Source organism: Methylocaldum gracile (assembly GCF_053646815.1).
Map to the genome: position 1 here is coordinate 3,778,634 of NZ_CM132196.1, position 112,423 is coordinate 3,891,056.

Genomic DNA, 112,423 nt, shown 5'->3' on the forward strand with positions numbered 1-112,423 from the left:
AGCGGCCTTTCACGTCCAGTCCTCGGGCAAGAAAGAGGTCACCGGCGCCAACATCCTGGTCGCTATTTTCAGCGAGCAGGACTCCCAAGCCGTTTATCTGCTCAACAAGCAGGACGTAACCCGCTTGGACGTCGTCAATTATATTTCTCACGGCATTTCGAAAGTTCGCGAAGATTCGGATGCGAATCCGAAAAGCAGCACCACTTCGGACAGCGACGAAGGTGAAGGCGCTGCCGCCAATCCTTTGGAAAAATTTGCTTCCAACCTTAACGAATTGGCGAAACGCGGAAAGATTGACCCGCTGATCGGACGCAAGGGCGAGATCGAACGCACCATCCAGGTCCTGTGTCGGCGTCGCAAGAATAATCCGTTGCTGGTCGGCGAGGCCGGCGTCGGCAAGACCGCGATCGCCGAGGGACTGGCCAAAAAGATCGTCGACAAAGAGGTGCCGGAAGTCCTGTCGGAAAGCACGATTTATGCGCTGGATCTCGGCTCCTTGGTTGCCGGAACCAAATACCGCGGCGATTTCGAGAAACGCCTCAAGGCACTGCTTGCACAGCTCAAGAAAGAGCCCAATTCGATTCTGTTCATCGACGAGATTCACACCATTATCGGAGCCGGATCGGCGTCGGGCGGCGTGATGGACGCCTCGAACCTGATCAAGCCGGTATTGGCCTCGGGCGAACTGCGCTGCATTGGGTCCACCACTTATCAGGAATATCGGGGTATTTTCGAAAAAGACAGAGCTCTGGCCCGTCGTTTTCAGAAAATCGATATCCATGAGCCTACTGTCGACGAGACCTACCATATTCTGCGCGGACTCAAGTCGCGGTTCGAAAAACACCATGACGTGAAATATTCACTGGCAGCGCTCCGCACGGCAGCCGAATTATCCGATCGGTACATTACCGACCGTCACTTGCCGGACAAAGCTATCGACGTGATCGACGAGGCAGGGGCCAGCCAGCGGCTGTTGCCGGTTTCCCGCCGGAAGAAGCTGATCGGCACTTTGGAGATCGAGGATATCGTCTCGAAAATCGCGCGCATCCCCCCGAAAACCGTTTCCACCAACGACAAGGACAAACTGCGGGATCTCGAAAAGAATTTGAAGATGCTGGTATTCGGCCAGGATGAAGCCATTTCGACCTTGGCCTCCGCGATCAAACTGTCGCGAGCGGGACTTCGTGAAGTGCAAAAACCCATCGGCTGCTTCCTGTTTGCAGGCCCAACCGGCGTCGGAAAAACCGAAGTCACCCGCCAGTTGGCCAAGGTACTGGGCATCGAGCTCATCCGCTTCGATATGTCCGAATACATGGAGCGGCATACCGTATCCCGATTGATCGGTGCCCCGCCCGGCTATGTAGGCTTCGACCAGGGCGGCTTGTTGACCGAAGAAGTCAACAAGCATCCGCACGCCGTTTTGCTTCTCGACGAGGTCGAAAAAGCCCATACCGATGTGTTCAACCTGTTGCTGCAGGTCATGGATCACGGCACCCTGACGGATAACAACGGACGCAAGGCCGATTTCCGGAATATCATCCTGATCATGACGACCAATGCCGGAGCTTCCGAGGGCGGCAGACCATCGATCGGTTTTACGCAGCAGGATCACTCCACCGACAGCATGAAGGTCATCGAGCGGATGTTTTCGCCCGAATTCCGCAACCGACTGGATGCCATCATTCAGTTCAAACCGCTCAACCTGGACATCATCGGCCAAGTCGTCGACAAGTTCATGTTCGAACTGGAATCGCAACTGGCGGAAAAGCGGGTGTCGGTGGTTTTGGAGCCCGATGCGCGGGAATGGCTGGCCGAACACGGCTTCGACCCGTCTATGGGGGCGAGACCCATGGCCCGGGTTATTCAGGAAAACATCAAAAAGCCCTTGGCCGATGAAATCCTATTCGGCAAGTTAAGCGAGGGCGGAGTAGTGAGAATCAGCGTGGAAGATGGCCAACTGGCGTTTACCATCGAAGGCGTGCACGAAGCAGCGGAAGTCTGAGTTCTTAACGCTGACGAAAGGTGATTCGGCCTTTCGTTAAATCGTACGGCGTCATTTCCACTTTTACGCGGTCACCCGTCAGAATGCGGATGTAATGCTTGCGCATTTTGCCGGAAATATGTGCCGTAATAATATGACCGTTATCCAACTGGACGCGAAAAGTCGTATTGGGCAAAGTTTCGATCACTTTGCCTTCCATTTCGATGTGATCTTCTTTCGACATAAACCTCTCTCAAAAGTGAATACGAACAGTAAAAGCCGAATAATATCATATTAAGTTTCAAGCACGATATTCTCGCCTTTTTCCACCAGTACCCAGTCTTCGCCCACCAGAGCCTGTAGAGGACGAAACGAATTTTTATAGCTCATTTTTCGGCAACCGGATATCCAGAATCCGAGATATAGCCAATCCAATCCGCGTCGTTTGGTCTCCGCTACTTGCCACAAAATGGCATAGCTGCCCAGGCTGAGTGCGGGTAAATCGGGATCGAAGAACGTATAAACCGCCGAGAGGCCATCGGCCAAACAGTCGGTGACAGCTACTGCCAACAAGCTATCCCCGCGCTTAAACTCGTAGAAACCGGTCTCCGCCCATCCGCACGCAAGAAAACGAATGTAATCCTCCGCCGAGGATTCGGCCATATGGCCATCCGAATGCCGCGCATTGAGATACCGCAGGAAGAGTCGATAGTGCGCCTCTTCGAATCGAGCCGGCTTCAGAGCAATTTCCAAATCGGCATTCATCCGCTGAATCCGACGCTGCCCGCGATTCGGCCGAAATCGCGCGACCGGTATGCGTACCGGCACACAAGCCGAGCAATTCGAGCAGTGCGGACGGTAAACCATGTCGCCGCTTCGACGGAAACCTCTGGTTGCGAGCCACGAATAAATATCGACATCCAATGCCTCCCGTGGCGAAACATAAGCCATCTGCGCCTGCCTTCCCGGCAGGTAATCACAATCGTGCTCATAGCTGATGTAAAGCGGTATCGATTTCATAAAACCCCGCCCGCCGACTTCCAAGCCTCGCTCGAAACCGGCTGTTCACAATAGATTTGCAACAATTTCACGAACTCCGAGCGCGGAATCTCTTCCGCTCCCAAACTGGCTAAATGCCGGGTATAGACCTGGCAATCGATCAGGACATAACCCCACCGCTTCAAACAGTCGCACGCGAAAGCGAAAGCAGCCTTGGAAGCGTCAGTGACGTGGTGAAACATCGATTCTCCGAAAAACACCCGGCCGACCGAAACCCCGTAAAGTCCGCCAACGAGCGCCTCTTCCTGCCACGCTTCGAAGGAATGGGCCAGACCCAGATCAAAAAGATTGGAATAAGCCCGCTTCATCTCCCCTGTTATCCAGGTTCCACTCGCATAGTCTCGCGGCTCCGCACAAGCATCCATGACGCGGTCGAAACATACATCGAAACTGAAACGAAATTCACCGCGCCTGAGCCGCTTGCCAAGGCTCCGGGAAATCTTGATATTCTCGGGTTGTAGGATCAACCGCGGATCCGGCGACCACCAGAGAATCGGTTCGTCTTTGCCGAACCACGGAAAAACGCCGCTCCGATAGGCATTCACCAGCCGCCGCGCAGAGAGACACCCGCCCACTGCCAAGAGTCCGTTCGGTTCATCCAGAGCCGTTTCCACCGGCGGAAACGGCTCGTTTCGATCAAAGGGATTCAGAACGGTCAGCATGGTCGAAATTTTTGAAAGGCGAGTGGGCATTTAGTTCCGACATATAGGCGCGTACCAAACCCATCTCCCGCTCCAAAAAGCGTGCTATGGGGTCGCGGAATCCGACGTCGGCCAGCCAGTGGGCCGACCAGGTCTCGGTCGGCAGAAAGCCTCGACTGACTTTGTGTTCGCCCTGAGCGCCGGGTTCGAAGCGACGGAGGCCCTCCTCGATACAATATTCAATGCCCTGGTAATAGCAAGCCTCGAAATGAAGAGCGGTCACGTCCTCCGTGCATCCCCAGTAGCGACCGTACAATGCATCGCGACCGACGAGAAAAAATGCTGCCCCGACGATTCGTCCGTGTCGCTCGGCGAGAACCAAAAGGATTTGCTCTCCCATCTTTGCGGCAATCGCTTCGAAAAACTCGAGCGTCAGCGCCGGATAGTTGCCATGTCTCGCGAAGGTGGACCGGTAAAGCTCGTACACCGTACGCCAAATGTCGGGCTCCACTCGGTCGCCCCGGATTCTTCGCAACTCCACCGAGGCGTCCCGCACCTGCCGGCGCTCCCGCTTCACTTCCTTGCGCCGCTTGGCGGTAAAGCCCGACAAAAAGTCCTCGAAATCCCGGTAGCCCCGGTTTTCCCAGTGGAATTGACAGCCGAGCCGCTTCAACACGCGCTCCGAATGCAGCAATACCCGGTCCTGCGTGAACAACCAGTGCAGCGAGGAAACTCCTGCATCACGCGCCGCCTCGATCGCGAACTCAACCGCGGCTTCCGCCAAGCTATCCGAGTAACGCTCGGGCGGAATCAGAAGACGCGGGCCCGTGGCCGGCGTGAACGGCGAGGCCACGACCAGCTTCGGATAATAGGGCATGCCTGCTCTTTCGTAGGCGTCCGCCCAGGCCCAATCGAAAACGAATTCGCCGAACGAGTTGAGTTTGAGATACGCCGGCAGGGCGCCTACCAGGCGGCGCTCGGAATCCTCGATCACCACATGGTAGGGAATCCAGCCGACGTGCTCGCCCAGGCAACCGCATTCCTCCAATGCGAGCAAGAATTCATGCCGTAGAAAGGGATAAGCGCCGTCGGTCAGCGCATTCCAGGCTTCGGGCTCGACCGCGCCGATATTGCGAATGATGCGCGACCTCAAGCCCGCCAACTGCGTCTTGTCTTGGGCATTCATCTCGTATCCTCAACAGTCAAAAGGCCGCATGCCGTGATCGATTCGCCAAACCATGAAATAATAACGCCTTTCCGCCAACACAATCCTGTCAAAATGGCTCAGTACATTTTCACGATGAACCGGGTGAGCAAAATCGTGCCGCCCAAACGCGAGATTTTGCGCGACATCTCGCTGTCCTTCTTTCCCGGCGCAAAGATCGGTGTGCTCGGCCTGAACGGGTCCGGCAAATCCACCCTGCTCCGCATCATGGCCGGCGTGGACAAGGAATACGACGGCGAAGCCCGGCCGCAGCCTGGAATCAAGATCGGCTTTCTTCCGCAGGAGCCTCAGCTCGACCCGACCAAGACCGTTCGCGGCAATGTCGAAGACGGCGTGGCTGAAATCAAGGCGTTGGTCGACCGCTTCAACGAGGTCAGCAACGCTTTCGGCGAACCCGACGCCGATTTCGACAAATTACTCGCCGAGCAGGCTGAACTCCAGGACAAAATCGAGGCTGCCGGCGCCTGGGAACTCGAACGCAAGCTGGAAATCGCCGCCGACGCCCTGCGCCTTCCGGACTGGAACGCCGACGTCACCAAGCTCTCAGGCGGCGAACGCCGCCGCGTCGCCCTGTGCCGGTTGCTGCTGTCGAATCCCGACATGCTGCTCCTCGACGAACCCACCAACCACTTAGACGCCGAATCGGTGGCTTGGCTCGAACGTTTCCTCCACGACTTTCAGGGCACGGTCATCGCCGTTACCCACGACCGCTATTTCCTGGACAATGTCGCCGGCTGGATTCTCGAATTGGACCGCGGCCACGGCATCCCCTGGGAAGGCAATTATTCCTCCTGGCTGGAACAGAAGGAAAAACGCCTGGAAATGGAGGAGAAGCAGGAAACCGCCCGCCAGAAAGCCATGAAGGAAGAGCTGGAATGGGTGCGCGCTAATCCCAAGGGCCGGCAGGCCAAGAGCAAGGCACGTTTACAGCGGTTCGAGGAACTCTCGTCCAGCGAATACCAGGCCCGCAACGAGACCCGCGAGATCTATATTCCGCCGGGCCCGCGCCTGGGCGAACTGGTGGTGGAATTCGAGGGCGTCTCGAAGGGTTTCGGCGACCGGCTGCTGATCGAGGACCTGAACTTCCGTCTGCCGCAGGGCGGCATCGTGGGCGTGATCGGTCCCAACGGCGTCGGCAAAACCACCCTGTTCCGCATGATGGCCGGTGCCGAAACGGCCGACACCGGCAATATCCGCGTAGGTCCGACGGTTCAGCTCGCCTATGTCGAGCAGTTCCGCGACGCCATGGACGACAAGAAAACCGTCTGGGAAGAAATTTCCGACGGCCTCGATATGGTCACGGTGGGCAAGTATCAGACGCCGTCCCGCGCCTATGTGGGCCGCTTCAACTTCAAAGGCTCGGATCAGCAGAAGCGCATCGGCGAGCTATCGGGCGGCGAACGCAACCGAGTTCATTTGGCCAAACTGCTGAAAGCCGGCGGCAACGTGCTGTTGCTCGACGAGCCGACCAACGATCTCGACGTGGAAACCCTGCGGGCGCTTGAGGAAGCGCTGCTGGAATTCCCGGGCTGCGCCGTGGTCATTTCGCACGATCGCTGGTTCCTAGACCGCATCGCCACCCATATGCTTGCCTTCGAAGGCGATAGCAAGGTGGTCTGGTTCGAGGGCAACTATGCGGACTACGAAGCCGATCGCAAGCGTCGTTTAGGCGACGAAGCGGAAAATCCGCACCGGATCCGCTTCAAACCCTTGATGGGCTGAGAGCTTGTGGATAAACCTACTGCGCGATTCGAGTCCGCGCCTGCGGTGCTCAACGTACCCGATCTAACCAAGGCATCGCGTAGCGATTCTTTGAATCCCCCTCTCCCCTTATGGGAGAGGGCCTGTACGCCTGTGCTTTTCACGCCGGACCTCCGTGTCCGGCACCCTATGGGCGGCAACTGCCGTGCAAATCGGCATTCCTGCCGATTTGTCGGCACGGACTCGAACCGCTCGCGACGGTTTCTCACAAGCTCTGATTCGAAGCTGTAAAATGGTTATTTCTTCGCAAAGAAGGCCGATATGGCGGCGGCTCGATCCGCCGCCACTTTCTTAACGTGCGGACGGGATTCCATCATGCCCATATAATCGGCGGCGCCGGTGACTTTCTGCAAGAAATCCTCGCCGTAAATGCGTTGCGTGGCGGATGACAGCAAACCGAAACTGGGCCAGAGGGCACAATCGGCCGCCGTGAAACGATTGCCGGCTACATAAGGAGAAAATTTCGCGAGGCGATTGAACGCATCGATGCCCATACCGATTTTTTCCTTGACCTCGGCCTTGGTTTCATCCGAGGCTGAACCGCCGAAGAATGCCTCTCCGTACAGGCGCCGGACGACGAGTTCCACATTCAGCTCGAAATGTTGAATCAACTCCCGGCACTTGGCACGCTCGAAAGGGTCGGATGGATAAAGCGGATTTTGCGGAAACGCCTCTTCCAAGTATTCGAGAATGACCTGGGACTCCGAGAGCGGTCCTTTATCGGTTAACAAAAAAGGAATCTTACCGGCGGGCGAGAATTGCAAAATTGCTTCCTTATGGAACGGATTGGCCGCCTGCTCCTCGAACTCGATGCCTTTTTCCAGAAGAACCAGCTTGACCTTATTGTAATAATTGCTGATAGGAAAACCGCAAAGCTTAATCATCAATCCTCTCCTGAGTTAATAGCCGAAACGCCGGTTCCGAAAACCCAGAGTATCGTACATCGAACATCGCTCCACTAGCTCTATCGAACACATGACATTACCCAATTCAGTTACGTCCTTCGAACAATTAGCCATTGCCCAGCCCATCCTTCAGGCGCTCCGAGAGATCGGTTATGAAGCCCCGTCGCCCATTCAGGCGGAAAGCATCCCTCACCTATTGGAGGGACGCGATTTGCTCGGACAGGCCCAGACCGGCACAGGAAAAACCGCGGCCTTCGCAATTCCCATCCTGACCCGGATCGACCTGTCCCAGCGTTCGCCACAAGCCCTGGTGCTCGCGCCCACCCGCGAACTCGCCATCCAGGTGGCCGAGGCCTTCCAAACCTATGCCCGCCATCTCGAAGGCTTCCACATTCTGCCCGTTTACGGCGGCCAGGGCATGGGATCGCAATTGCGGCAACTCGCCCGCGGCGTCCATGTCATCGTGGGCACGCCGGGCCGGGTAATGGATCATCTCCGCCGCGGAACCTTGTCTTTGGATAATCTGACCACGCTGGTACTCGACGAAGCCGACGAAATGCTGCGCATGGGCTTCATCGAGGATGTCGAATGGATTCTGGAACAAACGCCGCAGACCCGCCAGATCGCGCTGTTTTCGGCCACCATGCCGACCGTCATCCGCAAAATCGCCGACCGGCATCTCAACAACGCGGCGGAAGTAAAAATCAAGGCGAAGACTGCCACCGTTGAGGCCATCAGCCAGCAATATTGGCTGGTCTCGGGCGTGCAAAAGCTGGAAGCCCTAACCCGCATTCTCGACGCGGAAGATTTCGACGCCATGATCATTTTCGTCCGCACCAAGACCGAAACCGTGGAGCTGGCCGAGAAACTGGAGGCTCGCGGGTATGAGGCCGCGGCCCTGAACGGGGACATGAGCCAGGTCTTGCGCGAGAAAGTCATCGACCGCTTGAAGAAGAATGCCCTGGACATCGTCGTCGCCACCGACGTCGCCGCGCGCGGACTGGACGTGGAGCGGATCACGCATGTCGTGAACTACGACATTCCCTACGACAGCGAAGCCTATATTCACCGCATCGGGCGCACCGGGCGCGCCGGGCGTAAAGGCAAGGCCATTCTGTTCGTCGCTCCGCGCGAAAGGCGAATGCTGCGCGCCATCGAGCAAACCACTAGACAACCCATACAGCAAATGCGGCTGCCTACCCTGCAGGACATCGCCGACCGCCGCATCGAGCAGTTCAAGGCTCAGTTGGTTCAAACTCTGGACGACGAGGACGTGAGCTTTTACCGGGAACTGGTGGACAAATTGGTCACCGACGAAATAGGCGATTCCGCCGATATCGCCGCCGCCCTCGCCTATCTGATGCATCGCGAACGTCCGCTGGAAGCTACCGAGGAACCGGAACTATCGGCTCCGGAACCGGTTCGTGAACGCCGGCGGGAAAGAACACGCCCGGAAGGAGGAACACTGCGCTACACCATCGACGTCGGCCGCGAGCACGGCGTGCAGCCCAAGGATATCGTCGGCGCCATTGCCAACGAAACCGGGCTTTCTTCCAAGCTGATCGGTCAGATCAAACTATTCGATACTTACAGCACGGTAGAACTTCCGGCCGATCTCCCGGACGATTTCTTTAGGCTACTGAAGAAAACCTGGGTAAAAAACCAGCGCCTCAATCTGCAATTGCTGGACAACGGCGGTCGGAAACCAGGCAAGAAGCCGGCAAAGTCCGGCGAACGCAAGTTCGGGAAACCGAAAGCCTCGGGGCAGGATAAACCGGCGGCGAAACGCCGCCCCAAAGAAGACCAGCCTTAAACCAGCCGTCCGTCTATGGAATTACTCGCACAACTGATCGCCAGGGCATCCGAACTGCTCGATCGTCTCGAAAGACGGATGCCTTCCGGGCCGGCGGAACCCGATTGGGAAGGCGCCATCGCCTTCCGATGGCGCGGGGCCGGTCACGCCAACCCTTTGCAACCCATCCGAAATCCTCACCGGCTGGCCCTGGCCGATATCTTGTGCGTCGACCGGCAAAAGTGCGAGCTGGACCGGAATACCCGGCAATTCATCCAGGGATTGCCGGCCAACAACGCCTTGCTTTGGGGCTCGAAGGGCACCGGCAAATCCTCGCTCATCAAGGCTCTTCTCAACGAATATGCCTCCGTAGGTCTGCGTGTCGTAGAGGTGGACCGGCAGCATTTGGTCGAGCTGCCGGACATCTTGGAGCTGCTCTATCCGCGCTCGGAAAAATTTATTCTGTTTAGCGACGATCTTTCGTTCGAAGCGGACGATGCGGGCTACAAGGCTCTGAAATCCACGCTGGAAGGCTCGTTCAGCGCCCCGCCGGCGAATGTATTGATCTACGCCACCTCCAACCGGCGGCATCTGCTGCCCGAGTACCGCGAGGAAAACCTTCAAGCCCGCCATATCGAGGGCGAAATCCATCAGGGCGAAGCGGTGGAGGAAAAGATCTCGCTGTCTGAACGTTTCGGCTTATGGCTGTCTTTTTATCCGTTCAATCAGGACCAATACCTGGACATCGTCCGGTACTGGCTGGACAAGCTCCATACCCCTTTGGACGACTGGGAAGCGGTGCGTACCGAGGCTCTTCGTTTTGCCCTTCAACGCGGTTCCCGCAGCGGCCGAGTCGCCTGGCAGTTCGCGAAGGACTGGAGCGGCCGCATGCAGCTCGATATTCGACCGGCGAATAACCCCTGATCGTTTCAGATGACTACGGGAATCGACCGAGTATCACTCAGCGCCGAAGCAGCTAGAGCATTTTCTGATTCGGTGTAAGGGAGCCCCATATGTAGGTCGGCAATCCCTTGCCGACGTACCGGCTCGGCAAAGGGCTTTGTCGGAAGGGCAGCTCTGGCGCTCCCAGAGATGCCGTTTGCGATTGGGAAGGGATTGCCGACCTACGTTCTTCCCGCCCCACACGAATCCGTACACCGGGATCAAAAACGCTCTAGCCTGATCTCGTCAGAAGACGGACGAGAAGCTGATTCGTCTCTCGCGCACGGGATTGGAGGGCGGGGAGCCGTCGCTTGATCCTGGCGCGAATTTCATCTCGCGTGTCCCAACAACGGTCTATCCTGGCGATGAGCTGACCGATCCCGACATCGCCCAGCGGCGGCGTTTCCATCTCCAGATCGTCAAGAAAACCTACGACCTTGGACGCGTAGGGAAGCGCCACGAAAGGTGTCCCCTGAAGGGCAGCGAAGATCAGAAAATGGAGCCGCATACCCACGGCGAACTCGAAACGCCCCAGAAGACCAAGCGTTTGCTGAGCAGAGTAATGCCGTCTCAGAATTTCCGCTCGTTCCGAATTGTGCATGTGCGCCACCACCCCGTGGCTGTGCTGGACGTCGGTCCGTTCCATCGGAACGAAAACGACGTCGGCATCGAGCCGGTCCACCATGAAATCCGCGGTATTGGCGAGCAGCGCGTGATAATGCTCCGGGTCGAGATCGGGAGCCGCAGGACCCGGCTCTCTGACCGAAAAGCCCACCAGGTGGCGTTCGAACTCGACACCCTCCGATTTGAGGACTTCCAGAGGAAGCTGATCCGGACGTATGAGCAAAGCAGGATCGGCGGTCAGATGAATCTCGCGATCGATCCCGACGTCTTCGAGCAGCCGATAGCCTTGGCGATCCCGCACCGTGATGATGGCCGCGTGGTTCAAAGCCTCGCGTACCGCGCTACGCGCACTCGAATCCGTGAGCGGGCCCGCGCTCACCGCGTACACGACCACAGGAACCCCGAATTCATGCGCGAGAAACACTTCCCTCAAGTAGGTCTCGGCGTCGCGGTCGTAAAGAATGCCGCCCCCACCGAGGATAAACAGATCGAGCCCCTCCACTTCCCGGCTGACTTCTTTCCGGGTCAGGTTCCGGACCGGGACAGCACGCTCGACCTTGTGCCGGCTCAGCGTATCCTCAGGGTTCCGCGAAAAAACCGTGATCTCGGCCTCGATGGACCGGCGCAACTGGCTCACTATGCCGTCCAGAATGGCCTCGTCGCCGAGATTCATCCCGCCGTAGGATCCTGAAATGCCGATGCGGAATCGTCGGTTCTGCTGATCCATCGACTGTCTCCGAAAATCATCTCAACCCAAACCTCAAAGCGGCGAAAGCGACGGCCAGGAGAGCGCGATTCCCTGCCGCCGAAGCAGGGATTGGAAATCTTCCAGCAGTGCCTTGCGGCTTCTCACGAAGCGCGGCGGAACCTTGCGCTCAAGGCAGAACGCCGCCAGCAGCCCCGCCGCCTCGCCCACGTTCCATTCGACATGGTGTACCCGATAAGCTCCGTTCGTGATGTGCGTCACGCCCAGGTTCTTGCCGCCGGGCAATAGGTTTTCGACGCGCACCGGCAGCAACGATCCGAGCGGAATCTGGAACGGCCAGCAGCCGAGGTCCAGATAACCGGCGCCGCTGGTACGGGGGTGGAGATCGATGCGGTAACATCCGATGCCGACCGAGTCGTCGAAAAATTCGGGACCGTCCGGTCGGAGCGGATGTGCAATCTGCTGTTCGAGTACGGTGAACTCGGCCCGGATGCGCCTGGACTCCCGGATGTAAGGCGCCGGCGCGAGTCCGTCGACGGTCCCGCCGACCACGTCCCGGCGAAGGCGGAGCCCTCGATATCCGATTCCTCCGTCCGGCCGCGGAGCTTCGGTCTGGAGCCAGTAAAGCAGACTGAGGCTGAGTTGCCGCGCGGCCTCCAGATTTCGTGCCTGCTCCACTTCGTCGACGCCGCAGACCGGTCCGAACCAGTAATCGTTCTGGGGCCAATTGACTACGCTGACGTCGCTGGGCGCGAAGCCATGCTCGAAGTTGGTGACATCCAAAATTCGACGAAAGTGCCACCAGGGCCGTCCGTCCTCCGCCTCAAACAAGAAACGCGTCAACGGCTCGTGCGTTTCGGGCCGACTCGTAGTCCAGCCGAGCAATCGCCCCGGCCAGTCCGGCGGCCGGTAATCACGCCACAGCTCGTATTGCCGCGGCTTATCGATAGTGTGGTCCTCGCCGGGAAGGTACTCCATGGCGAAGCAAACCGTGATCGCCTGCTGATCCTTGGGATCGGCCATCTCGGACGCGTGGGGCTCGCCGGTTTCGGCGCGGGATTCGGCGCCCAGCACATGTTCCACTCCGGCCAGGGCGAGCAACTCGCCCTGCGGAGTCGCGTCGATGAAATAAGATGCTTCGATCAGGGTGTCACGTCCGGATTCAAGACCTCTGACGACCACCCCGGTCACCCGATCACCGTGGGTCCATGCGTCAATCGGGCGATGGGGGTGCATAACGAACATTTTGCCGCTGAGTTGATACGGCGCGACCATCTGATGGAGCACCGCGACGGCGACACGCGGATCGTGGCACAGCCGGCTGACCCAACCGTTGCCCGGATTGAGATGTTTCGATGCCCGCGCCACCGGCGTGAGCGGCAGATGGGCACGGTAATATTGGCGGATACCTTCCCGCAGCGCCTTATAGCTGGCCGTCGCGCCGAATTCCTCGATCCACGGATGCTCGTCCGGGGGAACCGCCTGATTCGTCAACTGACCGCCGATCCAGTACGTTTCCTCGGTCAGAACGACCCGATATCCCACCCTGGCCGCGCCCAGGGCGGCAGCACAGGCGCCAAGCCCTCCTCCGATGATGGCGACATCCGTGCGAAGAACCTCCATGCCTGATCTCCTCCGTTCACTCCCTGGATATTGACTGTTGCGAACGGTGCGAGTTCTGGTTCGCCGGCGGACTACGGGAGCGTCGCATCTTCCAGCCAGGTCAGATAGGCGATCGCCTCTTCCCGGCTGTTGCCGCACATTTCCTGCGACGGCTGCAGTCCCGCGCAACAAGCCGGACGGCCGGGCTGCCCGAAAATGGCACATCGAAAATCAGGGGTCAGATGGATGCACCGAACGCCTGACGGCTTGCCTTCGGGCATGCCGGGAAGCGGGCTGGAAATTGATATGGCGATGCAGCAGGCGCCGCAGCCGGTCCGGCAGTCCATGGTCTCAATCGAAAAAGACAAAATGTTGCAAAGGCGCGGCTCCGAGCTTTCGCCTGATCTCCATGATAGTAGGTGCGTCGTAAGGCAACGGATCGAAGCGACCCCAAATCGGACCGGGCCACGCCGGATCGCCTCGATAGCGCACCACATGGTGAAGGTGAAGCTGTGGCACCAGATTGCCGATGGCGGCGATATTCATCCTATCGGCACGAAACAGCTCCGACAGCGTACGGGAGAGGTGGGACGATTCCCGCATAAGCTGAACCTGGTCCTCATCCGTCAACTGATAAATCTCGCTAAGCTCTTCCCGCTCCGGAACGAGGATGAACCACGGATAGCGGTTCTCATTCATCAGCAAAAGCCGGCACAACGGAAAATGGCCTAACTGAATACAATCCTGCGACAAACGAGGATGCAATTCGAACATAAAGGGCTCAATCGATACCGATTCGTGGCTGCCGGACATCGGAGCCATACACGCGCTTAACCCAACGCGTCATGACCGGCACGCCGATGATCAAATAGGGATAGTAGCTGATCAGCCGCCACAGAATGGCCAGACCCAGGGCCACGCCAGCCGGGGCGAAATCCCTGAACAGCCAGGAAAAACCGAGTTCGGCGACGCCGGCGCTGCCGGGAGTCGGCGAAAGAACCATGACTATCCATAACACGGCTTGTCGACCAATGGCGAGCAGATGATCGAACAATGTCATCGGCACAGGGGAAAAAGCCGCAAGAACGCAGTTCAAGACCAGATATCGGCCTATCCATGCAAGCGATGTCGCCACCCAAACCTGAAACCAGAAAATCGATTTCCTATCCCGCAAATCGCGTGAGGCCGTGAGCAGGTCGTTGACCATGTGCAAGCCTCGCGAGCGCCAGAAGCGGAACATCCGTAGCATGAGCAGCCTGGTCAGCCACCAGTTGATCCAGTGCGGCGCTACGAACAATGCCGCAATAAGCAGTATCAAGTAGACGACCAGCCCGCCCCAGGCCACCCAAAACCCGACCATCATGCTGGTTCCGAGCAGTTCCGACCGAATGTAGTGCAAGGGCGCGAAAATGTCGGCCTGAGGAACGAACAGGCTCGCGAAGAAAGGGAGCGAGGTATAGAACACCTGATCGAGAAAAACCGTGGTAAATACGATCGCGGTGCTGCGACCGATGCTGATCTGTTCTTTGACCAGCATAAACACCGCTACGGCGGCTCCGCCGACCATGGATGGCGAAACCGCGGCGAAGAAATCCCAAAGGAGGATTATTTCGAGACAGGTCCGCCACTCCAGCTTACGGTCGGTCAATATCCGCAATTGCCACATGTAGCCGAAATCGCGCAGCATCATCATCAGGAGCGCCAAAGCAATCCAGAAGACCGAACGCGAAGTCCAGGCGAAACGATCCAGCACCTCGCCCATCGGAAGGTCGCTCTTGACCCATTCGCCATACAGCGTGTAGCCGACGATACCCAATCCCAAAACGACCGGTAACAGAATTCGCCCGGGGCTGAACTGCTTAAGAAGCTCGGACGTCTTCGCGACCATTCCGGTTCCGCATAAAAATTGATGGTCCGGGTATTATCGGTTACGCATGCGGCTTGTGCGTGACAAACATCGCGTCGCCGTAACTGAAAAACCGGTATTTGCGCTCTACGGCGTGCCGATAGGCCGCCAGAACCTCGGAATAACCGGCAAAAGCGCACACCAAGGTCAACAGGGTGGATTCCGGAAGATGAAAATTTGTAACCATGGCATCGACACAACGAAAGTGGAAGCCCGGACGAATAAACAAATTCGTCTCGCCTTTGTAAGAAGTCAGGGACCCTTTAAGCGAGGCCGACTCCAATGTCCGCACTACGGTTGTTCCGACGGCAATCACCCGCCCCCCGCGCTGCCGAACCTCGTTAACTTTTTCCACCACGTCCGAACCGACCTCGCAAAGCTCCGAATGCATTTTGTGCTGATCCAGTTCATCCACCCGCAAGGGTTGAAACGTGCCGCTGCCCACATGCAGCGTCACAAAAGCCCGCTCGATACCCTTCGCAGCCAGGCGCTCCAGCATCGCTTCATCGAAATGCAGACCGGCGGTGGGCGCCGCTACGGCACCGGACGCCTTCGCAAACACGGTCTGATAACGTTCCCAATCGGATACCGAATCCGGCCGGTCGATATAAGGCGGCAGAGGAATATGCCCAACGGCGCTCAAGACTTCATCGACGGTTCGACCGTCGAGAAGCATCAGCAGGAACAAATCGTCTTGCCGTCCTTGTACCGAGCATCGAAAACCGCCTTCGAGAAGAATTTCGGTTCCCGCTTTCGGAGCCTTGCTTGCACGCACATGGGCCAAGCCCATACTCGGACCGAGCACCCGTTCGATCAAAACCTCCACCCTGCCTCCGGACGCTTTGCGGCCGAAAAGCCGCGCCGGCATGACTTTGGTATCGTTAAAGACTAGAAGGTCGCCCGCACGAAGCAGTTCCGGCAGCTCGATAAACATACGATCGTCAATTTCGCCGGTCGTTCCATCCAAACACAGCAGCCGACTGGCGCTACGCTCCGGTAGCGGGTACTGGGCGATCAGATCCTCGGGAAGCTCAAAAAAGAAATCACTTTTACGCATCGACAGATGGTAACAGTCGGGGAGAAAAGAATGCAGTATGTGGCTTTTTAAGAGAGATTTCTTTATAATTCGCCTGCTTTCGCGCCGAGGTGGCGAAACTGGTAGACGCGCCAGACTCAAAATCTGGTTTGGGAAACCAAGTGCGAGTTCGATTCTCGCCCTCGGCACCACTTAAAAAACAAGACGTTACGAACTCGGAAGCGTCGGACAAAAACGGCAAGCAAAAACTGCTGTAGACGCAATGTAGACAGGCAACGCAACAAAAAGCCCGGCGCTTACCGGGCTTTTTCATGCCTGCAGATCAACCAAAAAAATCGTGACTACCGTTTGTAGTCTATGGTTATATGTACGGTGATGATTGAATTCAGGCTGCATGAGAGGGTAGATAAATGAAGCGGAAGTCAGCTCTGAGAGCCATACCTGAAATTTTCTCTGTACTTCCTCATGGCGGTTATGGCCGCTTTATAGTCAAGGAAGGCGCAATCGAAATGATGCGGGTGAATTGGACAGAGATCGGTAGCCGCTTAAGTAACTCCATAGAAAAAGTTACTCGCCATCCCGCCAACGGTAGATTGCATGGCCAGAAGGCAAAAGAAACTCGCTAAACAGTCCTTACCGGATCGTAGAGATCCGATCGCTGATTTCGTAGAACATTTGCCTGGAACGGCATCACCCGCTGAACGGATTCAAAGCGTTGTGTCTCAACAGCATTTTTCCGGCCCGATCCCACCCCCGGAAATTTTCCGTCAATACGGTGAAATCATTCCGGACGCGCCAGAGAGAATTCTGCGCGTATTTGAAGATGATTCAAAGCATGCGCGAGAAATTGCTTTCGCCGCATTAAATGCGCAGAAAGGGGATAACCGACGCGCCCACTGGATGGCATGGAGCCTTATCACAATAGGTATGTGCCTCGTGGCATTTCTGGCATATATCGACAAGGATATCCTTGCTGGCGTTGTCGCTGGATCTACTTTGGTCGCCATCGCCACCGGGTTCCTGCAGGCAGGTAAAGCAACCTCTGCAAATGATTTGTAAATCTTAAATTTACGCGCTTTTTCGCCTGCCATCCGCATAAAAAAAGCCCGGTTCGCGCCGGGCTTTTTTTATGCGCTCCAACGCTACGGGTCAGTCGATCTCGGCCCTGATCGCTTTCAGGTCTTCCGCAATGTCATCAAGGATGCGGTATAGGCCGCCCGCCGCCTGGCCGCTAACCGAGAAATCCTTGAGCGTCGACATCTGCTTCAAGAATTCAATCTTGTCCGCGATGTTATGGATTCGGTCAATCACGCTCACTGCGATCTCTTTCATTGCGATCTCCTTTACCCAACCAGGTCGAGAGCGTGATCGATGCGGCTCTCGATCTCGTCGCATACGACCTGGATTCCGTCGACATCTCGCTCACTGAGCTGCGAATCAAGCGCGCCACCAACGGCCCCGCGGACAATTGAAAGTAGGGATTTCGTTTGTTCCAGCATAATGCGCGCGGTTTCGAGGCTGGTGTGATGCGGCAGGCCTTTTGCCTGATCCGGCAATTCAGCGGTTGTCGGCAGATCGGACACAGTTAGGTTTGACATGGTGTTTGCTCCAGTAGAGCGCCACCAGAATGAGGGTGGCGCGGTCTCAACTACCGCTTCTAGACGGCTCGGCTTATTCGTGCGGTTGCCCGCCTTATTTCACCGTATCGACCGCGCCATAGAAACTATGGGCGTAAAAAATCCGCAGGTCTGACGGGTGCGGCGGCCGCTAGAAGTTTAGTAGTGCGGTCAGTATGCGCACATTCGCGAATATCCGTCAATTCGCCGGGTCGGGTGCGTGGTGGCTTCCATGCCATTTTCCACTATACATTCCCCGTGCCAATCTCGCAGCCAGGATTGGCGCGGCTTATCGATTGGCGCGATTCTTTCAAATAACGCCGTTCAGCTCCACGGCAAATGTCATTCCATACTAATCTATGTGGTTTGACCGCGCTGGCACGGTGAATGCTTACCAGGTGAAAATTGCGCGCACGGACGGCCTACCAAGCGCCACCTGAACGAAACCCAGCGGGCCATGGTCGCGGCGAAGCTGGCGAATATGCCGATAGGCGCAGCGGTTGGTAACAAGTACGCGGCAAAGACTGAAAACAAATCGGAAAATTTTCCGATTTGTTTTTTATCCCAATCCGCCGCCGCCGAAATGCTGAATCGGGACGGAAACGGCAGGCATAAAAAACCCCGGTCGAGCCCAAGGCTGCCGGGGTTCTTCTGGTGCAACTAGTCTCAACTACGATGCCGCTGAGCAGGCTAAGGCGATGATACGCTACCAGGCCGCGCCCATCAAGCCGGAATCAACATCGACTTGCAGGCCCTTGCTGGACATCTGGTTGACTCGCGCCGGCACGGAGCCATCGATCTTGATTCCGATTTTCGCCTCTTTTTCGCTCATGGACCGCAGCGCTTCCGCCACGATGCGGTCCACCGATGCAGATCCGCCCCGCCCCGTGAACGGTGACGGTGTAGCGACTCTCTCTTGCGGGAAGGGAACAACATTTCCGCCCGATCCGGAAAGCCCGGATGCCGGAGCCGTCAACGCTTTGAGTTGTGGCGACAGGGGTTGCGTCAACAGTGTGCGACGTCGGTCGATGTCCGCCAGCTCGCGAGCGCTCCACGCCAGGAAGGAATTCGGCAGGAGCGGCCCGAGCACCCGTACCTTCCGCAAGATGGACTCGATCAGGCTATCGATCTTGAGCCCGATCGAGTTGGTAATTCGCTCCCATTGCTCCGGCCATAGCGTTTCGAGCGGGTTCCATAAGCCCGTCAGTATGGCTACGGCGATGGTGCCGGCGGTTAATAGCGCCATGAAGGGATTGAGCGACAGCGCTGCCGTGAGCTTGAACACGGCAGCGATCAATGGCCCGGTGATGGTCGCCGCTATCCCCAAAAATCCGAGCTTGATCAGATTGGACCAGCCGCCGACGTTTCCCGCCAAGGTGCCGATGGATCGCCCGACCGCACGGATTCCGCGCAATGCTTCCTCAAGGAAGTCCTGAATCGCGGTGCCGGTCTGCTTCGCCCAGGCCTCCAGGCTGCCATCGGCCGCCATGCGGTTGATGCGTTCGAGCAGATCGGACAGCTTGCCCTTCATCCAGTCGAACAGCCCTGAGTTCATGACGTTCAGCTTGAAGCGGTCCCATTGGTCCCCGATCGCCTGCCACATGAACGTCCAGTTCTTTTGCTGCTTGGCCATCGCGCCCCCGTATTTTGAATTCCAAATGGATTCGAGGGTGCCGACGATCGCGGCGCGGTTGTTCTTGTCGGCCGACTTCCGCATGGTCTGGCCGTTGACGGCGTACTCGTAGACGATCTTCTTGCCGACGGTACTCGCCCGGATCCCGAACTCCTTTAGCCGCTCATTCTCTCCGGTCATGGCATCGGCCACGGCTTCGACCGCCTGCATGACGGGCTTGCCCATCGCGGCGCCGGTATCGCCCAGCGTCCGCAGCAGGCCGTTGGTCGGGTCGAGTCCGTAGGCCCGCATTTTGACGAAGGAATCGGTCACCTCGCCGAGGGAAAACGGCGTTTCCGCCGCGAAATTGGAGACCCACTTCATGGATTCCCGAGCCTTCGCGCTGCTACCCTCCAGCTGCTCCAGGACGGATTGGAACCGCTCGAACTCGGCGGCTGGGTCGACAAAAGCCTTCTTGAACAAGAATCCCGCCCCGATGCCGAGCGCCCCAAGCTTTGCGCCGAGTGACGTCGCCTCGCGGCCGACATCGGCCAGGCCCGTTTTCACGGCCGACAAGCCCGAGAGCCGCGCGAATTTGTCCATTTCGAACGATAGCCGCTTGACGGGCGCGTTCATCGCCTGCAATTGGCCGTTGAGCTTCTTGATCGGGCCGGTGGCCTGATCGATGGTTTTCAGCAGGATCGAGAGACTGAGTTTTTTTCCGGTTGCCATAGTGCTTTTTCCGTAACGTTACGAAAAAACCCGGCACGATGCCGGGTGTTGGGAAGAAGGGTGTCCGGCGTGACCTCCGCTACCGCTACATTTACACGCCGGACACGGCGCAGCGGTACGAGGACTGGGTTAATGCCCGAGATAGCTGGACCAGGCATCTTGAGTTGCAGGATCGGCAGCCGGTGCTCCGGATCCGGCAACAGCGCCGCCTGGATCGGGGATGAAACATTGTTTCGCGGGCGACGGCTTGGCCGCGGTCGGGGCTGCGGCTTCCGGCAGCCGGGTGTCGGAGCGGCCCAGGGCCTTGTCCCAAAGGTCTTGTACGTGGGCGCTCTCAGTTTGAGGATCCGGCGGGGGCGCGCGACGGTTAGGTGCTGGCGTTGCCGGTCCTGCGGTTTGGGGTGCGGTCTGTACCGGATTTCGTTCGGCCGGCAAGCCAAGCTTTCCTTGGAGCCACCCCGGTACCGGGCCGGGGTCCTTTCCGGAAGTCGCGTACAGCAGTGACGGCTTCACGTCCGCGTCGGTCATTTCGACCCAGGCCAAGCGGCCACTGTCGTCCGCGATAAGCTTTTCACGACCCTTGGCCGGGTCGGCACCCAGGCAGCGGAACAGACTCATGCGGCCGTCGGGATGTTTGCGTTCGACAACCAGGTAAGCGGTGTCTTGGGGTTTCTTGATTGTCATCATGCAACCTCATCCCAATCGCCCAGGACGACGGACGGGTTGACGCCGGCCCGGCGCGGGTAGACCTGGCCGTGGTCGCGCTCCCAGGCGCAGATGAGCCGCTCCTCGGCGAGCTCCAGGTCGAACAACGCCTGCTCCAGGTCGAGTTTGCGATCGGCGCGTTCGGCCAGCGGCGGACCGGCTTCGACGGTCTTGTAGTGCTCCGCAATCAGCGCGTGCAGGCGATGTTCCATCGCCTCCGGGAACAGTCGACACATGATTTGCGTCAAGTCGCCACTGGAGCTCAAAAGATCCGACCCCATATACCCCGGATGACAGAACCGGCCGACGCTCAGGTCGGCGTGCCGCCCCTGAGCCCGAACGGCGTCGCTGGCTTGCTTGCAGGCCTCTTCGTACGCCTGGGGCGCGTCCCGAAGCCATTCGATCCGTTCTTTTGTGGCGGCGATCTCGGTGCGGAGTCGCGCCAGCTCGGTATCAAAATTCGTGGGTTTTGCCATGTCTTATTTTCTCCAAAAGCCGAAAATACCGCCCGTCGGTGCCGCCGCGGCAGCCTGTTCAGGTGGCGCATACCCGGCATGGGCTCGACCGACATCGCTGCCGGAATCCGGCAGAGTGGCCTCGCTTGCCAAGCGGGCGGTTTGATTGGGTGTCCGGCGTCCGTATTGCCGCGCGAAATCGCGTAGCGCCGGCAGGCAGGCGCTCAGCGATTCCCATCGCTGGTGCACGCGGCGGTGCTCGGCCTCGAGTTCGCCAAACTGAACCTTTCGGTCGGCGACGGCGGCCACATGACTGAGCCACGGGCTCGGGCTCTCGGCGTGGTGGGTGGTTCCGTCCGTCGTCCATCCAACCGTCTGAACGGTTGCGGGGAACTCCGGGAGCTTTGACGGGCATCCGCGATCAAGCCAGTCGTGGATAAGGGCGCGGACATCCGGCGGAGCCGAGTAGCTGTCTCGCCTCAGTTGGTCGCGGCGGCGATAAAAATCTGAACGGGCCTCGTCTCGGCGCTCCATGACGGACAGGAGCACGGCGTGCGCTTGACGGCTTGCCTCTTCGAGGCGATTCAATTTTGAAAAATTGATGTTCATGGTGGTTTGCGGCCCTCCGGTTCGTTGGATTGGGGACCATTCTCCGCCGGCTGTCACTCGAAGAGAATGGGGGTGCTTTTCGAGTGGAACGAAATCACGGGGAGGGCGCCAATGCTGCCGTTTTCGTTTCAGACTGCACACCGATACATGGTTATCGCAAGCAAATCGGTCATCACAAATGTCGCGCATGCGCGACATTTGCCGGCATCCTGGTACACGCTCTACGAATCGCCCTTGGTCAGTATCGCGTAGATGGCCCCTACCGAATAATTAACCTCCCCGTTCTTGAGCCGGAAAAGCCCGAACAAGTGCTGCTCAATGCCGTCCAGGGTGTCCGGCGGGGTATCGAGACCTTGCAGCCGGCTCCACCGGTAGCGCTTGAACGCGGCGATTTCCTTAAATAAAGACTCCGCTCGGCTCCAAGGGGTAGGCGCCGGGATCAAGTCCGCCGCAAGGCGTACAAGGAGCTTAGCCTTGCGTTGACGGACCGCATCGCGCCAGGAACGGCCAGGAAGCTCCGTCAGGCGCAAGGCGCGCTCCAGGGGTTGCCCCGTTTCGATTGCGGAGCGCAGGCCTTCGCGGAGCCAGTTCGCGACCTCGGGCGTTATCGGCTCGCCGTCGATCAACGCGGCCAGGTCATCGACGCCGAGCATGCCGGCCTCCATCGGCGAGCCACCCCAGCGCCTCGGCGGTCCAATCGCCCCCACGCCGCCGTGCAACGGCCTCGCGCTCCAGGGCGGACATCTCCCGGAGCAGCATCGCCGCCGTCTGCCGCAAGGCATCGATTCGCCGGTCCAGCTCCCGCGCTCCGTCAAGCAGCTCGACGACGACTTCCACCCGAGATCGCGGTGAATTGTGAGGTTCTGCGATTGAGCGCAGGATCTCGGTAGCGGTTTCGATGGGGTTCCGCGTCATTGTAGTCGCGACCGAATCGCGCCGGCCGCGATAGCCCGCAGCGATCCCTGTGCAGCTTCGAGCGCCGCCATGTAGTCACGATGCAAATCAACATCCACATTCTCCAGGTGTTCGATTTCCGCGTTTTGCAGATCGATCAATTCAAGGGCCTTGTTGATTTGCTCATTAAGGGAATCGATACGGGCTTCACGGTCAGGTTCCGGCAGCCCGTGGCCGCCGAGACCGGCCGAAAAGGCTCTGAAGTATGCATTAGCTCCACTGTTTTTCATTTTTCAGCCTCGCTCTTCGGAAGCCACTGGGCTTCATCGGTTAAAACGTCGCAGATCGCGCGCAGTTCCCCGCGAATTGCATCACGGAGCCGGCACTCAAGGGTCCACACGTCCGTGATCGCCGCCAGCTCTGGCGCGGTTCGCGCCGGCAGGGTTTCTACGAGAGCATCACGTAGGGTTCGGGCTATTTGGTGCTGCGCTCGCTCGGATCCTGCGCGGTCGATCAGCTCGCCTGCGCGAACCGCGTTCTCGCGCTCGAGTTTTTCAGCCAGCGCTCGCTCCCGGCGTATCCGCATCTCTGCCAGTTCCGAATTTTGTGCGTCCGCAGTCAACGCCCCTTCGGCCTTGCGGTCCAGGCGCGGGACAAGCGCCTTGCCGTTCTCGCGCGCCCACGCCAGACATTCGTCGAAGTCATACTCATTCGAGCGCCCCCGATTTTTCGAGCGCCGGTGGGGCATGCCCTCGCGGGTCCAATAGGTGACACTCATGGCACTGATCCCGAGCGCCTGCGATAACTCTTTTGCGTTCATGTATATATTACCCGTACTATTTATAAACAACTAAAGTTCTTTAAAAATCAATCACTAGCGTTTGTTCGGCGTCTTGCCGCTCGCACTGAACAGTGTTCAGGAAGGACCCGTGATCAATGCACGTCCGGCCTCTGGGTGTAGTGCACCTCAGCATGGTCGCAGCCCGCTTCCATGGCGACCTTGAGCAGCGCTTCGAGGAACAGCTCGGGACTCGACGTTTCGAAGGCCGCAAGCCCGTCCTGGAACGCGCCGAACAGCACCATCCCGTGCACAACTATTACCGTGCGACCTTGGCGCCGAGCATCGCGTAAGGCGCGCCACACACCGGCATGCTTGGCCATCTTGCGGACCTTGGCGTCATCGACGATGACGCGGCCCATCGGCGTTGACAGTTTGGGTTTGCGTTTCACCGAGATCTCCTTTTGATATTCTGCCGAAGCCTGTGAAGCATCGACTGGACTGCATCATCCACCGAACGCCACCATTGCCCCCCATTGAACTCGTAGACCGATCCTGTTCGCGTATCCAGTAACGCCCTTAACTCATTATCGACTTGGCTCTCTATAGTTATTGGATAGGCGCCGGTCACATCTTCGAGCCCATGGACGCCTTCTCCGCTGATATCCCACGCGATGATCGGCAAACGCCAAACTTCCACCTCCTCCTCCTCGCACTGGTGACTTTCTTCGTAGAGAATGACGGAGAGCAAAAAAAGGTGCTCACTCGTGTTTGGAATCCTCTTGGTACAACTTTTCATTTCGTTCACTTTTCTCTCCGATAAAAAACGTTCTCTGTCCCCACTGTCCCCGCCTGTCCCCACTAATTTTTTATTGGTGGGGACAGCTCAAGGCCACGGCTGACGCGGCTTACATACATACTGTCCCCACTGTCCCCACCAAATAACATAGATATATATATATCGCGGCGACCTACCCCATTTGACCGACATGGCATACCCCTCTCCGTATATATATATGTATGCTGAATTTGGTGGGGACAGTGGGGACAGTGGGGACAGCGGCCATCAAAGCCACGGTTGGCGCGGCTTCCAGAAATTTGCATGTCGCCAAACAGTGGGGACAGAACACCGCAAACAGTGGGGACAGAACACCGCAAACAGTGGGGACATCACGCGACATCCCCCTCGATCAGCGCCCGCCCGAGGACGTATACCCGGCGCTTGACGCCACCAATCCGCCGCTGAGGGGCCAGGCGCAACTTGCCGGCCTCCTTTGTAGTCTCGGCCAGCAGCCCCCGGTCATGTAGCCGCCGCCATATCGTCGCCTCGGTCGTCGCGACGTGGCCGCCCATGGACCGGGCCATACCCTGGACGGCCGCGTACGCCGCCGGACCATCCAGGTACACCCGCACCGCATCCACCCAGCCGATCCGCCCGCCGAGCGCGCGGTCGATATCCGGCCCGCCGTCGGCTCCTGGCACCACCCTCCACCCCCAGAAGTTGGGGCGTTCGGTCGGCGCGCCCTGAGTCGTCACGTCGCATAGGTGGCACGCGCCCGCCGTCAGCGCCGAGCGCAACAGCCCAATAAACTGCGTGACCTCGTCCTGCTCGGACTGGAGGTCGCCCTGTGCGGCGACGGCGACCCGGATCGCGGTCTCGGCAGCCGCGAACATCTCGGCCGCCTCGTCGTCGGCCAGCGCCCCGGCATCGACGGCGTACTGCCGCGCCAGGTCAAGCCCCAGGGCCAGCGACGCGTAGATGTCGGCCGCCCGTGGGTGGCACGCGCCCACCCCGTCGGCGATGGCCCGCTCCCGAAGCGCCCGGAGATACCCCGGCGCCGCCGTCACCCAGTCGGCCATGTCCCCCGCCAGCCAGCGGATATACCCGGCCATAGCCCGCTCCAGCTCCCCCGACCGTGCCGCGCCCTGAAGGTCGCCGAGCACGGCGTTATCTATCGTTAGCCGGCCGACCTCCAGGATCGCCATCCGCGCCCGCAGACTGTGGCCACGCGGGATATCCTCACCAGTCGCGACCACCAGGCCACGCGGATAATAGGCGGGCCGCTGCCGCAGGTCGGCCGTGCGCCGGCCCCGTCCGGACTGGTTGCCGGCGCCCCGGAACAGCCGGTCGGCCTTGGCGTGGATGCGCGCGACATCGGTCGCGGACCCCGCCGGCAAAAAGTCGTCGACCGCGTAGAGGGCATCCTTCGCGGCGAAGGATTTGGCCTCGAGGTCGTTTTCGGTGTCGGCGAAGTTCGCCGGGAAGTGGCGCGCATCAAACCCCCGGCCGAAGTGGGCCAGCGCCACGCCCGCCACCTCCGACTTGCGCGAGCCGGTCGGCCCGGCGATAAATGCGCCGTGGTCGCACGGTGCCGCCGCCCCGAGCGGTGCCCGGTACACGGCGGCCAGCATCACGGCGCCCAGGGCCGGGTAGTCCGGCGCGACGGCCAGCAGGCGCAGGCTGGCGCGGATATCCGCGCGCAGGTCTCCGGCATCCGCCGCGAACCGGTACCGCGACATATGCCCCGACCCGACATCCACCTCGAGGTCGTCGCGGTGCCCGTCGGCCGTGATCGCGCCCCCGCCGTGCAGGTAGACCCATGCGCCGCTGATCTCGCGCCACCCGGTATGACCGTACACGGTCCGGCGGCGGACATCCCGCGATAACATCTGGATGGCTGCGCGGACATGGTCGCGGGTCGAGGGTCCCGCATGGACCACGGCGCGAGCACCCCATGCGACCGGCACCCACGCCATGGACGGGTATTCGGCGGCACGGACCTCGGCCGGCGGCAGCGGCGTACCGTCGGCCAGCCGGCCCGCGAGCCGGAACGTGACGTCCTGCGTCGCGCCGTCGTCGTTGACGATCTCCTCGGCGATCGCTGCCACGAAGTTGGCCAGCTGCCGCCGGCCGTCGTCGTCGACCAACCACAGCCGGCCGTCGTCGACCCGGTACGGCATGTCGACCTCGCCGGCACCGCCGGACGGCGCCGACCGGCCCCGCGCGCCGACCAGGTCGGCCAACAGGTCGGTCGTGGTGGACGCCTTGGCGGCGATGAGCCGCAGCAGGCGGTGCGTCGTCGCCGGCGACAATCGGGCGGACGACATGGACTGGGCGACCCCGACCAGGTCGCCGTAGTCGTCGGTGTCGGCGATCCGCGCCTCGTAGGCCTTGGCGGCCGCGAGGTCGGCGCCGAGATCGATGACGTTGCCGGCGGGCACCGTCGCCGGCGTGACCTCAATCACGCTGGGCAGGTCGCGGTCATCCATGGCCACCCCCCCGAACCGAGATGATCCGACCGCCGGGGGGCAGGTAGATGATGCGGGCGACGTAGTTGACCAGGATGGCCCCCAGCGCCGTGATTACCGCGACCGGCTCCGGCCGGCCGAAACCGCAAATCACGGCGTCGGCAAAACCGGCGACCGCCGACCAGTCGTACCCGGCCGGATCTTCGCCGAACGGCAGCAACAGTTTGCGGCCCGCGAACCAGGTGCCCGAGGCCGCCGGCGGCCAGCCGTCGGAGCCGGTGACCACCACCACCGTCCGGGATCGGTCGGCGACCAGGTGACGGGCATACGGCGGTCGGCGGCGATACCCGCTTGACGCCGCCGTTCGCGGTGATAAACTATTGACGCTACTCTTGTTTTGTTCGTTTCGGCCCGGCGCGGGACCCACCCCGCGACCGGGTTTATTTTTGTCGGGCATAACCCCTCCGTCAGCGGGACGCGATCGTCATCGCGACGATCATCACCACAGCCACCAGGTCGACATCGACGGCGGCGGCCAGGGCCAGGCATCGGTATAGTCGCGCGGTCATACAGCGCCCTCCATCCGTACTTTTCCGCGTTTTTTGAGGCCGTGCAGTTTGACCTGCTCGATCACCTCGCGGCGATAAAAAACGTGATGGCCGATTTTGATGTACGGCAGGCAGTACCTGCCGGTCGACCGCCAAATCCGGAGCGTAGCCTCGTCTACCCGCAGTTCTTTGGCGGCTTCGCGCGGCGTCAATAGGTCGTGATTATTCGCCGCCGACGGCGCGGCAATCGCAGATGATGTGCTGGACATTGATATCTCCCGTTTTGATGGATGACGGGAGATATGTTCACTTTTGTGAGTTGGACTTTGCTCTGAAAAGTCCAACTTTTTTTAGACGCCGCGCCGGACCTTTCTGACTATCTTCCGAATGTAGTCCCAGTTGTTCGGGTCAATCTGTATAGCGACAGCCCGATCACTGCGGTCTGGGTGGCGCGCCAAAATATCTTTTGCTTTTTTTTCCCAGTCGTCTCGAATCTTTTTAGTGCTCTCTCTCTTTTGCCTGCCCCCCTTCGCAGGATTAATTCTCGCAACTATCGAATGCACTACGGCATACCCTTCAAGTCGCGATCGCTCGGAAACGAATATCTCGTTCGCCCTTTCGTCATAGCCGCGTTCCAATAGGTATCTCGCTGCGGCGAATACGCGCCAGGCCGCGCCTGTCAGCGGCGTTGGACGCACCCCTCGGCCGCGCCCCTCGAGATATTTCCGCGACAGGCGGTCAATCTCATCAGGAGGTATGTGGTAGCGCCATCCGCAACGGCCCTGCTCCGGATCGTAGGCATAGGTTTCCAAATCAAAGCGGGTGTACTCTTGCGCGAGCAGGTAATCCCTTGCCCAATCGCGCATGAACTCGATATTCGCCCAATGCTCTTTCGGAGCCTCCAAAATGGATTTCAACGGGTCCATGTCGCTACCCCTCTGCACCAGCCGCAGCGCGCAGCGCATCGGTAACCATCTGCATCGGCCGCCGCAGCCGCTCGATGTCGTGCACGATGTAGCCGGCGGTGACATCCGATTGCGCGGCCCGGTGGTTCAACAACCGCTTCAGGGCATAAGCGGAGATGTCCAGGCTTTCCGCCGTCGTGATGAAGGTTCGCCGCAGGTCGTGCAGCGTGAACCGAACTCCGGATTCCCCGATAATCCGACCGATCCAGTGCCGCACGTCCACCAGCCGGCCGGTTTTGCCGGAAAAGACGTAATCGCCCGTTGCCGCTTCGGCTCGCCGTCGCAGGATCTCTTCCAGGAAGTCCGACATGGGCAACACGTGCGGATCGCTGTTCTTCGTATCGATGATCGCGAAAGTCCGGTCCCTAAAATCGACGGCCGATAGCGGGAGCCCGGCTGCTTCTTCCTTACGAAGGCCCGTGAACGCCAAAAACAAAAAGTAATCCCGGACCGACTCCACGTCGGCATTGCTCTTGAGCGCCCGCAGCTCGGAAACGGCGCGAAACCAGCTCGGCCACAGGTAGGGCTTGATGATGGTGCGTCGCCGGTCGACGCGGAACCAGGATCGCTCACGCGAAAGCCGCTTGACCGGGTTTTCGAGAATGAAGGGTTTTCCGTCGGCGTCACGGTATCGCCCCATGGCGAAGTTGACCAGCGCCCGCAGCACCCGCATGGCGTGATTGGCCCGCGACGGACTCGCTTTGCCGCGATCCTTGTGCCGCCTGGCTACCATCTCTTCGGTGATGTTCGCGATCGGCTTGTTCAACCAATCGGCAAACGAGGTATTCAGCGCCTCCTGATAATCGTTCCGTGTGGATTCCTTCAAGTTGTTACGCGCATCAACGTAGTCATCGAAGACATCTTGCAGGGTGACATTCCTGTGCTTCTCGGCTTGCCGTTCCGCCACCGGATCGTCACCGGTCGCCAGCTCGCCCAGGACCCGCCGAGCTTCCCGTCGAGCATCCATGACGCTCATGCTCTGACACCTGGCGATGGTGATCCGTCGCGGCCGACCATGCTTGACCCTCGCCTCGACAATGAAGGCCTTCGCTCCCGTATCGGTGATCCGAAGACCGAAACCGCTCAGCTTGGTATCCCGAATGAACCGCTGGCCTTTAGCCGGCGGTTCCGATTCCCGAACGATCCGCTCGGTAATCTCCGCATAAGATGTACTCATCTGTTGCCTTTTCATGTAGACGCAATGTAGACAGATTAAGCAAAATTGACTTAGGTAGCAACAGATACCGAAATGTTAACGGAAGTGTCTTACTCCTTGATTTATCGGGCTTATTTCCGGTTTTTGGAGTGTTAACGGAGATTAACGTAAGTTATTGAAAGTTGATAATGTCAAAGACTCAAAATCTGGTTTGGGAAACCAAGTGCGAGTTCGATTCTCGCCCTCGGCACCACTTAAAAAATCAAGACGTTATGAACTCGAAAGCATCAGACAAAAACGGCAAGCAAAAACGCCTGTAGATGCAATGTAGAGAAGTAACGCAGAAATGAGCCCGGCAATGAACCGGGCTTTTTTGTTTTTTCCAAAGAGAAGCTCGAAGATGAGCCAGACTAGCGTATGCTGCTCAAAGCGATGTGATTAGCAACCGTGCAACTAAATTACAGTTGCTAATGTAACCATCGGTTACTAAACTCTGTTTCGAGTCGTGAGTAAGAAAGAAAAACTCATCGAACGATTGATCGCGGTCCCTTCAGACTTCACGTGGACGGAACTCGTGAGCGTCTTGCAACACTTTGGATATCGGCAAAGACAGGGGGATGGATCTCGTGTCAAGTTTGACAACGGCAATCCGAATGACATGATCAATCTACATAAACCGCATCCAGGTTCAATCGTTAAACGCTACACTTTGGAGATGGTCATAGAGAAATTAAAAAACGCGGGGTATTTATGATGAATATGCTGCGCTACAAAGGCTACTATGGTTCCGTTAACGTTAGCTTCGAGGACGGATGCTTATATGGGAAGTTGGAATTTATCGATCCACTTGTTACATTCGAAGCCCAAACCGTACCTGAGCTTTTAAATGCATTCCATGAGGCAGTAGACGATTACATTGCTACGTGCGAAAAACAAGGCGTCAAACCACAAAAGCCCTATAGCGGATCATTTAACGTTCGGATCGGCCCCGAACTCCACAAAGCAGCAGCTCGGGTTGCTAGGTTACAAAAGACTAGACTTAATGAGTTCGTCAAACAAGCAATTCAACGAGCGGTAGAGACGTTTGACGCTAGCGAACGTAACCGAGAAATTCCATTAATGTGTCATAGGTCTCTGGACACGGATGAAATGCTCTCGGCCATTTTCGACTTGCGTTCCGCCCTTCAGAATACACCCGATACACCCGTGCAACTACTTCGGGGACTTGCGGTCTTGCGGAGCACTACCGCAACGATTACTAACGAACCAGAAGATAAGCCGATCATTGTTCCGGATAACTTAGTCGGGTACGCCAGGACGGTAAATTAATGAGCACAGAAAAGCAAGTTGAAACAGAGGAACTAACTCGGTTCGCGTTCTCGCACAAAGAGATTGTCGAAGTATTAATTAAGAAACAGGGAATCCACGAAGGCATTTGGTCCTTATATATGGAGTTCGGGCTATCTGCTGCCAATGTTGGGCAATCCGAAAGCAATCTTCTCCCTGCTGCGATTGTTCCTGTAGTGAAGATAGGCATTCAAAAGGCAGAAAAGTTGACCTCGATTGCGGTTGACGCATCGGAAATTAACCCAGCGCCAAAGAAAAGCAAGAGGACACGTCATTCAACACCCGAATGATGTTGAGAAGTAAGTATTATCCCCCCGACAGAGCCGGGGAACTCCCGATTTGGTTAGAATAAGGCCCGCGCGAGCTTTTTCTAACCCGCCAATTATCCAAATAAAAAAAGTACGGGTAAGTCGAAACTCGGCTGGGGCCATCTCTAAGCAAGCGCCCATCAAGCAATCGAATTGATCAGCCGAATCTTTTCGCCTTGAGTAAGCCGATAAAACCGGCGGAGTTCTTCCATCATCTCGCCTGCCCGCGCTTTTTTCAGATAACGGGTTTCCAATCGAAGGCAATACTTGCCTGCATAATGGTTGGCATCTTCATAGCGCTGCCGCTGAACCTGGTCCAATGCCGCGTCGTAAGCCGGGGCCTCGAATAGGCAATATCGAAGTTCCGAAGGTACAAGACTTTTGCCCTGCCGCTTCCATAGCGATGTGGCGGTTACGAATTTATCCACCTCGGCCTGCATCTCCAGTTCCATCAGCGTCACGCCGCGCTCGACGCCAGCGTTCCATATGAGATAAAGAAAGTGACTGACGCCTTCCACGGCCAAAAGGAAATCGATGAAATTTTCGGAATGAAGACTCACCAGCGGATCATCATCGGTCAGGCGGGCCAATACCGAGGCATCGAGGAAAAGTGCGAGATCCAGATGGTCATCTTGTTGCGAGACCAAGAGCTTCTCTTTGCTTTCGCGAGGATTGATGCTGGTGTCCAAACGCCGCGCGAGGTCCGGATCGGTAATCAAGAAATCCTCCACATCGAGATCAACCTCGATGCGATAGATGCGCTCCAGCAGCTTCTGCAGGACATTCAGGCGCATAATCCTAGAAACGGCAGTTGGACGCGTCCGAGTGTGCGGCGGGCGGGCCGGATGGCAAGCCTGTCCTGAGCTCGGTCGAAGGGCCTGTCCTGAGCCCCGTCGAAGGGGCGCGACGAGGCAGCGAGGTAGTCTCCCGCGATGAGAAGCAACGCCGCCAGGCAGCTCGCCCGCCGTGCAATCGGGTGCGTAGCCTTTTCACCTAAGCGGTGAGATCGGTAGAAGGTAGGACGGTCAGAATTCATGCGGCTTTTCTACTCCTTCTAAAGCGGCCAACTGCCGTTTCTAGGAAGTGGCGCCTCCTTCAGTTGTGCCGGCGACTGATCGAGCCTTGGGCCGGCTCTATGCCCAGTTTCCTCAGCTTGTCAGCCGCGCGCTTGCTGCCGGTTCGAAGCCAGATTTCGTAGAGCCTCATAATATCGGTGCACGAATTCAACGGGGTTCTTTCCCCGACCTCCGACAGTACGTCCACGAACGATTGGAACTTTTCGGAAAGCTCGCCAAAAATCGCGCAGAAAGCTTTACCTCGTAAGGTGCCTCGGTTAAGGTCGCACAGATATCCATAGGCGGTACCCCCCATGGCGATGTAATAGTCGATGTCGACGAGCTTTCGATTGAGGCTGGAGGAAAACAAGCCGGATATCAATAGCGCCACGTCTCCGAGCCTGCGCAGAATTTGATGCCTCTCTTCCATGCTCGCCGCCTCCACGGCTTCAGCGTAGATCAAGGCAAGTGGCTGCAATGTGACGCCTTCGGCGGTACGGGAAAACAGCTTGTCCGCCTGGGTGAAATAGGCAAGCAAGTTGACGATGTAGTAGACGGTGTCCTCTCCGGCATCGACTTTTTGATTCGATAAAGCCGTTGTTACCGATTCCCTGAAGAATTCCTGGACGTTTACATCCGTAATCAAGTTCGCGTCGAGGTTTTCAGGCGCCATCATGTCTAGACCTCCAAAGAGTTAAGATCTACCCCAAAAAGCGACGAATCCGCCCGTGTTGCAAGCCGATCATGAAACTTCTCCTCGAGTATAGCAACTGTCCGTGAGCCTACGCCTCCGGTATGCCGGGAGAAAAAACGGATTATCCATTGGACGACGACGAGCGGTTGCGGTTCTCCTTACCGTGATCGATCAGAGCTTTTGCCCCAATTCAATCAAGGTTATGTCGCTTATCGATAATACAGGCAAAAGCCGGACCATTCGGGCGCCGTAACCCGATGGTGGAACAGCGGACCTATTGGCAGACCGGTTTAACTAACGGCAGGCGGGAGGAAGCAAATTTCTGAGGCAAGCAAGCTTTAACAGGCCGGCGGCACTGATCGAGTCGGTGATTGTGCCGTCCATCACCATGCGCACCGCCTCCAGCAAAGGCAGCTTCTTGATTGTAATAGCCTCCGTCTCTTCGAAGTCCGGTTCGCCCTCCACCAAACCCTCCGCAAGGAACACATAGCCTTCCTCGTCGGTAACCGAGTTCGTGGTATGCAAGTGCATGAAAACACTCCAGTCCTTGGCTATCAGGCCGGTTTCCTCCTTGAGCTCGCGTTTCGCGGTCTCCAGAATGTCTTCACCTTCGGGCGAACCGCCCATGGGAATTTCCCAGAAATAGGCATCGGGCACGTAGCGATATTGGCCGACCAGCCAAGTATTGCCTTCGGCGTCTATCGGTATGATGCCGATAGCCTGACTCTTGAAATGGATCCTGCCATAAATACTCAACCCGCCGGATGGATTGATCACCTCGTCCTCGTCCAGACGAATCCACGGATTTTCGTAGACTTCCCGACGCCGAATCAATTTCCAAGGGTTGTGCTCCGACATAAATCAACGTCCGTGAAATGCGGGACTGAATTCGTGCACGGCTTCGATCATCGCCTTGGCGTGCTCGGGATCGACATCGGGCAATATCCCATGTCCCAAGTTGAACACATGTCCCTCTCCGTGACCGTATTGCTCCAAGACCCGCTTTACTTCGGTGCGTATGGCCTCGATCGGTGCATACAAAGCCATAGGATCCAAATTGCCTTGCAGCGCGACCTTGTGCCCCACTCGTCGACGCGCCTCTCCGATGGGTGTGGTCCAATCCAATCCTAAGGCGTCGAATCCCGTTTCCGCCATGGCTTCCAGCCACTGTCCGCCGCCCTTGGTAAAGAAGATGGTCGGTATGATTTTGCCGCCGTGGCGCCGATTCAGCTTGTCGAGTACGCGCTTGGCGTAAGCCAAGGAGAATTCTTCGTAATGCGCCGCCGGCAGAATTCCACCCCATGTGTCGAACACCATGACCACATCGACGCCTGCGGCGATTTGGGCATTGATATACAGCGCTACGGCGTCGGCCAATTTTTCCAGGAGATCATGGAGAACCACGGGTTGCTCGTACATCAATCCCTTGACCCTGCGAAACTCCTGCCCGCCGCCGCCCTCGACCATATAGGTGGCCAAAGTCCAGGGACTACCCGAGAACCCGATAAGCGGAACGCTGCCGTCCAGATTTTGTTGAATCAGGCGTACAGCATCCATGACATACCGCAAATCGGTTTCCGGATCAGGAACCGACAGCCGGCGCACATCCGCAGCACTGCGGACCGGATTTCTGAAATGGGGCCCCTCGCCTTCGACGAACTCCAGACCCAAACCCATGGCATCCGGCACCGTGAGAATATCGGAGAATAGAATGGCGGCATCCAGACGGAAGCGCGCGAGAGGCTGCAACGTGACCTCGCAAGCCAGTTCGGGCGTGCTGCACAATTTCATAAAACTGCCCGCTTGCTCCCTGACGCGACGATATTCGCGCAAATAGCGGCCCGCTTGGCGCATCATCCAAACCGGGGTCCTTTCGGTGGGCTGTCTCAATAGTGCACGGATAAGACAATCATTTTTAGGTGCATTCATGGCATCACGCAAATCAATGGCAGAAAGATCGGGTTACAGCAATGGGCGTAAAAATCGACACTCGGGAGCAAGACATGGCATTCACGCCGAATTCATAACACGCCTTTAGAACATCCGTTCGATTAATTTCAACGAGCCGAAGAATCAACCGACGAGCTAAGCTCCGCATGCCGCGGCATCATTCGCCGAATCTCTTGGTGAATAGATTTCATTTGTCTGGGCAAAGGCTGACCGACGGAAAGGGGTAAAGTCGCCGTTGCTTCCTTGGCCGCAGGCAGAGTCGGATAGATTCCGAAAAACAGCGGATAGAGATCACTGCTCCCCTTGCGGGAACGAAAACTGGCCAGTTCGCTGCCCGGCGGAAATTGTTTGGCCAGCTTACGCACCGCGTTCAATCGGGAAACGGCGACGATCTGCAAGGTGTAGGCTTCGGGACTTTGATTCATCAGCCATTCGGCACTCTTAAGACCTTCCATAACGATCTCGGGCGATCTCGAACGCTCGCTCTCTTGCGCACCCGATTGGCCCCTCTTCGCCTCAGCTTCAGTTACAGCGCCGGCTGACGGCAAACGGTCCGGCGACATCTCGATCTGCGCCTCCGACATGCTTTTCGGTTCTTCCATGACCGAAGGCGGTAGTGGCTCACGCTGGGTGTCCGGTTCTATCGGCTTATGAGCTTCAACTGTTTTCTTCGCCTCCGCTTCGAACGTACGTGTCGCTGCCATCTCTACCGATTCGCGAATCGGTAGGCTCTCCGACTTTTCGCTCTCGGCTAGCGGCAAAGGCACAGATGACGATTGTGGATCAGTAAGCGGCTCGTCAAGATTCGGGGGCTGGACAGCTTGGGCCTTTTCGGAGTCGGGAGAGACAACGGAGACCATCTCGGGATTTTGGACAACAGGGCCATCGTAAATCTGTTGGTCCGGCTCCGGGATCTGCCGCGAGAACATCAAAAAAAACGCGTAGGCCGTTGCGCCAACCAATAAGCCGGCGCCGGTAAGCCAACCGACCTTAGTCGATATCGCCGCTGTGGCCGATCCGTAGGGAGATCCCAGAATTTCGATCACTTTGCCAGGAATTCCTCGACTTCTGGCATGCAGCCGTTTTACGAAGGATTCCGTAATTCCGTGCTCGGTGACCAATTCAGGCAACGTCACCCTCAATTGGTCCGCGAAGAGTCCGCATTCGTCTTCCGATAGTACGGGAATCTCCAATATAAACGCATCGCCAAGAGCGGATTTGTCGGTGTCGGATTTTTGCGGCATTTCTTCGGTGCGCATTGCGAATACCAAGCACAAGGAAGGATAACGGCCAGCTAACTGCCATAAGGCGTCTAAAAGCCCCGACACGAGCGCGCCGGCATCGTCGAGCAGCAGCACCACGTTTCGACGCTCCTTGGCATAGCTTTCCAGCAAATCGGTCAAATCCGCTCCCGACGATGCCGATCTCGATTTTTCCTGATTTAAGGCGCGGGACAACTCATCGACGATGCGCTCAAAACTCACGCCGGGCGCTGACGTCAAATAGCAAACCGTTGCAAGTGGCGCCAAGCGGGTCTTGAGAAGACGCAAGAAGGTTGTCTTGCCGATGCCTTCCGGTCCGCATACGACGATGGGCTGAGCCAAGTTAACCGCCAAGTGCGAAAGCAAGTCGAACTTTTGTATGCGTGCCGCAGAAATCAGCGATAAGGATTGCCCGCCATGAGCGCTCTCGCGACCGCTGGCGGGCAGTGAAAGCTCAGCCGCGCCCATATTCACTCAAGGTGGCCCGAAGCAACTCGAGATCGACCGCTATAGGCAAAGTTGCCCGCCCGATCTTTTCCGGCAAGATTAGCCGCAGCTTACCTGCCACGTTTTTTTTGTCGACAGCCATCAGGTCCAAATAGCGGTCTACATCCAAATTCGCTGGCGGCGTCACCGGCAGCCGTGCCCGCCTAAGCAACGAAATGATGCGCTCGACGCTATCAGTATCCAGCCAACCCAACCGTCGTGAGAGATCTGCGGCCTGACAGATTCCGATCGCTACTGCTTCGCCGTGCAGATAGCTTCCGTAACCCATTCCTGTTTCAATGGCATGCCCAAAGGTGTGCCCCAAATTCAGTGTTGCTCTCACCCCGGACTCCCGCTCGTCTTCGGCTACAACCTCCGCCTTGTTGATACAGGATCTCTCGATGGCGTAGGTTAGGGCGTCGGCATCGCGGCCCAAAAGCATCTCCAGGTTGGCTTCCAGCCAGACGAAAAATTCGAAATCGCGGATAAGACCGTATTTGATCACCTCGGCCAAGCCGGCGCTAAACTCCCGGTCAGCCAAGGTATCGAGCGTCGAAGTATCGGCCAGCACGCATTGCGGCTGATAAAAAGCCCCGATCATGTTCTTGCCGCGCGGATGATTGACTGCGGTTTTTCCACCTACGGAAGAATCCACCTGCGCCAGCAAAGTCGTCGGAATTTGAATGAACGGCACGCCCCTCTGATAACACGCGGCGGCGAAACCCACCAGATCGCCGATTACCCCGCCCCCTAGGGCGATGAGAGATGCGTCTCGGCTGAATTTTCGGACAAGCAACTCATCGAAGATGACCATTGCCGATTCGATGCTTTTATAAGACTCGCCGTCCGGCAAAACCACCTCGGCGGTCTGCTTGCCGTCTAGGCTCTGTCTGACCCGGTCCAAATAGAGGGGGGCAACCGTTTCGTTGGTAACCACCATGACTTGGCTGGAACTGAGGTGCCTAGACAGGAGTTCGCCGGACTCCAGAACTCTCGAACCGATATAAATTGGATAGCTGCGTTCGCCCAGGCTGACAGTCAGGGTTTTCATGAATTCGCGTTTGCTCGGTTATAGGCTTTCAAGATTTGGCGGACGGCGCTGCGGCTGGAATGCGTTCCCGTATCCACGATGAAATCGGCCAAAGAGCGATAAATCGGCTCCCGCACCCGCAACAACTCTTGTAGTCGCTGGCGGGGATTTTCGGTCTTGAGCAGCGGCCGGTTGGAATCTTTGTGAGTTCTCTCAAGCTGCTTTTCGACCGAACACTGCAGATATACGACGAATCCCCGCCCATGCAGCACTTCTCGATTCTTCGGCAACAGAATCGATCCACCCCCGGTAGCCAACACTATTCCGTCCTCGCAACACAACTCGGCCAAAACTTCGGATTCTCGCCTTCTGAAGCCTTCCTCACCCTCATACTCGAAAATCATAGGGATACAGACGCCGGTGCGATGTTCTATCTCCCTGTCACTATCCACGAATCGGACACCCAAGGCTTTGGCCAGAAGTCGCCCAATGGTCGTCTTGCCCGCTCCCATGGGCCCGATCAAATAAATATTGTGCGTATGTCTCATGCTGCCCGAGGTGAGAAATCGGGTCATCATACCATGTGTGTCGAAAATACCGGGCAGTAACACTCACAGCCGGCCTGAAAACAAAAAGGCGCCGCCGTTTAAGGCCGCGCCTTTGTTTCCAATGTCAGCAGAAATCAGCGAAGGGCGAGATCTTGCTTGAGAACTTTCGGCGTGATGAAAACGAGCAACTCCCTTTTTGTATCTTCGACATTATTTCTCCGGAACATATATCCGATTCCCGGTAGATCCCCGAAAAACGGAACTTTGTCGGTGTTGTTCCGATTCAAGCCCTCGTAAACGCCTCCCAACACCACGGTTTCCCCATTAGCGACTTGTGCCGTCGTTTCGATCTCGCGCTTATCGATTGCCGGGCCAACTGGCGTTTGCTGGCCTTGTTCATCTTTCTTGATCAACAATTCCATCAATACTTGATCGTCGGGCGTGATATGCGGCGTCACATTCAGCTCAAGCACTGCCTGCTTGAAGGTGATGTTGGCCGACGCTCCTCCCCCCGCTACAACCGTAGTTTGATAAGGAATCTCGACACCCTGCTTGATGACCGCCTTGGTCTGGTCCGAGGTAATCAGCCGAGGATTGGAGACTGTTTCGCTACGCCCCTCACGCTGTGCGGCCGATAACTCGAGATCAAGCAAGTAATCGCCCGCTTTGATGAGAGTGAATCCAAGGGCGCTCGCGCCACCAGTCGCGGCGGTTGCCGCGCCCTGAGCCGCGAGATCCACCAGCACGTCGGCGTTGGTCGACTTCTCCCCGCCGGCGGCCGGTTGCTGGAAAATGACGCCGCTTGATCCCGAACCTGCATCTGAAAAGGAATCGGCGCCTCTCCCTTTAACCAGCCTGTTGACCTGAAGCCGACTACCCAAATCCCTCAGAAAATCGTTTCTGGCAATGACGATCCGAGATTCGATCAGTACCTGCCGAATTGGCTTGTCCAACTGGCGAACAAGATCGCGGACTCGCTCCAAATTGCGCGGAGTATCTTTCACGATCAACTGATTGGTCCGCGGATCGACGGTTACGTTACCCCGACCGGATAAAACCGATTGACTCACATCCAGTGTCGATACGGCTGTGGATGCCGACGCACCGCCGATGCCGGCCGGTTGACTCATGGATTGGCTAATCCGTTCAGTGGTGCCGACTAAAACTTTCTTGATATCTTCGGCCGTGGTGTAGTTGATCTGGATGATTTCCGTCCGCAGCGGCTCCAAATCTTCCACGACTTTCTGAGCTTCGAGTTCCTCCTTCTCCTGTTTATTGATTTCTTCCAACGGTGCGACGCGGATGATGTTTCCTTCTTGCCGTTTCCCCAATCCCTTGGACTTGAGGACCAATTCCAAAGCCTGATCCCACGGAACATCGTTGAGCCGAAGGGTTACATTCCCCTGAACGGTATCGCTGGCAACAATATTCAGGTTGGTAAAATCAGCCAGAATTTGAAGAACAGACCGCACCGGAATGTCCTGGAAATTTAGCGTCAGCTTCTCGCCCGAGTACGAGAAATTCTTTTTCTTGATTTCCTCTTTTTCCATTTTGGTCAACGGACGAAATTCCACCGTCAGGACGTTATCGGTCTGGTAAGAGGAATAATCGTAGTCGTCGGAAACCGTCGCTACGACCATCCTCGCATGGGCACCTTCCGTCGTGGCGTCGACGGAACGGACAGGAGTAGCGAAATCCATGACGTCGAGCCTGCGCTCCAATTGCGGAGGCAGACCCGTGTCGGCAAATCTGACAATGACCTTTTGTCCCTCTTCGTGGATATCAACCAAGGACTTAGGATCGCTCAGCGTCACTAGAAGTCGTCCCTCACCCTTTTCGCCACGACGAAAGTCAATGTTTTCAATCCGCCTATCGCTTCCGCCGAGTGGCCGATCCATAAACTGCGATTTTGTCGATGCTGCGCTCGCGGCGGCAATCGGTGCAGTGCCGCTTTGCAGTGTGATAAGAATATTGTCACCGTCTAGCCGGCTGGTGTAGGGCATCATGTTGGTCAAATTGATGACCACGCGGGTACGACCGGACGATTCCACGGCTTGAACACTTTGAGCTCCACCCACATTGATCGGCACTAATTTCTGGTCCAAACCGTTCGTTACGCCGGGCAAATCCAGTGCAATGCGGGCGGGATTTTCGGTATGGAAGATTCTCGGCTCTCTGGCGGGCCCACTTAAACCCAAAAGCAGCTGTAAGTTATCCCCAGGCAGGATCGAAAAATCCACGGACTTAAGTACAAGCCCCTCCGCCTGACTGACGGGCAGATGCAGGGACAAACCGATCAGAATAAGACCCATCATTCTTTTGTATCGCTGCCGTGCGGCCGACGCGATACGGTTACCTATTTCCGCTCTCATTTCTTCTCCCCCACTTCCGCCAAGTCAAGAGACGCTTTACGTTCACGCCATGCCCCGGGACTGTCGGATATGATTTCTACCAATTCGATCAAGTTTTCTTTGATGTTGACGATCTTGCCGAAGTTTTTTCCCATGTGATTACCGACGCGCACCCGGTGAATCGTTCCGTCGGTAGCTTTCACTAATCCCCACAGCGAACCTTGCCGATCGACCGTTCCGACCATGCGTAGCGTATCCAGCTCGTAGGATTCCAGTTCCTCCTTAGGGCGATTGATATCTGGCCGGATGCTACTCGCAATTTTTTCCTCTTCAGTCTCCTGAGCCTTCTCATCGATAACGAAAGGATTTCGCAAATCCTCCGCATTGAATACAAATGGCTCTACTGTCTTAACTTCCGGCAACGGCTCGACTGATCCTTTCTGACGTGCCTTGACCTCTGCAACGTAGGCCTGTAAATCCGTCAAATCGTCCCCGGCGCATCCGGTTAGTCCGATAGCGAGCATCCACGACACGAGGAGTCGTGGATGGCACGGCGGTACCAAAAACTTCAAGTGCCCACCCATAGTGCTACTTTCTTTGTTGTGGCTTTTTAACTTGATTCGCTGGAGCAGGCCCCTCGTCCAGGTAGCGATAAGTCCTGACCAGCGCGCTCATGACCAATGGGTCCTTTGCGGATTTCTTTGCTCCCGCATCCTTGTTGTGGGCTGCGATCTTCACGTTATGTATCGTTACGATTCGCGGTAACGACGCCAGTCCGCTGATGAACGCACCGAACTCCATATAGTCGCCGATCACGCGGATTTCTATGGGTAACTCCGCATAGAACTCTTTGGCGATTTCGGCGCCGGGTTTGAAAAGCTCGAACTCCAATCCGGCCGCTAAGCCGGTTTGAGAAACGTCGACCAATAATTCGGGAACCTGGGTTTTATCGGGTAGCTGCCTGAGCAAATCGCCGAAACTCTTCTCGATTTCCGCCATTTGCTCCTTGTATTCTTCTAGATTTGCGGCCTTTTTTTGCCGCTGCTCAAATTTGTTCTTGAGTTCCAGTTCCTTGCTTTCTTCAGTTTCGAGCTGCGCGATTTGATCCTGAGTGTCCAAGTAGTACCCCAAGCCACTCAGAATTAGGCATAGTATGGTAATAATCGCCACCTTGATCGGTAGCGGCCACGCGCCCGCGTTTTCTATGTCCCAATTGATTTCGGAAAGATTCATGACGGTTTCCTTTCCTGATTGTCCGCCTTATCTCCTCCCTGCTTGACCTGAAGCGTAAAGCGGTTGCCCTGTGCTTTTTTGCTTTCCTTAGCCTCCTGCTTGGTCTCGATGATGTTTAAAAGGGGCTCCCTCATCCAAGGCGAAGACTCCAAATTCCGCATGTAAGCGGAAACTCGGGCATTGGACTGGGCCATTCCATTCATCGTCAGATTGCTATCCAACTGGGTTAAATCCGTTAGATAAACACCTTCGGGAATGGTACGCGCCAACTCATCGAACAAATGGACGATCTCGGGCCGGCTCGCTTGCAATCGCTGGATGACTTCCATCTTGGCGATCAGCCGTTTTTTCTTGGTTTCCAACTCTTCGATTTCCTTGATCTTCTGATCGAGCAGGGCGATCTCGGACTCCAAGTATTGATTACGCTGGCTCTGATAATCGATCATGCTGCCGATGAAATAATGAACGAAGCACAGAATCGCCCCGGTCGATAGCAACGCGGCCAGGGTAATAGCGACGAATTCCTTTTGCCGTTGTTTGCGATGTTCCGCACGCCAAGGAAGTAAGTTGATTCGAGCCATCAGTCCAAACTCCTTAATGCCAATCCACAAGCAGTCATAAGTGCCGGAGCATCATTGCTCAAACTTTGCGGTTTAACGCGCGGCGCGAGAGACATGGTGACAAACGGGTTGGCGGAAGTAGTGGGGATACCCAGAATGCCTTCCACGAAACGATCGATCCCTTGGATCGAGCCGCACCCTCCGGCCAACACGAGCCCGTCGACGGTGCGATGCGAGCTTGAAGACAGGAAAAACTGCAGCGAGCGGCCGATTTGCTGCGCCATCGCTTGTTTGAACGGCTCCAGCACTTCGAGCTGATAATTGTCTGGAAGACCGCCGTGTTTTTTTGCCAAACCGGCTTCCTCATAGGAAAGCCCGTAACGACGCTGGATTTCTTCCGTCAACTGCTTGCCGCCGAATCCCTGCTCGCGGGTATAAATGATGCGGCGATTATGGATCACATTCAGGGTCGTCATGGTCGACCCGACATCAGCCACGGCGATGGTTTGATCCGAACTGTAGCCGGGCAGTTGATCCAAAATAAGATTGCACGCATTCTCCAGGGCGTACGATTCCACATCCACGACTTCCGCCTTGAGTCCGGCCATCTCCAGAGCCGCCACACGATCCTCCACATTCTCCTTACGAGAGGCGACCAGTAGCACATCGACCATGTCCGGATTTTTCTCGGCTTTGCCCTGCACCTCGAAATCCAGGCTCACCTCGTCCAGTGAGTAGGGAATGTATTGATCCGCCTCCAGTTCGATTTGCGCTTCCAACTCGTCATCGCTTAGAGAAGCGGGCATCGAGATCATCTTGGTTATTACCGAAGAACTCGGTACCGCCACCGCCGCGTGCTTCAATCGGGTGCCCGATTGCTTGATGACCGATTTGATAACATTGCCGATGATTTCAACCTTAGCGATGTTCTTGTCGATCACGGCGTCCAACGGCAACGGCGCGACAGCATAGCTTTCCACCCGATAGTTCTGTCCGTTTCTACTCAGTTCCAGCAGCTTTACGGCCGCCGTGCTGATATCGATGCCAAGTAGCGGCGGTCTCTTGTGGTTCAAAAAAAACATCGATGACTTCCTAAACTGGCCTTGACCTCATGCAAGCGATACCGTGTCTTAATGGCGTTTCTCATCGCCCGCTAGACTCTGTACTGTAGTATAGTAGGGATTAGAAGTTTGCCCATGACACGCCAAACACCGATCAACCGTGCACTTCGGAGCTACTATTTGTAGCCGCAGCCTGAAAACACCTTTTTGATTGTCGAGTGAGAACCCGCAACAGTCGACGCCAAGCGCGCTCCCGTTCAGTGAGCCTCTTGAAGCTAATCTTTTTTTTCCTCCTTGCCGGATTCGCGAGTTTGGCCTTAGCCGCGTTCTTGCTTTATCGGTTCATCGAACCGCAACTCCCGGATATAGAAGTTTTGCGGGATGCGCGGTACCAGACTCCGATGAGCATTTACAGCAAAGATGGCCTCCTAATCGCGCAATACGGCGAAATGAAGCGCAGCCCGGTCAGCTTTTCCGAAGTGCCAGAAAAAGTCATTCAGGCTTTCTTGGCGGCCGAGGACAATCGGTTTTTTGACCATCCGGGCGTGGACTACCAAGGTTTATTGCGAGCGACGTTTTCCTTTCTTCGGACGGGCAAGAAGAAGCAAGGTGGCAGCACGATCACCATGCAGGTGGCCCGCAATTTCTTTTTAAGCAGCGAAAAGACCTTTTTTCGCAAACTCAAGGAAATCGTGCTGGCGATCAAAATCGAATCGGAATTGACGAAAGAACAGATCTTGGAGCTGTACTTGAACAAGATCTACTTCGGCCACCACGCGTATGGCGTCGTAGCTGCGACTCAGGTCTACTACGGCAAAGGGATTAACGAGCTCGACCTGGATGAAATCGCGACGATTGCGGGTTTACCGAAGGCTCCCTCCGCGTTCAATCCGATAACCAATCCAGAGAGGGCGGCGAGCCGGCGAAACTATGTCCTAAAGCGGATGCGGAAACTGGGCTACATCAATGATCAGACTTACCAGGACATGATCAACCGGCCTGTCACCGCAAAACTCCATACGACCCCCGTCGAGTTAAATGCCCCCCATGTCGCAGAGCTGATCCGCAACGAGATGTATCGGCAGTATGGCGAATCCGCTTACACCAGCGGTTACAGGATATACACCACGATCGACAGCCGCTTGCAGGCAGCCGCAGACAGGGCGCTGCGCCTTGCGCTGCACGACTACGATGAGCGTCACGGATTTCGGGGCGCTAAGCAACGAGTAGATTTAAAGAAGGACAAGCGCCCCAAGGACTGGGACGAGCGATTATCCAGCATCCCCAGAGCGGGAGAAACGGTACCCGGGCTGGTCCTAGCTGTTAAAGACAGCTCGGCAGAAATTTATCTCGGCGACAAACAGCGCATCGAACTGGACTGGGACGGCCTTAAATGGGCACGCAAGTATATCTCCGAGAATGCACAAGGTCCTCTGCCCAAAAGCACCAAAGAGATACTCAAGGCCGGTGATCTCATCAGGCTTCGCAAAGACGGCAACGACCATTGGAAACTTAGCCAGATTCCGGAAGTTGAAGGCGCGCTGGTCGCATTGGATCCGACCAGCGGTGCCGTAGTCGCGCTGAGCGGCGGGTATGATTTTGCTCTCAGCAAGTTCAACAGAGCGACTCAGGCGCAAAGACAGCCCGGCTCCGGCTTTAAACCAATACTCTACGCGGCAGCATTGACCCACGGATATACTCCGGCGAGTGTCGTAAATGACGCTCCCGTTGTCTTTTCCGACCCGTCCCAGGCGGACGGATTCTGGCGTCCTCAGAATTACTCGGGCCGATTTTACGGCCCCACGCGACTCAGAGTCGCACTCGCCAAATCACGAAACCTCGTATCCATTCGATTGCTTCAAAGCATCGGCCTCAAGAAGGCCATAGATATGGCCATGCGCTTCGGCTTTCAGCCCGAAGAGCTGCCACGATCTCTCCCGCTAGCCTTAGGAAGCGGCACTGCAACGCCCCTCCGGATGGGGCAAGCCTATGCCGTGTTCGCGAATGGCGGCTTCCACGTCGAACCGTACTTCATCGAACGCATCGAAACCGAAGCCGATAGAACGATCTTCCGAGCTACGCCGCAAATCGCATGTGCGAATTGTGCCGAGTCCGATGATCACCAAACGAATTTTGCACCTCGCACGTTATCTCCCCAGGTCCATTACATGATGAACTCCATGCTGCAAGACGTGGTACGAACCGGGACCGCGACCCGTGCAATGGAACTGGGGCGTAACGATATTGCCGGCAAAACCGGCACAACGAATGAATATAGGGATGCCTGGTTTAACGGTTATGTTCCCTCTCTGACGACCATCGCTTGGGTCGGCTTCGATTCATCAAAATCCTTGGGAAAAGGTGAAACTGGCGGCAAAGCCGCACTGCCCATGTGGATGTATTTCATGCAGGAAGCCCTCAAAGATTTACCCGAGCAGACTTTTCCGCTTCCAAGCGGGTTGACCATCGCTCGGATGGATCCGGGCACGGGAATGCTTGCTCCACCCGGCAGCACTAATGCTATCTTCGAGGTATTCCCGTCGGAGCGCGCTCCTCGTTACTATGCTGCGCCGCGCGTAAGCGAACCGCCTCCCTCTGAAGTCATCGAAGACGAGGCCGAGCCGGAATTACCGAAGCCCCCTCCCCTTCGAACGACGACCGAAAAACCAATCGAATCGCTATTTTGATCTCCATCATGTCTACGAAAGATAAAGCACGCCTGTTGATCGCTCAGGAGGCTGCGAGGATTATCGCCGAAGAGGGTGTAAACGATTATCTTCCGGCAAAAAACAAGGCTGCCGCCCGCCTGGGGATAGCGAATTCACGAAGCCTTCCCCGAAACGAGGAAATCGACCAAGCGTTAGAGGAATACCATCGACTCTATCGGGCTGAAACACAGCCGCTGCACATTGCTCGTCTTCGAAAACTCGCATTAGAGGCCATGCGTTTCCTGGAAGAGTTTTCGCCGCGATTGATCGGTGGCGCGCTGGATGGCAGCGCCAGTAAATACAGCCCGATCATCTTGTATGTATATCCCGAAAGCCCCGAAGAGATCATCAAGAAATTGGTTGAAGCCCGCATACCATTTAAGGAAGGGGCCTTTTCGTTGAATTTGGGACACAGGCGGGGCATGACGTATCCGGCGCTGGATTTTTTTGTCGATGGCGTCCGCGTCGAATTGGCGGTACTCCCGCCGGAATTGAAGGGGCAACGGATCAATCGAAAGGAAAAGGCGGTGCCTGGCGGCTCTCTTCAGGACGTCGAGAAACTGATTAACGGCATTTCGCCGTGAGACTCGGCCGAAGCCTCACGAGAACGACAATCAAAGACCAATATCTATCGGTTGATCGATAATCCGTTTTTGACCGGCCCAAAACGGAGAGCATTCCTTGCTCATTGCCGTTAAACGAGGGGCGGCCAGGCCGATTTCGAAAGACGCAAACGAGGCTGAAAAATCAGCCCCGTCCGTACTTGCGTCGGAACTTGTCAACACGACCGGCAGTGTCGACGATCTTCTGCTTGCCTGTATAGAATGGATGGCAAGCGGAGCAAACTTCAACCTGCAAATCTTTGCCAAGCGTCGACTTGGTTTCGAAGGTATTGCCGCAACTGCAATGGACGGCGATGGACTTGTATTCGGGATGAATATCCGGCTTCATAATGAGGCTTTCTCCAGGAAATCAGAACAAAGGGACGACAAATTTTTCATGGTACTTAAAACGGCTCTTCACTGCAAGATGGACGCACTCTTTAGCGCGGATCGTCCTGCTTCCAACTGAACATCGGCCCACCCGCATCAGCCTTTATTTCCATTTTCGGCGACAGCACTCTAGCGGCTATATACCTATCTGAGATATAAACCATAATGCGTATAGTTTCCCTCAATGTTAACGGCGTGCGGTCAGCAGCGCGCAAAGGCTTTTTCCACTGGATGGATAAACAGAATGCCGACGTTGTCTGCCTACAGGAAACCAAGGCTCAGACACACCAACTGGAAGACCCTATCTACTGGCCTAAAGGGTACCAGTGCTACTACCTGGATGCTGTCAAAAAGGGCTACAGCGGTGTGGCATTGTATAGCCGACGGGAACCGGACGAAGTCATTCAGGGCATTGGCTGGCCTGACATGGACGCCGAGGGGCGTTATCTCGAGGCCCGATTCGGCCCGCTAAGCGTCGTTTCCCTATACTTGCCTTCCGGATCGTCCAGCGAAGAACGGCAAGCGGTGAAGTTCGATTTCATGAACCGCTTCCTGCCGTATCTTCGGGAATGCGCACAGTCCGGGCGCAATTATATTTTCTGCGGCGACTGGAATATCGCCCATAAACCCATTGATCTCAAGAATTGGCGATCCAACCAGAAAAACTCCGGGTTCCTGCCCGAAGAGCGTGCTTGGCTGGATGTCGTATTCGAGGAGGACGGCTGGGTCGATGCCTTTCGTGTTGTCAATCAGGAGCCTGAACAGTATACCTGGTGGTCGAATCGCGGTCAGGCTTGGGCCAAGAACGTGGGTTGGCGTATCGATTATCACGTGACCAGTCCCACTCTCCGGGAAGCAATCCTCGCCGCCCATGTTTACAAGGAAGAGCGCTTTTCCGACCATGCGCCACTCACCATCGATTATGACTACCCTTTCCTGGCGTGACGCGCTATTTAACAGACGGATGTTGATCTGCATCCTCACGGGGTTTTCCTCGGGGTTGCCTCTATTCGTGCTGATCAGCCTGATTTCGGCCTGGCTACGCGACGGAGGTGTCGACCTCAAAGAGATCGGGTTGCTGGCTCTCGTTCAATTTCCTTACATCTGGAAGTTTTTGTGGGCGCCACTCTGTGACCGATACGGTCTACCAATGGGGCGACGCCGGACTTGGATGCTGATTACCCAAATTGCACTGCTGCTCTCGATTCCCGCTTTTGGTTGGCTCGCTCCCGTTCCAGACATCGCGACCATTCGTTGGCTGGCGGTAGCGGTAGCACTATTTTCAGCAACCCAGGACATTGCAATCGATGCCTTTCGGCGAGAGATTCTCAGGGACGAAGAGCAAGGACTTGGCAATGTAATCCATGTGAATGCGTACAAAATCGCCGGGCTCGTACCGGGATCTCTGTCGCTGATCCTCGCTGATTATTTGTCTTGGGACGCCGTCTACTTGATCACGGCCCTGTTCATGTTCCCCGGCATTCTCCTGACGCTCATCGGAACCGAACCGGAGTTTTCCAGCCACGCCCCTCCGACGCTACGTCAAGCCTTAGTCGATCCTTTTCGTGAATTTGTTCAACGAAAGGGTTGGAGCGGCGCGTTAACGGTCCTGGGATTCATCTTTTTTTACAAGCTGGGCGATAGCATGGCAACGGCGCTGGCCACGCCCTTTTATTTGGACATGGGCTACAGCAAGACCGAAATCGGCGTGATCGCCAAGCATGCCGGACTTTGGCCTAACGTTGCAGGCGGCATTTTAGGTGGAATATGGATGATTTCTCTGGGGATACATCGGTCTCTTTGGGTATTTGGCGTTTTACAGGCGCTGGTGATTCTCGGCTTTGCCTGGCTTGCCACGGCCGGCCATACCTTGGCTGGCCTGGCTGCCGTTATCGGCGCTGAGGCGTTCGGTGTCGGATTGGGCACGGCCGCGTTCGTTGCCTACATCGCCACCGCCACCAATCCGGCGTACACCGCCACCCAGTTCGCGCTGTTTACCAGCCTGGCCGCAACGCCACGGACGCTGGCCAATGCATTCACCGGCTTTCTCGTCGAAGGTGGGGACATTAAGATGGGAAACATTTCGCTGCTTCACATCGAAGCGCTAGGCTGGGAACGCTTCTTTTGGGTTTGCTTCGCGCTCACCCTTCCAGGCATGCTGCTACTGTTCAAAGTCGCGCCATGGAACGGAGGCAAGCGGAGCAGAGATCCAGGACGTCTCGAGCCTCAACCCGATTCGCAGTCATCCGACTGAAAAATTTTGCGCCGAAGGAATGCGTTGCGCAGATAAGAGAGCGCCCTCTGGATGCTCTCCTCCGGCGCGAATTCGGCCTACTTTCGAATATAAAGGTCCGTAATACTGCCTTCCAGCATCTCGGCGGCAAATGCAAAGGTTTCCGACAAAGTCGGATGCGGGTGAATAGTCAAGGCGATATCTTCCATATCGGCGCCCATCTCGAGCGCCAGAACGGCCTCGCTGATAAGCTCCCCCGCATTAGGCCCGACGATCCCTGCCCCCAGAATCCGCTTAGTCTCTTTATCGCACAAAATCTTGGTTACGCCCTCTTTGCGATCGATGCCTAGAGCCCGCCCGCTCGCCGCCCAGGGAAATGCGGCTTTGTCGTAGGCAATCCCTTGAGCTTTTGCCTGATTTTCCGTAAGTCCCATCCAGGCCACCTCTGGATCGGTGTAAGCTACCGAGGGAATAGTTAACGCCTGAAACGCCGAGCGCTCTCCGGAAATGACTTCCGCCGCCACTTTCGCCTCGTGAGTCGCTTTGTGTGCCAGCATCGGATTGCCCACGATATCGCCGATGGCGTAAATATGAGGCACATTGGTTCGCTGACAGGTGTCTACCGGAATGAAGCCTTTGTCGTCGACTTTGACGCCGGCATTCTCCGCACCGATCAGATTTCCGTTTGGCTTCCGGCCTACGGCGACCAGGATGCGGTCGAACAAGTCTGATTCGGGGGCGCCTTCACCGCCTTCGAAATAAACCTGCAATCCTTCCGACTTCGCTTCGATGCGCGTTACCTTCGTCTTAAGGAAAATATTCTCGTACTGTTTCTTGATGCGCTGATACAACGGCTTAACCAGATCCGCATCGCAGCCCGGAATGATCTGGTCCATCAGTTCGACAACCGTGATCTTCGAACCAAGCGCATGATAAACAGTGGCCATTTCCAAGCCGATGATGCCGCCGCCGATGATCAGAAGACGCTTGGGCACTTCGGCGAGCTCCAAGGCGTCCGTGGAATCCATCATGCGCGGATCGTCGTGAGGGAAACCCGGAATCTGTACCGGCTGCGAGCCGGCTGCGATGATGGCGTGATCGAAACTGACCGTCTTTGTGCCATCTGCCGTTTCAACCTGTAGCGTTCGGTCCGAAGAGAATTTGCCCACGCCGTTGACGATGGAAACTTTGCGCTGCTTGGCCAAGCCTGCAAGCCCCGTCGTAAGTGTCTTCACGACTTTGTTCTTCCAGTCGCGCAGCTTGTCCAAATCAACGTTCGGCGAACCGAAATTCAGTCCAAAACTTGAAGATTCCTGCGCCTCCTGAATGACCTTGGCGGCATGCAGCAATGCTTTCGAAGGAATACATCCGACATTTAGACAAACGCCCCCCAACACCGGATAACGCTCGACCAAAACCACCTGTCTGCCCAAGTCGGCGGCTCGAAAAGCGGCGGTATAACCACCCGGACCGCCGCCCAAAACGACAACTTCGGCATGTAGACTAGATGTATCGGACATCGAACGTATACCTTCTATTAAGAAAAAATTGCAGATTAGCGTTCCATCGCAAGTTGTATCGAACCGGTTTGCCGGCAAGCCTCAAAGCATCCCGGCTTCTATAAAAGGACTCGCCGCAGTTCGGCCAGCAATCCAGCCAAATAAACCGTGAATCGTGCCGCCTCGGCTCCATCGATGACGCGATGATCGTACGACAGGGACAATGGCAACATCAGGCGCGGAACGAACTGTCCGTCCAGGTAAACGGGCTTGGTTTGCGCTCGGGACAAACCAAGTATTGCCACTTGAGGCGGATTGATGATGGGCGTAAAAGCCGTACCGCCGATTCCGCCGAGGCTCGAGATAGTAAACGACGCCCCTTCGAGATCGTTGTTGCGCAGTTTCTTGCCACGGGCTTTCGCGCCGAGTTCTGCCAATTCCCTAGCCAAGTCGAAAATGCCTTTTTGATCGACATCCCGAACTACGGGCACCACTAGGCCTTCCGGAGTATCCACCGCCACGCCCAAGTGATAGTACTTTTTAAGGATCAGCTCTTCGCCGTTGGCTGCGAGGGATGAATTAAACGTCGGAAACTCTTTGAGCGCTGCCGCTACGGCCTTGATGACGAATGGCAGAAAGGTCAGCTTCACATTCTGCTTTTCCGCCTCGCTCTTGAGCGACTGGCGAAAGGCTTCGAGATCGGTGATGTCGGCTTCATCGTGTTGCGTCACATGGGGAATGCTCATCCAACTCCGAAGCAGATTCGGGCCGGAAAGCTTCTTGATGCGGGACAACGGCTGTCTATCGACGGTGCCGAACTGAGCGAAATCAATTTCCGGCTGAGGCGGAATGGCGAAAACACCACCAGCCATCGCTTGCTCGACCCGCTTCAGGCTCGCTTTTACGAATGCCTGAACATCCTCCTTCAAAATACGGCCTTTTGGCCCGGTGCCTTGAATTTTCTGAAGCTCAGCCCCCAATTCACGGGCGAACTTCCGAATCGATGGGCTCGCATGAGGAGGATGCGCATGCTCTTCAACAACTTTTAAAGCTCGTTCGGCGATGGCCGGCGCGGGCTTCGGCTTCGCTTCCGGCTCTGCTACTGAGGAAGGCGCAGGCTGCTCGGCAACGGGCTTGGGCGCCGCTTCGCCGGAGACGATCTTTCCAGCTTCCGCTTCCGCCTCAGGCGGAGCTTTCTCTTCCCGTTCCGGCTGGGCCCGATCAGCAAGCTCCAACTGCAATATCGGCGACCCCATGCTCACCCGATCACCGACATTGACCTGCATTTCTTTCACCACGCCGGAAAACGGCGAAGGCACCTCCATCGCCGCTTTATCGCTTTCCAGCGTAATCAAGGAATCGTCGGCCTTGATTACATCCCCCGGCTTAACCAGCACTTCGATGATCTCGACGTTCTTGAAATCCCCGATATCGGGAACTACGACTTCTTTTAGCACTGCCATAGCGATTCCTTTACACCTTCACTGGATTGGGCTTTTCCGGATCGATGCCGTATTTGGCCATAGCTTCCGTCAGTGTAGAAGTCGCCACGCCGCCCTCATCGACTAAGGCTTTTAGTGTCGTAAATGCGATGTAATGCCGATCCACCTCAAAAAATCTCCGCAATTCGGAACGTTGATCGCTGCGACCAAAGCCGTCGGTACCCAGCACCGTATAGGATCTCGGAACAAAGGGCCGGATTTGATCGGCGAGCATTTTAATATAGTCGGATGCCGCGATGATCGGCCCCTGGGTTCCGGCCAGGCAATCCTCCACGTAGCTGATGCGGGGCGGCTGATCCGGATGCAGGAGATTCCAACGCTGTTTGTCGAGTCCGTCACGGCGCAGTTCGGTAAAGCTGGTGACGCTCCAAACGTTCGCTTTTACGCCGAAGTCCTGCTCCAGCAATTCCGCCGCGACGATGGCCTCGCGGAGTATCGTACCGCTGGCCAAAATTTGGGCTTGAGCCGATTCGCCGGCGTCCTTGAGCTTATACATGCCCTTGACGATCCCTTCGCGCGCGCCGGCCGGCATGTCAGGATGAGTATAATTTTCATTCATGACGGTGACGTAGTAGAAGATGCTCTCGCCCTCCTGATACATCCGCCTGAGGCCGTCTTGAATAATCACGGCCAGTTCGTAGGAAAAGCAAGGATCGTAAGCTACGCAATTTGGGATCGCCGACATGCTGACGTGACTATGCCCGTCCTGATGCTGCAAACCCTCGCCCGCCAGCGTTGTACGTCCGGCAGTTCCTCCCATCAAAAAGCCGCGCGCCTGCATATCGCCCGCGGCCCACATCAGATCCCCCACCCGTTGATATCCGAACATCGAGTAGTAGATGTAGAACGGGATCATCTGGATGTTGTGGTTGGTATAAGCCGTACCGGCCGCGAGCCAGGAGCACATGGAGCCCGCCTCCGAAATGCCCTCTTCCAGGATCTGCCCTGATTTGTCCTCCTTGTAGTACATCACTCCGCCGGCATCCGCAGGAACGTACAATTGCCCGACGGAAGAGTAAATACCGTATTGGCGGAAAAGTCCCTCCATACCGAAAGTTCGGGCCTCGTCCGGTACGATGGGTACGACGTACTTACCCAATTTTTTATCCCGCAACAGCAGCGTCAGGATGCGCACGAACGCCATCGTAGTCGACATTTCCCGATCTTCGGTGCCCTTCAGCAGAGGTTCGAAGACATCCAGCTCCGGCACCTGCAAAAGCGGCGCGTCGCGTCGCCGTTGCGGCACGTATCCGCCCAGGCTCTTTCGACGCTCGTGCATGTAGCGCTGCTCCGCACTGTCTTCCGGCGGCTTGTAGTACGGCAACTCCATCAGCTGGTCATCGGGAATGGGAATATTGAAACGATCCCGGAAGTGGCGGATCGCCTGTTCGTCCATTTTCTTTTGCTGGTGCGTGGTCATGAGCCCTTCGCCCGCGCTGCCCATGCCATAACCCTTGACCGTCTTGGCCAGGATCACCGTCGGCTGTCCGGTATGGTTTACCGCCGCATGATAAGCGGCGTAGACCTTGTGCGGGTCGTGCCCGCCACGATTCAGGCGCCAGATGTCCTCGTCGGACATATTGGCCACCATCTCCTTCAGCTCCGGATACTTGCCGAAGAAGTGCTCGCGGGTGTAGGCACCGCCTTTCGCTTTGTAGGCTTGATACTCGCCATCCACGGCCTCTTCCATGCGCTTCTTCAAGAGGCCGTCTTTGTCTTTGGCCAGCAGAGGATCCCAATAGGAACCCCAGATGACTTTGATGACATTCCAGCCGGCACCGCGGAACTCCGCCTCAAGTTCCTGGATGATCTTGCCGTCGCCCCGCACTGGCCCGTCGAGCCGCTGCAGATTGCAATTGATGACAAAGATGAGATTGTCCAATTTCTCCCTGCCGGCAAGCCCGATGGCTCCCATGGATTCCGGCTCATCCATTTCGCCGTCGCCGCAGAAACACCAGACTTTGCGGCCCGAGGTCGCCAGAATCCCCCGATCCTCCAAATATTTCATGAAGCGCGCTTGATAAATCGCCATCAGCGGACCAAGCCCCATGGATACCGTCGGAAACTGCCAAAAATCTGGCATCAACCAGGGATGTGGATAGGAGGAAAGACCGTTGCCGCCGATTTCGGCGCGAAAACTGTCCAGCTGTTCTTCGTTCAGGCGTCCTTCCAGAAACGCACGGGCGTAGATGCCGGGAGCGGCGTGCCCCTGAAAGTAAATCAGATCCCCGCCGTGGTTCCCATTGGCGGCATGGAAAAAATGGTTGAAACCCACGTCGTAAAGCGTCGCAGCTGAAGCGAAGGTGGCAATATGTCCACCGTATTCGCTGGTTTTACGGTTGGCTCGGACAACCATCGCCATCGCGTTCCAGCGGATATAAGAGCGGATGCGCTGCTCCAAACCGGCATCGCCCGGCAAGCGGGGTTCCATGTGGGGCGGAATGGTATTGATGTACGCCGTATTCGCCTTATAAGGCAGGTTCGCCCCCGCGCGGCGTGCCTGATCGACCAAGCTTTCGATCAGGAAATGCGCACGCTCGATACCTTCAGTCTCGATAACGGCCTCCAGGGCCTCCAACCATTCTCGGGTTTCTTCGGGATCGATATCGTTGACGCTCTTAAGGTTTTGCGATGGGTGAGACGGACTCACGGCGGACATAGGAAAGGTTCCTCCACTGATTAAGGGCTTCCAGCTAATTTTTTCGAATGCAGACAAGCAAGCGACAAGTCATCTATTGAATTCCGACCTTTAGATTGCTTGAAACGAAAGAATTTCTGGCATGTTTGTTGAACCGTTGATCCAGTGATTACAGAACTGTGCAACTCTGACTTTGCCTTCTGAACGAGGTCAACGTTGTATTGTTAGAAAAAAAAGTCCAATCGGAAAATGTTACAGACTACGAGCCGATTACGCCAGAAAAGCTAATCTGAAAAACTGCTCGGCTAGCGATTTTATGAGCTTTGATCACCTGGTATTATCGTCCGGTAGCCAGATCCGAGGCACAAAAACATCGCCCGCTCATCAATTGCCGTGATAGTGCAGCGTTTGTGAGCGACTCTACTTTTAAGACAACCGGTCGCCCCATATGTTAGGAAGCAAAACAAATTCGGAAAAGGAACGTCGGCGTGCCCCGCGGTTGGATTCGCGAATTTCCGCCTATCTAATCATGCCATCGAGCGCCCCATTGCGTGGCGTCGCGAAGAACATAAGCCGTTCAGGCGTCTTCATTGAGACTACCAAACCGCTGAAACGGCTCATCGGTGAACCGGCTCGGCTGGTCTTTACGCTCGAACATGGAAACTTGGTGAGGTTGGCTCGCTATTCGGTGGTTATCGTGCGGGAGTCACAGCACGGAATCGGCCTCGGCTTTTGGCATTCGAGCAAGGCGGTGGATTCGCGTAAAGCCTAGCCGTAGGTTTATAGTCACTCCCGAGCCAAACACGCCTGCCCGCTTGGACCCAACGGCCCGAAACATTGAGAAACTCTCGCAACCTACATCAAGCAGGCAAACGGTAAAACATCGACCATTTCACCGGGCTCCACAGAAGCGCGATCGTGCGCCAGAATAATCATGGCGTTTGCCAGGCTCATGGAGCGAAGAATGCCGGAACCCTGTTTGCCGCTCGTACGCACTTCCCAGTCACCGGTTTCGGTTCTTTCGAGAATGCCCCGCTGGTACTCCGTGCGGCCCGGCTTTTTAGCAAGCCGCTCGAGACACTTGGCTTTCAGTGTGGGAATAACCGGCCGCTCCAGAATTCCCATTTTCTTTTCCAGTAATGGAAGGACAAATTGGTAAAAGTTTACCATCACGGCGACCGGGTTACCCGGCAACCCGATGAATGTCGACGCGCCGATACTACCAAAAGCCACGGGGCGTCCCGGCTTCATGGCAACCTTCCAAAAACCGATATTGCCTATCGAAGACAGAACCTCCTTGACGAAATCGGCTTCACCTACCGATACGCCACCCGAGGAAATGATCACATCCGCAGCGGATGCAGCCCTTATCAAAGCTTCGCTTAGTAGCTCGGGATCATCGGGCACGATGCCCTGGTCCATCACCTTGACACTTAACCGTCTTAGTGCCGAGTGGAGCGTATAGCGATTGCTGTCGTATATGCCGCCGGCCTCTAAGGATCTTCCTAGCTGATGCACTTCGTTTCCGGTCGATAAGAGCGCTACCCGAGGTCGCCGCTTGACCTTGATTTCACTTATGCCTAACGAGGCGATCAGCCCGATATCCGGTGGGGTCAGATAGCGTCCTCCGTTCAGAACCGTTTCGCCCCGCTTGACGTCCTCACCAGCCATGCGGACATTATCCGCCATGCGATGCCGCCCACCGGTTATGCAGATCCGATCCCCGTCGACATCGACATGCTCCTGCATCAGCACGGTATCCGCACCGGCCGGCATGGGCGCACCGGTCATGATGCGTACCGATTGTCCTGGAAGCACGGCGCCGACAAACGGCGTTCCCGCCAGAGCCACGCCTACCACCTCCATTTTCACGATGCTTCCAGCGCCCGGCAAATCCGTTCCTCGTATGGCGTAGCCGTCGACAGCCGCATTGGTATGGGATGGAACATCTAAAGGCGAGACCACAGGGTCATGCAAAACTCTCGTTACGCCCTCGAGGATGCTGACTTGTTCGTAACCCCTGACCGAGGAAACGGCATTCAGTATGCGCTCTAAGGCATCATCGACATGAAGTGCGTCGTGCTCATCATTGTCGCTACAACTGGGTCGGTTAGTCGTAGTCATGGCGAGACCAATCTGGAAATATTCGGTGCCAGTGAGAATGGTACTATTGGAGGCGAGTATGAGCGACAATGAATGCCAAAAAATCCGGGTTCCGAATTCGCCGACAAAAGGCCGAGGGGCCGTAAGCAATCGGGAATCCCGCTATTCCGAGACCGTCCGAGAAAAAATCGACGACGACTGGTGGGCAGAGGATGTGCCCCCGGCAGCAACCACCGTAACACACGATAGCGCTCGGAGCATTATCACCCATAACCGGTCGCCCGACATCCCTTTCGATCAGTCGATCAATGCCTACCGGGGCTGCGAGCATGGTTGCATTTACTGCTATGCGCGGCCTAGTCATGCTTACTTGGGACTGTCGCCGGGACTGGACTTCGAAACCCGGCTGTTCGTCAAATCCGATGCGGCGAGTCTGCTGCGCAAGGAGCTAGCGAAAAAATCCCATCGTCCATCTCCAATCGCTTTAGGCGCCAACACCGATCCTTACCAACCTATCGAGCGGGAATGGCGCATTACTCGGGAAGTTCTCGAGGTACTCTACGAATGCCGCCATCCGGTTAATATCACGACCAAATCGGCACTCATCGAACGCGATCTCGACATTCTCTCGGCAATGGCGCGCGAGCATCTGGCCCAAGTTCAGATTTCGATTACCACGCTTGACAAGGGGTTGGCCCGAATCATGGAACCGCGGGCTACGAGCCCGCAACGCCGACTCCAAACAATTCGCATTCTAGCGGACGCTGGCGTGCCAGTGACCGCACTGGTGGCCCCGGTGGTTCCGATTCTGACGGACGCGGAGCTCGAAGCCATCCTTGCTCAGGCAGCCGCACATGGCGCCATCAGCGCCGATTACATCGTGCTGCGCCTTCCTCTCGAACTGAAAGAATTATTCCGCGAATGGCTGGAAACCCATGTCCCGCTAAAAGCCAAGCACGTTCTGGCGCGACTGCGCGATATCCATGGCGGTAAACCGTATGAATCTAGTTTTGGCCTTCGCCACTCCGGGTCAGGGATTTACGCCGAACTCATCCGGAATCGGTTCCTGGTGGCTCTCAAGAAAAACGGGCTTAACGCCACCGAAATCCATTTAAACCCGGAGTTATTCAAGCGTCCTAGTGATGCGCCTGTGCAAACCAGCTTATTTTGATACTTTTGATACCTGCTCGAATCAAAAATGGCGATCCAAAACTTATGCTAGGCTTTTATGCTGAAAATAAGCGTCATCGCACCGACTAAGGATCCTAAGTTTGGACGAGCTTTACACCGAATTATGCGTCCTACAAAGCCACCTGGGTAACCTCGTCGATCGCATTCGGCAGAACCAGATTAAATTGCATCGCTTCCAAACGCTGGAAATGACCTTGCTCACGCTGAACTCTCTGCGTGAACTGGTCGATCAGGTGTTGGAAGACACTCGCGTTCTATTCGAGCTTGACGCCGTTAGCTTCGTATTGGTCGACGAAAAAGGCGAACTCGAGCGCTTCCTCAGAGAGGATGGTCTAAACGTCGACAAGCAGCCAAATCTTATATTGCTGCCCAGCGGCGAAATCCTGGACCGTACGTTCCGCAAGACCTTAAGACCTTACCTAGGGTGCTACAAACCCGAAAAATGTGCCGCATTCTTCCCACGCCTTCCGGATACTTCGTCCAGCGTTGCACTCTTGCCTCTCTATCGTCGAGGCAAACTCATGGGGAGTTTAAATCTCGCCAGTACCGACACCATGCGCTTTTCCGAGCAGATGGCAACGGATTTTCTGGATCGGCTGGCCTGCGTGCTCAGCGTATGCCTGGAAAATACCTTGAACTTCGAACTGCTGCGACGAACCAGCCTTATCGACACGCTCACCGGCGTCAACAACCGGCGATATTTCGAACAACGCGTCAGTGAAGAAATCGACCGGGCACTACGCAGCGGCGAATGTCTGTCATGTTTATTTCTGGATATCGATCACTTCAAGACGATCAATGATACTTATGGGCATCAAAGCGGTGATCGGGTGCTGGTCGACGTGGCACAGACCATCCGCTCCATGCTGCGCAACAACGACGTGTTAGCGCGCTATGGCGGCGAGGAGTTCGTTGCGCTTCTTTCGACAGGAACGGGCAACCGGGCTGCCACCGATGTAGCAGAACGAATCCGCCAACGCATTGCCGATCGCGAGTTCTACGATAAGGATGGCGAGGCGCTGAAGATAAGTTTGTCTATCGGCGTAGCCACTTTGGACCCAACCAGGGTCAGCGGGATCGATGCCACCGAGGCCCGCCTTATCGAAGCAGCTGATATAGCTTTGTATCGAGCCAAAAACAATGGTCGAAATTGCGTAGTCAGCAACGGCTTTGTCGAACCGAGCTTTCAAGAAACATCGCAACAGTGCGTTGCCGGCTTCTAGCCAGCATTTCCCATACTTCTCCAATCGCAAACGGTACCTTCGGGAACGTCGGAGCCGATCTTTCAATCGCGAACGGACGTTTAATCGCCGCCTTCCGTGCGCGGTAGCGTACCGTTTTTGCACTGCGCTACACGCCGTCGCGACGAAGGGAAGAAATGTGGGTTAGAGCCGGAAAACACCTCCGGCTCTAACAGATAGCGCGAGTTTATTCGGCCGGCTCTTGCGATTCAGAGGGGTCTTCCTGCGGGCCACTTTCCGGCTGCTGTTGCGAAGGATCCGCAGCAGGACTTTCCGACGGTTTTTCCGGCGCCGTGCCAGCACCGGGCTGCTGCGGCGAATCGATCGCAGGTTTCTCAGCCGGTTTCGGCTTCTCGAACTGCTCTATCTTCGCCTTGTTTTTCAGCTCTCCAATGTGTTGTTGCAGCCGTTGTGTCTGCATCATGGATCGCAGCTGGTCTTTGACGGCATCAAAAGGCGGTGGCGGCTGGTCGCGCGAATCTTCACGCAGGATCACGTGCCAACCGAACTGAGTTTGAACGGGCGTTTGGGTCAATTCGCCATTCTTTAAAGCAACTACCGCGTTTGCGAAAGGCGGCACCATCTGCTGCGGGTTAAACCAGCCCAAGTCGCCACCACTTCCCTTGGAGCCAGGATCCTTGGAAACTTTCTTCGCGATATCTGCGAACTTTTCCCCTTTTTGTAGTCGCTTAATGACATCCTTCGCCGCCTGCTCGGTATCCACCAGAATGTGCCTGGCTTTGTACTCCGTCAACTTCATCGAACCAACGCGCTGGTCATATTCTTTCTTCAAATCTTCGTCGGAAATCGCAGCGCTGTTGATGAAATGTTCCGCGGCAATTTGCGACAAAACCATTCGATCGGCATTTTCCACGCGCGCGGCGTATTTCGGATCATTGGTCAACTGCTGGGCCTCGGCCTCTTGGCGCAATAGTTCTCGTTTAATCAGTTCATCGATGATTTTTTCTTCCGATATCCCGTTGTCCCCGCGGCGCTGAGCCAGTTCCGCCGATAAGATATCGACTGCGGCTCTACTGATCGGTCTGCCGTTGACTACGGCGACTGAGTTTTCAGCCGTTGGGGCCTCAGCCGTGCTTGTCGCACCCTTTTGGCCATCAGTGCCAACGTTATTGCATCCCGCGATAACCAATACGCTGGCGATAGCGGCGACAAGTGAATATGTCTTCATTTACGCATTTCCTTTTTGTTGAAATTCAAGTGGAGTAAAAGCCTTCATACTGAAAGCGTGTATCTCTTTCTGCATCAAGTCGCCCAGCGCGCGATAGACCAACTGGTGCCGCTGAACCGAACTCTTTCCTTCAAACATCTCAGACACGATAGTGGCGTAAAAATGCCCACCGCCGGTTTCCATGGCACCAGCATGGCCGGCGTGCGCCATACTATCGTCGGTAACTTCCAAATGTACCGGCGAGAGCACCTCTTCCAGTCGGCTCCTGATTTTTTCGACTCGACTTATCATTATGGAAGCACCTTCTTGAACGGTTTGATCGTCACCCGAGCATACACGCCCGCCAGACGATAAGGGTCCTCATCTGCCCATGCTTGAGCAGCTGCCAGACTGGAGAATTCGGCAACGATCAAGCTGCCGGTGAACCCGGCTTCGCCCGGATCTTCGCAATCGACAGCCGGATGGGGACCTGCCAAAATCAACCGCCCCTCGGCTTGCAGCGCTTTCAACCGATCGAGATGCGCAGGACGCGCTTCGAGACGATTTGGCAGACTTCCCTCAGCATCCTCACAAATAATGGCGTAGAGCAAAAAACTACTCCTCCGGATTGGGTTCGGGCAAAAAACGAGATAGATAGATGGACTGGGCAATGACAAACACGAACGTTAGCCCCAAAAGGCCGAAGAGCTTGAAGTTGACCCAAGTCTCTGTACTGAAATTGTAAATAACAAAAAGATTGACACCACCGAGCGCGACGAAGAACGTGGCCCAACTCAGATTCAATCGGCGCCAAACCAAATCCGGCAGTTCAATTTGATTACCTAGCATGCGCTCGATCAGTGTTCGCTTGCCGAATAGTTGACTACCGAGAAAGGCCATGCCGAACAGCCAATTGAGTACAGTCGGTTTCCACTTGATGAAAAGTTCATCTTTCAAGAATAAGGTTGCACCACCGAAGATAACGATGATTGCCAGCGAGACCAAATGCATAGGCTCGACTTTGCGCGTCTTTAACCACGTGACCGCCACTTGTACCGCAGTCGCTACGATAGCGGCGAGAGTTGCAGCGTAAATATCGGAAATCTTAAAAACGATAAAAAAGAGAAAAATCGGGAAAAAATCGAACAGCAATTTCATAGTTCGGGCATAGGTAAAAAAGAGATTAGGAGTCAGGCGTAGACGTCCACACCCAACATCTGGCTGAGAGCGCTTTTTGCCTCATATTGCGGCAAATCGAATTGTGCGCGATAGGCATTTAGCGCGTGCTTCGTTCTCGCGCTCAGTATCGTTTGGTATTGGGCAGTTCGTTGTTCCTCAGCTTCCTTCCTGAGTTGAGTTGGCTGGTTGAGGCGATCCAGGACGGCTTTCAATTCATCTGAAGACGCGACGCCGCCTGCGCTATTGTCTCCCATATTAATACTGGCATTTTCTACGCCAGCCATTATCCTTGGGTCAGCCGAAGTGACTCCTTGGACGGCTATAAGTTCCCGCTGCCGTTTGATTTCAGCGAGCGCGTAAGCAGAAATAGAGGCGGCTTTTTGAATATCCATAGTCGGACGGCGCCTGCGGCTTTACCTATTCATTCCCTTATAATAAATACTATTTCACAGAACATTATATCCGACAATACTTTGCAAACCGGCAAACCGAAGCTTAACACATCGAAAGCGTATGCATGGCCAAGCACCATTCCGGAAGCGAGAAGCGTTCCCCAAGTTACCAGGGGCACTCCGGACGGAAGCTATTCCGAGGTTCCTCGGTCCAATCTTCAAACACATCCAAGCACTCAGAGCTATGAACGAACAAACCCGAATCGAACTGGAAGCAGCAGCTTTCCGACGGCTGCTGCAACATCTGCGCGATCGTTCCGACGTGCAAAACATCGATCTGATGATTTTGGCGGGCTTTTGCCGTAACTGCCTGGCCAAATGGTATAGCGCCGAGGCGAAGGAGCGCGGTATCGACATCGATTATCCGGCGGCGCAAGAAATCATTTACGGCATGCCGTATGCCGAATGGAAGGCCAAGTATCAAAAAGAGGCCACACCGGAGCAACTCAAGGCCATGGAGGAAATCCAACGCCGCAATGAAGCCGCCGGACATTAGCGGCAACGGCCCAAAGGTTTAGAACGTCCCGCCGTTCCAGCCCCATTGACTGCCTTTGATATCGGTAAATTCGATGTAGACCCGCGCTGGAGGAATATCGAGCCGTTGTTCCAGCAAACTGCAAATTGAACGGGATAGCGATTTGATCTGGCCGGCGGGCAATCCGATGCTCTTGAGTTCCGCATAGGCTGCCGGCTCGCCGGTGCCGCCGAACAGCATAGGAACATCGCTGTTCAAACTCACCATGACGTAGGACTCTGGTTTTCCGAGCTCTTTGGCCAACAGGCGCGAAGCCGCCGTCAGCAGCGGCTCGCGCTGGTCGGGAGAAACTTCCCGATTAGTCTGTATCGTCAGATAAGGCATAGAAGAACTCCACTACTGGATAAGAAAATCGGTAAAAAAGAGATCCTTTAGTCCTTCGCCTGCGCCATATTTTTCCAGCGTTTTGGTGACATCCTGTAACGCCGCTTGACGAAGCTTCTCCCGCTCGTCCACAGCAGAAAGCTGCTCGGGATTGCGATTCGAAAAGAGCATAATCAACGCATGACGAATAGGCGGCATGTGCATTTTGATTTTTTCCGCATGCTCCTTGCTATCGATCAACAGTTGAATGTCGGCTCTAAGATAATGGCGTTTGCCCTCAAGATTTACCAGCACCGATTCTAAAGGCAAATATTCGACTCCACCGTCTCCTTCGCCGCTCATGCCATAACCTAACGGACTAAATAAAAGAAGAAACAAAGCCAGAATTTTCGATCTTCCCACGAGGTTCTCCAGTGGCTTTCGGTTAGCGTCTCGTCGCGTTCGCTCGATTATAGTTTAAAATCGTGGACCTTCAGTATTTCCGGCGGACGCCCATGAAACCATCTAAGCCGCTAGGGCCTGTGATGCTCGATCTACAGGGCCTAACCGTAAGCCCCGATGAAAAGGACAAATTGACCCACCCCGCCGCAGGCGGGCTCATTTTGTTCAGTCGGAACTACGAGTCGCCGAGGCAACTCATGAATCTCGTGGGGGAGATTCGCGCGTTACGCCCCGAAATTCTGATCGCAGTGGATCACGAGGGTGGTCGCGTACAACGCTTCCGCGAAGGATTTACACGATTGCCGCCCGCCGCCCGTTATCACGAGATAGCAAATGGGCAACCGGACCACTCCGAAACAGCGGCCGAAACGGCCGGTTGGCTTATGGCGGCGGAACTTCGGGCCGTCGATATCGATTTCAGTTTCGCGCCCGTTTTGGATGTCGACTCGGGCGTCAGCGACATCATCGGCAATCGCGCGTTTTCCCGCGATCCTTTCGAAACCGCACAACTCGCCCGGGCTTTTGCGAGAGGTATGAGACGAGCCGGAATGCCATCCGTGGGCAAGCACTTTCCCGGTCATGGCGGCGTGGCGGAAGACTCCCATCTGGCACTGCCGATCGACCACCGCAGCATGGACGAAATCGAAAACCGCGATTTACTGCCATTCCGCGCCCTCATCGAATTCGGATTGGAGGGAATCATGCCGGCCCACGTGATTTACGCGGAAATCGATGAGCGGCCGGCCGGTTTTTCATCTTTTTGGATTCAAGAAGTTCTTCGCCGCCGGCTCGGATTCGACGGAACCGTGTTCAGCGACGACTTATCCATGGCCGGCGCAGCATTTGCCGGAAATCATGTTGACCGCGCCAGGCTAGCGCTCGAAGCGGGCTGCGACATGGTACTGGTCTGCAACATGCCCGACGCCGCGGGCGAAGTCCTCGAATCCTTGACGAATCATTCCAGCACAGAACGCGAGCCCCGCCTCCAGCGCATGCGGGGACGTTTTTCCATGGATCGTAATGCCTTATTGGCGAGCACTGACTGGCAGCGCGCCACAGAACTGATCGCATCTATCAACGAACAACCGGGACTCGCATGAACAAATCGGAAGAAATCGAACGAGTAATAGCCGAAGCCGACTGCCTTTTTTCGGAAAACGAGGTCAACTCGGCCCTCGACCGCATGGCGGCCGAGATCACTACACTCATCGGCGATAAGACCCCTTTGTTGCTCTCGGTTCTCAACGGCGGCATCATTCCCACCGCAGAGATTGCCCTGCGTCTGCGCTTCCCCTTGGAAATCGACTCCATCAAGGCCGGCCGCTACCAGGGAGAAACCCGCGGCAGCGAAATTCGCTGGCTCTTGAAGCCTAGCATCCCCCTCCGTGATCGGACAGTACTGATCATCGACGACATCCTGGATGAGGGCATCACCCTGGCTGAGATTCGGAAATACTGCCTCGAAGAAGGCGCCGAAGCCGTGTACACGGCTGTTGTCGTAGACAAGAAATTGAATAAGGAGAAACCTTGCCGAGCCGATTTCATCGGATTGGAAGCCGAAGATCGCTATTTGTTCGGATTCGGCATGGATTATAAAAGCTATCTTCGCAATTGGCCGGGCATCTTCGCCTGCAAGCACGTTTATTGATAAAGGGAGCTGTCATGACTTTAATGGCCATCATCGGGGGAACCGGTCTCACACGGCTCCCTGATCTCACGATTGTCCGGCGTGAGCGAATCGCCACGCCGTATGGAGATCCTTCTTCAGAACTGGTTTTTGGCCATTTTCATCAGCAAGAACTGGTGTTTCTGGCGCGCCATGGCAACCCGCACATCATTCCGCCACACAAGATCAATTACCGCGCAAACATCTGGGCGCTGAAAGAAGCCGGTGCGGCCAGCATTCTGGCGATAGCCGCGGTAGGAGGAATCCGCGCCGATATGGTGCCGGGAAAAATCGCCGTTCCAAACCAAATCATCGATTACACGTACGGACGGCCACACACGCTTTTCGAGACTGATCTCGAACTGGTAACCCACGTCGATTTCACTCACCCCTACAGTCCATGGTTGCGGGAAAAGATATTGACCGCAGCTCAAGTGGCGGGCGTCAGTATCATCGATGACGGCGTATACGGCTGTACCCAGGGGCCGCGGCTGGAAACCGCGGCGGAAATCAACCGCATGGAACGCGACGGCTGCGATCTCGTCGGAATGACCGGTATGCCGGAGGCCGCCCTGGCACGCGAACTCGGCATCGATTACGCCTGCTGCGCCGTGATTGCCAATTGGGCGGCGGGAAAAACGGCAGCCGAAATTACAATGATGGAAATCGAAGCAAACTTAGTGGCGGGAATGGCCGATTTAACATCCATCCTGAGGCATTTCGTTCAGGCATAAGACATCGGCAGATTAACCGCAGCCGCCAACCATGACCCTTACCGTCTTTTGCGTTCCGAAAAATTTCCCCTCGGACTCGGCGATGACCAATATGGCGCTTGTTTCGTTCATCTTTACGCGCAAGGAAGCAAATCCGTCGGTTCCGGGCTCGAAGCGAATCTGAGCCGCCAGCGGCGTGGGATTTTTCTCTACGAAAATGAGCATGCGCGAGGTGTTCGGCAGCCGGCTATCGACTGAAATCGGCACGATCGCGCCGTTCTCGGCCAGTTCCGGCACTTCGAAGGCAATTCGGTCGGTTTCAGCCCACGACGCTCCCGCCAACATATCCGAAAGCAGTCGGCTGAAACCGTTCTCCATCCGTTGAGGTGCTCTGGATTTCGCCGCCCCAAAAACGACTTCCCAAGGTAATGCTAATGCCGCTACTAGCATTCGAACGAAGTTGCGTCTGGATTGCGTCATTTCGTATCCCTGCTTGAATCCAAGCGATCTAATGATTACCTTAACTTTGGCCCCGTTCGACCTGAGTCACTAAAATGTCCAGCATCAAGATACGCACCAAGCAGGAAGAAGACCTAACCACCGTCCGCATGCTTATCACCCATCCGATGGAAACCGGACGCCGCTGGGATGAGCTGACGGAAAGAACCATTCCGGCTCACTTCATTCGAGAAGTCAGAATAGAGCACAATCAACGCTTGGTCGCAAGCTGTGAGCTAAGCACAGCCGTATCCAGAGATCCCTACATCTCAGTGAGATTCCGTGGCGGAAAAACGGGCGACAAGATTCGTGTCACCTGGGCGGACAATTTGGGAAACACCGACAGCGCCGAAAGCACCATCGGTTAAGGTTACGCAGCACCTTACAGTTCACGGGTTGCGCTGAAGCGAATATCCGGCCAGCGCTCCTGGGTAAGCTGCAGATTGACTCGGCTGCTGGCCAAATAAACCAAATAACCGCTGCCGTCTTCGGCCAGATTGTCGAAAACCTTGCGCTTGAATTCCTCCAGCTTCTTCGGATCATCACACCCGACCCAGCGTGCCGTGGTGACCGGTACGTTGTCGTAAACGCATTCGACGTTGTACTCCGATTTCAACCGGAAGGCCGTCACATCGAACTGTAGGACACCCACGGCGCCCAGAATAAGATCGTTATTCTTAAGCGGCCGAAAGAGCTGGGTCGCGCCCTCCTCGGTCAATTGCTGCAAGCCCTTTTGCAGGGCCTTCGCGCGGAGCGGATCTTTCAGCACCACCCGGCGGAACAACTCCGGCGCGAAATAAGGCACCCCTTCGTATTTGAGCGTCTCCCCCTGGCTGAACGTATCGCCCACCTGGATCGTGCCATGGTTATGCAAGCCGATGATGTCGCCCGGATACGCCTCTTCGACATTGGTTCGGGTATCGGCCTGGAACGTGATGGCATTGGCGATCTGGACCGTTTTGCCGATGCGGACGTGGTGCATTCGCATGCCCTTCACGTACTTGCCCGAGCAGATTCGCATAAAAGCGATGCGGTCGCGGTGCGCCGGGTCCATATTCGCCTGAATCTTGAAGACGAAGCCGGTGAACTTTTCTTCCTCGGGCCCCACGACGCGCTCGCGGGCTTGCCGCGCTTGAGGCGGTGGCGCATAGTCTGCAAACGCGTTCAATAGCTCCAGAACGCCGAAATTATTGATCGCCGAGCCGAAAAATACCGGAGTTTGCTTTCCGGCCAAGTAGGACTGGATGTCAAACTCGTGACTGGCGCCGCGCACCAGCTCGATCTCCATCCGCAACTCGTCTGCCTGATCTCCGAGTATCTCTTCCAACCGAGGGTTATCCAATCCCTGGATGACCTCCCCTTCGACGATGCGATCACCGTGAGACGGGCTGAACAACTGAATTGCGTCGTCATACAACTGATACACGCCTTTAAAGCGCTTGCCCATGCCGATGGGCCAAGTCATGGGCGCGCATTGAATCTTTAAAATGCGTTCGATCTCGTCCAACAATTCGATGGGCTCCCGCCCTTCGCGGTCGAGCTTGTTAATGAAGGTGAGGATCGGAGTATCCCGCAACCGGCAGACCTCCATGAGCTTAATGGTCCTTTCCTCGACACCCTTGGCGCTATCGATCACCATCAGGGCGGAGTCCACCGCCGTGAGCGTCCTATAAGTATCCTCGGAAAAATCCTCGTGTCCGGGAGTATCCAACAGATTGAAAATCTTATCCTTGTGCTCGAACTGCATGACCGAGGTCGTAACCGAGATTCCTCTCTGCTTTTCCATCTCCATCCAATCCGAGGTGGCGTGACGAGCCGCCTTGCGTCCTTTGACCGAACCGGCCAACTGGATCGCGCCTCCGAACAGGAGGAGCTTTTCGGTCAATGTGGTTTTACCGGCGTCCGGGTGAGAGATGATGGCGAAAGTGCGGCGGCGGCTTAATTCCGAAAGAAATTCAGACATCGAAAATTGCAGCGAAAAATGCAAATTATACCGCGCTCGCCACGACTAACGGCAGCAGAACACGACTTTGAAAGGGATTATGTTCTTGTCGGGCCGGCCAGTTTTGGGAGTTTGGACGAGCTATCGGTTACGCCGGTCGGCAGCCTCTTCCATTTTCCTGCCGAGCTTTTGGACGTCCTTGCCGAAGCCCGATACGGTATTGCACCCGACGAGCATTGCGATCATCAGCCACATCAGGACGCGAAAAGCGAATTTCCTCACAAGTATCCCCCGCAAAAAATTGATCCAATCACTATAGGGGCTAGTTGCGGCCCATTTCAATACCTTGTCACTTAGCTCGATACGGTACTTTCGAATCCCAGATTTTTCACCGTAATCAAGCGCGATTCCATGCCATGTTCGACGCAGTAGCGCGACTCTAGAAATTTCTAGTTTGGCACAGCGATATTTTCGCTTTCTTACAACAGTGTCGCGCAATAGCGACTAGCCTCATAGACCTCCCTCGGTGAACCTCCACAGACCATTCTTTACTGACTTCTTGGAAGCGGTTGAACGATTTTGCCCGTTTCTTAAGAGCGACATACGAAGCCCGAAAATATCGGCCAATGTCTCGCATTTGTTTACTTATTAAATGCTTATGAATATGGCCCAAATAATGCCTGAAGCCGAAGCGTGCCGAACAAGGGTTACACAAGAAAATCGTTAGGGACGATAAACACAATCGAGGCACCACGGATAACAAGCCAATGCCGTGCGCTATTGGGGGCTCTGGCGATCGTCAGGCTACGTGACCATAACCACTACCGTAAGCCGTGTAGTCATGAAGAAAAAGAATCGAATCTTCTATTCGCCACTGATTTCAACCGAAACCTCGATGCCCCCGCCGATCATTCCGCCAAAAGCGGTTCGACCTGAGAGCAGCGAAAGGTAGCAACGCGAAGCCAAGGTTCGACGGCAGTCATCCCGCGCAGGCGGGATTGTCAATCGAACCTTAAACGGCAAAACCTAGCGGAATAACTCCCTGCCTCAGGATTCCGGTCGATTTCATTCCACAAAAGACCGCTCTGTAGCAGCAGGCTTCCCGACGCGGCCTGATTCGTGACGCCCTGAAAAGGGACACCGGGACTGACTTCCTGAGAATTAGAGGAGGAGATTTCGAGAAACCGCTCGCATCTCCTTTCCATTACTAAGAGGAGCTAAAAAAAATGAAGAAGCACTTGGTCTTGAGTCCGTTATACCTGTCTCTGGCCTTCTCGGGGGTAAGCCATACGGCCGTCGCCGAACGAAAATTGCCTGAAGACTTATTTCAGGACGTTTGGAACGCCATACCGGACACCTATCTGCCTCCTCAAGCCAAAAAAGGCAGACATCGTTCGGTCCGGCCTAATTTCGACAGACTCAAAGCAGATGCCATAAATCTGAATATTTTCAATGACACGCTTCTGGTCGCCGAGAAAGACCGTATCGTCGACAATGTTCAGGGGCATTCCGCCTGGGTTGGTCATCTGCAGGGCGAACCCGACAGCGAAGTCATTCTGGCTGTGATCGGAAAAGCCATGTCCGGAACCATCAAGCGGGGGAATGGTGAAATCTACGAGATCCTTGCCAACGATGATGATACTCATACCGTCCGGCAGGTGGACCCGAGAAAGATTCTGCCTCACAAGCACCCGATTCCCGATGTTGAAATGGACCCAGATCTAGCCAACGCGCCGGCCAGTTCGGAAGCCGAGACGGCCGCCAATGAGCCGCCGATAGCCGCAGCCACGATCACCGATACGATCGTGGACCTGATGGTCGTCTATACGCCGAAGGCACGCGCCAATGCCGGCGGCACCTCGGGCATTCAAGCCAAGATCGTGAAAGCCGTCGAGGCCGCCAATCAAGCCTATATCAACAGCAAAGTTCATATGAAGCTCAACCTGGTGCGCATGGCTGAGGTCAACTACACGGAAAGCGGCGATATGGCCCGCACGCTTAATGATCTTCGCGGCACAACGGACGGCAAGATGGACGTCGTACATTCCTGGCGCAATCAATACGGTGCTGATCAAGTGACCCTGGTTTCCGCCGACGCAAATTACTGCGGTATCGCCTATCAAATGACGCGGCTGAGTAGCTCCTTTGCACCTTATGCGTTCGCTGTCGTGCATGACGACTCAAGAGCGTACTGTCTCGCCGCGCAAACTCTGGCGCACGAACTGGGCCATAACCAGGGCAACGCGCATGACCGCGCCAACTCCAGCTATGCCGGCATTTATTCCTACTCTTATGGGCATCGTCTGTGCCAAAGCGGCGGTTTCCGGACGGTTATGTCTTACGCCTGCACCGGGGCAACGCGCATTTCGAATTTCGCCAATCCTAGCGTTTACTACAACGGCAAACCCACAGGAATCGATCCGAACATAAATCCCTCAAAGGCCGCGGCGACCGCCTGGTCGATGGAGAAAGCCCGAGCCACGGTTGCCGCGTGGCGTGCCAGTAAAGTGGCCGCTTCCGCTCCGGCGACTCCAAGCAGGCTGGCAGCTTTCTCTCAATCCGACGATGGAATCAATCTTCGCTGGATGGATAACTCGGATAACGAGGAGGGATTCAAAGTGGAGCGCTCCCGCGATGGAGTCAACTGGGAAGAGGTAGCGTTACTCGGCTCCGACATCACCAGTTTCTCAGACACAGGACTCAACCCGAACAGCGAGTACTCGTATCGCGTATCGGCCTATAACGGCATAGCCGAGTCCAGCCCCAGTGAAGTCGTGACAACGGCAACAGCGTCGGTTGTCAATGGCGTTACGGGAAGGACCGACAACGACGCCGATAATGAGCGTCGGCGATATCGCTTTGGTCGCCGCATTTGATCGAATGTCGAATATCGTAGCCTTACGCTTTATCTGATCTTGATCGAGTAGCACCGGCTGGAATCTGCCACTGAGGCAAAAATTCGTTATCTAAGTACATTCAGGGAAGTCTTGCGGCATAGGCAACCTGCAGGACAACCCCGCCAATCTGTCGAGATTCCGCAAATATTTACGGAATGTACTTAGGGCATTTTCATACCTACTGTACGGGCACTCGCGAGTAGGTCGGGAATCCCTTCCAATCGCAAACGGTCGCTTTAGTCGCGACCCTTCCAATCGCAAACGGCGTCTTCGGGAAGGGCGTGGCCGGCGCTCCCGGCCAGGCCGTTTGCGATTGGAAGGGTCATCCCAGCGCTCCTGGGATGACCGTTTGCGATTGGAGCGCCGAAGCCCCCCTTCCCGACACCATGTCCCGGCCGAGCGTCTTCGTCGGAAGGGTCGCGGCTAAAGCGACCGTTTGCGATTGGGAAGGGATTGCCGACCTACGAATGCTTGAATCCATTCACCCTAGCCGAAGGCGCCAACGACTTCGGCCAAGCCTGTTTTGTCGGACGAGCGAGATAAAAACGCTCTAAGCCCGAACTATCATACGTATCCATCAAAGGGTGCCCGTATGACAGTTCGGGTGAATCGAGTCAGGACTGCAAACCGCTCCGCTCTTAGCCATTCCAAGACGATCTTCCTAGTGTCGCCAGCCGGAATAATCGGACAAATCGCCGCTGGATAACGCGTTTTTCTCGTTTTTCCTGGAAATGGACAGTGACACATGCCACATGGCTGTTGCCGAATGGAGACATGTTTTGCCCGGCCACTCCATGGAACCGGTCATTTTCTGACTCAAGTCCTGCTCTGCATACAAGAGATTCAAGGATTCGCCAGGCCGATCATCAACGAACATCGGATTGGCATACGGCGTGCTAAACCGCCATGGCACCGGATAACGTTTGACGTGTCAGCCACTCCGGTGTCATAGCAACGCTACAAACTCAAAAGAAGCTGCGATTCGCTTAACCTGTGCCCAAGGGGGGGTACGGGCAGCAATGCATCGTTTATCCGAAGGTGAGGAGCCACCCGGCGAACGATTACGGCCACTGATAAAAAACAACAATCAATGCCTACATGAAACAATCTACAACACTTTTTTGCCGACTCAATCACACAAATTCCCTAGATTTAGACCAATCTTATTTCTACAGAAAAATCGAGCCGCTGACCTAATGCCGCTTGATCTGAAAAAGGCAAAACCATCGAAAGGTGGTGGCGCAAAGTTACCGGTCTACGGGAGCCAGGCTCCTATGACAGCGGGATTGCCAGCTCAAGCCAAAGGTTGCTTTGGTTTGTCTCATCCCCGCGGGTTCCCAGAGACCATCGCCGTCAACTCGACTCTTAGGGGACCACAACGTGAGCAACAAGACTCAGCATTCTAAGTTCACCGCTGCGCGCCGCAAAAATATCCTCGGACTGGCTGGCGTATTTGCAGCCTTAACGTCTACTGTGGGTGTCGTCCATGCGGCGCCGCCGCAGCGCTTATTCAGCGACACGAATCTGACCCTGCCCACGCAGGCCAAGGCGCAGATCAAAGCCATCAAGGGCCGCAGCCGGGGCGTAGCCATCGACTTCAACGCGGTGAAGGCCGATACGCTCACCCTCGAACTGCTCAACGACACCACGGTTACCGCCATCCGCGATCGTATCGAAGACATCGACGGCCGTTTGTCCTGGGTCGGTCATATCGAAGGGCAAGAAGGCAGCAGCGAGGTGATCCTCGCCGTTCGGGGGCAGGCGATGTTCGGAACCGTCGTGATGGACGACGGCAGAATGTTCGAGATCGCCTACGCCGGCAATAAAACGCATGCCGTCCGCCAGATCGATCCCAACAAGACCGCTCCGCATTCGGAACCCCTCGCGCCGGATATTAATGCCGCCGGTGAATTGGCCGGTACAACGACATCCTCGACTAGCCCGTCCACCGCAGCCGCCAGCACCGGCCAAGTCATCGATCTGCTGGTGGTCTACACGCCTCAGGCCCGCGTGAATGCTGGCGGCGTCTCGGGCATAGAAGCCAAGATTATTAACGCCGTTACCAAGGCCAATCAGGCCTACCTGAACAGTCAGGTGGACATGCAGTTGAACTTGGTAAAAATGGCCGAAGTCAGCTATACCGAGACGGGCAACATGTCGACCAGCTTGTCGGATGTCACCGGCACCAGCGATGGCAAAATGGATGAGGTACACTCCTTACGCAACCAGTACGGCGCCGATCAGGTGGCGCTTATAACCGCTGAAAGCAACTACTGCGGCATCGCCTACGTGATGAATAGCCTGGGTTCCTGGTTCGCTCCGTATGCGTTCGCCGTCGTGCATGACGATTCCAAATACAACTGCCTCGGCAACGATACCCTGGCGCATGAATTGGGCCACAATCAGGGCAACATGCACGACCCGGACAATTCCGCCTACGCCGGCGTGTACCCCTACTCTTATGGTTACCGGATCTGCGGCGTGTTCCACGATGTCATGTCCTACAGTTGCAGTTCGCCACGAATCTCGCACTTTTCTAATCCTAACGTTTATTACAATGGCCAGCCGACCGGGGTGGCGAACTACCAGGACACCGCCCGTTCCATGAATGGCACCAGCGCCACCGTCGCCAGTTTCCGGTCCTCGACCACGACCACCACGACGCCCACGGTTCCGACTGCCCCCACAAGTTTGGCGGCGACTACTCAATCATCCAGCAGTATCGCCTTGACGTGGACGGATAAGTCTAGCGACGAAACCGGATTCAAGGTGCAGCGCTCGCTGGATGGCGTCAATTGGAGCGAAGTCGCTTCGCTCGGCAGCAACGTCACGAGTTTCACCAATACTGGCCTCAGCGCCAGCACCACTTATTCTTACCGTGTCTACGCCTACAACAGCGTCGGCAACTCCGCCTTCTCCAATACCGCCTCGGCGACCACCTCGGCTAACAGCGTCGACACAACTCCGCCCACGGTTAAAATCACCAGCCCCTCCAATGGCGTGAAGGTCGGTAACTCGACAAAAATTACCGGCACTGGCAGCGATAACGTCAAATTGCAGGGGCTGAAGCTGGCCATCGACGGCGCCGTGCGAGCTTCAACCAGCGGCGGCTCGATCTCCTATAACTGGAACACCCGCAGCATCGCGAAGGGCACGCACACGATCACGCTGACTGGCACCGATGCGGCGGGTAACACCAATCAAACGTCGATTCAGATTTACAAATGAAAAGGAATTGCAGGATTGCCTAGGGGTTGACAGAAAAGGTTTCTGCCAAAAAAACGGATATTCTTCAGCAAACCTCAAAGAAAAAGCCGTCCCAATGGGACGGCTTTTTAGTTTGCCTGATCAGAAGTCTTTGTGATCTTTTCAGAGCTATGCCTTTTTTCTTCTCCAATTCCTAAAGCCTAGACCAAGCAGACCGGCTCCCAAGAGTGATAAGATGCTCGGCTCTGGAACGGTTATATCGGGCGGTGGAGGAGGAGGCGTAGTTGGAACCGATATGTCACCGAGCACTTTGTCAGAACCTTGTCCATTTGAACCAACCTCCTGAAAACGTGCGTAGCAGCTTGTGCTCGCATAGCAGTCATCCAAAGTGTTGATAAATGCGCTAGTGATGCCAGCTCCATCCAAAATAGGATCTGTGATGAAATCAAGCGAGACTTGCGCAGTTAAGCCTTCGGTAAGCCCGCCATTCGGATTTCCACCCGAGAAATTACTGTTCAACGCGATAGCGATATCGACTTGGTTATACGGATTTAAGGTCACATTGAATAACAGATTAGGGAAATAGCCCGATAGATCTTCATAAGTTCCCGCTACAACACTCACACCCGTTGGCAGGTCGAAGCCGAATCCCATAAGTGTCGAACCTATGTTTGTGGGGGTAAGATTCGCTATATCCAATAACAAATTGAACTCACCAGGAGGCGGAGCAATGTCGGTGAACGTAAAGCCCACGCTCGCTTTCGATCCGGTATTTTCAGTGCTGCCGTATTGACTGTCGTAATTCAAGGTAAACGCCGGCGTAGCACTAGCATCAACTCCCCCTATAAGAAGGAGCCCGCCAAATAAAATTTTTAGAATTTTCATAGTCATTTCTCGTTGTAGTATCTCTCCACAAAACGTCGACTGCATCAAGTGTGCCACCCCAAAGAGACCAACGAGTATATATGCGGGGATCTGATGTCAGAGCTGGGGTCAGGCTTTTATTATTTGGTTTGCATGCTATTGTTACCGTAGTTTTCGATAAGGCTTAGCTTCATGGCCAGAAAACCCCGCATCCACATCCCCGGCGCTGTCTATCACGTCATGCTCCGCGGCAATGCCGGACAGCCTATCTTTTTTCACGATGAGGACAGAGACGTTTTCGAGGAATTGGTTGGCGAGGGCGTCTCCCGTTTCGGTCACCGTATTCACGCCTACTGCTGGATGCCGAACCATGTCCACTTGGCGGTTCAAATTGGCGATGTGTCGCTTTCAAAAACCATGCAACACCTGGCTTTTCGTTATACGCGGTGGATCAACAAGCGCGAAAACCGGATCGGCCATCTGTTCCAGGGCCGATTCAAGGCGATCCTGATCGATGCCGATGCTTATCTGCTCGAACTTGTTCGCTATATCCATCTCAATCCAGTCCGGGCAAATTTAGTCCACGATCCTGCCGAGTATCATTGGAGCGGACATCGAGCTTACCTCGACCTAGATCGCGTTAGCTGGCTTACGACAGAGTGGATCTATTCCCAGTTGGCTCAAGATGTGGCGACAGCACGGGAGCGTTACGCACGTTTCATCGCGGGAGGATTGGACGAGGGTCATCGGGAAGATTTCCATAGAGGCACGGTGGAGGGGCGCATACTCGGGGATGAATATTTCGCCGAGAATGCGCTAAGGCAGTCCGATAAGGCATCACGAGCACAAATTAAACTTGAATCGATCATTAGCGTAGTCTGTGCGGCTCGCAAGATGGATTTGGATCAAATCAGCGGTGCAGACCGTGGCCGAGCGGGCGCCGCGGCTCGTGCGCTGATCGCGTACTTAGCATTGGAACTCGGCGCTGCCACCTTGACTGAGGTCGGCAACTTCCTCAACCGCGATATATCGACCTTGAGCACGGCGGTCAGTCGCTTACGGGAGCGCATAAAGCAAGAATCCGAATTGGCAGCGGAAGCCAAACGATTGATGAATCTTTTGGCCATTAACAAAATTAACAAAGCCTGACCCTTCATATTTTGCCGGTTCGCAGGCCATTTAAATTTTCATCCCACGCTTCTGGCGTTACGCACTGCTCTTAATATGTAAAAATTCTTGACACACTCAGAATGAAAATTGAAGCCAACAGGCTCTTAACGTCAAATGAATCAGTGGTTTTTGACAAAATTGTGAATTAAAACAAAGCTATAAGGCCGTAAATTTTGTTGACAATTACACTCGGAAAAACGCGCACACAGGCAAGGTATCCGCAACACGGACTGGATGCGTGATATAAATCAATAGCCGCGGCGGCTTTTTTTCGCGATCTCTTTAAGCCAAAAAACGAATGACTGAAAGCGACATCGATAAAAACTTGCGTACTATCGCTCAAGTCCTAGCGATCTCCGCAACCAAGCGACACATATTTCTCTGCTGTGATCAGACCAAGCCAAAGTGTTGCCGCAAAGAAGAGGGGCTTGAATCCTGGGAATATTTAAAGCGCCGACTGGATGAGTTAAAGCTGACCGGCTCGGCCGGAATCCAGCGTACCAAGGCCAATTGTCTGCGGGTGTGCCGTCATGGGCCGATTGCAGTTGTCTATCCGGAGGGCGTTTGGTACCACTCCTGTACGCCAGAAGTTCTCGAGCGAATCATTCAAGAACATCTCATCGGCGGAAAGCCGGTAACCGAGTATGCGTTTGCCATGCGGCAAGCTGAAGACTAAATTCTATTAGGCTGGCGGCGCCGATGAGTGTCAATGCCTACGATGTCAGACCGGCTACGCAGTAATCAGCCTATGCCGGTAGCCATGCGATATCGAGAACTTCTATAGCATATAGAGACGTGGACTTGAAAATTAGAACTATAACAATGAGACAAATTGGAATGACGGCATCAAAGATCGGATGGTTTTTGCTGGGAGCCATGCTTTTGCCGGGGTGCGCCACACAATCGGATTATCGGCCTTTCAAATCCGAGAAAAATATTGCGACCACCGAGCGACACCCCCGAAAACAGAGCTATAACCAACCGTATCGGGTAAAAGGAAAAACGTATTACCCGTTGAAAAGCGCCAGAGGCTATAAAGCCAAAGGAGTGGCATCCTGGTATGGATGGGAATCTGGGCATCGGACAGCTATGGGATCACGCTTCAACCCCAACGCACTAACCGCCGCGCATCGCACACTTCCCTTGCCTTCACGGGTGCGAGTGACCAATCTAACAAACAAACGATCAGTGGAGGTGGTCGTCAATGATCGTGGACCATTCATCACGAGTAGACTAATCGATCTGTCCCATGCCGCCGCCAAAGCACTTGGCATAAAAGGAACGGCTCGGGTAGAGGTGATGGCGCTTGATTAGATCCTCTTTCTCAACGCTTCGAAAGCTTGCGATCGACATCTTCGAAAAAACGTCGTCCTAGTGATCTCAAACGGTCACTGTCCCCTTTCGCCGCACAATGCACAAACGGCAATGCACCCGAACCGTATCAAAACGGGTCTGAAAATCGAGCCCAGAACGAGGTAAACCGGTAATCCCACTGATTTCCCCCTCGTCATCTGCTTACTTCATGACATCTCTCAACAGGCGAAACGACCACATCGAAGTCGTTCAATGCGCCGCACTGGCCACTGCATAAAGCGGCGAATAATCAGCCTGCCAGAATTTCTCGAGCTGATAAAACTCTCGCGTTTGAGGCTTCATCACATGGACGATCACATCCCCCAGGTCCACCAAGACCCACTCGCCACCACCCTGCCCTTCGACGCCGAGCGGCTGGACCTCGTTATTTTTCGCCTCGTCAATCACGTGCTCAGCCAGTGATTTCACGTGCCGTTCCGAAGTACCGCTAGCGATTACCATAAAATCTGCAATGCCGGTTTTTTTCCGAACGTCTATTACTTTAATGTCCTTACCCTTGCCATCATCTAAAGCCAGCAATACAACCTGCAACAATTGATCTGTAGTCATGTGTCTATGCAAAAGGATTTTCTCCCAATTGAATTATCGTCATTTGTCATTCTCTAGGACCGGAAAATGCCGCGAAAATCTCCCTTGAACGCGCCCCACGACCTTAGAGTCTCTACCGTTTTATGCCATTCTCGTTCAATAAGCTCACGGCGTAGCGAATCGGGATTGCATAGCTAATTCCACTCGGCCGCTCAAGAAGATTCTCTTTCGTCTCCTGGACAAAGACCTTGTTAATTATCCCAACAACGCTACCGCTTTTGACATCGTACAGCGGACTCCCGCTGTTTCCCGGGTAAGCCGTCGCATCGAGCTGAAAAACATCGTAGGGCTCGGAAAGTCGACGGATGATTTTGGGGTTCAGCCGCTGCGACGTATGTGCCGGGATCGCGATGGGACTTATGGCAGAAACGATTCCTCGATGTGTAACCGGATTAAGTCCCAGAACCATGCCGATCGGGTATCCCGTAAAGGCGTATGACTCTCCCTCCCGAACCTTACTCGAGTCTCCTAATCGCATAAATGGCAAAGGCGACCCGCCGATTCTTAGCACAGCAATGTCATGAGACTCATCCGTTGCAATTTCAATAGCCTGTCGCACGTTTTGCTTTTCGCCGTCGCGAGTGAAAACAGCCAACATTTCGAATTTTGATCTGTCAATCGCTTCCGGAAGAACATGTGCGTTCGTCAAGATGTGCAAGCCGTCGCTAATCGCGAAACCAGTCCCCCGGAAGATCGCCGGCGGGGTTCGCGTTCTTTGATAAGTTCCGATCCCGACGATGGCCGGTTTAATCTTTTCTATTATATCGGGCAGTTCGTCGGCATGAATTCTGGCGCTAAAGCCTAAGCTTGTACTGAAAATTCCGATACCGGCTAGACACAAATTCTTGAGTCGCATTCAAATCTGTAAGGAAAGAATTCGCCACTAACAATTATCCGATGAATCGATCGGCTCAGGTTCTGTTTCTATTATGATTAGGCACTATTCGTCAATGCGCTTAGTGAGAAAAGAAGAGCTTGCCATTCACTCTGGCCTGGTTTACAAGAATCGCTCCTACGCGGAATAACCTCTCGTGGCAATCCGGTGGGCCACGAGACTTTTAGGCCAAACGTGTTTATACACTTAGGGCATTTGGACGCGATTCGCAAGCAATCGGCAGTCCACACTAATAATTACTCCTATACAGCACTCTTCTACGATGCATCCAAACCTCGTCAAATGGTTGGTCTACCCTGTTCATGAACGGATGGTAAGCCGCCCCACGTTTACCTATCTAGCCGAATTGGAAAAAACACAGTGGCTTTCGCGTGAAGCGGTCGAAAGGATGCAGATGGAGAAATTGCTGGCCTTGTTGCACATAGCCGATGATCATAGCCCTTGGCATGCGGAACGAATCCGTGCGTCGGGCCTCGACTTAACCGCCAGTCGCGACCTAACCTTCGACGATCTTCGCCGCTTGCCGACAATGAACAAGGCGGACGCGTCCGTTAACAGAGATCGCATAGTTTGGAAAAACGTTCCGGGAGGCGCGCATCGCTACAATACAGGAGGGTCAAGTGGCCAACCGTTGATCTTTTATTTCGGCAGAAAGCGGCAAGCTGCTGACGCCGCCTCGCGCATGCGCGCACGCCGATGGTGGAAGATAGAAGTTGGTGAACCCGAAGTGTTTTTATGGGGGGCGCCGGTAGAACTCAATAAAACAGATCTTGTTAAAAAAATAAGGGATCGACTCTTTAATCAATTGCTTCTGAATGCCTTTGAGATGTCGGAGAGCAGGATGAGCGATTATCTCAAAATAATTCAATCATTTAATCCCGCCTGCATCTATGGCTACGCGAGTAGTTTGAGTCTCTTGGCATCCTACGCAAAGAGCCGGAACAGGGTCCCGAAGTTGTCACGCCTCAAAGTTGTGTGCACCACCGGAGAGCCCCTATTTCCTGAACAGAGAGCGTTAATCGAGGAAGTCTTCGATAAACCTGTATCGAATGAATATGGATGCCGCGACGGTGGGTTGATTGCGCTCGAATCGCCGCAAGGCCAAATGCTGGTTAACAGCGAAAGCCTCATTGTCGAGATTTTGGACGATAACGGGATGCCCGTCGCCCCCGGTGAAATTGGAGAAGTTGTTGTCACAAACCTATATTCGGAGGCTCAACCGTTTATCCGTTACCGCACCGGCGATATGGCACGACAAACCGACGAATTGTGCAACGTAGGTCGTGGCTTACATGTGATCTCGGAGATCATGGGCAGAACCACCGATTTCGTAGTTCGCCCCGATGGAACGATCATGCACGCCCTGGCGGTCATCTATGTGCTACGTGCAATCGAAGGGGTTCACGAATTCAAGATTATTCAACCATCAACAACTCAACTTGATGTTATGGTCGTTCCAAGCCCCATCTGGCACGAGAGCGCAAAGGATGAAATCGTGAAACAGCTGCAGAGCAGGATGGGACGAGACGTACGGGTAGAGGTCAATACGGTGGATAACCTACCGCCGGAGGCTTCAGGAAAATACCGTTATGTTACCAGCCATGTGCCGTTGCCGGAAAAGCTGGAGATCCGATCCTGATCTCCACTTTGAGGGCACTCTTACAAAACCAAGATATTTTTGCTAGTCCCTCTCGACCTGGACCATGATACTTGTGCCCGGTTGAATGTGTTTTTCGATCTTAGAACCATTCCACTTGCGCAAGTCAGCCACACTGACTTTAAATCGTTTCGAGATGGAAAACAGCGTATCGCCTTGCCGAATGGTATAACTAATCGACTGCGAAGACTTAATCCCAGAACTAGCGATTGCCAGCTTCTTGGCGGCGTCCTTGTTCCAAAGCACTAAATTTTGGCCAGCCTTGACGCCAGTCTTTGCCGATACACCATTCCACTTAGCTAACTGCTCAACATCAACGGAATGTTTCCTTGCGATAGACCAAAGCGTGTCACCCGACTGAACGGTATAAGTCGACCGTTTATTTAGAGACTCAGCAGATTTTCCTTTTGCGGAAACTGCCGCAACACTGTCCCCGCCTCTGATTTTCCCGATTACTTTGCCAGAAGGCTTGGACGCAAAAGATACGACGCCCCGACCACGGCGTGCCTTTTCTTCTAATTTGCCTTTTCGCACCTTCTGGAACTTACCGTTCTTTTCGGAGTAACTGCCATGTGCCCTGCCGGATTCCCAAGCAACGTCAGCATTTGCCAATTTCGAGTCCCGCGCAGCGATCAGCTCGTCAGCGATCGATGGGCGCCCCCCATCTAGAGGTTGGCTTTGTTGCGCCAGCCGTTCCAACTCTTGCTTAAATTCGCTGATTTTCTTGTCGGCAGGGATAAACAACCTATAACTGCCTTCGATGTCGGCGTATTGGCGCTTAAAACCGGGGTTCAACTCGTAAAGCTTGTCCAAGGAGATATCGGCCGCATCAGCCGCGAGCGCCAGGTCCAGTTGCGTGCTTATCTTTACCGGCTTAAACAAGGCTTCGTTGGGAATGTGATGTAAGTCAATGCCGTACTGTTCAGCCTCCGCGAATAACTTCGCAACAGCCAAGAGACGCGGGACATAGGTGCGTGTTTCTCCCGGCAAATCCAACGACCAGAAATCGGTAGGCTTATTTCTGGCCTCGTTCTTCTGAATGGCTCTGGCAACTGCACCCTCACCACAATTGTAAGCCGCTATTGCAAGCAACCAATCGCCATTAAAATCGGAATGAAGTTTCTTCAAATATTTGATCGCCGCTCGAGTTGATGCGTACACATCACGTCGACCATCATATGAACGGCTCTGTTTTAAGCCGTAAAGCCGCCCGGTAGAAGGAATGAATTGCCATAGGCCCGCGGCTTTAGCCGGAGACACTGCATCAGGCTGGAATGCACTCTCGATGACAGGCAAAAGCGCCAACTCGCCTGGAATATCATTCTTTTCGAACTGCTTCACGATAGAATAGAGAAAAGGTTCGGCCCTTTTCTGTACACGATCCACGTAGGTCGGATGATTGACGAACCATTCGAGTTCACGATCTATTTCCTCGTGCTCAACAGGCGGCAAATTGTACGAATCGAACAATCGATCCCACAAACTGTCATATTCGGCCAGGCTCTTGCCATTATGACGACCGGTAGAGGCTTTGTCCTTTTTCCTAAACCAGCGGCTGGTATTCTTAGAGATATGAAAGACGCGGGAATTTTTGCTGTTCGGCGTTGACGCCGATTGAGAATTGTCGGTAAAACTGTTGTCCGTCTTCGTCTTCCCGGCGTGATGCGTACAGGCACTTAGAGACAAGGCAAAAGCTGATGCATAACAGAGCAACTTTACATCGCGTTTTGGCCGTCTCATCGTGTCTACCTCAGAGTTCTATTCGGGTGATTTATAGCGGCATACCAGCAGTTTAGTCAATGAAAACCAAACGCACACCGTCGCCTCACCCTCGCCAGGTATTTCTGGAGTGGTATCACGCCACAACCCTAGGGCAAATACTACAAACCATCGAGGCATCCTACCTCCAAAGTTCGCTGAATCCTACTTACAATCAAAAAATTTTACAAGTCGGCTTACTAGGATGCGAGAATTTATATATTGATGAAATATTTATTCATAACTTCGTCCTTGTTAGCGCTGAGCATCGGGGCGAGCCTTATACCAAACAGGTAATCACGGGGTATCCAAACGCACTACCCGTCGCGACCGCAAGCATAGATATCTTAATTTTGCCTCATGTCATCGACTTCGAAATCAACAAGCACGAAGTCTTACACGAGGTTGAACGCGTGCTAAAACCTAATGGCAGACTCTTCGTCCTTGGCTTTAATCCCTGGAGCGTGCACGGCATCCTTCAATATCTTCCGCGACGCTCATCATTTTGGCAGCTCAACTTTATCAGCTGCTACCGCTTGTTAGACTGGTTGAGCCTTCTAAAATTCGATGCTGAATACAGTGCGGCATTCAGCATTGCGTCGTCCAAAGTGATACAAAGACCCAACTCATTTTTCAGCAAATCTCGCGCTAATCTGTCATTCGCATTCGGCATAAAGGCGGTTAAAAGAACTTACACGTTGATACCAATCACGCCAAAATGGGTCAGCGCACCGGGTTTAGTGCCCAGCCACATGCTCGAAACTTTACAGTAAGAGGCACCGTGACTAACACAGTTAACATCTACACGGATGGCGCTTGCCGCGGCAATCCGGGACCCGGAGGGTGGGGCGTAGTGTTGAAGTACAAAAGCAAAGAGATGGAGCTCTACGGAGCAGAGCCCAACACTACGAATAACCGCATGGAGCTCATGGCGGCAATCAAAGGATTGGAAGCCTTGAAAAGACCCAGCAAGGTCTGCATAACGACTGATTCTCTTTATGTTCTCAAGGGCATTTCCGAGTGGTTACCGGACTGGATCCGACGAGGGTGGAAAACATCAGCAAAGAAGTCGGTCAAGAACGTCGATCTTTGGCAGCGTCTCGTAGCCGCTCAACAAGACCATAGCGTCGAGTGGAAATGGATAAAGGGACACACTGGGCATATCGAGAATGAGCGCGCCGACGCACTTGCCAACCGAGGGATAGACGAACTGTTAGAACCTACAGCGCCAGAACAGGCGAAAACAATTCATGCGACAAGTCGTACTTGATACTGAAACAACTGGGCTCGACCCTGCAGAAGGGCACCGCATCATTGAAATCGGCTGCGTGGAACTCATCAGTCGCAGGCTGACAGGAAATCGCTTTCACGTCTATCTGAATCCAGAGCGGAACATTGATCCAGGAGCCGTTGAGGTACATGGACTGAGCGCCGAATTTCTAGCCGATAAACCTCGCTTTGCCGATATCGCCGAGGACCTTTTGGCTTATATCAAAGGCGCTGAACTGGTTATCCACAATGCTCCGTTCGATGTGGGCTTTCTCAACCATGAACTGCAATTGCTATCCAGCGGCTTTGCCAGCGTGGCGGAATATTGCACCGTTCTGGATACGTTGGTGCTCGCCAAAAAGAAACATCCCGGACAGCGCAACAATCTGGACGCATTGTGCAAACGATATGGTGTAGACAATCGACACAGAGAACTGCACGGCGCTCTACTCGATGCCGAGATCCTAGCCGAAGTCTATCTCGCCATGACCGGTGGCCAGACTTTACTGGTATTGGAGCCGGAATCGACAGATGAGGGTACGGACAAATTACAGCAAACGCCAAAATTGACCCTCTCAATAAATCGCCCTCAGCTTAAAATAATCCGTTGCAGCGAAACGGAACTCCAAGCGCATGCCGCCAGACTTGATGCTATCGATAAGGCAAGCAACGGGAAATGTCTCTGGAAAGCGTAAAGATAGAACCGAAGAGGCTTATACGTTATCCTTATAGGAGAATGTTTGATGAATCGAGGAGAGGTGGCTGAGCGGTTTAAAGCGGCGGTCTTGAAAACCGTTGACGGTTGATCCCGTCCGGGGGTTCGAATCCCTCCCTCTCCGCCATATTCTAAGGTAAGCGCTCTAGTCCAGTTTTAGCCATTGACGTTATGATCGGCATTCTCCTGGTAGATGATCATGAACTGGTTCGAGCGGGCATCGAGCACTTACTGAACGAAGCCGAGGACATGAAGGTAATCGGTATAGCGTGCTCGGGCGAAGAGGCCATCGAGCAAGCTGACCGGCTGAGTCCCGACTTGATCGTTATGGATATCAATATGCCGGGTATAGGCGGGATTGAAGCATGCCGAAAGATCAGTCAAAAACATCCACTGGTGAAAATTGTGGCTTTGAGTGTGTATGCTGATGGACCATTCCCGCACCAACTCCTAAATTTGGGCGCTCACGGCTATGTTTCGAAGAGCTGTCCTATCAGCGAGTTGATCAATGCTATTCGGACGGTATCCGAGGGCAAACGATATCTTAGTCAGGACGTTGCCAGTAAAATGGCCTTGGCCAAACTGGCCGATCAATCCTCGTCGCCGTTTAACGATCTATCGTACCGCGAACTGCAAGTCGTCATCATGACACTTCAAGGCCGGTCGATTCAGGACATGGCGGACATGCTGACGATAAGCCCCAAAACGGTCAATACATACCGGTATCGGGCGTATGACAAACTGTCTGTCAAGAACGACGTAGAGCTGACTCGGTTAGCGACAAGATACGACCTTATCAGCGACACTCCCCTCCGATGAGGATTCAAGTCTATTTGCCTCGGTGGTGGAATAGGTAGACACACGGGACTTAAAATCCCGCGCCCTAACCCGGCGTGCCGGTTCGATTCCGGCCCGAGGCACCAAACCCGCTTTCCGTGAACGGCTGACTCATGCTGTATCTATCGACTCAATCCATCATCAACGGCTCTACGATACTCCACACAATCGCCAGCCATGGCTGACTCCCTTCAGTCAGCTTTACACCAAAACTCCCGCCTTTCAACGAAACAGCCAATCGAGGTATGTTTCAGGGTCAATCTAGCGATATCTAAGGTGGAATCGATTGCAGACAAGCGCAATTCCTCGCTCTTTCGACCGCGGGTCGAGAGTTTCTTTTAGTGACCCTTTGGTTTGATGTTATAGGGTTCTTGTCAGATGAATCGATTCTTATCCCTCGCTAGAGTTTTCGGCCTAATGCTGATGGTTTTCAGCGTGACTTACGCGTTACCTATCCTGACCTCGTTAAGTTACCGTGACGGGACGGTTTCGTTGTTTATCGAAGACATGCTGCTCACTCTAGCCGCCGGCGGACTTTTATGGCTCACGACGAGAAAATTCCAGCGCGAATTGAAAGCCAAGGATGGGTTCTTGCTCGTGGTGCTCGCCTGGACGGGAATGGCGGCGTTCGCGACCTTTCCTTTGATGTCCTACCTCAAGGATTTGTCATTCACCGACGCCTATTTCGAAGCCATGTCCGGGCTCACAACGAGCGGCGCAACAATCCTGACTGGTTTGGATGAATTGCCTCCGGCCATCAACTTATGGCGACACGAACTTCAATGGCTGGGAGGCATGGGAATCATCGTTTTAGTTGTCGCAATTCTGCCGGTACTCGGTGTCGGCGGACGGCAGTTGTTTATGGCCGAGACCCCAGGCCCCATGAAGGAGAGCAAACTCACTCCTCGCATTACCGAGACAGCCAAAAACCTCTGGCTGGTTTATGCCGGCATTACCGTCATCTGTATCGGATCGCTCAAACTAGCTGGGATGAACTGGCTGGACGCAATCTGTCATGCCTTTTCCGCCATGGGGCTAGGCGGGTTTTCAACACACGATGCCAGCATAGGCTATTTCGATTCGCCGCAAATCGAGGGCGTCCTCACCATTTTCATGCTGCTCGCGGGAATCAATTTTGCCACGCACTTCCTGGCGATCCATAGCAGGACCTTTGCCCCTTACAAGCATGATATCGAGGTGGCGCCTTTTCTGATCCTGATTATCGCCAGCTGCGTGGGTGTCGCTTTCTATCTTTGGCAGCAGGGTACTTATGCTGACTATTGGACAGCCTTTCGACACACGAGCTTCAATCTGGTCTCCGCAGCTACCGATTGTGGCTACGCCAGCGTCGACTTCAACCAATGGCCATTATTTGCGCCGCTATGGATGCTCTTCTTGAGCTCCGTCTCAGCCTGCACCGGCTCCACCGGTGGCGGCATCAAAATGATGAGAACCCTAATTCTGGTCAAGCAAAGTCAGCTGCAGATGCTCATACTGACGCATCCCACGACCGTGAACCCCCTCAAGCTTGGCAACATGGTCATTCCATCGAATATTATTCTCGCGGTACTCGGATTCATCTTCGTCTATTTCATGAGCGTCGTGATTCTGACCTTGTTGCTGGTCATCAGTGGCCTAGATTTCGTCTCGTCCTTTTCCGCCATCATTGCCTGCATCAACAACATGGGTCCCGGACTAAACCAGGTAGGGCCAGCCGGCAATTTCGCGGGGCTAACGGATTTCCAGACATGGACCTGTACCCTGGCCATGTTTCTCGGCCGCATTGAGGTTTTTACGGCGCTGATTTTGTTTACGCCGGCATACTGGAAAAAATAAGAAGATTCGTCGGCCAGTATCATTTAATACGCTGATAAACGCCGATCAACTCGGCCTGCGCCAAAACATGTCCTTGCATGGCTTTTTCGAGCTGGGCTTTCGTGGGCTTATGCAGTCCAGACAAAACAGTATCGAGTGCGTAAAGCTTATGGAAATACCGATGCCGCCCTACTGGCGGGCATGGCCCGCCATAGCCCGTCCGCTTCCAATCGTTGACTCCTTCGGCAGTGTCGGCGGGCAAAGACTGCGACGAAATTCCCTCCGATAAACCGCTCGAGCTTGTCGGAATGTTGTAGAGCACCCAGTGGACCCATGTCATCTTCGGCGCCTTCGGATCCGGTGCATCGGGATCGTCCACAATCAACACCAAGCTTTTCGCGCCCTCGGGAATCCCGGACCAGGACAACGGCGGCGACACGTCTTGACCGTCACAAGTGAAGCGCTGTGGCATATCGCCGTTATGCATAAATGCTGACGATTCGATCTTCATGGACATGCCCTGCCCTCCTTTAAACTCCTCTGAAATGACTGCATCACTGGCGATTAGCAGCGCACCACCCAGCAGCAACCACATCCAGCGATTAAACAAATTCATAATCCTTGACCTCCTTGTCAATCAATGAGAAATCAAAATCTAACCCCGGAGACGAACAGCCAGAACGTCGCACTCAGCATGGTGAATCACGCTGGCGGCCGTAGAACCGAGCAACAGACTGATGCCGTGCCTGCCATGCGATCCGATGACAATTAGATCTGCCTGCAGCTCCTTGGCAATGCGGATAATCTCCACCTTGGGACTTCCGATTTCAACCCAGCGATTGTCTTGAGGGATAGCCAAACGATCGGCGATCTCTGCCAAACGCTTCCGCGCCGCATCCATCATCTGATCTGTCAGATCGATGTCGAACGGCACAATCGGCCCATAAGACGAATCCATGACCGGCATATTTTCCACGACATGGATAATGCTAAGTCTGGCGTCGTACTTTTTCGCCAAATCCTGAGCCTGCTGGATCACCTGTTCCCCGTGCTCGGAAAAATCGGCTGCCAATAAAATCTGCCGGTACGTCATCACCAGTCTCCTATTCTCTGCTTCAGCTCACATGGTTCGACCAAACAGGACCATCATAACTTGATAGCTTACGACTACGTACCCGAAAGCCAACCCCAAGCCGAAAAAGAATGAAATGGCCAAAGCATGTCGCAAAATATGCCCAATTACCGCCAAGTGCCAAAGCATCAGAAGCGTCAGAAAAATGTAAACCCCGTTGGCTTCCGGTGTCACCAGCAGCCAGGCAAGGAGCGGAACAGCGGCTGTGCTGATCAAAGCATCACATGCGTATAAAGCGGTCGCCGTTTGTTGCAGGCGGGGAATCCCCTGGCTCAGATAGAGTGCCATATAAAGAAAGCCGAACAGCATTAAAGCTTCAACCACGGCCTCGACGACCGCTCCGCTCCAATCGCGTTCCAATCCGAGCAGCACGACACCTACGATCAAGTAGGCGAGAACCGCGAGCCCTAACAGCAAGCTCGACGCAGGAACATCCCGAGGTCCTTTCTTAAAAAAACAGATATCGAGAAACAGCTTTATCAGCGGCATGTTTACACTTCGGCAGCAAATTCGAGCTCGCTCAAGTTTCACCCGAGACCGATTCCAACACCTCACTTGCCTCCAACCAGGCGGACTCGGTTTCCACCAGTAGGCGGTCAATTTCAGCTTTTTCAAGGAGCAAAGACTGTAAGTCCGCCTTCGAGTCACCCTCGTACAGCGCAGGATCTGCCAGCCGCTCTTCGAGACGCCGCTTTTCGAACGTCAATTTCTCCAAAGAGGCTTCAGCCCGTTCCAGCGCCTGCTGAAAGGGTCTCAACGCACGCCGCCGCTCCGCATCCAGGCGCCGTTGATCTTTGCGGGACGGTGCCGCCTTGCTTTCGGCCGAAGCTTGCGATATGGCACGTCGATTGCTCAGCCACTGCCTGTAATCATCCAAGTCACCAGCGAATTTCTCAGCCTTTCCGTCGGCGACTAACCAGAAATCGTCGGCAGCCGTTCGGAGCAAATGGCGATCGTGAGAAACGAGCACCATCGCTCCCTGATAATCCTGCAAGGCCAGCGTAAGCGCGTCACGTGCGTTCAGATCGAGATGGTTGGTGGGCTCGTCCAGCAACAAAAGATTCGGCTTCTGATAAATCAAAAGAGCCAATGCAAGCCGGGCACGCTCGCCACCGGAAAACGGCGCGACTGCGGCCAACGCCTGGTCGCCGCAAAAACCAAAACCGGCAAGAAAATTGCGCAAATCCTTTTCTGCCGCATTTGGATCAAGTCGCTGCAAATGCTTAAGGGGACTTTCATCGACCCGCAACTGTTCGATCTGGTGTTGTGCAAAATAACCGACCCTCAGGTCTTGCGCTTCCAAACGCTCTCCGCAGCTTGGGCTCAAAACACCGGCCAATAATTTGATCAGGGTGGATTTGCCTGCGCCATTTGTGCCTAAAAGGCCTATCCGCTCGCCCGGATTCAACGTCAGATTAACGCCGCTTAAGATAGGCGTCGAACCGTACCCCACGCCAGCCTCATCCAGCTTCAACAAAGGCGAAGGCAGCTTATCCGGCGGCAGAAAAGAAAATTTGAAAGGCGAGTCGACATGCGCCGCGGCAATCAATTCCAGCTTGCTCAACGCCTTGAGGCGGCTTTGCACCTGGCGCGCCTTGGTAGCTTGCGCACGAAATCGATCTACGAACGACTGAATACGCGCGACTTCGCGCTGCTGTCTTTCATAGGCCGCTTGTTGTTGCCCCAAGAGTTCCGCTCGTCTCGCCTCGAATGCCGAATAGTTTCCGGAATACAGCGTAACCTTTTGGTTCTCGATATGAAGCACATGATCGACGATATCATCAAGAAAATCCCGATCATGAGAAATCAAAAGCAGAGTACCGGCATATCGGGACAGCCACTCTTGAAGCCAAATCACGGCATCCAAGTCAAGGTGATTGGTCGGTTCGTCGAGAAGCAGCATATCCGACCGACACATCAGCGCTTGGGCGAGGTTGAGGCGCATTCGCCATCCGCCAGAAAACCGATTTACCGGCTTGGCCTCATCGCCCGGCGAAAACCCGAGACCGGACATCAGTTTGGCGGCGCGCGCCTTGGCTTCATAACCTCCGATCGCGTCTAGGCGAGAATGGAGCAGTGCCAGCTTCTCACCATCGCCGCTTTTCTCCGCGTCGTGAAGACCAGCCTGGATGAGACGCAATTCGCGATCACCGTCCATGACATAGTCCAAGGCGTTCTGATCGCTAGCCGGGGTTTCTTGGGCCACATGGGCGATATCCAAATTCGGCGGCATCGAAATTTCGCCGGCATCGACATGAATCTCGCCCAGAACCAGACGAAACAAACTGGATTTACCGGCTCCGTTCGCGCCAGTGATACCGACCTTCTCACCGCTATGGATGGTGAAGGAAGCCTCGTCAAACAGAAGACGCTGGCCTCGCCTTAACGCGACCGATTTGAAATTAAGCATGCCAATGGGGTGCCAAGCCGGCACCGGTCATTAGCCGGAAAGGCAGCGCGGAATTAAGCAGCCTGCTCGATTCGCCGGTCGGCTTCTTTGACAAACTCATGGAGGTCCCCTTTTTTGACGGTAGCACGGGGGATGATCAGAGCCGTGTCAATGCCTACGAAAAGAAAGGCGTATTTTTTGGTCATCTCGACGCGAAGAATATCGGCCCATTTCATCCGAGACTCGCCGTTCCGGTTGACCTCTACCAAAACATGCGGCTCGGCCCGCAAGGTATATGTACCGAGGATGCAAGCTCTTTCTTCATCCGAGTACAGTTTCCGGATCTGTCTGCGCAGGCTTCCCTTGAAATAGAGGGGGGTCAAAATGCCCCATAATGCAGCGATCACACCTACGTAGATCGCGGAAAGCGTATCCTGATAGTAAAACCACAAGAACAGCGCGATGAGCGCCATGATACCGGGGAAGATCGCCTGGTGACGACGCAAGGTTTTCTGCCAACTCGCGGAGTTCTGCAATTGATGTTCGTTGAAGGCAACCAGATCCTGTTCGCGGACTTCGTATTCTATTTGGGTCATGCGTCTATCACAGAAATTGTCTAACACCCTGCGCCGCCGACGAACCGGCAGCACATCCCCGGAGCGCTAAAGGGTGACTAGTATACGTAATTCTGTTTCAATTTACTCACTTCGGTGGGCTTGTCTAATCCGAAGCGGGATTTGGTGCTGCACAACGGAGAACAAAATGAAAGGCAATGCCGATGTTATCGCGCGCTTAAACCATTTGCTGATCGGCGAGCTGACTTCCATCGATCAGTATTTAATTCACTCCCGGATGTATAAGGATTGGGGATTTAACCGACTGTATGAACGCATTCATCACGAATTGCAGGAAGAACAGTCCCATGCCGACCGATTGATCAACCGAATTCTATTCCTCGAAGGTGTGCCGGATCTCAGCAAGCGCAACGCACTGCAGATCGGTCAGGATGTTCCAGGCATGCTCAAGAATGACCTGACTTTAGAATACAAAGTAATCGACGAACTCAAAGAAGCGATGGCGTTTTGTGAAAGCGTCGGCGATTACGTTACGCGGGATATCCTTCTGACGCTTCTCAAGGACACAGAAGAGGACCACGCCTATTGGCTGGAGATTCAGCTCGGCCTCATCGAAAAAATCGGACTACAGAACTACCTGCAAACACAGATGTAATCTACACATCCAGCCTGCCCTATCACTCGCCCACCTATGGGCAAGACAGTTCAAATCAAATCTTATTTGATAATAATTATCAGTTGTACTAGTATTTAGATCAGGTTTTTTCATCTGGTCTTGTTATGTACATCTGTATCTGCAAGAAAGTCACCGACGGACAAATCCGAAAGGCCGTTCAGGAACAGGACGTGACAAGCATGCGCAGTCTGCGCTCCAAATTAGGTGCGTGCGATCAGTGCGGCAAGTGTGCGGTTCAGGCCAAACAGCTTATCCGCCAATGCTTGCAGCACGAAAAAACGGTATCAGACCATAACCCGCGCAAGGCCGCATAAGCTTTATCCGCTCCGATAGCAGCGGGCCGCTTGAGCTTTAGAAGGCTAACGGTCGACCCCGTTAGAACGGAGTGTTCTTCGGAGTGAAAGGCAGAAGTACGGAAGGAGGACGTCCCTGTCCTTCACGACGAAATTCCCAAGATATATTAGAACGTTATGACCACGTCGGTGGAAAAGAGGAATTGATCGCTCTTCTTACCGGCAAAGCTTGCCGCTCCACCAGCATTGTCGTACGCGTCTGCCTTATCAGCCCAATCGTACCGAACGTTCGGACGCACCATCAGCCAATTCACCGGCTTCCAGTTCAAACCGGCCGTGAATGCATAATAACTTGATGCTGGAAGCGCCCCCAATGTCCGCGCAGGCGAAACCACGCGGAAGCCGTCGTCATCGCGGAACCATTCAGCGCGCAGCCCGACAGCAAGATCGTCTGAAATATCGTAGGTGAGGTATTGATTGATCCCATACCATTCTGCATCGGTCCCATTACTGCCAGACCGATCGGTCGCCCCGACGACGCTATTTGCCCATCCATGATCATGCTGGAAGGTGTAGTGTAGGCCTTCCATGATGTCGTGCTTTATCACTAAGCTGTACATGCTCCAATTGTTTGCGTCTTGCTCGGAAATCTCACCGCTGGTGGCGCTAAATGCTACAGAACTGCCCTTGTCATCGCTGGCCCAAGTCACGCCACCGAGAAATGCCCAATTACCAAGACCTTTGTCCCAGGCACCATCCCAACCGGCGGTTTCGCTGCCGGTCACGCCCCCCGCCGTTATCGTCCAGTTCTGATCAATCGGATAGCTTAATAACACGCCTGTGTGGGTAAAGGGTTCTCCGAACTGCATCGTATAAGCATGCGAGTAGAAGAAATTATCCGGTGCCGTCACCACTTCGTTGCCGATGATGGTGTAAAAATGCCCAATCTTCGCAGTGATGCCGTTACCGAAAGGCGCGAATATTTCAAAGTAGGCCTGTGGCAGCGCGATGTCATAGAAGCGCTCCTCGTTCATCAGACGGAGATCCCAATGTCCGCGGGGCGAACCGTAAGCCTGTGTAAATTGGGCGTCGGTGCCGAACATAAAGTCGAAGCGTCCGCCGAAATCCCAGGAATCGCCCTCTGTATTGACGGCACGCTGCAGATAAAAGTAAAGCTGATTCAGTTGAAATTCGGAGGCACGGTCATTGAACGTCACCGGCCCGTTAAATCTTCCGGCGGGCTCATTCGCGTTGTAAGTGATACCGGCGTTAATCCATCCACCAAATTGCAGCCCCAAGTTTTTCATGAATTGGGTATCGTTGACATCGGCGCCCATATAGCCGAGCAACCCGGTGGGCTCGCTCGCTTCCTCAGCCCCAACGGAGGCAGCGAAAACCGCTGCAAGAACGCCTAAAGCCACACGCCCCATTCGGATCTTGGATGAATTCTTATACATATCGCTTTTTCTCTTATGTTTTCTGGAACGATAGTCTTAAGGCAAAGTCCATACCAAGGCGAAAATAATGTGCCCTCAGTTACTTAAGTAACGCATCAGTAAGATTTTGCACCTGTTTGGTGCGCTCTTACGGCTAATTGCACCAAAACAACACTTTGTTGCAATTGACACAATCGGCCATCAAGATGACTTGAAGGCATCCGCAAAGCTAGCACCGGTGTATCAAGAAAGTCGATCAGAATTTTTCTGAAACGAGCTGCTCGGCACTAAACAACGGTTCAACTGGCAGGGAGTGCTTTTTGACCGTTCAGCGAATACACGAAATCATTCGCTCGGTTTATGGAACGCTCCATGGCTGTGATCAAGCCGGCAACCCCAACGGTCATCGCTGCCAATTCATGTTCCAGCGACGCAACCGCTTTTGCATTGAGGTTATGCTTCAAAAACAACACCTGATCTTGGAATACGCTCAGTACTGGCTCGATTTTGCCCTCGGCTCGACGCATCGCGGAAATCAGTTGTCCGTAATGCTGCTGAGTGAGCTTAAGCTTTTGCCGACTGCTGCTTCGAAGGCTGCGGTTGGTGTACAGCTCCAACTCATCCTCCCATTCTGCAAAAAGAGCCTCGGCCACGTCCTGCACCGCCGCAATCCGGTCTTTGACTGCTAGAGCCTTGGCTTTACTGTAATCGAACTCGACTTTAATCTGTCGATATAAGTCTTCGAGCTCGCCACCCTGAAAGTCCGTAAGTGCGCTGAACTTATCCAGCGCACTTTGAAATTGCTCCTTGGCTTCTTCCAAACTGTCCCGCGCATTCTCCACACGACTGACGAGGATGTCTCGCTTATGATGCCCCGTCGACTCCACGGCGCGAAAATAGACCTTTTGACATTTTGATATCAAATACCGGGTCAAAGGACCCAAGAGCTGACGACATACCGCGGCAAAACTAATTGGATTCGTATTGGAGGACTTATTCATAACGCACACTGCTTGTTTTTCGAGAAAAGCCAACGACAGCCATTTTAAAATCCGTATAAAACCGTTTGTAAGCTCATGGTGACAGCGTTATCATTTTTCACTTACAGAGGTCTTGAACAACTTTGCGTAAGATCCACGTCACGTTGCCGTAACGCAAACTCAATAAGCTTCGCAACGGAGTTTCATCATACAAAGGGAGATATTAAGTGAAAGCACTTAGCGAAAAGCATATGGTTGTTGTAACAGCCCTGGCGCTAGGTCTAATCATCTTCTGGCTAATCGCCTCTGATCCGCAAGCTACCACCGCCTCCACCTCATCACCTACGATAAATAACTCTCCTGATGTTGTCGCTACGGTCACGGCCGCACAGTCTTCCGACTGATTTTGTGAACCGCTTCGCCAAACGCTCGGTTCGGCGGTACCGACTTCGATAAGATTTTCTTCAAGAATGCCCCGGTATAGGAAGCCCTGTTTTCGGCAACCTGTTCAGGGGTGCCTTCCGCCACGATTAAACCACCGCCTTCACCGCCTTCCGGTCCCAAGTCGACCAGCCAGTCGGCGGTTTTGATCACGTCCAGATTGTGTTCAATCACGATCACCGTGTTGCCGTGATCGCGCAATTGATGCAGAACGCCCAGAAGTTGCCGAATGTCGTGAAAATGCAGTCCGGTCGTCGGCTCATCCAGAATATAGAGCGTTTTGCCGGTGTCCCGCTTCGATAACTCGCGGGCCAGCTTGACCCGCTGAGCTTCGCCGCCGGAAAGCGTCACCGCGTTCTGGCCCAAGCTGATGTAGCCCAACCCCACCTCCATCAGAGTATCGAGCTTTCGGGCAACGGCCGGAATCGCGGAAAAGAACTGACTGGCTTCTTCCACCGTCATTTCCAAGACTTCGTTTATCGTCTTGCCCTTGTAGCGGATTTCCAGCGTTTCTCGGTTATAGCGTTTTCCCTTGCAAACATCGCAATGGACGAAAATATCGGGCAGGAAGTGCATCTCCACCTTGATCACGCCGTCGCCGGCGCAAGCCTCGCATCGCCCGCCCTTGACGTTGAAACTGAACCGCCCCGGCGAATAGCCGCGTGACCGCGCCTCCGGGGTCGCCGCGAAGAGTTCCCGGATCGGCGTGAACAACCCGGTGTAGGTCGCGGGGTTGGACCTCGGCGTGCGACCGATCGGGCTTTGATCGATATCCACCACCTTGTCGAAATGCTCCAGTCCGTCGATGCCGTCGCTCGATGCCGGCATCGCGGCGGCACCGTTGAGCTCGCGAGCCGCGAAGCGGAACAGCGTATCGTTGATCAGAGTGGATTTGCCGGACCCCGAAACGCCGGTCACACAGGTAAAAAGCCCCACGGGAAACGAAACGTCGATACCCTTCAGATTGTTGCCGCGGGCATTCCGAATCCGGAGCACGCGCTCCGGATCGGGCGGAATACGCCGCTCCGGCACGGCGATCTCGAGACGGTTGGAGAGATATTGGCCGGTGAGGGAATCGTCGTTTGCCATGATCGCTTCTGGCGTCCCCTCGGCCACGATTCGACCACCGTGAACCCCCGCCCCCGGCCCGATATCCACGACATGATCGGCAATCCGGATGGCGTCCTCGTCGTGCTCCACGACTATGACGGTATTGCCCAGGTCGCGCAAACGCAGCAAGGTATCGAGCAGCCGCTGATTGTCGCGCTGATGCAGGCCGATCGACGGTTCGTCCAGGACGTACATCACGCCCACCAAGCCAGCTCCGACCTGGCTCGCCAAGCGAATCCGCTGGGCCTCGCCGCCCGACAGGGTATCGGCGCTGCGCGCCAGGGTCAGGTAATCGAGCCCGACATTGACCAGAAACTGGAGACGCGCGGTGATTTCCTTGACGATCTTGGCCGCCACTTCACCCCGCCGCCCGGTGAGCGTCAGTTCGCCGAAAAATTCGAGTACGCGCCTGATTGGTAAGGCGGTCAGCTCCGGCAGAGAGGAATCGACTACGAACACATGTCTCGCCGCACGGTTCAGGCGGGTCCCCTCGCATTCAGGGCAAGGCTTGCTGGAAAGATACTTGGACAGTTCTTCTCGTACCATCATCGAATCGGTTTCGCGATAGCGCCGCTCCATGTTCGGAATGATCCCCTCGAAAGCATGCCGATGGACCAGCGTATCGCCGCGCGCGGTCAGAACCTTGAATGGAATCGTTTCGGTTCCGCTGCCGTACAGAACGATATCCTGAACCGATTTCGACAGGTGACCGAATGGCTGTTCCGGATCGAAACCGTAGTGCTCGGCCAGCGACTGGACCAAATGGTAGTAATAGGCGTTTCGACGGTCCCAGCCCCGCACGGCGCCGCCCGCCAGACTCAACTGCGGATTCTGGACGACCAGGTGAGGATCGAAGAACTGTTTGACGCCCAGCCCGTCGCAGCTCGGGCATGCTCCCTTCGGATTGTTGAAGGAAAAGATCCGCGGCTCCAGTTCGCTCAGGGAGTAGCCGCAATGCGGGCAGGCATATTTGTCCGAATAGACCAATTCGGTTTCCGAATCGTCCATGGACACTACCAATGCGATACCTTCGGCCAACCGTAGCGCCGTCTCGAACGATTCCGCGAGGCGCACGGCCAGGTCCGGCCTCACCTTGAACCGGTCGACCACCACTTCGATGCTGTGCTTTCGGCGAAGGTCGAGCTTGGGGGGCTCGTCCAGCTCGTAAATCTCGCCGTCAATGCGGGCGCGGATGAAGCCTTGGCTGCGCAAGTCCTCCAGCACCTGAGCGTGCTCTCCCTTGCGCTCGCTGACCACCGGGGCGAGCAGCATCCAGCGGCTGTCCTCCGGCTGGCTGAGAACGTGGTCCACCATTTGGCTGACGGTCTGCGCCTCCAGCGAGATGCCGTGCTCCGGACACCGGGGCATGCCGGCGCGGGCGTAGAGGAGCCGGAGATAATCGTAAATTTCGGTGATGGTGCCGACGGTCGAACGGGGATTGTGCGAAGTCGACTTCTGCTCGATGGAAATGGCCGGCGACAAGCCCTCGATATGGTCGACGTCGGGCTTTTCCATCACCGACAGAAACTGCCGCGCGTAAGCGGAAAGAGACTCCACATAACGTCGCTGCCCTTCGGCGTAAATGGTGTCGAACGCTAGCGACGACTTGCCGGAACCGGACAATCCCGTGATGACGATCAGCTTGTCACGGGGCAGGTCTAGGTCGATGTTTTTGAGGTTGTGGGTGCGGGCTCCACGGATCTGAATCGTGTCCATGCAAAATTCAAGCGCAAAACAGAACCTGTTACTATAGGCCGATTCCCGCCACTCGCAAAGGAGCATATTGCTTGAATCCGACCTTGCAACTCGACACTCCGATGACCCGAGCCGAGGTGCGCGCCAGCTTGTCTCTGGCCGCTATTTACATGTTGAGAATGCTGGGCATGTTCCTGATCCTGCCGGTTCTCTCGGTATTCGCCCGCGAGCTTCCGGACGCTTCGCCGCAATTGGTCGGATTCGCCATCAGCGCTTACGGCTTGACCCAAGCGATCTTTCAGATTCCCTTCGGCCTCTGGTCCGACCGCTATGGGCGGAAACGCCTGATCGTGCTCGGCTTGCTGCTCTTTGCCGCCGGCAGCGCGCTCGCCGCCCTGTCCGATTCGATCTACGGCATCATTGCCGGCCGGGCTCTACAGGGGGCCGGCGCTGTCGCCGGGGTCATCATGGCCTTGGCCGCCGATCTTACCCGCGAAGAACACCGCACCAAAGCGATGGCCTTGATCGGCATCAGCATCGGGATGTCCTTCGCGCTATCTATGGTGATCGGCCCGGTCCTCTCCGGCTGGGTAGGGCTTCACGGTCTTTTCTGGATTATCACGGCATTGGCTCTGCTCGGTATCGTGGTGCTGTACAGCGTTGTGCCGACGCCGGCCGTGAGCCGTTTTCACCGGGATACGGAAGTGCGTCCGGCATCTTTGAAGACAGTCCTGGCAAATCGCGAACTTCTGCGGTTAGACCTAGGCATCTTCTGTCTGCATCTCGTCTTGACCGCTACTTTCGTAGTTCTTCCGCTGATTTTGCGCGATTCGCTACAGCTGGAAACGGCCAACCACTGGCACATCTATTTGCCCGTTTTTGGACTTGCCCTTGCCAGCATGGTTCCTTTCGTGATTCTCGCGGAGAAGAAACGCAAGATGAAAGCGGTATTCGTCTCTTTCATCGCGTTAATCGTCCTTTCGGACGTGGGGTTTACTTGGCTTCAACACGATTTCTGGATCATATCCGGGCTTCTTTACCTGTTCTTCACCGGCTTTAATCTTTTGGAAGCCACCCTCCCTTCGTTGGTGTCGAAGACCGCTCCTCTCGACCTCAAGGGTACTGCCATGGGCGTTTATTCCACGGCTCAATTTTTGGGCGCCTTCGTGGGCGGAGCTGGTGGCGGCTGGATTTACGGCCGCTACGGAATACCTTATGTCTTCCTGTTCTGCGCCGCCGTCGCTCTGCTATGGTTTATATTTGCCATCGGTATGAAAGCTCCCCGAGGTTTGAGCAGCCTCCTGGTTAACGTGAACGGATTGAGTCATGACCAAGCTTCCAGTTTGTCCAGACGATTGCTTCAAGTGCCGGGAGTTGCCGAAGCCGTAGTCCTGGCCGAAGACGGCGTGGCTTACCTGAAAATCGACAAAGAGAAGCTGGATCGCATGGCGCTGAGCGGATTGTTGCAGGAAGTCGCTGCATGAGCATGCCAAGGCTTCCGACAGTCTTTCGAAATCTGACGAAACCTGTAATTTTTACTTAAAAATTAAGAACTTCAGCCATAGCGGCAAGTCTAATAGCTGTTTAAATTCTCAACCGTATCATCGATCGGAGATACCTTAATATGGCCACTCGCGGCGTCAACAAAGTCATACTCATCGGCAACCTAGGTTCCGATCCGGAAGTGCGTTACATGCCCAACGGAGGCGCGGTTACCAGTCTACGGCTCGCCACGAGCGAAACATGGAAAGACCAGCAGACCGGCCAACAACAGGAACGCACCGAATGGCACCAGGTCGTGTGCTACCGAAAGCTGGCCGAGATCGCCGGAGAATATTTGAAGAAAGGCAGCAAGGTATACATCGAGGGCAGTCTGCGCACGCGCAAATGGCAGGACAAGAACGGCCAAGACCGCTATACCACCGAAATCATCGCCGATCAGATGCAGATGCTGGACCGCGCCGGTGGTCCTTCGGCCGGCTCGGGCGGGCGCGGAGAATCCGATCGTTATGCGCCGCCATCTTCGGGATCTTCGAAGCAAGCCCCGCAGCCGGAGCCCGGATTCGGCGGCATGGACGACTTCGACGACGATATTCCGTTCTAAAGAAACTTCGCCCATCCCGAAGAAGCCCTCAAGCTTTTGTTTTCTAAATAAAGTTAGACAGAAAACCACAACACGCGCGCCATCTTATTGATCAGGCCCGTAAATACCCTCCTGGTATTTCGGGCCGCCGCCCAGGCCGGTACACGCCCGGCCTGGGCTCGCGCGGCTTGTCGCCGCGCCGGGGCATCCCTGCCCCGGATTAACCCAACCTATATTTATAGGCCGGGTTAATAAAGCAACTTTCGGCTTCATTTCCGGGTCCAACGCAGGTACCCGGTCGGTTATGAGACGATCTATATCCGCAAGTCGACCGGCTTATCTCTTGCCGTTTTTCCGAAGCCGGTAAAACGCCAACAAACCACTCAGCGCTGCGGCGGAAGAATCGAGCCTGTAGTTGATTTTTCTAAATGCCGGCGGTGTTTGAAGGGATTAAGTTGCAGCAAAACCACCCTTCGGTCGGCAACGAAACAACCCTGATACAGCTGGAGGTCAGCGATGGCAACAACGGAAGACATCACCAAAGATCTGAAGCAGGACTTGGCCACCCTCAAAGCCGACATGGGCAACTTGATGGCTGCGATGAAGGATTTGGGCGTCGAGCAAGGACGAACCGCTTACGCAAGAGCTCGGGAGGTCGGTGAACGCGCTCGCGGCCACGCGATGGCGGCCCAGGAAAGCGTAGAGCAATATGTAGAGTCACGCCCCTTGGCCAGTCTCTTAGTGGCCTTCGGCACAGGCTTCGCAATCGGCACGTTGCTTGGTACCCGTCGCTAACGGCGGGCCGCTGCCGTGATGCGATCATTCACAGACATCGTCGCTGCGGAAAAAGCAAAGCTTTGGCAGGGGCTGAGCCGATCGGCGGTACTGCTCTCCCTGGCAATTTTCGCCACATTGGCCGCATTCGGCGGCTTGGTTTTCGCGTTGCTTGGCGTCTATTTATCGCTGGAGGCGATGCTGGAGCCTTGGGTCGCCGGAGTAATCGTCGGCGTCGCCATGATTGTGATCGCTTTCATCGCGTTATGGGTTATTGCGCGATCTTTTACCAAACAGGGCAGAGCGGCGCCGTTGCCGCCGTCGTCGTCGAGAGCCTCCCTTGCGGCCGCGCCCCAGCCTCCCTCCGCCATTCCCGACACACTGCGCGCTACCGTAACTGATGCGCTCGGTGCAGCCAATATTCGAACCAGCGATATCGCGATCGCGGCCTTGGTTGCGGGGCTGGTTCTTGGCGCCAGCCCGCATCTAAGGCAACGCTTATTTCGTAGTATTACGAGAGACTGAACCAATCCGCCCGCCGACACTGTCTGCGGCAGGCGGATTATTCAGACTGCCAAGCACTCAGATTTGCGCTACATGCTTGAGAGCGGGGATGTTAGTTTCGTATCTCTTCGCCGGCTTGCATTTTATGGCGCGAAGCATGCGTGAGCGCTTGAATTCCGCCAGAACTCGGCTGACGCTTTCAACCGTAACGCCGAGAATCGCAGCCATTTCCTCGCAGGTCAGCAGAGTTACCGCAGTCGATGTCGAAGTATCGTTTTGAATGGCCGCCAGGAAGTTCACCAACCGGGCGACGCGCGCCTTTATCGATCCGGTGGAAAAGTCGGTAATCCAGATGTCGGCACTCTTCAGATGCTGGTACCAGCACTCGATGAGCCGACAATACAAATAAGGATTATCTTTCTTGAGCTGGGCAATCGTTCGCAACGGCGCACAAATCACTTCCACCTGATCGACCGCCACCGCCGTATGCTGATACGTCGGTTCGATCAATCCCCCGAGACCGAGAAATGCACATTTGGCATGAAGCCGAACGATACGGGCCCTCCCGTCGGGCGAATAGCTGATAAGCTTCACTAAGCCCTGCACAATCGCCAGCACGGTATCGGCCGGATCGCCTTCTCTGAAGATGATTTGTTTGGCGGCGAACGATTTTCGCTTGCCTCCTCGAAAAACCGTTTCCAAACCCGCCATGTCAAGGCCTGCCAATGCATCGCCGGTGTCCTCCTCAAACACCCGAGCCGCGGGATGCCGCGCGATAGGAGAAATGCTGCCCTTTCCTAAATTAGCCATGTGCCACCTCGTCGTCCTGATTGAAATCACACCTCGCAAGCCAACTCCTTGGAAGCTCGCCTATTGGAGAGATCCGCGGTTTGCGAGGTAGCCGACCATTCCTGGTCTATGCGCGAAACGGAACCGAGTTGATCCGCGCTGAGCTAGCAAATCTCAGATTAACAAATTTGCGGATCAAACTCATCCGGTAGACCACAGACTGAAAGCCGATGTTCTCTATACCCCCAGTACGTTCAGGCACCATTTCCCTCCGAACCGGGAGGCAAATTGGCTGGATGCTGAACTTAATGCGTTGGGGCCGTGTCTGCGAAGTAGAGATCCGTGGATCGTGGATTCAGCGTATATGGCCATAGAGGACTTGAGAGACTCGTCCGAACAACTCGAAAATCTTGCCGGCGGCATTCGCCTGTGTGTCGCATGTCGGCTTCACGAGAGCCGCCGACACGCAGTCCCTGGCGAAGGACCGGTAAATGCCGAAATCATGGTGTTGGGCGAAGGCCCGGGCGGCAAAGAGGATGCGGCTGGCCGGCCGTTTGTCGGCCCCGCAGGCCGGTATCTCGACACGCTCCTTCGAGGTCAGGGCATCGCCCGCGACAGGCTGTTCATTACCAACTGCGTCAAGTGCCGTCCGCCGAACAACCGCACGCCCCGGCGCGACGAGCTGAAAACCTGCACGAATTTGTGGCTGGAGCGTCAACTCGAGCTGATCTCGCCCAAGGTCATCGTGCTGCTTGGCCAAGTCGCCGCACGTCAGATGCTGGGCGATACCGCGACCGTTTCCGACTTGCATGGAACCACGCAGCCGCGCAACGGACGAAGCTATTTCGTAACTTATCATCCTGCCGCCGCCTTGCGTTTCGATTGGATCGCCGCCACCCTCCAGGAGGATTTCGAGATCCTGGGCAAGTTGCTCGCGCGCTCCACCGATTCATCTCAGTAGCTTTTCAGGCCTGGGTTTCACGGTCGTCGGAGCGGCCCGTCCACGGGACTTCAACGACGCGGAAAAAGGTGGCCTCCTTCCCTGCCCCACATAGGACGCGGCGCTTGCGATACCTTCGTCACGACCCTGCCGGGCTGAATCCGGGATTCGGCGTCCGCGCACATTCCTGTTGCCGCTCTGTCCAAAAATCATTATCAATGCCCTTTGCAGCAAACAGCCTCCTGGATCAAACGTCATGAAAAGCTGGCCTTGGGTATCGATTGACCAGTCTTCGCTACGGAACCGGTTCGCCTACGTAAAAGCTTTGATCAAGAGGCTGATCAGAGACATACAGGAAGGCGGCCTGGACTACCGCGCCATGAGTCTGGTCTATACGACCCTGCTGTCGTTGACCCCGCTCCTGGCGGTCAGCTTTTCGGTACTCGCCGCGTTCGGCGTACACAACCAAATGGAGCCGCTCCTGCTGGAACTGGTGGCGCCGTTGGGCCAGCAAGGGAGGGAAATCGTTAACCGCATCATTGGATTCGTCAGCAACATTAGGGTCGGCGTATTGGGTTTCGTCGGTTTCGCCATGCTGTTCTACACGGTTCTCTCTCTGCTGCAAAAAATCGAGGAGGCTTTCAACTATGTGTGGAGGGCCAAGAAATCGCGCAGCTTTCACAGACGGTTCAGCGATTATCTCAGCGTTCTTCTCGTGGGGCCGGTGCTGGTTTTCTCCGCTCTCGGACTCATAGCATCCATGGCCAGCACCGAAATCGCGCAGATAATCATCAGTCAGGAACCTTTCGGAACCTTGTATTACCTGTTGGGACTGATTCTTCCGTACCTCCTCATCATCGGTGCCTTTACCTTTGCTTATCGATTTCTTCCGAACACCCACGTGAACTTTCGTTCGGCTCTGGTCGGAGGCATCGTGGCCGGCATCGGCTGGCGCGGAGCGGGCTGGCTGTTTGCCGAATTCGTCGCCAGCTCAGCCCGGTACGCCGCCATTTACTCCGGCTTCGCGATCCTCATCGTATTCATGATCTGGATCTACGTAAGCTGGCTCATTCTATTGATCGGCGCTCAGATTTCGGTTTATCACCAGCATCCGCGCTACATCCATCTGGCCGAGCGCGACGTCAAACTCAGCTATCAGCTCTTCGAACGCCTCGGTTTCTTGATCATGTACCTGATCGCGGAACACTTTCATCAGGGAAAAAAGCCGTGGACGACCGACGCCCTAAGCCAGCACCTCGGTCTCCCTGATCTCATGATCGAGAAAATCTTGGACGCGCTGAAAACACGGAATTTGATTCTGGTCGCGGTCGAAGGCGATCAAGGATTTGTTCCCGCCCGTGATTTGTCGGCCATCACGGTATCCGAAATTCTGGAAGCGATACGAACGTCGCCGGCTGAAACGTCGTCCATCGACAAGAACACTCTCTCGGTCCCCGCCGTGGATCATCTATTGGAAAGACTGCACACGTGCGGCGCACAAGCCACCGAGGGGCTTTCTTTGAAGGATTTGGTAGATGCTTGAACTCACGGCAGCCTAATACCGGAATCCAGTTGGGCTACAAGACGCCCCCCCCTTGCCGCCTGCTTGCTGCCGTTCTGGCATACTAAAACCCGAGCCCGTCGATCACTATCGCGTAGGTATCCACCATGTGCCAGCTCTTGGGAATGAACTGCAATGTTCCGACCGACATCTGTTTCTCGTTCGAGGGATTTCACGTACGCGGCGGATTGACCGATCACCACCGCGACGGCTGGGGCATCGCCTTTTTCGAAGGCCGCGGTTGCCACTTATTCGTCGACTCCAAAGCGACAGTCGAATCGCCGATAGCCGATCTGGTGCGCCATTACCCGATCCATTCGACCAACGTCATCGCCCATATTCGGAAGGCCACCAAAGGCCGAATTGCCCTTGAGAACAGCCATCCTTTCCGAAGAGAACTGTGGGGCCGTTACTGGATCTTCGCCCATAACGGCACCTTGGAACATTTCGATCCGCCGCGCCCCGATGACGTCTTTCAGCCGGTCGGCGATACCGACAGCGAAAGAGCCTTCTGCTATCTGTTGAATGCGTTGCGTCGGGCGTTCCCACATGGTTCCCCGAGCCGAGAACAGGTCTATGGCGTGGTCGAGCGTATCACTGCCGAGATCGCGGAACACGGCGATTTCAATTATCTTCTTTCCGACGGCGATTCCCTCTTCGCGCACTGTTCCACGAATCTGCACTTCATCACGCGCAAAGCGCCGTTCGGCTGCGCCCACCTGGTCGATCAGGACATCACGGTAGACTTCAGCGAACTCACGACACCGTACGACAAAGTGACTGTCATCGCCACTCTCCCGCTTACCGACAACGAAATCTGGACCAAACTGCGCCGCGGCCAGCTGGTTCTATTTCACGACGGGGAGCCGTTAAATGTCGCCTAAAGGCAAAACGATCACAAGAGCGCTTTAACGACCCGCGCCACACCGAATAACAAGGCCGAGGGCAGCCAAATCCAGCGCATCTCGCTTTTAAGCACAAGCCATCCCCGGGCCGAAAAGAAGGCGTAGATTCCTATGGGCGGCACGGCGAGCGGTCGCCAGGCGAAGAAGTAACGTTTGTTCGAGAACGGCGCGAAAAGCGCAACGCCCAGACCGCCGTCGGTGAGGGCGTCGATGACGGGATGGGATAAGCTCGAAAGAAACAGGAATACGAAAACCGGCCAAGATTTGTGTTCACCGGGCAGAACGGCCATCGATAACGCTCCGAGGCATAGTGCGAAGGAGATGGAGTGAGTCATGCCGCGGTGTCCCCACGGATCACCGTAGCGCACCCCGAACGCAAAACCGAGTGCATCCAGATCCGGAATCATCGAGCAGGCGACACCCAATAGCACAACCTCAGGCGATAGAATGCCATCCGGAAAACAGGCGCTCAGCGCGATCGGAACCGCCGCGTGAGAGACGATGGTAGACATAGCCCGGCTCCGAAAACCAAAACCTCATCAATACGTCGATAAGACAGCTGAACCGCCGGATAGCGTTCCCGGCGGGATCATACTGAATTTCAAGTCAGGCCATTCGTGGTAGGCTTCGCTACAGGAACATTCTTCGGAGAGCCTGGATGAAATGGATCGGCGCCGAACAAATAAACGACCGGCTCGATTATCCGTCTCTAGTGGCCTGGCTTGAAGCGGCCCACGGCAGCGAGATCGATGCGATGGACGATCTGCTGCTGAGCCGATCGCATACGGACGGGCAAACGCAGCACTTTCTCGTACGGGCCGCCTGGCAAAGCAAACTCGGCGTCGGAGCGAAGCTGGTGACGGTCTTCCCGGACAATCAAACCCGTGGACTCCCCTCGGTACAGGGCCTTTACGTTCTGTTCGGCGCCGAGGACGGTCGACCCTTGGCGTGCCTCGATGGCACCGCTCTCACCTTGTGGAAAACGGCCGCCGATTCCGCACTGGGCGCGAAGCACCTGGCCCGCGAAGATGCCAAGAGGCTGCTCATGGTCGGCGCCGGCGCCATGGCGCCTCATCTGATTCAAGCGCATCTGGCCGTCCGCCCGTCGATCGAGTCGGTATGGATCTGGAACCGCACGCCGCGCCGTGCGGTAAGATTAGCGGATTCCCTGGCTGGCCTACGGACTTCGATACACCCCACGACGGACCTGGAACAAGCGGTACGCGACGCCGATATCGTCTCCTGCGCGACCATGGCCACCGCTCCGCTCATCCGGGGCGAATGGCTCAAGCCCGGAACCCACCTGGACTTGGTCGGCGCGTTTACTCCGGATATGCGGGAGGCGGACGACACTGCCATCCGGCGAGCCAAGATATTCGTCGACTCCCGCGAGACCACTGTCGCCCATATCGGCGAACTCTGCATTCCTATCCGGAACGGCGTGATATCCGTGACGGACGTTTTGGCCGATCACTTCGAGCTATGCCGCGGCATCCATCCCGGCAGACGGTCTCCCGCCGACATCACCCTGTTCAAAAACGGCGGCGGCGGCCATCTGGATTTAATGACGGCGCGCTTCATCCTCGATCGCGCTGATCGCAAGAATCCCTGACACACTTGAGTCCTGCCTCCATCTTTAATGGAGAATCAACAGCCTCGGAGCCCTATCTGGTTGCACAACTTGATAGGCATCCTCAGGCAGCACACCGTGATCCGGCCGTACCCGCAGTCGATATCCTGCACTTCCCGTCACTAAGAACTCTTCGAAGACGCTCGCTGCCCGTTCGCCAGGCCAGCCGGTCATACTCGTGCTCGATGCTTAGGAAGCCTCATGGGGCCTCGACGAAATCATACACGATGACCTTGTCCACCAAGGGTTTCATTCTTTCGTTGATCACCTTATCGTGGTCCGGATGTCGCGAATATTCATCGAGCGCCTGTGCATTCTCGAACGTGGCCACGATAGCCACATCGTACGAGCTGTCGACAACGTCCCGCTTGCCGGGCAGAGCGGCTCCCACGTGGTAGCTCGACACCATCGGCAGCTTCGAAAGCGATTTGGTCGCCTCGATGTACTGTTGGCGCGCCGCTGAACTCCCATGATCCTTGAGCCAAACGATCACAACGTGATGTATGCGTCCTGCGGTCGACGGCACGACCTCGGCCGAACCGGAGGCGGCAAATGTCAGAACACACACTAAGAGGGCGAAGACTGTCATTCGTTTCATGCGATTCCCTATCTTTTTCAATTGAGGTCGAGCAGGACCGGCTGCTCAATGCAGAGTCCTGCAGATTTGCACGGCAAGAGTATCAAGACCGATGTTCTGAAGGGCGTGTTGCCGAACATCGCAGCGATAGTAGCATGGTCCCTGATCGGCATCACGATCGCCACGGCGTCGATGATGAGCGCGGCACCCGTCGCCGCTGAGCCGGCCCGCACACAGGGCATCATCGAGGAATAAGGCCCGAGAGCGATGTTGAACATGCGTTTGCAAAGCATAAGACTGGCATTCAAGACCTTCCCCAAGCGCCGGACCTGGCGCGGATGCCTTGGGTTATTCGGCATTTACGCGCTGTGCGCTCTGCTGATCGGATGGGCGACGGGATTTTGTCGCCCGGAGTTGATGAAGGCATCCGCCTGGGTAATCGCCTCGACGCCCGTCGTTTTGCTCGTGACGCCGAGTCTTGTAGAGGAAGTCTTATATCGTGCCGTCTTACTGCCGCATCCGGTTGAAGCGGTTTCTCCGAGAACAAAACTCGTTTGGTCCTCGGTCAGTCTCGTTGCCTTTGTGGCCTCCCATCCCGTCAATGGTTTGTTGTCACGAAGAGCGGTGTTTCTCGACCCGGTTTTTTTGGTGCTGGCGACACTGCTCGGCATCGTATGCACCCTCACCTATTTGAAGTCGGGATCGATTTGGGTGCCGATACTGTTTCATTGGCTTACGGTAGTCGTGTGGATCATGTTTCTGGGCGGTTGGCAGAAGCTGATGATCCCGGGAGTTTGGGTGTAACGGAACCGTTATGGAACGCGTTCTGACCGATTTCAGATTCCCCGAATATTGCACGAGAACCGAGCGATGAAGCCACCGGCCATACAAAGGCCCAAGCGCGATTTCGGCGTCAATCGCCGGATATCGGAATCTCTCGATGGCCCGGATTGCCGCCTCGGGCCGAGGCCGCCGCGCGGGCGAGATAATCCTCCCACTTCCGCGCCGTCAACTGCTGAAACATCGGCACGACGGGGTTGAGCTCGATGGGCGGTGCATCCCAATGCTGCTCATAGCCCTGTTGCTCGGCTTCCAGGGCAATTCCGTCCTCCAGCAGTATGGGCTTGAACACCAGAGGTTTGGCGACGTTCAGCACCATCTGGGTCAGCCACTTCGGCGTTTTCACGGAAAGCAGCGGAATCTTGACGCTGTCGAAATAGAACAGGAAAAACACGCGGGTGGTCCGTTCGTCGATAGGCAGCAGGAACGACCAGTTCTTGATGCTGTCGCCGGTGTTAGTCCATTGGTAGGGATACTCGTAACACAGTTCGATGGAACGGGTGTTGACGCGGTTACGATCGACGAAAATTCCTGAAAACCGCCCAGCGGCCATGTGGGCGTCGTAGGTCAGGTAAACCCGGTCCTCGTCGGCTTCGTGATGGGTGAGCTTGGCGTCGACGAAGGGACGGTATTTCCGATGCAGGAACGCGTGGGCGAAGTCACAGATATTGTCGATCACCATGGAATGGTGGGTACGCCAGATGAAATCCACGGCAAAATTGGCCCATGGATGGTCTCCGGTAAGTTCCGGAATTTCGGGGATCTTTCGCTCTCCGGCCAGGGCCGGATCGCCCGGAAACAGCCAGATCAGGCCGTAGCGGACGCTTACCGGGTAGGTGCGCAACCGGTTTTTGATGAGCGGTCTGCCGAAGCTGTCATGGGAATAATCGATCAGCCAGCCGTCCCGGTTGAACGTCCAGCCGTGATAGGCGCAGCGCAGATGGCAGCGATCCACAACGCCGTGAGTGAGCTTGAGCTGGCGGTGCGGACAGCGGTTCTGCACGGCCGCGAGCCCGCCGTCCTTGCCGCGGAACAGGGCAATGGACCTCTTCCAGAACACGACTTCCTTCACCTCCCCTTTCTTGACGGCGCTGTCGTATTCCACCGCGTACCAGCGGTCCGGATCGAGGCCGGCGGCACGGGCCTTTTGCCGGGAATTTTTGGCTTCCGCGAAATCAGGCGGCGATTGCCGGGATGTGTCTTGCGCATTCCTCATCGTCAGTACTCTCCACGTGACCAAGGGTGGATAACGGTGGCCAAAAGCCGCTTCATTTCACCGGGGTAATGACACCGCGGCGCACGAAATCCTCGTAGGCTTCCCGAATCGCTTCGGCCAGGCTGGTGGGCCGATAACCCAATTCCTGTCTGGCCTTCTCGTGATCCGCCCGGCGCCGCATCGAGAGCAGGCGCACCGCGGCAGGCGTGAATCGCCGAGGCGAGTTGGGAAAGATCCGGAACCAGGTCTTGTCGGCCACTTCCGCCAGCGCGGCCATGACGGGTGCGGGCAAGCGCAGCCCAGGGGACGGTCGCCCGGTCACCTGCCCGTAGAGAGCCATCAGGTCGTCCACGCTGGAGTAAGCGGTGCTGATGATGTACTTCTGCCCGGAACGGCCTTTCCGCATGGCGAGCACATGGCCCTCGGCGATATCGCGGGTGGAGACGAATTCGAAGCCGCCGGGGATATAGGCTTTGAGCCGGCCATGGGCGTAGTCGATGAGCACGCGTCCCATGCGCGACGGCTTGTAATCATGCGGACCGACGATGGCGCAGGAGGTGGCGACGACCACGCTGAGGCCGTCCGCGTGGGCGCGCAAGGCCTCGTGCTCCGCCAGATGTTTGGTGAAACCGTAGGGCAGATGGCGATCGAAGGGATAGAACGGCATGCCTTCGTGGCTGGGGCGGTCCGGTTCGTACCCGGTGGCGCTGAGCGATCCGGAGACCACGACCTTGTCGACGCTGTGGCGGACGGCGGCTTGCAGAATGTGCCGCGTGCCCAGGACGTTGGTATCGAAGACTTCCCGCTTATGGGCACCATTCCCGGCTATGGTCGAGACCAGCGCCGCGCAGTGATAGACGCGGGAACAGCCGCGCACAGCCGCGTCGACCGCCTCGGAATCCCGCAAATCGCCATAGGCTCGGTCGACGTCGAGTCCCGCCAAGGCCCCGTTGTCGCGGCCCTGCCGAATCAGGACACGGACTTCGTCTCCGTCGGCCAGCAGGCGGCGTACGAGATTGGCGCCGAGATGGCCGGTCGCTCCGGTGACTAGCACTTTTCCCGAGTTCACGTTGGTTCCCTTCTCTGTGGTGTCGAGACCGGATGGTAACACGCTTCTATCCAAGGAAGCGTCTTGCATCTATACGGGGACATGGAGTTCCGATTTACCTCGGTCCGGAGTCCGTCGATGGCCCCCATAGCGGAAATTTGCTGATTTTGCCCTTCACAAAGTGGCTCGTCGGTTCCGTTACCGTAACCGGGGCGAGCGTCTCGTCCGCGATACGCCACGGACGGATATTTCAGGATTCGAAACACCCAAACCCGGAACGTCCCAGATTCGGGTGAACCCGTGCGACGGCAAGTTGTCGTTAGAAATTAGATCGGGTCGAAAATTCACCTCCGCTCAAGATGAGTAACCTCGGTTCTCAAAAGGAAAAATGACCAGCCTCCGTTCAGGAGAACGCCATGCGCCATAGATTTCCCCCCACCACGTTCGGTGTCGCCTTGTTTCTAACGTTATCTGCCTTTTCTCCCACTGGAGTCTCTGCACCCGACAAATCGAATCACGAGGTTTGGATGATCGACCAATCGGGTTTCCCGCCTAGCACCATTCCCGATGACGACATCGGCGGCAAGCTGTACATATTCGATGGCAGAAAGTTGTCCCGGAATGCGGCGTCCAAGGCAAAACCGGAGGTCTTCGAACTAGCGAAATTGGCACAGCGGCTGGACGACACGGCAACACCGCGTCGACCGCACTACATCACCTTCAATGCGCCCCACACGCATGCCATCATCTCGTTTGTGGCCACCGGACATGTCCTCATCATCGAGGCGGCAACACGAAAGCCGGTCTTCCTGGTCGATGTAGGCAAGCAAGCTCACGCAGCCGTCCCTTCGCCGGATGAGACCTATATTCTGGTCGCTAACCAGAACGGCAAACTCGTACAGAGAATCAACACCGATTACGCAGCCAACACCTTTACCCTCGACCATAGCGCCACTCTGAATCTTGCCGATGGGACGACGCCGAGCGGAGCCCTCAAACAGTTCGGCTCCGCCGATGAGGACGGTGTTCGGCCGGACAACGCCCCCATCCTGGCGCTGCCGGACTCCACCAGTAACTTGGCGTTTGTCACGCTTCGCGGCGGCGGTCTGTTTGTCATCGATCCGCGCGCCACGCCGATGGCTATCGCCGGTGAGTATACGACCTCGACCATCGAACCCGCCGGTCTCCTGGCGGCCCAGACGGGAAACAAGATGTACTTCAATTCGGGCGGCGGCGGTGGAGCCGAACTCGGGTTCCAATCCGTACTTTATGCTCTGCCGGTGAGCGCGTTCTCGCCTTCGCCAAATCCGTATCCGAAGCCAGACACCCCTGCGCCGACGGTGGTCTTCGATCACGGACAACAAGACGTGGATT

General features: G+C 55.4%; 116 protein-coding genes, 3 tRNA genes and 1 riboswitch (2 of these 120 cut by a window edge). Of the genes, 47 read left to right on the plus strand and 72 right to left on the minus strand.

Annotation, left to right across the window (positions count from 1 at the left end):
* Positions 1-2,002, plus strand: partial view of an ATP-dependent Clp protease ATP-binding subunit ClpA gene (clpA, locus tag ACWJJK_RS16725; RefSeq protein ID WP_133716913.1) — the 3' portion only. The gene continues 266 nt to the left of window position 1, outside the view; the window shows 2,002 of its 2,268 coding nt (coding positions 267-2,268); the start codon falls outside the window, past its left edge; it ends in the stop codon at positions 2,000-2,002.
* 4 nt (positions 2,003-2,006) lie between these two features.
* Here the strand turns inward: clpA and infA are convergent, their stop codons facing one another.
* Genes infA through ACWJJK_RS16745 form a run of 4 tightly spaced genes read right to left on the minus strand, consistent with a single transcriptional unit; the run spans position 2,007 to position 4,867 of the window.
* Complete coding sequence (gene infA, locus ACWJJK_RS16730) at positions 2,007-2,225, minus strand: translation initiation factor IF-1 (protein ID WP_026609371.1); 219 nt, start codon at positions 2,223-2,225, stop codon at positions 2,007-2,009.
* Between the two features lie 50 nt (positions 2,226-2,275).
* Positions 2,276-3,001, minus strand: a complete 726-nt coding sequence (locus ACWJJK_RS16735; RefSeq protein ID WP_086133568.1) for an arginyltransferase — start codon at positions 2,999-3,001, stop codon at positions 2,276-2,278.
* On the minus strand, positions 2,998-3,702 hold the full coding sequence (gene aat, locus ACWJJK_RS16740; protein WP_077728127.1) for a leucyl/phenylalanyl-tRNA--protein transferase: 705 nt from the start codon (positions 3,700-3,702) through the stop codon (positions 2,998-3,000). The genes ACWJJK_RS16735 and aat overlap by 4 nt, the downstream gene beginning before the upstream one ends.
* Positions 3,677-4,867, minus strand: coding sequence for a GNAT family N-acetyltransferase (locus ACWJJK_RS16745; RefSeq protein ID WP_156879528.1), 1,191 nt, complete (start codon positions 4,865-4,867; stop codon positions 3,677-3,679). The genes aat and ACWJJK_RS16745 overlap by 26 nt, the downstream gene beginning before the upstream one ends.
* Positions 4,868-4,960: 93 nt before the next feature.
* On the opposite strand from ACWJJK_RS16745, the gene ettA reads away from it, so the two are divergent.
* Positions 4,961-6,628 (plus strand): energy-dependent translational throttle protein EttA, encoded by a 1,668-nt coding sequence (gene ettA / locus ACWJJK_RS16750; RefSeq protein ID WP_086133571.1) that lies wholly within the window; start codon positions 4,961-4,963, stop codon positions 6,626-6,628.
* A gap of 275 nt (positions 6,629-6,903) precedes the next feature.
* Here ettA and ACWJJK_RS16755 read toward each other — a convergent pair whose 3' ends face one another.
* Positions 6,904-7,551: a glutathione S-transferase family protein gene (locus ACWJJK_RS16755; RefSeq protein WP_077728039.1), complete on the minus strand. Its 648-nt coding sequence runs from the start codon at positions 7,549-7,551 to the stop codon at positions 6,904-6,906.
* Between the two features lie 91 nt (positions 7,552-7,642).
* Here ACWJJK_RS16755 and ACWJJK_RS16760 point away from each other — a divergent pair, with 91 nt between their 5' ends.
* Positions 7,643-9,385 (plus strand): DEAD/DEAH box helicase, encoded by a 1,743-nt coding sequence (locus ACWJJK_RS16760; RefSeq protein WP_077728038.1) that lies wholly within the window; start codon positions 7,643-7,645, stop codon positions 9,383-9,385.
* 15 nt (positions 9,386-9,400) lie between these two features.
* Complete coding sequence (locus ACWJJK_RS16765) at positions 9,401-10,288, plus strand: ATP-binding protein (protein WP_133716917.1); 888 nt, start codon at positions 9,401-9,403, stop codon at positions 10,286-10,288.
* A 250-nt stretch (positions 10,289-10,538) separates the two neighbouring features.
* Here the strand turns inward: ACWJJK_RS16765 and ACWJJK_RS16770 are convergent, their stop codons facing one another.
* From ACWJJK_RS16770 to queA, 6 genes are all read right to left on the minus strand, one after another.
* Positions 10,539-11,657: a polysaccharide pyruvyl transferase family protein gene (locus ACWJJK_RS16770; protein ID WP_454128302.1), complete on the minus strand. Its 1,119-nt coding sequence runs from the start codon at positions 11,655-11,657 to the stop codon at positions 10,539-10,541.
* A gap of 33 nt (positions 11,658-11,690) precedes the next feature.
* Positions 11,691-13,259, minus strand: coding sequence for an FAD-dependent oxidoreductase (locus ACWJJK_RS16775; RefSeq protein ID WP_434148034.1), 1,569 nt, complete (start codon positions 13,257-13,259; stop codon positions 11,691-11,693).
* Between the two features lie 71 nt (positions 13,260-13,330).
* The gene (locus tag ACWJJK_RS16780) at positions 13,331-13,585 is read right to left on the minus strand and encodes a YkgJ family cysteine cluster protein (protein WP_077728034.1); all 255 of its coding nucleotides are present in this window, start codon (positions 13,583-13,585) and stop codon (positions 13,331-13,333) included.
* A 4-nt stretch (positions 13,586-13,589) separates the two neighbouring features.
* Complete coding sequence (locus tag ACWJJK_RS16785) at positions 13,590-14,060, minus strand: HIT domain-containing protein (RefSeq protein ID WP_454128303.1); 471 nt, start codon at positions 14,058-14,060, stop codon at positions 13,590-13,592.
* Entirely contained in the window at positions 14,020-15,126 is a 1,107-nt protein-coding gene (locus ACWJJK_RS16790) for a lysylphosphatidylglycerol synthase transmembrane domain-containing protein (RefSeq protein ID WP_133716922.1), read from the minus strand. The genes ACWJJK_RS16785 and ACWJJK_RS16790 overlap by 41 nt, the downstream gene beginning before the upstream one ends.
* 40 nt (positions 15,127-15,166) lie before the next feature.
* Positions 15,167-16,201 carry a tRNA preQ1(34) S-adenosylmethionine ribosyltransferase-isomerase QueA gene (gene queA / locus ACWJJK_RS16795; protein WP_434148039.1) on the minus strand — a complete coding sequence of 345 codons (1,035 nt, stop codon included), beginning with the start codon at positions 16,199-16,201 and terminating at the stop codon, positions 15,167-15,169.
* Positions 16,202-16,284: 83 nt separating this feature from the next.
* Here queA and ACWJJK_RS16800 point away from each other — a divergent pair.
* Both ACWJJK_RS16800 and ACWJJK_RS16805 read left to right on the plus strand, forming a co-directional pair.
* Positions 16,285-16,371 (plus strand) — tRNA-Leu (locus tag ACWJJK_RS16800).
* Positions 16,372-16,777: 406 nt separating this feature from the next.
* Positions 16,778-17,239, plus strand: a complete 462-nt coding sequence (locus tag ACWJJK_RS16805) for a DUF2335 domain-containing protein (RefSeq protein WP_077728030.1) — start codon at positions 16,778-16,780, stop codon at positions 17,237-17,239.
* Positions 17,240-17,329: 90 nt separating this feature from the next.
* Here ACWJJK_RS16805 and ACWJJK_RS16810 read toward each other — a convergent pair whose 3' ends face one another.
* From ACWJJK_RS16810 to ACWJJK_RS16890, 17 genes are all read right to left on the minus strand, one after another.
* Entirely contained in the window at positions 17,330-17,512 is a 183-nt protein-coding gene (locus ACWJJK_RS16810; protein ID WP_077728029.1) for a hypothetical protein, read from the minus strand.
* 11 nt (positions 17,513-17,523) lie between these two features.
* Positions 17,524-17,778: a hypothetical protein gene (locus ACWJJK_RS16815; protein WP_156879524.1), complete on the minus strand. Its 255-nt coding sequence runs from the start codon at positions 17,776-17,778 to the stop codon at positions 17,524-17,526.
* Between the two features lie 724 nt (positions 17,779-18,502).
* A complete protein-coding gene (locus tag ACWJJK_RS16820; RefSeq protein WP_454128304.1) occupies positions 18,503-20,140 on the minus strand; it encodes a tape measure protein in 1,638 nt (545 codons plus the stop codon).
* A 129-nt stretch (positions 20,141-20,269) separates the two neighbouring features.
* Positions 20,270-20,827, minus strand: a complete 558-nt coding sequence (locus tag ACWJJK_RS16825; protein WP_077728025.1) for a hypothetical protein — start codon at positions 20,825-20,827, stop codon at positions 20,270-20,272.
* Positions 20,824-21,321 carry a hypothetical protein gene (locus ACWJJK_RS16830; RefSeq protein ID WP_077728024.1) on the minus strand — a complete coding sequence of 166 codons (498 nt, stop codon included), beginning with the start codon at positions 21,319-21,321 and terminating at the stop codon, positions 20,824-20,826. Before ACWJJK_RS16830 ends, ACWJJK_RS16825 begins: the two co-directional genes overlap by 4 nt.
* A gap of 3 nt (positions 21,322-21,324) precedes the next feature.
* Positions 21,325-21,909, minus strand: coding sequence for a hypothetical protein (locus ACWJJK_RS16835; protein ID WP_077728023.1), 585 nt, complete (start codon positions 21,907-21,909; stop codon positions 21,325-21,327).
* A 221-nt stretch (positions 21,910-22,130) separates the two neighbouring features.
* The gene (locus ACWJJK_RS16840; RefSeq protein WP_077728022.1) at positions 22,131-22,562 is read right to left on the minus strand and encodes a hypothetical protein; all 432 of its coding nucleotides are present in this window, start codon (positions 22,560-22,562) and stop codon (positions 22,131-22,133) included.
* On the minus strand, positions 22,546-22,824 hold the full coding sequence (locus ACWJJK_RS16845) for a hypothetical protein (protein ID WP_077728021.1): 279 nt from the start codon (positions 22,822-22,824) through the stop codon (positions 22,546-22,548). Before ACWJJK_RS16845 ends, ACWJJK_RS16840 begins: the two co-directional genes overlap by 17 nt.
* Positions 22,821-23,093, minus strand: a complete 273-nt coding sequence (locus tag ACWJJK_RS16850) for a hypothetical protein (RefSeq protein ID WP_077728020.1) — start codon at positions 23,091-23,093, stop codon at positions 22,821-22,823. The genes ACWJJK_RS16845 and ACWJJK_RS16850 overlap by 4 nt, the downstream gene beginning before the upstream one ends.
* Positions 23,090-23,623, minus strand: a complete 534-nt coding sequence (locus ACWJJK_RS16855) for a terminase small subunit (RefSeq protein WP_077728019.1) — start codon at positions 23,621-23,623, stop codon at positions 23,090-23,092. Before ACWJJK_RS16855 ends, ACWJJK_RS16850 begins: the two co-directional genes overlap by 4 nt.
* Positions 23,624-23,736: 113 nt before the next feature.
* Entirely contained in the window at positions 23,737-24,033 is a 297-nt protein-coding gene (locus ACWJJK_RS16860; RefSeq protein ID WP_077728018.1) for a hypothetical protein, read from the minus strand.
* A complete protein-coding gene (locus ACWJJK_RS16865; RefSeq protein ID WP_143735032.1) occupies positions 24,030-24,389 on the minus strand; it encodes a hypothetical protein in 360 nt (119 codons plus the stop codon). Before ACWJJK_RS16865 ends, ACWJJK_RS16860 begins: the two co-directional genes overlap by 4 nt.
* A 362-nt stretch (positions 24,390-24,751) precedes the next feature.
* The gene (locus ACWJJK_RS16870) at positions 24,752-26,851 is read right to left on the minus strand and encodes a cell wall-binding protein (RefSeq protein WP_454128305.1); all 2,100 of its coding nucleotides are present in this window, start codon (positions 26,849-26,851) and stop codon (positions 24,752-24,754) included.
* Complete coding sequence (locus ACWJJK_RS16875; RefSeq protein ID WP_077728015.1) at positions 26,844-27,287, minus strand: hypothetical protein; 444 nt, start codon at positions 27,285-27,287, stop codon at positions 26,844-26,846. The genes ACWJJK_RS16870 and ACWJJK_RS16875 overlap by 8 nt, the downstream gene beginning before the upstream one ends.
* A gap of 108 nt (positions 27,288-27,395) precedes the next feature.
* On the minus strand, positions 27,396-27,647 hold the full coding sequence (locus tag ACWJJK_RS16880; protein ID WP_143735031.1) for a helix-turn-helix domain-containing protein: 252 nt from the start codon (positions 27,645-27,647) through the stop codon (positions 27,396-27,398).
* An 81-nt stretch (positions 27,648-27,728) separates the two neighbouring features.
* Positions 27,729-28,304: a hypothetical protein gene (locus ACWJJK_RS16885; RefSeq protein WP_143735030.1), complete on the minus strand. Its 576-nt coding sequence runs from the start codon at positions 28,302-28,304 to the stop codon at positions 27,729-27,731.
* Between the two features lie 4 nt (positions 28,305-28,308).
* On the minus strand, positions 28,309-29,520 hold the full coding sequence (locus ACWJJK_RS16890; protein WP_077728013.1) for an integrase arm-type DNA-binding domain-containing protein: 1,212 nt from the start codon (positions 29,518-29,520) through the stop codon (positions 28,309-28,311).
* A 553-nt stretch (positions 29,521-30,073) separates the two neighbouring features.
* On the opposite strand from ACWJJK_RS16890, the gene ACWJJK_RS16895 reads away from it, so the two are divergent.
* Genes ACWJJK_RS16895 through ACWJJK_RS16905 form a run of 3 tightly spaced genes read left to right on the plus strand, consistent with a single transcriptional unit; the run spans position 30,074 to position 31,136 of the window.
* Positions 30,074-30,253, plus strand: a complete 180-nt coding sequence (locus ACWJJK_RS16895; protein ID WP_454129049.1) for a type II toxin-antitoxin system HicA family toxin — start codon at positions 30,074-30,076, stop codon at positions 30,251-30,253.
* A complete protein-coding gene (locus ACWJJK_RS16900) occupies positions 30,250-30,828 on the plus strand; it encodes a type II toxin-antitoxin system HicB family antitoxin (RefSeq protein ID WP_454128306.1) in 579 nt (192 codons plus the stop codon). Before ACWJJK_RS16895 ends, ACWJJK_RS16900 begins: the two co-directional genes overlap by 4 nt.
* Positions 30,828-31,136, plus strand: coding sequence for a hypothetical protein (locus ACWJJK_RS16905; protein WP_454128307.1), 309 nt, complete (start codon positions 30,828-30,830; stop codon positions 31,134-31,136). Before ACWJJK_RS16900 ends, ACWJJK_RS16905 begins: the two co-directional genes overlap by 1 nt.
* A 158-nt stretch (positions 31,137-31,294) precedes the next feature.
* Here ACWJJK_RS16905 and ACWJJK_RS16910 read toward each other — a convergent pair whose 3' ends face one another.
* From ACWJJK_RS16910 to ACWJJK_RS16965, 12 genes are all read right to left on the minus strand, one after another.
* Positions 31,295-31,948 carry a hypothetical protein gene (locus tag ACWJJK_RS16910; protein ID WP_077728010.1) on the minus strand — a complete coding sequence of 218 codons (654 nt, stop codon included), beginning with the start codon at positions 31,946-31,948 and terminating at the stop codon, positions 31,295-31,297.
* A gap of 301 nt (positions 31,949-32,249) precedes the next feature.
* On the minus strand, positions 32,250-32,885 hold the full coding sequence (locus tag ACWJJK_RS16915) for a hypothetical protein (protein ID WP_205780634.1): 636 nt from the start codon (positions 32,883-32,885) through the stop codon (positions 32,250-32,252).
* 312 nt (positions 32,886-33,197) lie between these two features.
* Entirely contained in the window at positions 33,198-33,761 is a 564-nt protein-coding gene (locus ACWJJK_RS16920; RefSeq protein ID WP_077728008.1) for an NUDIX domain-containing protein, read from the minus strand.
* A 3-nt stretch (positions 33,762-33,764) separates the two neighbouring features.
* A complete protein-coding gene (hemE, locus tag ACWJJK_RS16925; RefSeq protein ID WP_454128308.1) occupies positions 33,765-34,832 on the minus strand; it encodes a uroporphyrinogen decarboxylase in 1,068 nt (355 codons plus the stop codon).
* A 128-nt stretch (positions 34,833-34,960) separates the two neighbouring features.
* On the minus strand, positions 34,961-36,583 hold the full coding sequence (locus ACWJJK_RS16930; RefSeq protein WP_454128309.1) for an AAA family ATPase: 1,623 nt from the start codon (positions 36,581-36,583) through the stop codon (positions 34,961-34,963).
* Complete coding sequence (aroB, locus tag ACWJJK_RS16935) at positions 36,570-37,652, minus strand: 3-dehydroquinate synthase (RefSeq protein WP_077728005.1); 1,083 nt, start codon at positions 37,650-37,652, stop codon at positions 36,570-36,572. The genes ACWJJK_RS16930 and aroB overlap by 14 nt, the downstream gene beginning before the upstream one ends.
* Positions 37,649-38,179 (minus strand): shikimate kinase AroK, encoded by a 531-nt coding sequence (gene aroK, locus ACWJJK_RS16940; RefSeq protein WP_077728124.1) that lies wholly within the window; start codon positions 38,177-38,179, stop codon positions 37,649-37,651. The genes aroB and aroK overlap by 4 nt, the downstream gene beginning before the upstream one ends.
* Positions 38,180-38,313: 134 nt before the next feature.
* Positions 38,314-40,470 (minus strand): type IV pilus secretin PilQ, encoded by a 2,157-nt coding sequence (gene pilQ / locus ACWJJK_RS16945; RefSeq protein ID WP_454128310.1) that lies wholly within the window; start codon positions 40,468-40,470, stop codon positions 38,314-38,316.
* A gap of 77 nt (positions 40,471-40,547) precedes the next feature.
* Positions 40,548-41,015: a pilus assembly protein PilP gene (locus ACWJJK_RS16950; RefSeq protein WP_240502357.1), complete on the minus strand. Its 468-nt coding sequence runs from the start codon at positions 41,013-41,015 to the stop codon at positions 40,548-40,550.
* 103 nt (positions 41,016-41,118) lie between these two features.
* Positions 41,119-41,763, minus strand: a complete 645-nt coding sequence (gene pilO, locus ACWJJK_RS16955; protein WP_077728003.1) for a type IV pilus inner membrane component PilO — start codon at positions 41,761-41,763, stop codon at positions 41,119-41,121.
* The gene (locus tag ACWJJK_RS16960) at positions 41,760-42,344 is read right to left on the minus strand and encodes a PilN domain-containing protein (RefSeq protein WP_077728002.1); all 585 of its coding nucleotides are present in this window, start codon (positions 42,342-42,344) and stop codon (positions 41,760-41,762) included. Before ACWJJK_RS16960 ends, pilO begins: the two co-directional genes overlap by 4 nt.
* Positions 42,344-43,405, minus strand: a complete 1,062-nt coding sequence (locus ACWJJK_RS16965) for a pilus assembly protein PilM (protein WP_077728001.1) — start codon at positions 43,403-43,405, stop codon at positions 42,344-42,346. The genes ACWJJK_RS16960 and ACWJJK_RS16965 overlap by 1 nt, the downstream gene beginning before the upstream one ends.
* A 239-nt stretch (positions 43,406-43,644) precedes the next feature.
* On the opposite strand from ACWJJK_RS16965, the gene ACWJJK_RS16970 reads away from it, so the two are divergent.
* Both ACWJJK_RS16970 and ACWJJK_RS16975 read left to right on the plus strand, forming a co-directional pair.
* Positions 43,645-46,071 carry a penicillin-binding protein 1A gene (locus ACWJJK_RS16970; RefSeq protein WP_454129050.1) on the plus strand — a complete coding sequence of 809 codons (2,427 nt, stop codon included), beginning with the start codon at positions 43,645-43,647 and terminating at the stop codon, positions 46,069-46,071.
* Positions 46,072-46,079: 8 nt separating this feature from the next.
* Positions 46,080-46,676 carry a hypothetical protein gene (locus tag ACWJJK_RS16975; protein WP_139841026.1) on the plus strand — a complete coding sequence of 199 codons (597 nt, stop codon included), beginning with the start codon at positions 46,080-46,082 and terminating at the stop codon, positions 46,674-46,676.
* A 163-nt stretch (positions 46,677-46,839) separates the two neighbouring features.
* Here the strand turns inward: ACWJJK_RS16975 and rpmE are convergent, their stop codons facing one another.
* Positions 46,840-47,043: a 50S ribosomal protein L31 gene (rpmE, locus tag ACWJJK_RS16980; RefSeq protein WP_077727999.1), complete on the minus strand. Its 204-nt coding sequence runs from the start codon at positions 47,041-47,043 to the stop codon at positions 46,840-46,842.
* 206 nt (positions 47,044-47,249) lie between these two features.
* Between rpmE and ACWJJK_RS16985 the strand changes: the two genes are divergently transcribed.
* Together ACWJJK_RS16985 and ACWJJK_RS16990 are read left to right on the plus strand one after the other, a co-directional pair.
* The gene (locus ACWJJK_RS16985) at positions 47,250-48,029 is read left to right on the plus strand and encodes an exodeoxyribonuclease III (protein ID WP_086133580.1); all 780 of its coding nucleotides are present in this window, start codon (positions 47,250-47,252) and stop codon (positions 48,027-48,029) included.
* 19 nt (positions 48,030-48,048) lie between these two features.
* Positions 48,049-49,338, plus strand: a complete 1,290-nt coding sequence (locus ACWJJK_RS16990; RefSeq protein WP_205780982.1) for an AmpG family muropeptide MFS transporter — start codon at positions 48,049-48,051, stop codon at positions 49,336-49,338.
* A gap of 77 nt (positions 49,339-49,415) precedes the next feature.
* Here the strand turns inward: ACWJJK_RS16990 and lpdA are convergent, their stop codons facing one another.
* The 3 genes from lpdA to aceE all read right to left on the minus strand — a co-directional run bounded on the left by lpdA (position 49,416) and on the right by aceE (position 54,977).
* Complete coding sequence (gene lpdA, locus ACWJJK_RS16995; RefSeq protein ID WP_077727996.1) at positions 49,416-50,837, minus strand: dihydrolipoyl dehydrogenase; 1,422 nt, start codon at positions 50,835-50,837, stop codon at positions 49,416-49,418.
* 98 nt (positions 50,838-50,935) lie between these two features.
* Complete coding sequence (aceF, locus tag ACWJJK_RS17000) at positions 50,936-52,279, minus strand: dihydrolipoyllysine-residue acetyltransferase (RefSeq protein WP_077727995.1); 1,344 nt, start codon at positions 52,277-52,279, stop codon at positions 50,936-50,938.
* A 10-nt stretch (positions 52,280-52,289) separates the two neighbouring features.
* Positions 52,290-54,977 (minus strand): pyruvate dehydrogenase (acetyl-transferring), homodimeric type, encoded by a 2,688-nt coding sequence (gene aceE, locus ACWJJK_RS17005; RefSeq protein WP_077727994.1) that lies wholly within the window; start codon positions 54,975-54,977, stop codon positions 52,290-52,292.
* Between the two features lie 427 nt (positions 54,978-55,404).
* On the opposite strand from aceE, the gene ACWJJK_RS17010 reads away from it, so the two are divergent.
* On the plus strand, positions 55,405-55,728 hold the full coding sequence (locus ACWJJK_RS17010) for a PilZ domain-containing protein (protein WP_077727993.1): 324 nt from the start codon (positions 55,405-55,407) through the stop codon (positions 55,726-55,728).
* 83 nt (positions 55,729-55,811) lie between these two features.
* On the opposite strand, the gene moeA is transcribed toward ACWJJK_RS17010, so the two are convergent.
* Positions 55,812-57,080: a molybdopterin molybdotransferase MoeA gene (gene moeA / locus ACWJJK_RS17015; protein ID WP_077727992.1), complete on the minus strand. Its 1,269-nt coding sequence runs from the start codon at positions 57,078-57,080 to the stop codon at positions 55,812-55,814.
* Between the two features lie 58 nt (positions 57,081-57,138).
* On the opposite strand from moeA, the gene ACWJJK_RS17020 reads away from it, so the two are divergent.
* Both ACWJJK_RS17020 and ACWJJK_RS17025 read left to right on the plus strand, forming a co-directional pair.
* A complete protein-coding gene (locus ACWJJK_RS17020; RefSeq protein ID WP_077727991.1) occupies positions 57,139-58,230 on the plus strand; it encodes a PA0069 family radical SAM protein in 1,092 nt (363 codons plus the stop codon).
* Between the two features lie 100 nt (positions 58,231-58,330).
* Entirely contained in the window at positions 58,331-59,473 is a 1,143-nt protein-coding gene (locus ACWJJK_RS17025) for a GGDEF domain-containing protein (protein WP_077727990.1), read from the plus strand.
* A gap of 205 nt (positions 59,474-59,678) precedes the next feature.
* On the opposite strand, the gene ACWJJK_RS17030 is transcribed toward ACWJJK_RS17025, so the two are convergent.
* From ACWJJK_RS17030 to ACWJJK_RS17050, 5 genes are read right to left on the minus strand one after another with little or no spacing between them, the layout of a single operon-like run.
* Entirely contained in the window at positions 59,679-60,680 is a 1,002-nt protein-coding gene (locus ACWJJK_RS17030; RefSeq protein ID WP_156879512.1) for a peptidylprolyl isomerase, read from the minus strand.
* Positions 60,681-60,971, minus strand: a complete 291-nt coding sequence (locus tag ACWJJK_RS17035) for a BolA family protein (RefSeq protein ID WP_077727988.1) — start codon at positions 60,969-60,971, stop codon at positions 60,681-60,683. It lies immediately after the preceding gene.
* Complete coding sequence (locus ACWJJK_RS17040) at positions 60,971-61,270, minus strand: YciI family protein (protein WP_077727987.1); 300 nt, start codon at positions 61,268-61,270, stop codon at positions 60,971-60,973. The genes ACWJJK_RS17035 and ACWJJK_RS17040 overlap by 1 nt, the downstream gene beginning before the upstream one ends.
* Before the next feature lie 4 nt (positions 61,271-61,274).
* Complete coding sequence (locus tag ACWJJK_RS17045) at positions 61,275-61,817, minus strand: septation protein A (RefSeq protein ID WP_086133583.1); 543 nt, start codon at positions 61,815-61,817, stop codon at positions 61,275-61,277.
* A gap of 32 nt (positions 61,818-61,849) precedes the next feature.
* Positions 61,850-62,230 (minus strand): hypothetical protein, encoded by a 381-nt coding sequence (locus ACWJJK_RS17050; RefSeq protein ID WP_086133584.1) that lies wholly within the window; start codon positions 62,228-62,230, stop codon positions 61,850-61,852.
* A gap of 244 nt (positions 62,231-62,474) precedes the next feature.
* Here ACWJJK_RS17050 and ACWJJK_RS17055 point away from each other — a divergent pair, with 244 nt between their 5' ends.
* Positions 62,475-62,786: a DUF1244 domain-containing protein gene (locus ACWJJK_RS17055; RefSeq protein ID WP_077727984.1), complete on the plus strand. Its 312-nt coding sequence runs from the start codon at positions 62,475-62,477 to the stop codon at positions 62,784-62,786.
* A gap of 18 nt (positions 62,787-62,804) precedes the next feature.
* On the opposite strand, the gene ACWJJK_RS17060 is transcribed toward ACWJJK_RS17055, so the two are convergent.
* Positions 62,805-63,149: a phenylpyruvate tautomerase MIF-related protein gene (locus ACWJJK_RS17060; RefSeq protein WP_086133585.1), complete on the minus strand. Its 345-nt coding sequence runs from the start codon at positions 63,147-63,149 to the stop codon at positions 62,805-62,807.
* 12 nt (positions 63,150-63,161) lie between these two features.
* Positions 63,162-63,551, minus strand: coding sequence for a flagellar basal body-associated FliL family protein (locus ACWJJK_RS17065; protein WP_086133586.1), 390 nt, complete (start codon positions 63,549-63,551; stop codon positions 63,162-63,164).
* A gap of 92 nt (positions 63,552-63,643) precedes the next feature.
* Between ACWJJK_RS17065 and nagZ the strand changes: the two genes are divergently transcribed.
* From nagZ to ACWJJK_RS17080, 3 genes are read left to right on the plus strand one after another with little or no spacing between them, the layout of a single operon-like run.
* Positions 63,644-64,690, plus strand: coding sequence for a beta-N-acetylhexosaminidase (gene nagZ / locus ACWJJK_RS17070; RefSeq protein ID WP_434132262.1), 1,047 nt, complete (start codon positions 63,644-63,646; stop codon positions 64,688-64,690).
* On the plus strand, positions 64,687-65,238 hold the full coding sequence (locus ACWJJK_RS17075; protein WP_133716941.1) for a hypoxanthine-guanine phosphoribosyltransferase: 552 nt from the start codon (positions 64,687-64,689) through the stop codon (positions 65,236-65,238). The genes nagZ and ACWJJK_RS17075 overlap by 4 nt, the downstream gene beginning before the upstream one ends.
* 14 nt (positions 65,239-65,252) lie before the next feature.
* Complete coding sequence (locus ACWJJK_RS17080; RefSeq protein ID WP_156879511.1) at positions 65,253-65,990, plus strand: S-methyl-5'-thioinosine phosphorylase; 738 nt, start codon at positions 65,253-65,255, stop codon at positions 65,988-65,990.
* Positions 65,991-66,002: 12 nt separating this feature from the next.
* Here the strand turns inward: ACWJJK_RS17080 and ACWJJK_RS17085 are convergent, their stop codons facing one another.
* Positions 66,003-66,449: a thiosulfate oxidation carrier protein SoxY gene (locus tag ACWJJK_RS17085; protein ID WP_156879510.1), complete on the minus strand. Its 447-nt coding sequence runs from the start codon at positions 66,447-66,449 to the stop codon at positions 66,003-66,005.
* Positions 66,450-66,523: 74 nt separating this feature from the next.
* Between ACWJJK_RS17085 and soxZ the strand changes: the two genes are divergently transcribed.
* On the plus strand, positions 66,524-66,835 hold the full coding sequence (gene soxZ, locus ACWJJK_RS17090) for a thiosulfate oxidation carrier complex protein SoxZ (RefSeq protein ID WP_156879509.1): 312 nt from the start codon (positions 66,524-66,526) through the stop codon (positions 66,833-66,835).
* 14 nt (positions 66,836-66,849) lie between these two features.
* Here soxZ and ACWJJK_RS17095 read toward each other — a convergent pair whose 3' ends face one another.
* Both ACWJJK_RS17095 and ACWJJK_RS17100 read right to left on the minus strand, forming a co-directional pair.
* Complete coding sequence (locus ACWJJK_RS17095) at positions 66,850-68,430, minus strand: peptide chain release factor 3 (RefSeq protein ID WP_077728120.1); 1,581 nt, start codon at positions 68,428-68,430, stop codon at positions 66,850-66,852.
* A gap of 120 nt (positions 68,431-68,550) precedes the next feature.
* Entirely contained in the window at positions 68,551-68,664 is a 114-nt protein-coding gene (locus ACWJJK_RS17100) for an entericidin A/B family lipoprotein (protein ID WP_077727977.1), read from the minus strand.
* 971 nt (positions 68,665-69,635) lie between these two features.
* On the opposite strand from ACWJJK_RS17100, the gene ACWJJK_RS17105 reads away from it, so the two are divergent.
* Positions 69,636-71,285, plus strand: a complete 1,650-nt coding sequence (locus tag ACWJJK_RS17105) for a M12 family metallo-peptidase (RefSeq protein ID WP_454128311.1) — start codon at positions 69,636-69,638, stop codon at positions 71,283-71,285.
* Positions 71,286-72,512: 1,227 nt separating this feature from the next.
* Positions 72,513-72,600: riboswitch (cyclic di-GMP riboswitch) on the plus strand.
* An 86-nt stretch (positions 72,601-72,686) separates the two neighbouring features.
* Positions 72,687-74,534, plus strand: a complete 1,848-nt coding sequence (locus ACWJJK_RS17110) for a reprolysin-like metallopeptidase (RefSeq protein WP_156879506.1) — start codon at positions 72,687-72,689, stop codon at positions 74,532-74,534.
* Between the two features lie 147 nt (positions 74,535-74,681).
* Here ACWJJK_RS17110 and ACWJJK_RS17115 read toward each other — a convergent pair whose 3' ends face one another.
* The gene (locus ACWJJK_RS17115; protein WP_168175311.1) at positions 74,682-75,398 is read right to left on the minus strand and encodes a cistern family PEP-CTERM protein; all 717 of its coding nucleotides are present in this window, start codon (positions 75,396-75,398) and stop codon (positions 74,682-74,684) included.
* A 171-nt stretch (positions 75,399-75,569) separates the two neighbouring features.
* Between ACWJJK_RS17115 and ACWJJK_RS17120 the strand changes: the two genes are divergently transcribed.
* From ACWJJK_RS17120 to ACWJJK_RS17130, 3 genes are all read left to right on the plus strand, one after another.
* Positions 75,570-76,526 carry a transposase gene (locus ACWJJK_RS17120; RefSeq protein WP_077727972.1) on the plus strand — a complete coding sequence of 319 codons (957 nt, stop codon included), beginning with the start codon at positions 75,570-75,572 and terminating at the stop codon, positions 76,524-76,526.
* A gap of 319 nt (positions 76,527-76,845) precedes the next feature.
* Complete coding sequence (locus tag ACWJJK_RS17125) at positions 76,846-77,223, plus strand: (2Fe-2S) ferredoxin domain-containing protein (protein WP_077727971.1); 378 nt, start codon at positions 76,846-76,848, stop codon at positions 77,221-77,223.
* Between the two features lie 125 nt (positions 77,224-77,348).
* Entirely contained in the window at positions 77,349-77,861 is a 513-nt protein-coding gene (locus ACWJJK_RS17130; protein WP_454128312.1) for a septal ring lytic transglycosylase RlpA family protein, read from the plus strand.
* Positions 77,862-78,110: 249 nt separating this feature from the next.
* Here the strand turns inward: ACWJJK_RS17130 and rsfS are convergent, their stop codons facing one another.
* Together rsfS and ACWJJK_RS17140 are read right to left on the minus strand one after the other, a co-directional pair.
* Positions 78,111-78,470 carry a ribosome silencing factor gene (gene rsfS / locus ACWJJK_RS17135; protein WP_077727969.1) on the minus strand — a complete coding sequence of 120 codons (360 nt, stop codon included), beginning with the start codon at positions 78,468-78,470 and terminating at the stop codon, positions 78,111-78,113.
* A gap of 112 nt (positions 78,471-78,582) precedes the next feature.
* Positions 78,583-79,365 (minus strand): S1 family peptidase, encoded by a 783-nt coding sequence (locus tag ACWJJK_RS17140; RefSeq protein WP_156879504.1) that lies wholly within the window; start codon positions 79,363-79,365, stop codon positions 78,583-78,585.
* Positions 79,366-79,666: 301 nt separating this feature from the next.
* On the opposite strand from ACWJJK_RS17140, the gene ACWJJK_RS17145 reads away from it, so the two are divergent.
* The gene (locus tag ACWJJK_RS17145) at positions 79,667-81,043 is read left to right on the plus strand and encodes a phenylacetate--CoA ligase family protein (RefSeq protein WP_086133593.1); all 1,377 of its coding nucleotides are present in this window, start codon (positions 79,667-79,669) and stop codon (positions 81,041-81,043) included.
* Between the two features lie 42 nt (positions 81,044-81,085).
* On the opposite strand, the gene ACWJJK_RS17150 is transcribed toward ACWJJK_RS17145, so the two are convergent.
* Positions 81,086-82,801, minus strand: coding sequence for a LysM peptidoglycan-binding domain-containing protein (locus tag ACWJJK_RS17150; protein ID WP_077727966.1), 1,716 nt, complete (start codon positions 82,799-82,801; stop codon positions 81,086-81,088).
* A gap of 59 nt (positions 82,802-82,860) precedes the next feature.
* Between ACWJJK_RS17150 and ACWJJK_RS17155 the strand changes: the two genes are divergently transcribed.
* The 7 genes from ACWJJK_RS17155 to ACWJJK_RS17185 all read left to right on the plus strand — a co-directional run bounded on the left by ACWJJK_RS17155 (position 82,861) and on the right by ACWJJK_RS17185 (position 87,476).
* Positions 82,861-83,592: a class I SAM-dependent methyltransferase gene (locus tag ACWJJK_RS17155; RefSeq protein WP_077727965.1), complete on the plus strand. Its 732-nt coding sequence runs from the start codon at positions 82,861-82,863 to the stop codon at positions 83,590-83,592.
* An 8-nt stretch (positions 83,593-83,600) separates the two neighbouring features.
* Positions 83,601-84,089, plus strand: a complete 489-nt coding sequence (gene rnhA / locus ACWJJK_RS17160; protein ID WP_240502355.1) for a ribonuclease HI — start codon at positions 83,601-83,603, stop codon at positions 84,087-84,089.
* On the plus strand, positions 84,070-84,783 hold the full coding sequence (gene dnaQ, locus ACWJJK_RS17165) for a DNA polymerase III subunit epsilon (RefSeq protein WP_077727963.1): 714 nt from the start codon (positions 84,070-84,072) through the stop codon (positions 84,781-84,783). Before rnhA ends, dnaQ begins: the two co-directional genes overlap by 20 nt.
* Positions 84,784-84,840: 57 nt before the next feature.
* Positions 84,841-84,930: transfer RNA gene (locus ACWJJK_RS17170), tRNA-Ser, on the plus strand.
* 44 nt (positions 84,931-84,974) lie between these two features.
* Positions 84,975-85,622 (plus strand): response regulator, encoded by a 648-nt coding sequence (locus ACWJJK_RS17175; protein ID WP_077727962.1) that lies wholly within the window; start codon positions 84,975-84,977, stop codon positions 85,620-85,622.
* A 16-nt stretch (positions 85,623-85,638) separates the two neighbouring features.
* Positions 85,639-85,726: transfer RNA gene (locus ACWJJK_RS17180), tRNA-Leu, on the plus strand.
* Between the two features lie 292 nt (positions 85,727-86,018).
* Positions 86,019-87,476, plus strand: a complete 1,458-nt coding sequence (locus ACWJJK_RS17185; RefSeq protein WP_077727961.1) for a TrkH family potassium uptake protein — start codon at positions 86,019-86,021, stop codon at positions 87,474-87,476.
* 19 nt (positions 87,477-87,495) lie between these two features.
* Here ACWJJK_RS17185 and ACWJJK_RS17190 read toward each other — a convergent pair whose 3' ends face one another.
* Genes ACWJJK_RS17190 through ACWJJK_RS17210 form a run of 5 tightly spaced genes read right to left on the minus strand, consistent with a single transcriptional unit; the run spans position 87,496 to position 91,572 of the window.
* Positions 87,496-88,071 carry a YbhB/YbcL family Raf kinase inhibitor-like protein gene (locus ACWJJK_RS17190; RefSeq protein WP_205780631.1) on the minus strand — a complete coding sequence of 192 codons (576 nt, stop codon included), beginning with the start codon at positions 88,069-88,071 and terminating at the stop codon, positions 87,496-87,498.
* A 39-nt stretch (positions 88,072-88,110) separates the two neighbouring features.
* Complete coding sequence (locus ACWJJK_RS17195; protein ID WP_077727960.1) at positions 88,111-88,548, minus strand: universal stress protein; 438 nt, start codon at positions 88,546-88,548, stop codon at positions 88,111-88,113.
* A gap of 27 nt (positions 88,549-88,575) precedes the next feature.
* Entirely contained in the window at positions 88,576-89,076 is a 501-nt protein-coding gene (locus ACWJJK_RS17200; RefSeq protein WP_156879503.1) for a hypothetical protein, read from the minus strand.
* Between the two features lie 31 nt (positions 89,077-89,107).
* The gene (locus ACWJJK_RS17205) at positions 89,108-90,997 is read right to left on the minus strand and encodes an ATP-binding cassette domain-containing protein (protein WP_156879502.1); all 1,890 of its coding nucleotides are present in this window, start codon (positions 90,995-90,997) and stop codon (positions 89,108-89,110) included.
* A gap of 53 nt (positions 90,998-91,050) precedes the next feature.
* Positions 91,051-91,572 carry a YcxB family protein gene (locus ACWJJK_RS17210; protein WP_077727957.1) on the minus strand — a complete coding sequence of 174 codons (522 nt, stop codon included), beginning with the start codon at positions 91,570-91,572 and terminating at the stop codon, positions 91,051-91,053.
* Positions 91,573-91,738: 166 nt separating this feature from the next.
* Between ACWJJK_RS17210 and bfr the strand changes: the two genes are divergently transcribed.
* Positions 91,739-92,206 carry a bacterioferritin gene (bfr, locus tag ACWJJK_RS17215; protein WP_077727956.1) on the plus strand — a complete coding sequence of 156 codons (468 nt, stop codon included), beginning with the start codon at positions 91,739-91,741 and terminating at the stop codon, positions 92,204-92,206.
* Between the two features lie 125 nt (positions 92,207-92,331).
* Positions 92,332-92,541 (plus strand): (2Fe-2S)-binding protein, encoded by a 210-nt coding sequence (locus ACWJJK_RS17220; RefSeq protein ID WP_077727955.1) that lies wholly within the window; start codon positions 92,332-92,334, stop codon positions 92,539-92,541.
* 146 nt (positions 92,542-92,687) lie between these two features.
* Here the strand turns inward: ACWJJK_RS17220 and ACWJJK_RS17225 are convergent, their stop codons facing one another.
* The 3 genes from ACWJJK_RS17225 to uvrA form a co-directional block, all read right to left on the minus strand.
* Positions 92,688-93,977, minus strand: a complete 1,290-nt coding sequence (locus tag ACWJJK_RS17225; RefSeq protein WP_156879501.1) for an outer membrane beta-barrel protein — start codon at positions 93,975-93,977, stop codon at positions 92,688-92,690.
* A 278-nt stretch (positions 93,978-94,255) separates the two neighbouring features.
* Complete coding sequence (locus ACWJJK_RS17230; RefSeq protein WP_133716971.1) at positions 94,256-94,957, minus strand: DUF2959 domain-containing protein; 702 nt, start codon at positions 94,955-94,957, stop codon at positions 94,256-94,258.
* Positions 94,958-95,314: 357 nt separating this feature from the next.
* A complete protein-coding gene (gene uvrA, locus ACWJJK_RS17235) occupies positions 95,315-98,203 on the minus strand; it encodes an excinuclease ABC subunit UvrA (RefSeq protein WP_347257564.1) in 2,889 nt (962 codons plus the stop codon).
* A 71-nt stretch (positions 98,204-98,274) separates the two neighbouring features.
* On the opposite strand from uvrA, the gene ACWJJK_RS17240 reads away from it, so the two are divergent.
* The 4 genes from ACWJJK_RS17240 to ACWJJK_RS17255 all read left to right on the plus strand — a co-directional run bounded on the left by ACWJJK_RS17240 (position 98,275) and on the right by ACWJJK_RS17255 (position 101,564).
* Positions 98,275-99,666, plus strand: coding sequence for an MFS transporter (locus ACWJJK_RS17240; protein ID WP_434101738.1), 1,392 nt, complete (start codon positions 98,275-98,277; stop codon positions 99,664-99,666).
* 140 nt (positions 99,667-99,806) lie between these two features.
* On the plus strand, positions 99,807-100,286 hold the full coding sequence (ssb, locus tag ACWJJK_RS17245; protein ID WP_086133601.1) for a single-stranded DNA-binding protein: 480 nt from the start codon (positions 99,807-99,809) through the stop codon (positions 100,284-100,286).
* A gap of 495 nt (positions 100,287-100,781) precedes the next feature.
* On the plus strand, positions 100,782-101,060 hold the full coding sequence (locus ACWJJK_RS17250) for a DUF883 family protein (protein ID WP_077727950.1): 279 nt from the start codon (positions 100,782-100,784) through the stop codon (positions 101,058-101,060).
* 18 nt (positions 101,061-101,078) lie between these two features.
* The gene (locus tag ACWJJK_RS17255) at positions 101,079-101,564 is read left to right on the plus strand and encodes a phage holin family protein (protein ID WP_077727949.1); all 486 of its coding nucleotides are present in this window, start codon (positions 101,079-101,081) and stop codon (positions 101,562-101,564) included.
* A 57-nt stretch (positions 101,565-101,621) separates the two neighbouring features.
* Here ACWJJK_RS17255 and ACWJJK_RS17260 read toward each other — a convergent pair whose 3' ends face one another.
* Positions 101,622-102,353: a Crp/Fnr family transcriptional regulator gene (locus ACWJJK_RS17260; protein ID WP_077727948.1), complete on the minus strand. Its 732-nt coding sequence runs from the start codon at positions 102,351-102,353 to the stop codon at positions 101,622-101,624.
* Between the two features lie 328 nt (positions 102,354-102,681).
* Here ACWJJK_RS17260 and ACWJJK_RS17265 point away from each other — a divergent pair, with 328 nt between their 5' ends.
* The 3 genes from ACWJJK_RS17265 (at position 102,682) to ACWJJK_RS17275 (ending at position 105,717) form a co-directional block, all read left to right on the plus strand.
* Entirely contained in the window at positions 102,682-103,293 is a 612-nt protein-coding gene (locus ACWJJK_RS17265) for a uracil-DNA glycosylase (RefSeq protein WP_156879499.1), read from the plus strand.
* Between the two features lie 235 nt (positions 103,294-103,528).
* The gene (locus tag ACWJJK_RS17270) at positions 103,529-104,815 is read left to right on the plus strand and encodes a YhjD/YihY/BrkB family envelope integrity protein (RefSeq protein WP_077727946.1); all 1,287 of its coding nucleotides are present in this window, start codon (positions 103,529-103,531) and stop codon (positions 104,813-104,815) included.
* Positions 104,816-104,940: 125 nt separating this feature from the next.
* Positions 104,941-105,717 carry a class II glutamine amidotransferase gene (locus ACWJJK_RS17275; RefSeq protein ID WP_077727945.1) on the plus strand — a complete coding sequence of 259 codons (777 nt, stop codon included), beginning with the start codon at positions 104,941-104,943 and terminating at the stop codon, positions 105,715-105,717.
* Positions 105,718-105,728: 11 nt separating this feature from the next.
* On the opposite strand, the gene ACWJJK_RS17280 is transcribed toward ACWJJK_RS17275, so the two are convergent.
* Positions 105,729-106,250, minus strand: a complete 522-nt coding sequence (locus ACWJJK_RS17280; RefSeq protein WP_156879498.1) for a metal-dependent hydrolase — start codon at positions 106,248-106,250, stop codon at positions 105,729-105,731.
* Positions 106,251-106,396: 146 nt separating this feature from the next.
* Between ACWJJK_RS17280 and ACWJJK_RS17285 the strand changes: the two genes are divergently transcribed.
* Positions 106,397-107,350: an ornithine cyclodeaminase family protein gene (locus tag ACWJJK_RS17285; RefSeq protein ID WP_156879497.1), complete on the plus strand. Its 954-nt coding sequence runs from the start codon at positions 106,397-106,399 to the stop codon at positions 107,348-107,350.
* 217 nt (positions 107,351-107,567) lie between these two features.
* Here ACWJJK_RS17285 and ACWJJK_RS17290 read toward each other — a convergent pair whose 3' ends face one another.
* On the minus strand, positions 107,568-107,966 hold the full coding sequence (locus tag ACWJJK_RS17290) for a Dabb family protein (RefSeq protein ID WP_240506769.1): 399 nt from the start codon (positions 107,964-107,966) through the stop codon (positions 107,568-107,570).
* A gap of 48 nt (positions 107,967-108,014) precedes the next feature.
* On the opposite strand from ACWJJK_RS17290, the gene ACWJJK_RS17295 reads away from it, so the two are divergent.
* Together ACWJJK_RS17295 and ACWJJK_RS17300 are read left to right on the plus strand one after the other, a co-directional pair.
* Positions 108,015-108,200 (plus strand): hypothetical protein, encoded by a 186-nt coding sequence (locus ACWJJK_RS17295; RefSeq protein WP_086133081.1) that lies wholly within the window; start codon positions 108,015-108,017, stop codon positions 108,198-108,200.
* A 21-nt stretch (positions 108,201-108,221) separates the two neighbouring features.
* Entirely contained in the window at positions 108,222-108,749 is a 528-nt protein-coding gene (locus ACWJJK_RS17300; RefSeq protein WP_168183709.1) for a CPBP family glutamic-type intramembrane protease, read from the plus strand.
* Between the two features lie 109 nt (positions 108,750-108,858).
* On the opposite strand, the gene ACWJJK_RS17305 is transcribed toward ACWJJK_RS17300, so the two are convergent.
* Positions 108,859-110,001: a Rieske 2Fe-2S domain-containing protein gene (locus ACWJJK_RS17305; RefSeq protein ID WP_086133079.1), complete on the minus strand. Its 1,143-nt coding sequence runs from the start codon at positions 109,999-110,001 to the stop codon at positions 108,859-108,861.
* A 52-nt stretch (positions 110,002-110,053) separates the two neighbouring features.
* Positions 110,054-111,112 carry an NAD-dependent epimerase/dehydratase family protein gene (locus ACWJJK_RS17310; RefSeq protein WP_454128313.1) on the minus strand — a complete coding sequence of 353 codons (1,059 nt, stop codon included), beginning with the start codon at positions 111,110-111,112 and terminating at the stop codon, positions 110,054-110,056.
* Positions 111,113-111,576: 464 nt separating this feature from the next.
* On the opposite strand from ACWJJK_RS17310, the gene ACWJJK_RS17315 reads away from it, so the two are divergent.
* Positions 111,577-112,423 carry the 5' portion of a YncE family protein gene (locus tag ACWJJK_RS17315; RefSeq protein WP_156879493.1) on the plus strand. The gene runs 392 nt beyond the window's last position, so 847 of the gene's 1,239 nt are visible here — the first part of the coding sequence; its start codon is at positions 111,577-111,579; its stop codon lies beyond the right edge, outside the window.

Coding starts and splice junctions, on each gene's coding strand:
- infA (WP_026609371.1), bottom strand. CDS start 2,225: ATGTCGAAAGAAGATCACATCGAAATGGAAGGCAAAGTGATCGAAACT.
- ACWJJK_RS16735 (WP_086133568.1), bottom strand. CDS start 3,001: ATGAAATCGATACCGCTTTACATCAGCTATGAGCACGATTGTGATTAC.
- aat (WP_077728127.1), bottom strand. CDS start 3,702: ATGCTGACCGTTCTGAATCCCTTTGATCGAAACGAGCCGTTTCCGCCG.
- ACWJJK_RS16745 (WP_156879528.1), bottom strand. CDS start 4,867: ATGAATGCCCAAGACAAGACGCAGTTGGCGGGCTTGAGGTCGCGCATC.
- ettA (WP_086133571.1), top strand. CDS start 4,961: ATGGCTCAGTACATTTTCACGATGAACCGGGTGAGCAAAATCGTGCCG.
- ACWJJK_RS16755 (WP_077728039.1), bottom strand. CDS start 7,551: ATGATTAAGCTTTGCGGTTTTCCTATCAGCAATTATTACAATAAGGTC.
- ACWJJK_RS16760 (WP_077728038.1), top strand. CDS start 7,643: ATGACATTACCCAATTCAGTTACGTCCTTCGAACAATTAGCCATTGCC.
- ACWJJK_RS16765 (WP_133716917.1), top strand. CDS start 9,401: ATGGAATTACTCGCACAACTGATCGCCAGGGCATCCGAACTGCTCGAT.
- ACWJJK_RS16770 (WP_454128302.1), bottom strand. CDS start 11,657: ATGGATCAGCAGAACCGACGATTCCGCATCGGCATTTCAGGATCCTAC.
- ACWJJK_RS16775 (WP_434148034.1), bottom strand. CDS start 13,259: ATGGAGGTTCTTCGCACGGATGTCGCCATCATCGGAGGAGGGCTTGGC.
- ACWJJK_RS16780 (WP_077728034.1), bottom strand. CDS start 13,585: ATGGACTGCCGGACCGGCTGCGGCGCCTGCTGCATCGCCATATCAATT.
- ACWJJK_RS16785 (WP_454128303.1), bottom strand. CDS start 14,060: ATGGCTCCGATGTCCGGCAGCCACGAATCGGTATCGATTGAGCCCTTT.
- ACWJJK_RS16790 (WP_133716922.1), bottom strand. CDS start 15,126: ATGGTCGCGAAGACGTCCGAGCTTCTTAAGCAGTTCAGCCCCGGGCGA.
- queA (WP_434148039.1), bottom strand. CDS start 16,201: ATGCGTAAAAGTGATTTCTTTTTTGAGCTTCCCGAGGATCTGATCGCC.
- ACWJJK_RS16805 (WP_077728030.1), top strand. CDS start 16,778: ATGGCCAGAAGGCAAAAGAAACTCGCTAAACAGTCCTTACCGGATCGT.
- ACWJJK_RS16810 (WP_077728029.1), bottom strand. CDS start 17,512: ATGAAAGAGATCGCAGTGAGCGTGATTGACCGAATCCATAACATCGCG.
- ACWJJK_RS16815 (WP_156879524.1), bottom strand. CDS start 17,778: ATGTCAAACCTAACTGTGTCCGATCTGCCGACAACCGCTGAATTGCCG.
- ACWJJK_RS16820 (WP_454128304.1), bottom strand. CDS start 20,140: ATGGCAACCGGAAAAAAACTCAGTCTCTCGATCCTGCTGAAAACCATC.
- ACWJJK_RS16825 (WP_077728025.1), bottom strand. CDS start 20,827: ATGATGACAATCAAGAAACCCCAAGACACCGCTTACCTGGTTGTCGAA.
- ACWJJK_RS16830 (WP_077728024.1), bottom strand. CDS start 21,321: ATGGCAAAACCCACGAATTTTGATACCGAGCTGGCGCGACTCCGCACC.
- ACWJJK_RS16835 (WP_077728023.1), bottom strand. CDS start 21,909: ATGAACATCAATTTTTCAAAATTGAATCGCCTCGAAGAGGCAAGCCGT.
- ACWJJK_RS16840 (WP_077728022.1), bottom strand. CDS start 22,562: ATGCTCGGCGTCGATGACCTGGCCGCGTTGATCGACGGCGAGCCGATA.
- ACWJJK_RS16845 (WP_077728021.1), bottom strand. CDS start 22,824: ATGACGCGGAACCCCATCGAAACCGCTACCGAGATCCTGCGCTCAATC.
- ACWJJK_RS16850 (WP_077728020.1), bottom strand. CDS start 23,093: ATGAAAAACAGTGGAGCTAATGCATACTTCAGAGCCTTTTCGGCCGGT.
- ACWJJK_RS16855 (WP_077728019.1), bottom strand. CDS start 23,623: ATGAACGCAAAAGAGTTATCGCAGGCGCTCGGGATCAGTGCCATGAGT.
- ACWJJK_RS16870 (WP_454128305.1), bottom strand. CDS start 26,851: ATGGATGACCGCGACCTGCCCAGCGTGATTGAGGTCACGCCGGCGACG.
- ACWJJK_RS16875 (WP_077728015.1), bottom strand. CDS start 27,287: ATGCCCGACAAAAATAAACCCGGTCGCGGGGTGGGTCCCGCGCCGGGC.
- ACWJJK_RS16880 (WP_143735031.1), bottom strand. CDS start 27,647: ATGTCCAGCACATCATCTGCGATTGCCGCGCCGTCGGCGGCGAATAAT.
- ACWJJK_RS16885 (WP_143735030.1), bottom strand. CDS start 28,304: ATGGACCCGTTGAAATCCATTTTGGAGGCTCCGAAAGAGCATTGGGCG.
- ACWJJK_RS16890 (WP_077728013.1), bottom strand. CDS start 29,520: ATGAGTACATCTTATGCGGAGATTACCGAGCGGATCGTTCGGGAATCG.
- ACWJJK_RS16900 (WP_454128306.1), top strand. CDS start 30,250: ATGATGAATATGCTGCGCTACAAAGGCTACTATGGTTCCGTTAACGTT.
- ACWJJK_RS16905 (WP_454128307.1), top strand. CDS start 30,828: ATGAGCACAGAAAAGCAAGTTGAAACAGAGGAACTAACTCGGTTCGCG.
- ACWJJK_RS16910 (WP_077728010.1), bottom strand. CDS start 31,948: ATGCGCCTGAATGTCCTGCAGAAGCTGCTGGAGCGCATCTATCGCATC.
- ACWJJK_RS16915 (WP_205780634.1), bottom strand. CDS start 32,885: ATGATGGCGCCTGAAAACCTCGACGCGAACTTGATTACGGATGTAAAC.
- ACWJJK_RS16920 (WP_077728008.1), bottom strand. CDS start 33,761: ATGTCGGAGCACAACCCTTGGAAATTGATTCGGCGTCGGGAAGTCTAC.
- hemE (WP_454128308.1), bottom strand. CDS start 34,832: ATGAATGCACCTAAAAATGATTGTCTTATCCGTGCACTATTGAGACAG.
- ACWJJK_RS16930 (WP_454128309.1), bottom strand. CDS start 36,583: ATGGGCGCGGCTGAGCTTTCACTGCCCGCCAGCGGTCGCGAGAGCGCT.
- aroB (WP_077728005.1), bottom strand. CDS start 37,652: ATGAAAACCCTGACTGTCAGCCTGGGCGAACGCAGCTATCCAATTTAT.
- aroK (WP_077728124.1), bottom strand. CDS start 38,179: ATGAGACATACGCACAATATTTATTTGATCGGGCCCATGGGAGCGGGC.
- pilO (WP_077728003.1), bottom strand. CDS start 41,763: ATGAATCTTTCCGAAATCAATTGGGACATAGAAAACGCGGGCGCGTGG.
- ACWJJK_RS16960 (WP_077728002.1), bottom strand. CDS start 42,344: ATGGCTCGAATCAACTTACTTCCTTGGCGTGCGGAACATCGCAAACAA.
- ACWJJK_RS16965 (WP_077728001.1), bottom strand. CDS start 43,405: ATGTTTTTTTTGAACCACAAGAGACCGCCGCTACTTGGCATCGATATC.
- ACWJJK_RS16975 (WP_139841026.1), top strand. CDS start 46,080: ATGTCTACGAAAGATAAAGCACGCCTGTTGATCGCTCAGGAGGCTGCG.
- rpmE (WP_077727999.1), bottom strand. CDS start 47,043: ATGAAGCCGGATATTCATCCCGAATACAAGTCCATCGCCGTCCATTGC.
- ACWJJK_RS16985 (WP_086133580.1), top strand. CDS start 47,250: ATGCGTATAGTTTCCCTCAATGTTAACGGCGTGCGGTCAGCAGCGCGC.
- ACWJJK_RS16990 (WP_205780982.1), top strand. CDS start 48,049: ATGTTGATCTGCATCCTCACGGGGTTTTCCTCGGGGTTGCCTCTATTC.
- lpdA (WP_077727996.1), bottom strand. CDS start 50,837: ATGTCCGATACATCTAGTCTACATGCCGAAGTTGTCGTTTTGGGCGGC.
- aceF (WP_077727995.1), bottom strand. CDS start 52,279: ATGGCAGTGCTAAAAGAAGTCGTAGTTCCCGATATCGGGGATTTCAAG.
- aceE (WP_077727994.1), bottom strand. CDS start 54,977: ATGTCCGCCGTGAGTCCGTCTCACCCATCGCAAAACCTTAAGAGCGTC.
- ACWJJK_RS17010 (WP_077727993.1), top strand. CDS start 55,405: ATGTTAGGAAGCAAAACAAATTCGGAAAAGGAACGTCGGCGTGCCCCG.
- moeA (WP_077727992.1), bottom strand. CDS start 57,080: ATGACTACGACTAACCGACCCAGTTGTAGCGACAATGATGAGCACGAC.
- ACWJJK_RS17020 (WP_077727991.1), top strand. CDS start 57,139: ATGAGCGACAATGAATGCCAAAAAATCCGGGTTCCGAATTCGCCGACA.
- ACWJJK_RS17030 (WP_156879512.1), bottom strand. CDS start 60,680: ATGAAGACATATTCACTTGTCGCCGCTATCGCCAGCGTATTGGTTATC.
- ACWJJK_RS17035 (WP_077727988.1), bottom strand. CDS start 60,971: ATGATAAGTCGAGTCGAAAAAATCAGGAGCCGACTGGAAGAGGTGCTC.
- ACWJJK_RS17045 (WP_086133583.1), bottom strand. CDS start 61,817: ATGAAATTGCTGTTCGATTTTTTCCCGATTTTTCTCTTTTTTATCGTT.
- ACWJJK_RS17050 (WP_086133584.1), bottom strand. CDS start 62,230: ATGGATATTCAAAAAGCCGCCTCTATTTCTGCTTACGCGCTCGCTGAA.
- ACWJJK_RS17055 (WP_077727984.1), top strand. CDS start 62,475: ATGAACGAACAAACCCGAATCGAACTGGAAGCAGCAGCTTTCCGACGG.
- ACWJJK_RS17060 (WP_086133585.1), bottom strand. CDS start 63,149: ATGCCTTATCTGACGATACAGACTAATCGGGAAGTTTCTCCCGACCAG.
- nagZ (WP_434132262.1), top strand. CDS start 63,644: ATGAAACCATCTAAGCCGCTAGGGCCTGTGATGCTCGATCTACAGGGC.
- ACWJJK_RS17075 (WP_133716941.1), top strand. CDS start 64,687: ATGAACAAATCGGAAGAAATCGAACGAGTAATAGCCGAAGCCGACTGC.
- ACWJJK_RS17080 (WP_156879511.1), top strand. CDS start 65,253: ATGACTTTAATGGCCATCATCGGGGGAACCGGTCTCACACGGCTCCCT.
- ACWJJK_RS17085 (WP_156879510.1), bottom strand. CDS start 66,449: ATGACGCAATCCAGACGCAACTTCGTTCGAATGCTAGTAGCGGCATTA.
- soxZ (WP_156879509.1), top strand. CDS start 66,524: ATGTCCAGCATCAAGATACGCACCAAGCAGGAAGAAGACCTAACCACC.
- ACWJJK_RS17095 (WP_077728120.1), bottom strand. CDS start 68,430: ATGTCTGAATTTCTTTCGGAATTAAGCCGCCGCCGCACTTTCGCCATC.
- ACWJJK_RS17100 (WP_077727977.1), bottom strand. CDS start 68,664: ATGTGGCTGATGATCGCAATGCTCGTCGGGTGCAATACCGTATCGGGC.
- ACWJJK_RS17105 (WP_454128311.1), top strand. CDS start 69,636: ATGAAGAAGCACTTGGTCTTGAGTCCGTTATACCTGTCTCTGGCCTTC.
- ACWJJK_RS17115 (WP_168175311.1), bottom strand. CDS start 75,398: ATGAAAATTCTAAAAATTTTATTTGGCGGGCTCCTTCTTATAGGGGGA.
- ACWJJK_RS17120 (WP_077727972.1), top strand. CDS start 75,570: ATGGCCAGAAAACCCCGCATCCACATCCCCGGCGCTGTCTATCACGTC.
- ACWJJK_RS17125 (WP_077727971.1), top strand. CDS start 76,846: ATGACTGAAAGCGACATCGATAAAAACTTGCGTACTATCGCTCAAGTC.
- rsfS (WP_077727969.1), bottom strand. CDS start 78,470: ATGACTACAGATCAATTGTTGCAGGTTGTATTGCTGGCTTTAGATGAT.
- ACWJJK_RS17140 (WP_156879504.1), bottom strand. CDS start 79,365: ATGCGACTCAAGAATTTGTGTCTAGCCGGTATCGGAATTTTCAGTACA.
- ACWJJK_RS17145 (WP_086133593.1), top strand. CDS start 79,667: ATGCATCCAAACCTCGTCAAATGGTTGGTCTACCCTGTTCATGAACGG.
- ACWJJK_RS17150 (WP_077727966.1), bottom strand. CDS start 82,801: ATGAGACGGCCAAAACGCGATGTAAAGTTGCTCTGTTATGCATCAGCT.
- ACWJJK_RS17155 (WP_077727965.1), top strand. CDS start 82,861: ATGAAAACCAAACGCACACCGTCGCCTCACCCTCGCCAGGTATTTCTG.
- dnaQ (WP_077727963.1), top strand. CDS start 84,070: ATGCGACAAGTCGTACTTGATACTGAAACAACTGGGCTCGACCCTGCA.
- ACWJJK_RS17175 (WP_077727962.1), top strand. CDS start 84,975: ATGATCGGCATTCTCCTGGTAGATGATCATGAACTGGTTCGAGCGGGC.
- ACWJJK_RS17185 (WP_077727961.1), top strand. CDS start 86,019: ATGAATCGATTCTTATCCCTCGCTAGAGTTTTCGGCCTAATGCTGATG.
- ACWJJK_RS17190 (WP_205780631.1), bottom strand. CDS start 88,071: ATGAATTTGTTTAATCGCTGGATGTGGTTGCTGCTGGGTGGTGCGCTG.
- ACWJJK_RS17195 (WP_077727960.1), bottom strand. CDS start 88,548: ATGACGTACCGGCAGATTTTATTGGCAGCCGATTTTTCCGAGCACGGG.
- ACWJJK_RS17200 (WP_156879503.1), bottom strand. CDS start 89,076: ATGCCGCTGATAAAGCTGTTTCTCGATATCTGTTTTTTTAAGAAAGGA.
- ACWJJK_RS17205 (WP_156879502.1), bottom strand. CDS start 90,997: ATGCTTAATTTCAAATCGGTCGCGTTAAGGCGAGGCCAGCGTCTTCTG.
- ACWJJK_RS17210 (WP_077727957.1), bottom strand. CDS start 91,572: ATGACCCAAATAGAATACGAAGTCCGCGAACAGGATCTGGTTGCCTTC.
- bfr (WP_077727956.1), top strand. CDS start 91,739: ATGAAAGGCAATGCCGATGTTATCGCGCGCTTAAACCATTTGCTGATC.
- ACWJJK_RS17220 (WP_077727955.1), top strand. CDS start 92,332: ATGTACATCTGTATCTGCAAGAAAGTCACCGACGGACAAATCCGAAAG.
- ACWJJK_RS17225 (WP_156879501.1), bottom strand. CDS start 93,977: ATGTATAAGAATTCATCCAAGATCCGAATGGGGCGTGTGGCTTTAGGC.
- ACWJJK_RS17230 (WP_133716971.1), bottom strand. CDS start 94,957: ATGAATAAGTCCTCCAATACGAATCCAATTAGTTTTGCCGCGGTATGT.
- uvrA (WP_347257564.1), bottom strand. CDS start 98,203: ATGGACACGATTCAGATCCGTGGAGCCCGCACCCACAACCTCAAAAAC.
- ssb (WP_086133601.1), top strand. CDS start 99,807: ATGGCCACTCGCGGCGTCAACAAAGTCATACTCATCGGCAACCTAGGT.
- ACWJJK_RS17250 (WP_077727950.1), top strand. CDS start 100,782: ATGGCAACAACGGAAGACATCACCAAAGATCTGAAGCAGGACTTGGCC.
- ACWJJK_RS17255 (WP_077727949.1), top strand. CDS start 101,079: ATGCGATCATTCACAGACATCGTCGCTGCGGAAAAAGCAAAGCTTTGG.
- ACWJJK_RS17260 (WP_077727948.1), bottom strand. CDS start 102,353: ATGGCTAATTTAGGAAAGGGCAGCATTTCTCCTATCGCGCGGCATCCC.
- ACWJJK_RS17270 (WP_077727946.1), top strand. CDS start 103,529: ATGAAAAGCTGGCCTTGGGTATCGATTGACCAGTCTTCGCTACGGAAC.
- ACWJJK_RS17275 (WP_077727945.1), top strand. CDS start 104,941: ATGTGCCAGCTCTTGGGAATGAACTGCAATGTTCCGACCGACATCTGT.
- ACWJJK_RS17280 (WP_156879498.1), bottom strand. CDS start 106,250: ATGTCTACCATCGTCTCTCACGCGGCGGTTCCGATCGCGCTGAGCGCC.
- ACWJJK_RS17285 (WP_156879497.1), top strand. CDS start 106,397: ATGAAATGGATCGGCGCCGAACAAATAAACGACCGGCTCGATTATCCG.
- ACWJJK_RS17290 (WP_240506769.1), bottom strand. CDS start 107,966: ATGAAACGAATGACAGTCTTCGCCCTCTTAGTGTGTGTTCTGACATTT.
- ACWJJK_RS17295 (WP_086133081.1), top strand. CDS start 108,015: ATGCAGAGTCCTGCAGATTTGCACGGCAAGAGTATCAAGACCGATGTT.
- ACWJJK_RS17300 (WP_168183709.1), top strand. CDS start 108,222: ATGCGTTTGCAAAGCATAAGACTGGCATTCAAGACCTTCCCCAAGCGC.
- ACWJJK_RS17305 (WP_086133079.1), bottom strand. CDS start 110,001: ATGAGGAATGCGCAAGACACATCCCGGCAATCGCCGCCTGATTTCGCG.